This is a genomic window from Haloplanus sp. GDY1, from assembly GCF_023703775.1.
In the GTDB taxonomy this organism is placed as follows: domain Archaea; phylum Halobacteriota; class Halobacteria; order Halobacteriales; family Haloferacaceae; genus Haloplanus; species Haloplanus halophilus.
The window spans coordinates 1-115,343 of the sequence record NZ_CP098515.1; the positions used below are offsets into that span (position 1 = coordinate 1).

Below are 115,343 nucleotides of genomic sequence, written 5' to 3' on the forward strand. Positions count from 1 at the left end.
AATGTTAGAAATTCAATTATCGTCAAGGGCGTTCACTCGGGATTGGGCGGATAATTCACTACCGAGATACACCAGATTACTTGCCTAACATCATGACCTCTGATCCACGCTTTCGTGGTTGGAACGTAATCAATCAGCACGGTATTTGGGCTACAATTCAATGCCCTGAGTGCGGTACCGAACAGATGGTTAACAAACGAGCCCCGGTAGCGACTGAACCTGCTGAGTGTTCTGAGTGTAGAGAAGTGGCAGAGTACGACCACTCCGCTGGACTTGCGCTTGTCTTGGTGGCTGTCGGTCTTCTGTGTGCCATCGCTCGCAAAGGTTGGTTACCAAGGATTGCGAATAGTCCGTCTCGTTAGAATGACTCGCTGGATTTGCCCATTAGACTGTGTAGCTAATCCGATCATCCAATCTATTCAGTTCATCAACCTGGCTATCTATTCCAGCTAGGTATGATGACTGGACGGTATAGCTATACTACTCAGCTATACCGTCTGACTTAGTTTTATGGATACTCCCTGTCGTTGTAGAGCTATGCTGGCCTATACGACGTACTCGGAAGCGGGCGGCGTCGGTAAGTCCACACTCGCGGCGAACCTTGCTGTCGCGGACGCACGCGCAGGCCGAGACGTACTGGTCGTCGACTTGGATCCCCAAGAAGCGTCAGTTTCGTACCTCCTTGATGTAGGCGAGCGCCGGAGCGATGCGCAGGCCGATTCCCTCGTTCGACACATGGTCGAACGCGAGCGAGGCCCGTTCGAAGATCTCATCGAAACCAGCGAAGGCGTCGATGTCATTCCGGCACACAATAGCCTCGAACAGCTCGACCGGCATTTGAGTCGACGAGAAGAGGAAGCGAACGACTTCGGTGAGAACTGGAATCGGAACGTCCAGTTACTGCGTGTCCTCCGAGACAACGGCATCCACGAGAAGTACGACACCCTTATCGTCGATCCGCCGGCGACGGCTGATGTCAAATTATACAACGCCATCCACGCCACGCGCTCGCTACTTGTGCCGTTTGAACCATCGGGTAAGGGCCGAAAATCCGTCGACGGACTCGAAGATCTCGTCCCTGGCCTCGAAGAGAACCTCAACATCAACGTGGGCGTCCTCGCAATCGTCCCCAACCGCTTCAAGGGAACGAACGACCAGCAGGATATGCTCGACGACATCAAGAAACGGGAGTACGATATTCCGGTTGTACTGAATGAACGCGGATCACTATTCGAGGGCTGCTGGCGACAACAGTGTTCGGCGTTCAAATACATCGAAGAACATCGATCCCGGAAGCGAGATTACGAATTAGAGACTCTCGAACGGATCGAGCAACTTGCCGATCACCTGTGGAAGACCGTGGAGGCTCCAGCATGAAATCCGGCGCTGGCGACGATCCATTCGCTGAGGATAGTTCGGAGGCAGAAGATACGTCCACGGACGCGGATACCGACCAGGACGGTGGGGTGTCAGAGGAAACGCAATCGGTTTCGGAATCGAGTTCGCCGTCTCTCAGTGGTCCAAGCGGTCAGGCACAAACTCAGTCTCTTCCTTACAAATACAGACGCGATTCGGTGAAACAGGGGCGGAATCAGCAACCGGTCTTCCTACAGTCTGAGACTGAAGAACTGATCGAGAAGACCATCGATCGTATTGAGGAGCGCTTCGACGAGAATATCTACAAGACCGATGTCGTCGAGGCGATGTTGGTAGCCGGGGGTGAAGGAACGACGCCGGAGGCCGTGCTACAGCGATGGGGTTATGGGATGAAAAATCGGTGATGTATCCTCTTCGGACGCTGGGCGTCAAGCCCTAACTCGGCCTTGTAAAGCGACCTCTTACCCTCTCTCGGCAACACTCAGATAGAGTGCGTAGTTTCCGGTCTGCTCTCCCGTCTCCTTATCCTCAGTTTCCTTCAGATTGATTTCCACACGCCGACTGTAGTCTTCCATCTCCACGATCCAACTGAAGAGTCCGGCGACTGTTTCAATAAATTCTGCATGACCCGTGAGACGAACCGTCGAGATATCGGTGGGGAACGTACTTCCCGTGAAGTCACTCGGTTTTTCGATGGTCGCTCGTCTGAGTTCGCTTGCAGATGGGCGATCGAGATCCTCGAGCCATTCCATCGCGCTGGCTTTCTTCACACTACCGGACCCCGTCGTAGGCAACTGTTCGAGTTCTGTGTTCGGTGACTGATTTGTGTTCTTTTCCGGTTTTCCTGAGCCGGCTGATCCCCTGTTCGTCCGCTCGAACGATGCTCCACACTGATCACACTCGCCACTGGCTTCGTTGGCTGGCAGGAGGGCACCACATTCTTCGCAAAACTTCATGCTCACTGGGTTCTCTGCGTCTGGATTTTTAAATTGGAGGGGAAGGGGGTTTTCGATCTGTCGCATCCCAGCACGGTTCCGTGTGATTGACTCTCTCCCTTCGAACTCTGATTTCGTGCACAGTAGTTGAGACCCGCTCTCTCAATGCACGAGTGCTGGGCGAGGACCTCCCAACGTCCACTCACCGCTCGGAGGCCTCGTCGATCGCCGTGGCGAACTCCTCGACGCGCTGTGACCCGACGAGAACGTCGCGACGGTTCGAGCTCAGTTTTAGTATAGCGATATATGATTTATATATGGGTATTTTGGTCTGTTAGGGTCTCTAAGGCTGGAAATGGGCATTTCAGGTTGTTTTCTACTTGTTCATGATTACACGAATAATCACGACCAAATTTTAGTACCCCACCGCTGTCGGTGAAGCACGAATGCTGCAATCGGCTCAGAAAGACGCTTTCCCCGGGGTAGAGCCGTCAAGAACAGGGCTCGAGATTTCTTTGATTCTATTCAGCCGAGTCCGTGGAGATAGCGGGGGCCGTTTTCCTGATAGACCAGATGCCTGTGACCTATATGACCACAAAGTACGAATGGTGTTCTATGACTGGAGGTGAATCGAGCTCCGAGGACCCGATGAAACGCCAACCCACGGGTGAAGACCGGGTGCGGATGGTCGCCCGGCAGGTTTCAGAGCCGCGGACAGCAAACTGGATCGCCTCCGAAGCGGACTGGTCACACGGGCCGACTAAGCGCGCCCTCGAACGGCTCGTCGACGACGGCATCCTCCACCGTGACGACACCGGGGCCCACACGACATATTTCCCCGATTATCGTCGTCAAGCGATTACGGAGGCCATACGCCTTCGGGACAGCGACCACACCGTCGAAGACCTCACCCAACGGCTGACCGAGATGAACGATCAGATCCGAGGATGGAGGAACGAGTTCGATGTCGGGTCACCGAGCCAACTTCGCTGGACGATCGTTGATCAGGTACTCGACGTCACCGAAGAGGACCGTCGCCGAGAGATTGCGCGTGAGTGGGAACAGCTCCAGCGGCGAATCGAAATTGTGGGGTTTGCATCCGGGAGTGGGACTATCTAGCCCCAGCGACCGAATGTGGGGTCCGGAGATGACGGACCTCGTTCTCCGCACGTTCGTTGCTGCCAAGTGAATATTTAGGTCTATTCCGATTCACATATAATGTTTTTATAGTAGTGGTCCGTGATACGGCATATGAACCGTGAGACGGATAGTTCGAATTCGTCTGGGGCAGCTATTTCTCTTTCAATACCCCCTTCAGATCCGACTTTATTCAAACATAAGGCGACGAGCGACGTCCTTCTCTTTTTAACAAACCACCGATTCAGTGAATTCTCACTGCGAGAACTCGCGACACAGATCGGGCACTCACACCAGTCCGTTCGGCGGGCAGTGAACGTTCTCAGCGCGAACGACCTGGTCGTCGAATCGCCCGAGAGCAACCAGCGACTCGTCCAGATCAACAGACAGCGTCTGTCGATTCCAGACGATCCGATCCTCCGGATTCCCCAACCAGAGTATCACCAACCCGTCAAAGCCGCGGTTACAGAGCTCCGTGAAAACATCAACGACGTCGTGGGCATCATCCTCTATGGGAGTGTCGCTCGAGGCGAGGCTGACCGACGGAGCGACATCGATCTCTGGGTGCTAACCCGCTCTGAGCGAGCTGAAAGCCAACGAGAAGCGAACGCCATTGCCCGTGATCTCGAAGACACGGAGTTCGATGGTGACCGATACGCCTACGATATCGATGTCGAGGCTGTCCAGGCAATCCCGGCGTACACCGAAGATATCCGAGAGATCGTCGTTTCGGGGATTCCGGTCTACAAGACGAATGACTTCGAAACCGTCGAGAACCTCCTCTTGGAGGAAGGAACTGCTGATGAATAGCGATGTGTCGACAGCTACTGTACTCGTGTAGAATTGTACCCATGTGTTCACACATTGGGGAACAATTTATCAAACTGGGCCGTGTATCTCCTGTTATGAGTCAGGAATCGCTCGACGATACGATCAAATTCCGTGCTGGTCCGCTTAAAGAAGCGGCAACCGAACTGGATTCCGTCCATTTGGGTGGCATCAATATCAGCGAACTCGCACGTGAGGGGCTTACGCAGATGCTTCAGCGATCGATGACGGACGACGACAAAATCGCGATTTACGAGCGCTATTCGGCAGGTGACCTCTCGGAGGACGCTGCTCGAGTACTCCTCGGTGACGAATTCGACTTCCTCGAAGAGGATATTGACGCCTTCCGTGAGGCTGCCACTGACGACACCAGTGACTATCTCGTCTAAATGGCTAACGCCGACACACGGTATCCGATTCTCGTCGATACGGACACATTGATCGCTGTTGCGAATAGCTCCTTGTGGACCCAACTAACGAAACACGTCGGTCTCACGACGACGAACGTCTGCAAACAGGAACTCAAGCGGCACGCCGAAAACACGCGCGAGACCGCACCAGAGGGAAGCCGCCCATACCGGCTTCATTACGGGAGCCGTACCGCGCTCGGGGCGCTTGAGGACGACGAGACACCGCTTACCCAAGTGACGAGCGTCCCCCGGCCCCACGGAGCGGATGCTGGCGAGGAATCGCTCCGACGGGAAGTGGTACAGAATCCCGAAGCTATCGACTACGTCATCTTGATGGACGCAGCCGGCCGGCGTTCGATTCGCCGCGCTGTCGACGACCAAGACGGAGATATCCGTGTTGTGACTCCGCCGTTTCTGTTTTATATACTCTACGACAACGAGCTCATTTCGCGTCGTGAGTTCTGCGAAGCGTGCGGAGAGCTGTTGGAACGTGAGGGCTGGACCGGATACAACGCCGTGAAGGCTGCGTGGGAAGGGATTCCGATTGATTGTAGCGATATTCTGGACAACCACCTGCTCCCCTGACGAACCAGTATGAATCAGAACACCTCATCGACACACGATGGTACGACACCGCTCACGAGTTCCTTCCAGCGCTACCTCCAAGACAAAGGGAAAGGCCGCGGTGGGGACGGTGGGAACTATCGACGAAACGCTGCACGCGAGCTCGAGCGGTTCGCCGAATGGGCCGCCGGTGATCGGGGTAACGACGACTGGACCGGGATCGTCCCCAACGACGTCGACCGTGACCCCACCTTCGACGATCTCGATGAACGCGTCTTCCGCGAATACGCCCGGCATCTTGTCGGCGATCGGGGACTCAAACAGAACACGGTACAAACCTATTATCGCTATATCTCTGCGTGGTGTGGCTGGTGTGTCAACGAGGGCTATCTCGAGGCGCACTACGCCCAGCGGGCGAGTGCGATGGCGCCGCTGCCTGAAGACGACGGCCGCAAGCCCGGCGACCAACAGGCCTGGACATCCGAGCAGCGCCACGCTCTCACCCGCTACGTCGACGAACGGGCCCGTGACGCCGTCGAGGCGTACACGACACTCCCAGAGGATACTGACCCACTCGACAAGCAGCGAGCCCGCTACGCGGCGCTAAAGGCGGCTCGTGACCGGGCGCTGGTGTTCGTCCTCGCGTACACCGCCGTTCGGGTTGGGGAGCTCCTTCGGGACCCGAACGACCCGCGCCGGCGCGGCGTCCGCTGGGAGGACCTCTCCCTCGACGACGGGAGTATGGACGTCTACCGCAAGAAACAGCAGTGGGACGCCGCGAGCCTCCCTGACCCGGTGATCTCGCCGCTGCGGAGCTACCGCCAGCTGATGGACCCACCGACGGAGCGCTGGCCAGTGTTTCCGACGTTCGATCAACGGACGCTCGCAGAACTCGTCGAGGAAAAGCTAGCCGACCGAGGGGAACGCCCAGAAGCGATTACTGAGCGACGTGAAGAATACGCTCGCGACCTCCTGCTGGCGCTCGATGAGGACATTCGGCCGCCGTCGATCACGACGGACGGTGCACGGTCGATTCTCCAACGGCTCTCGGAGACCGCAGAGATCGATATCGACCATCCGAAACACGATTATCTCGCGCCGCACGGTGGTCGACGTGGGATGGGGGAGGTACTTGTCCGCGCGTTTGGGTACACGGTGGCTGCCCGGTACCTGGACAATTCAGAGGAGATGGTGCGAGAGCGGTACTCGCACATTGAGGCCGGCGAACTCGGCGACGTGGCGACAGAAGCTCTAAACGAGATTGATTCAATCTCAGGGCACTCCGGGAATCAGTAACGAAATTGCTGAATCAGAAGGATACAGGCCTGTAACAGCAAATTCTCAGTACCTCTAACCCGTAGCTTGCAGTATGCCCCACTGCCCGAATTGCGGAAGCCAGGTCAAAGAAGTTCACCACTATTGCGGATCCTGTGGACGGGCGTTATCCGATATTGCAGAGTCGGAAACCGATCCACCGATGGCGATTGATAGAGAAGGATTCCTGTCGGTACGCTCGCTTTCCTACGTCAACGAACTGCTGGAGGGAGAGCGAGAACTCGACCATGACTCAGTTTCTCACACGCAGTTATCTCGGGATGTGAGCGCAGCATTTGCTGATTTTGCTCGATTAGCGATGGTAAATGATCTCGATCTTCTCCAACTATGGGCTGGTGGTTCGAACACGGATGCGCTGAGTATGTCCGTCGACGATATGAACAGCAATCAGTTCCGAGACTGGCTTGCTGCCATTGGACTGGGACGAACTCTTCGGATGTACGATGATGCGCTCCACACTGAATTCGAGGACCAGTTCAACGACAGATTACAGAAGTTGATTGAGTTCGCAAATGAGGAACTCGACGACGAAGAATTCTCTGAGTAGTTCTTTGCTGCGAGGACTGTCTCGATTCTGTCGACAAAGGGTGCTACCTGAGAGTAGGCTACTTTCGACCGAATCGGAATTCCTCGCGCTATCGTGGAAGTAGCTTCCGCTCGGGATGCCTCAGATCTATTCGAGCGCTACTCTGTCGATGCTGCTGGGAGCCGGAAAACGAAAATCAGCCTAAGAGCGATTCTTCACTCGGTTCACGATCTTCCTCCGCAAGCAACTTCTTGCGAGCTGAGTTGACATTTGACCGAACAGCGTCCTCGGTGACGCCTCTGATGTCGGCCCACTGAGCGATGGTGTAGCGCTCGGCCTCTTCGACGACGGTCCAGTCGACCGCTTCGTGAAGCGAGCAATCGCCTGCCACCAACTCGGCGATCCGTTCGAGGAAATCCTGCTCCTCCCAGGCGAGGGCGACATCTTCGAACCGGTGCTGGTCCCGATCGTAGACAGCGAACATCTGGACGGCGCCGTCGCGCTCTAGGTCAGCACGAACGTGGGCCGGGAGTGCCTCTAGCGCAACCTCCGGAAGCGGATACGCAGGAACGTCGTGGAGTGAAGCGACATCGAAGGGGGTCAGGCCTCGGTGTGAGACATCGCCAAATTTCATCAAGTATCCTGTTTCCGAGGCGAGTTGCGTCCGCCCTTCGAGCAGGTTCTCAGTCAACTCTGGATAGTCGTCTCGGTCGACCGAGCCGGTCTTGAAGATCGTCACGAAATCACGGTCGCCGCCACTGGGTGGATGTGCTCCCATCAGTCGTCACCTTCTGGTATGTGATAGCAATTCGTCAGTATGGACTATGAGTCTGGCCCTCCGATGAGTGGTCCTTTGGGGCAGGTTCCCGAAGCGACGCAGCACGATCGGCAAGCATTTGGAGTACCCAACGTCGGCGTCGATGCTGGTTCTCGTGAGCAACATACGCCCGAACAGTCTCGATGTCGTGCATACAGGCGACGCCGGCGCGGATGAGTCGTAAGTGGTCAGTCTCGAGGAGCGTTTCCGGCGGGAGTTCCTCGAGAATTCCGCCGACATTCGTTCTGCTCACGTGTACCGCCCAAGCGACTCAATTGGCTCGCTCCGTTCGATTAACGTTACCCCACAGAAGCGAATTGCTCGGATTCGTGGGGTAACGAAGCTCTCAGGAGCGCATCCTGCTCGCGAACCAATCCGTCGGGACGGGTGGCTGGGCTGCGATGATCGGTTAGAGGGATCCGTATGGTTGGTGGAATCAGTCATCGGTTATCTGATGGCCGCGTCTGATCAGCCTCCTCGTCCCGTTGTCATCGATAAACCGCCAGCAAACAGAGATCAGTCTATCAATCCACAAGCATCACAGCGGCTCGGTGACGAACACGCCCGAGTCGTGAATGAATGGCCCTTGAATACTCGCCGTTAGTGCGTCGGGCCGGCCTCCCTCGAATCGTCCCGTGATGCTGAACGAAATCGCCCACGGGCCCAGCCCCGCCGGATTGTCCGGAGTCCGGCAGGAATCTACCTCGCGGGTCTCAGCGTACACCCGGGCATGACGACCGTCGACGATCACGGTTTTGAGCCTGATGGTGTCACACTCCCACTCAGTGTGACCCCGTCCACGAATCTCGAAGCGAGTGCCTTCAATATCGACAGAGAGCTGATCGTCCAGCCGGAGCCTACTGTCACGCTGGCGTTCCTCGCCCATCCGGACGGTTACCCCTGATAATGTGAGCCCGTCGACGGGATCATCATAGGGGGCGTCGTTCCTCGAAGAACTGTCGACCGGCCCGTCGGTCTGAATCGCAGGCTTCGACGCTTCGTCTGTGGACTGGTCGTCGGTATTCTTCGAACCCACCGACAGCGAGTCAGATGGCGTCGTCGAGGTTGGATCCTCGTCAGGAGCGGTAGCCGTTGAAACCTCCGCCGATGGCGGCTCGTTGCGACGATTTTCAGGTGACCCGAGGATGTTCGTACAGCCAGCGAGCCCGCTGACTCCGGCAGCTGCGACGGCACTCAGCACACGTCGGCGGCAAGGCCCGGATCGGGGCGACAGTCGGTTCGACGGGGATGTTTCGGGAGGGAATCGTGTCGGTGTCTTCATCTTGAATTACTTTCTTGATGGGATGCTGACTGCGGGTCGAACGCATACGTCGGCCCAGTAATCTGAATCGAGGTCCCCTGGACGATGGCGTGGCGCTCCGCGGTTCCATGAGGAATCTCGAGAATCCATCGCGCCCGTCCGGAGTAGCGCGTGAGCTCGTCGTCGGGAACTCCGGGTTCGGGGGCTGCTGAGTGGACCGCCGTGACGGTTCCCGATCCGTCGATGAAGACGACGTCGATTGGATAGTCCATCGCACGCATCACGATTGCCCGGTCGGCAGCCTCCTGGTCGTAGACGAACAGCAGACCGGTATCGGCGGGAAGTGTCTCGGTCCCGCTCAGGCCCTGGTAGCGCTCGGAATCTGTGTCGGCCACCCAAACATCATACACCCACAGGATCCGCCCACGTTGGTTCTCAAAGAACACCCGGTGAGTTGGCGGTTTATCGTCGACCACCGATGACTCGAGTTCCGCTGGTGAAGCCCCAGCTCCCAACAGGAAGACGGTGCCGGCGACAACGAAGACCGTCGCACCAATCACTAACGCCGCGACAACCGTCGCTCGGCGTTCGAATATTGGGATGGGAGTCCCGGCTGCCTTCTCGCAATCAGGCGAGTCGACAGTCGGCACAGCGTGGGTTGAGTTGTCCATCGCCCTGTGAGACCGATAATCAGTCGTTCAGGGACATGAACATTCAGAGTGTGCGCACTGCGCACAGTCCTAGCTACTGGCTCAGAGACACTGGGTATTCTGCTCGGAGAACGGTGGTTAACTGTGGCTCGGCAGCTGTTGAGACGGATCTTTCGTCTCTCGTGGGAGGCTGTCTCGAACTTTCCCGGGGCGCCCCGTCCTCTCAACAGCCAGAATTCGAGCTCTCATAGGACCGACTCACTAGTAGATCCCAATTGTCCACAACGACGGCCGTCGGCGTGCCTACTCTTCGGGAATTGTGACTCGAAGGTTTCCGGCAACCTCGTACAGCCACCCTGAATTCAGAAGCTGATCGATCGCATAGTCCGCATCATCCGGGTTGTCCGGGAAATCCTCGTGGGCAACTAACTCCTCGCGAGCGCGGTTGCGGGGCATTCCCTCGTCGTGATCGCCTTCCGTGATCTCCGTCGAGAGGATGTCGTATCCCCGCTCGATCCAGTCGGGTAACGACCGCGGCTTATCTGAAAACATGATCCCTCATACTCGAATTACTCGTCACGGTAGTTCGTTCTCTGTTGGTGTTAAACGACCGCAATTTGTCTGACGCTTGGCTGACGGAGACCTCCGATGAGCTGTCTGCGGCAAGAACGACTCAGTGGATATGAGTTACCCCACGGATTCAAATATCCTGTTTCGTGGGGTAACCAAGACGGCCCGTACGTTTCAGTCCCCCCACAAAGGAGTCATCAATGGAGCTCTGAACCGGTCCAAGGCGAGTGTCGACTGGCAATTGCCGGGGTCACAAACCGGCGCGCCCGATGTGGAACTTCCAGTCCTCGAGTAACGGGGAGGAAGATCGAGTCTTCTCCGCCGGCGACGATGGCGGCGAGCAACTCGTGCTTGCACAGCACCCGCCACGGCCGGTCGTGTTTGTACGGACACGAGCAGACCAGCCCGTCTGACCAGGGCAATAGCGGATATCGGCTTCCGCTGGCGTAATCTCCCACCAGCAGTGGAGCCGGGAGGTCGATTCCGAAGTTGCTCGGTCCCGGCGAACACTCAACGGCGCTCGAGGAGAGATCGCGTTCGTGAACAACGAATCGACCGGAGATCTCGTGTTCTCGTGCGACCGTCCGGATGTCAGCCCCGTCGTCGACGACGACCATCCCGACGAATGCGTTGTACTCAGTAAGTTCGTCGATGTCGGCGCTACGTCCGACCGACGGCGATAGAAGCGAGCCGTACGAGGAACGTTTGAGGACGTGATAGAGGTTCATCCATGGGATGACTGTCGAGTACCAGCGTTCGCGACGGATCTGTTCATCCTCGAGGGCAGTAGATAGATCATCAGCCTCCCGGCACGCCTGCAGTCGGTGAGCAAGAAACGCGGGGACATCGTCCAACTCCGCCGACGGATCTGCCTCGATGCGGTCGTAGTACCGCCGTTCCTCGACGAGGGTTCGCCGACACGATTCCTCGGCATACAGCAAGCCGAGCGGCTTCGATTGGCCTGCCTCTCGCCACGGATCAGCTTCGCTGGAATCGGCCGTCCACGGGTTGTGCTGGTCGAGGAGCTGTGAGCGATGAACTGGACCCGCGGTCATGAAATCGAGTCGGATGCGATGCTCGATCGGTTCGATGGTCGGAGGCTCGTCGTCAACGTCGTAGCGATGCTGCTGATCTGTCTTCGCGAGCGCTCCTGGCGGGAGTGAGAGCGGCGGAAGGCTCCCGTTGCCAGGGTGAATTCGTCGTGTCGTCATGACCTCACTCTCCTGTGGAGGATAAATCGGGAACGAGACCGTACCGGGAGATTAGGTCAGACGGTGGTGTTGAACTTCTCGATAGCTGATGGGTTTCGGCGGTCCTGCTGAATACAGGGCGAGAATCGCTTAGTATAGACGAAAGACCGCTCCGTATAAGCGAATGGCTTAGTGGGTAGATACAAAGATTCGCTTATGCGATCTCCCCCCGACACGTGTTCTGTGTGCGGAACTTCAGAGTCGTACAAAGCCCGATACACAACCGGGGGTGGGTGGCGCATTTCGTACTATGTGTGCGAACAGTGTGGACGACGATTCACCCCCGAACGTGATTCGGAAAAAGACTGAATTGCTGCGGTCAGTACGCGAAATCGCTGCCGCATATAAAACGCGAATCTCGTGTGAAGTCTCTCTCACCCTGAAGTATGAGCAGTGGACACGAACAATCAAGCCGGTTCGCTGAAAATGTGACCGATAAGATGCCTCTCACCGGCGACTCGACGATTCTCGTCCCCGTGGACGTGTCGATCACGGAACCACCCGACCAGGTAATCCTTGATCTGTTGAAGCCAGTCAATCTCGTCGTCCTTGGGTACTATCCCGTCCCGAAACAGACGGCCCCGGCACATCTCAAGGAGGAACACGAAGCAGAGGCAGCAGAGCGGTTAGAGAGTATCGTCTCCAGATTCGTCCGCGGAGACCACGAGGTCGAGGACGTTCTCGTATTTACGAAGGATCGGCAGGATACGATCGACCGAATCGCAGAGCAACACGACTGTGACGCGGTCTTTGTTCCCGGTGAGACTGACGCGATTGATCGGATTCTCGTGCCGTTGCGCGGCGATGTGAATCTCGAACGAATCGTTTCTCTCGTTGGTGAGTTAGTCCGAGCCAGTGATGCTACAGTTACGTTGTTTCACTCAGTCCCCGAAGGGGCCGATCCGAGTCAGGGCGAATTCATCCTCCGTGGAGCGGCCGACCGACTAACCGAGGAGGGGGTCGACCGCGATCAGGTCGACTGGCAGCTCTCGGAGGGCGGCTCCCCGAAGCGCAAGATCATCGATCTCGTTGCGGACTACGACTTCGTTGTGCTCGGGGAAGCAGAGCCGTCGCTCAGAGATCGGATTCTCGGGACTGTACTCACACCAATTCTCGAAGAAATCGAGAAGCCCGCCATCATCGTGAGAGATATCGAGTGAGGAGTTCGAGTTGATCTATACGAAGACACCAGTAGTGACTGCACAGACACTCCCCAGATACCCGACAAGGCCAGTTACACCGGTACCAGCGAGGACCGAACAAGACAACCGTAGCTGGCTGAAGGCTGCCCACCACCAGGCCTCGCTCTTCGACAGTAGAGTTATCGCTCGGAGACAAACTCCCGGTGATCGTCACTCAGCGGCGCGTGACGCCCTGTCTGTACGCTACTTGGAGGGTCCAATTCGACACTCTTGGATGGTGAATCGATGAGCAAGGGACAACTTGAGCGCAACATCGGCTTTCTCGAGGCGATGACGCTCGGTGGGGGGACGATGATCGGGGCCGGGATCTTCATTCTCCCCGGGATCGCAGCCGAGGGCGCCGGTCCAGCGAGTTCGGTCTCGTTCCTCATCGCAGGGTTCGTCGCTCTGCTCGCAGCGCTCTCTTTATCCGAGCTGGCGACCGGGATGCCGATTGCCGGCGGGAGCTATCACTACGTCAACCGAGCACTCGGTGGCTTCTTCGGGAGCATCGTCGGGTGGGGGATGTGGACCGGCCTGATGTTCGCGAGCGCCTTCTACATGATCGGATTCGGGCAGTATCTCGTCGAGCCGATTCCGTTTCTGGACGGCCGGGCACTCGTTGTTCTCCTCGGCCTCATCGGGCTGTCACTAATCGTCGGCGTCAACTACTACGGCACCGAGGAATCCAGCCAGCTGCAGAACGTGATGATCGGCGCCGAGACCGTCGTCGTCCTCGCCTACGTCGTACTCGGGTTGTTCTTCATCGACCCGAATAACCTCGAGCCCTTCGCGCCGACGGGCCCGAGCGGCATCATCGCGACGACCGGCGTCGTCTTCGTCTCCTTTCTCGGGTTCGAGATCATCGCCACGGTCGCGGGTGAGGTCAAGGATCCGAGTCGGAACATCCCGCTGACGATGATTCTCTCCGTCGTTCTTGTGACGATCCTCTACGCCCTGGTGATGATCGTCACGACGGGCGTGCTGCCATACCAGGCGATCGGCGACTCACTGGTCCCGGTCTCGGACGTCGCGGTCGTCTTCGCCGGGGCCGTCGGCGTGGTGGCGATCGTGGCCGCCGCCGCCATCGCCGCGATTTCGAGTTCGAACTCGTCGGTCCTCGCCGCGGCACGGGTGAACTTCGCCATGGGTCGAGACGACCTGATGAGCGAGTGGCTGAACGTCACCCACGACCGGTTCGGCACACCACACCGGGCGATCATCGCCACTGGGGCCGTCACCGCGCTGTTGATCGCCGCCGGCCTTCAGGTCGAAACCATCGTCGCTCTCCTGGCCGAGGTGGCCAGCTTCAGCTTCCTCGTCTCCTACTCGCTGGTCCACGTCGCACTCGTCGTCTTTCGCCGGGCTGACCCGGAGGACTACGACCCGTCGTTCAAAATTCCGGATGTCCTGTACCCGGCCGTCCCGGTTCTCGGCGTGGTGCTGACGATCGTTGTCATCTCACAGATGGCGCCCATCATCATCCTCCTGGGGCTGGGGATCGTCGGACTCGGTGTCGGCTGGTACTTCGTCTACGTCAGAGATCACGCCATCGACCGGGGACTCATCGACGAGGTCATCACGTCAACGACGGATGCTTACCGGGTCCTCGTCCCGGTTGCGAACCCCGACACCCAGCAGAACCTTATTCGGCTCGCAGCCGCCACCGCGCATGCGCACACTGACGAGGGGACACCCGAACTCGTCGCCGTCAACGTCCTCCAGGTCGCGGATCCCGACCCACAGCAAAACGTTGCGGCCGAGCGGCTCGACCACCAACGCGACCTGCTCGACGGAGCCCACGACATCGCAGCCGAGATGGACGTGCAGTTGCGGACGGTCGCGATGACGGGCGAACGCGTCGACGAGACGATTCTGGAGGCGATCGTCGACGAGGAGCCCGATCAAGTGTTGCTCGGGTGGGGAGGAACACTGACTCGGCAGGGGCACGTCTTCGGCCCGAACCTCGATGCCGTCGTCGAGGACGCGCCGTGTGAAGTCACCCTCGTAATGCTTTACAACGACACGATCGGCAATCCGGTCGCACTCGCAGGGCCGGGGCCACACTCACCGGCCGCTGCTCGGCGAGCCGCCGAGTTCGCGAGCGTCGATGGCGCCGTGCCCACGTTGCTGAACGTCCAGCAACCGATGGGGGACGATGACACTACAGCCTCCGAACGAGGGAACGCGGTCATCGACGATGTTGTTGAGCGGGCAGGACTCAACCCGGAGGACTACGAGCGAGCGGTCGTCGTCGACGATGACATCGAAGCGGCCATCCTCGCGACAGCCGATCAATTCGATACGATCTGTGTCGGGCTCTCCGAACGGAGTGCCGCGTCCCGGGTCATGTTTGGCACGATCGCAGAACGAATCAGTCAGGAGGCGACGAGCAACGTCGGCATCGTCCGGGGATGGAATGAATCCTGAGACAGGATATACCCTCTATATTCAGCGCGCCGCTTGTTCTAATCTACGGTGATTTCCAACGAGCCATGGAGACTGTTCTCTCGCCAATTCAGAGCGGACGGGTCACAGTCCGGTCAGAAGACTCGCGAACTGGTCGAGACGCTCGTCGATGGCGCCGACGTCGTAGACCGCCGCCTGTCGTTCATAGTACGGCGCCAGCGCCGATGCATCAGGAACTAACGTCCCAGGGTCACAGTCGGTCGCGATGGTCAACGAGCACACCGGAGCGTACGATGCCTGGAGTTCGCGCGTGACCGCCTCGATGTCGCTGGGGCGGTCGTCGGTGACAGTGATGATCAGTGGTTCATCACGCTGTGTTTCGACAACTGTCCGGGCGAGACCGATTGCCTCGGCTAGCGGTGTTCCACCACCGCAGTCAGTATCGAGCAGCGTCGTTTGGACGTGACGCGACTCGACGGTGAACGGCTTCGCAAGGCGAGCCTGACCGTCGATGAAATCAATGATGGCAACACGAATCCCCAGTTTCTCGGCAGCGACGGCGAGTCGGGCGACCGCCTGTGTTGCAACTTCGATTTTCGGGGGGCTACCGTTGCGCATCGACCCCGACCGATCTAGCACTAGCACGAGGGCGTAGCGCTTCTCGCGGCCAAGCGTCGGAGTTTCACAGACCCGGGGATCGCCGATGGCGAGCCGATGACCGGCGCGAGTATCGTACCGACCAGCGGTCAGCCCGCTCCGGGTTCCTCGCTGCCGTTCGAGCGCGAGTTCCTTTTCGAGGACCTGCGCGACGCGGGCGGCACTGTCCTCGACCGCACTCCACTGTCCCGGTGGGACGAGGTCGTCGCTGACCGGGACGAACACGACATCGTCGAGACGCTCCGGTCCGGCACCGTTCCCGCCTGCACCCGTCTCTGTCGATGACTTAGTCCCGTCCTCCCGGTGGTCCTCGTCGCCTTGGTGCCCCCGACCCAAGACGTCACCGAGGTCGCGAAGCTCTCGCTCGACAGCCTCCCGGTCGACCTGCTCTCGGGCCGCCTCTTGTTGGGCGACTTCACGGTCGTGTTCGAGCGCCTGTCCGTACTCTGTCGGCGACGGTGCGGCCCGCTCGACACGCTCGTGAGCTGGCCCCGGCTCCGGTTCGTCCGTTGCTGCGGACTCGCCATCTCCATCGCGATGTTCTATCTGTTCATCCTCGCCAGACGGGATTGGATCGTTCGAGGGGCCGCTCAGGTTGTTAGTCTCCGCAGATTCGGTGGCTCTCGCTCCGGCGTCGAACGCATCGAGTGGTGTCTGGACCGACTGGTCGTGGGGAGTGGCTCGTTCATTTATCGTAGCTGATGGGGACGATGGATCAGTCCTGTCTCCCGAATCGTCCCGATTATCGCGAGCGCGCTCGACAGCCGCCGCGAGTGCGTGGGATCTCGACGGGTACTCCGCTGGCTCCTCGCTGCTTTCGATGGATGAGTCTGCTCGCGACGCTGAACAGTCGTCCGCTATCGACGGCTCTTGGTCACCTTTCTGATCGTCCTCCTTCTGGCGGCCTGGAGTCGATGCGGTGTCACCAGTGACGTCCTCGGTATCCGGCTCGGGCGAGCTGACCGTGCCGTCCGTATCCTCTCTGGCGGGATCCGGCGTCATCGCGGGATGGTCGAACACGTCCTGATACGGGTCCACCGTTGCCTCGCGATCGACCGAGACCCCAGTTGCCTCGGGAGTACTAGCAGGTCCCTCCTCCTGCGGCGAATGGTCGTGCCCGTCAGTTCCCGAGTCAGCGCCATCGTGGCTCTGCGAGTCGCCTGTTGGCTCGACGGCGCTCGCGACGACTGGCTGGAGCGTCGACGTCCAGGTGTCGATAACACGGCGAGCCCGCTCGACCGAGGCGGTCTTGTCGTGCCTGTGGGTCGCGTCGTCGAGGTCGACACCTCGAATAGCGAGAGCATCAGCGGCGAGCTGAGTCAGTGCATCTTGTACCGACCGAAAAGCGATCTCGTCGGCTTCGGAGACGAACCCGATGCGGTCGTCGTCCCCGTTGAGCAGGACTTCGGTGGTGCCGGTCGGGTACACCGCGGCGTCGTACAGAGCGGTGGTTACCGCGTTCCAGAACGAGAGGCGTGCCTGCTGCCCATCTCCGAGGTCGTCGGGAGTCTGCGAGTGGATTCGGCGAGTGAGTTCGAGTCGGATCTCGGCCGTGTCGCTGAAGTTCGCGCCGTGGATCGCCTCGTACTCGATTGCGCCGTCCTCGACGATGTTGATCATTTCGTGGACGTGCTGATGGTATGCCGGGTCGACCTCGGCGTCGAGCAACGCGGCGATTGGGGCAATCGCTGTCTTGAGGATGTGGAGGAGCTCGTGGAAGGCGAGCCCGAACTGGTGGGCGTGGTCGGCGGTGAGCTGGTCGTTCAGCGGCACCCGCTCCAGCGACGCCGGCGCGGTCGTGACGAGTACGAGAAACGCAGCGTCGATACCGTCGAGCAACTGAGCGGCCTGTTGTCGTTCGAGGTCGGTCGCGTCGCTGCTAACCAGCGCGTCGACGTCGGCAGGGAGGACAGCCGCCGTCTGTACCGCAGGGGTAAGGACGACTTCGACATCAACGCCGGCCGGGAGATGGCCCTGCAGGAACGCCCGGAGCCGGTCGCGCCGACCGGCTGACGCCCGCACCCGGGCGTGGATATCGGGGGTGAACGTCTCGACGGAGGCGTTCGAAGTGATCGAGGAATTAGTATCGGACATGATGGGGAACGAGAGGTATCGGACCTCTTCGCTCCCTTGTGGCCGATAAATCGTCGGCGCGAAATTACCTCATTATTCTCCGAGTGTAAGCCGGGAGTCTGAGCTTACTGCCTTCTGTCCGAAGGGCTTTTTAGTATGAATAAGATATGAATATGTATGAGTAAGGGCGAACGCCGGAAGATCGGGGAGCGAGGCCAAGTGACGATTCCCAAAGAGCTCCGAGAACGGTTCGGAATTAAGGGAGGAGATGACGTCGTGATCCACGAAGAGGCGGGGAAGCTCGTTATCGAACGACCGGTCACTCGTGAGGAGTTGGCTGAGGGGTACCGTCAGCGTGCCCAACGAACCAGCGAGCTCGCTGACGAACTGGAGGGCGTCTCGACGGAGGCTAATGACCACCTAGGCGATGCCCCAGAGTGGTAGCATATGGCTCTGTCTGTCCGCCGAGGGGATATCGTTATCGTCGAACTCGATCCGACACAGGGTTCCGAACAGCGGGGAACGCGACCGTGTCTCGTCGTGCAGAACGATATCGGGAATGCAAACGCACCGACAACGATCGTTGTTCCGTTCACCACCTCGTTCGGCGAGCAGCTCTACCCGTTCGAAGTACTCGTCCCAGCCGAGGAGTGTGCGCTTCGGGAAGACTCAGTCGCGCTCTGTAGCCAGATTCGAACAATCTCTATCGAGCACCGCATCACCGAGAACCTCGGCTCGATTCCGCAAGAGCGGATAGACGAGGTCGATACCGCACTCGAATACAGTCTCGGTCTCACCGAAATTTGAGAGCGATTGGCGAACCGGTTCGAGCGTTCCAACGTCACAGGAAATCGTCGAGCGTCTCGTAGGTGTCTTCAGGATACTGATTCGGTTCCGCAACTGCCCACACCTCGTTTTTCACCGCGGCCTTCGGCGCGGCGCCGTCCTCGATGTGCTCACAGACGATCACGAGGTTCCGGGTCGACAGCGTCGGCCAGTTCTCGTTCTGGCGAGTCTGGTGGGCGAACTGAACGACCTTCCGGAGCGTCCCACGGTCAACGACGCGGGAGCCACCGTTGACCTGCGCGTCTAGCGTGTCGAGTTCGATCTCGACGTCTTGGATGTAGGGCTGTTCGAACGCGCGGAACCGCCCCCGAGTGGCGGAGTTCATCGGTTCGGAGTCGCGGTACTCCCGGGTGGGCGGATTCATCGTGATCACGATCCGCGCCGACGGATGGGGCTCGACCAGCTCGCCATGTGCCTTCACCAGCAACTTTCCCTCGTTGAGCAGGCGATGGAGCGCCATCGCAGCACCGGCTCGCATCACCGGGAACTCGTTAAGCACCAAGACCGACCCGTTCAGGAGTGCCTGCTTGGCGGGCCCGTTCCGTGGGACGATCAGGCCGTCCTCGGTGGGCGTCAGCGGCCCAAACAGGTCCTCCGTGTGGGTCGCCTCGTCACAATCGATCGAGACATAGCCGCGGTTTGTCTCGTGGCAGAGGTACTTGATCAGGTAGTTCTTTCCCGAGCCGCGCGGCCCGACGAGGCGGACGGGAACCAGCCCTCGGGCGAGTTTCTTCGCGAGCAGTTCGTCAAGAGGAAGCTGGAGTCGCGGTTCGACCGGGACCGCCGGCAGGACGACGTGCCCGGTATCGTCGACGGGGAGCGCGTCGTCGCCGGCGTCGGGGTGTGTCGCGGCCTTTGGCACGTCCGGGTGGTCCGGATCGTCGAGAACGTGCAGGCCGGTCCCCACGGGGTCGTCGGCGTTGCGACCGACGGCACTGACGTACTGCGCCTCGAGGGAGTCGGGATCGGTTTCCGCAGTTCGGTAGACCGGTTCGCCCACGGCGATGTCGGTGGTCGCGAGGTCGACCACCCGGGCCACACCACGGTCTGTCTCGGCGTCGAGCCGACGCGCGTATCGCCCGGCGGCGGCAGTCGCAAGGTGAGTCCCGACGGGGACGTGCTGGGGTGCCTCCTGGAGGATGGCCGCTGCGCGGCTCTGGGTGAGCGTCCCGGTCAGCCCGGTGAGGTCGTCAGCCCCAGCATTAGCAAGGGAACTGAACGTCTCGTAGCCCGCGTCACGCAACGCCTGGTCGATGCTCTCGGTGACGACGCTGATGACGGTGAAGTCTGGCGTGTCCGCCCCAGTCCCGAAGGCCGCGACGATAATGTCGGGTTCGGGTTCCTGCGGGCTAACCCCGGTGATCGTTCTCGTTCCACCCGCACCTCGCTCCAGCGTGTAGATTCCGGCGTCGGCACCCTCGTCGATGAGGTCAGCGGCGGCCTGCTCGCCGATGTCGACGTAGTCGCTCACCCGGAGGGTGACTCGTTCGAGGGGGATCTGGCCGCCTTCGCGCTGAAGGAGTCGCTGTACGAGGTGGCTCAAGACGGCCTGTTCGTCGGGCTGGCTGTCCGCGTCGTCGGTAGTAGTGGATGACATGGTACGTTCTGGAGAGGCCGAGTCGAGGCGCACTGACCGCCATCCTCGGTGCCTCCGTCGCTCGATTGCAAGAGCGAAATCGGTGCGTGTCACTCCCTGAGATAGCTTAATATCTCAGGCTGAATCACTCAATCTCCGACAAAATGGATGTGCTGCATACAGAGCGTCTCTTCAGCACGCAGTCGTCATCCCGCACACCGACTATCTTATCCACAGCTCACTTTTTCCATTCATCCTCCCAGCGACCGAGACGCATCGGTGCCAGCTTCTCATCATCAAGATTTTCATCCTTCACTCGTTCCTCCTGCTGGATCGCTAAGGACAGGTAGATGAGAGCAGAGCGAGCCTTCCGCAGGCTCCTGAGAGATAATTCCTCGAAGTCACTCCGATATAGTGAAATAGCTAAGTCGTCGCGAAGTCTCGATTCGGCATCAGGACCGATCCACATCGGTTCGTGGAGTTTCAAGTAGCCGTGCTCAAGCTCGTTCCGAGTATCTCTGAGTTCCTTTGCTCCGGGATCCATTGAGGATTCGACGTACATCTCGCTGAAGAACTCGAGGTCCTTACTCAACCAGAATAATCCTCGAAGTGCCCAGTTCTCATGTCCATCGAATGCAGGTGCTAGCTTGTTCCGCCCCTGGGATTTGTACCAGACGTTCCCGATGTTGAGTTTGTGCGAGGGAATGTGAGAGAGGTCGAAGTAGTACTGAATGAAGGAGGCGATTTTATCGAAGAGCGAGTAGGCCATCCGCATGGCAATCCGCACTTTCTCTGCGTTGAACGAGTAGACAGGGTAGTCGAGCGTGTTCTCTAAGCGGACATCCTTATCTGAGAAGTGGGGTTCATGATTGTAGAGACCTTCATAGAGGAGGTATCGTGCCGATACATACTCCTGTTTCATTTGGTTGTAGAATCCGACGCAGGAGACAATTTTGCTGCTCTCTTCGCCGGAGACTGAGCCAAGATGTAGGATGTCTTGTGCAGCGATTGAGTTCGCTCCGAGATCATTGAGTGGATTCAGAAACAGGGTTTGTTCTAAGCACCACTGACGGTACTCCTTTTCCTCGTCAGAATCACCCAATGAGTACTCCTCAAACTCCATTTCTTCGTCAAGGACGCCGGGTTTGAACTGGTCGGCATATGTTGCTGAACGCCCTCAAAGTACTCCTTCATCCGTGGGAAGAGGCCGTCAGCTGCTACTGCCTCGTCTAATTGCTCATGCGCAGCGCGGAGAAAGGTGGCTGCATGTCCGTTGTCGTAGTGTGCTCGGGCATAGCTGTGGAAACCGATGCCTTTCTGACCTTTTGCCTGTGCGAAGGCGGGATCAATTTCTAGCGCGTGATCCCAGCAGCGGATAGCCTCAACTACACGGCCAACCTCGGAGAGGGCGTTTCCAAGGTTCGTGTAGGTTTTACAGGCTTCGATATCTCTAATCTCCGCGATTCCGTCTGGGTCGAGGGCCATTCTGAAGTGGTAGATCTCTTGCTCCAAGTCGTCGTTTTCCCACCACCATGATCCGTTATCAACTGCGTTGAGTCGTCTGAGATGGGAAAATGCGTTACCGAGATTGTAGTGGATACGGGACCTGTGCCCTGGTGGTAGGTCGCGATCCAGTAGTTCTTCAGCGAGATTTATTGCGTGGTTGATCCCGTCTTTTTTGCCTGTGTCCCCTGAGGCGTCTACGAGCAGTCCAATTATATTGAGCGCAGGTTCGTCGGCGAAGTCGTCAATAGAGTCGATTGAAAAGAGTTTCTTGTAGACTCCATCAGGGTCTGCCACTATTTGTTCATTCAGTTCGAGGAGGGTTTCATTCGGGTCATCGCCAAGCGGATTGTCAGTCATAGATTCTGGTGGTTCCAGCTATGGGACGCGATTCTGTCCACATGATGAATACTTCGGATATCATCATAATATTCGGTGCCATGTTCCTGAAGATAGAAACGTTCGTGGGAGAAGTCGATTGCAGGAATGGACCTGAACGATTAGCGCGCTGTATGCAGCAGGACTGCTGAAACCTATCACCGAATGAGGCTTTCAACAGAGCCGATTGCTCAAATCAGGTGTCGTCCAGCTGCTGCTGGACCTGGTCGTGGAGGCGCTGAGCCTCCCGGTCCGAGAGAGCGGCCTCGGTATCGACGTCGATGCCCGGGATCTCGACGATGTCCTCGAGGGTGTCGCTCAACGTCTGTTGGCCCTCTGCGAGGACCCGTTCGGCTGCGTCTTCGACCTGCCTGTCGTGCTCCTGCATGGCCAGTTGGATCATCATCGCCGGCGTCCGAAGCAATTCGCCAGCCACATCGAGATACTCTTGGTAATTTTTGTTGGTAATACGATTTCTTTATGACTCGCTTGGAGAAGGTCGAGGCTGCACAACTTAGCGCTCTCATACATTCTGATCATCAGTGGTCTCTGTACGGTCGAGGACTGGTATAACGCGTAATTCGCCGAATCCCAGCCGTGAGTGAGAACCGACCCGTGTGAGCCCGTTTCGGGCCGTCTCGATCGGTCTGTCACCGAGATATCAATTGTTACAAATACGATCTCTTTATTCAGTCTGCGGCGTGATTTTTTCGTGCCGATTCTCCCGTCACACATGAGTTATTTCATTCGGTGACCTTCGGATTTTTCTCTGAATCCTGACACTGATTCGAGCAGGGTTCGACGGGCTTCACTCGGAGCTCTCCAAAGCCGTACTTCGAGTGACTGCCGACCCGGAGAATACCGCTCTTCGCGGTCTCTACCGGGCGGTCGTCCTCGTAGGCGACCACCTGCCCGTGGTCTACCGTCTGAAGATTGTACACCTCGCGTTGCATCAGCACCTTCTCCTCGCGTTCACGGAGATTGCGGCGGTCCTCCTTCCACCACCACGGCACGTCCTGATCGTGAGCGTTCGGGTACTCTGACTCCAGCACGAACGGCGTCACGAGCTCGACGAGGTACGTCTCCGCGTCTTCGAGCCGCGAGTAGTCCAGTTCGTCGAGGCTAACCATCTGCGTGTCCTTCAACTCGACCTCGCCGTAGCCATAGTTGCGCTTGCCGCCGAACTGGAGGCCCTCCAGCACGTCCTCGCCGAGCGGAAGTACCGTCGGGTCATTGGCGTGGAGGTAGGCGTGGACGTACCACTTCGTCGTCTGCTGCTGTTTTCGCTGGTCTTCCCGGCGGCCCATGATGGTCTCGTGAGCGAGCGTCGGATGGCCGCCGTGGACGCGGAGATCGTGCGTGTTCAGCGCATCCCGTGCGCGGGTATCCAGCAACCACGGATGTAGCGCCTCCCGCTGGAGGAACAGATCGTCGTAGGCCTCGACCTCGGGTAGGCCGCTCCCGAGGTACGGGCGAATGCCTGACTGCGTGTGTTCCTCGGGGAATGCCCCGAACTGGCCGGGGACGAAGACGCCGTGACTGGCCGACACTGCCGCGTGGGTTTCGGGATCGAGGTGGTGACCGAGAGCGTGCAGGATGGCGTTCCCCGAGACGTAGTACGGATGGCCGATGTAGTCCATCCGTAGCTCCCACAGGACTTGCTGAATCTCCGTCATCGGTCGGGCCTCCATTCAGCGTAGTCTTCGACGTACTGGAGCGCCGTACTCCACGACTGCATCCGCCGAAGGTTAGCATCGAGCGTCATATCGTACTTATGATGGTCGGTATCGAGCGGGTGCGCAGTCAGGCGATTCCACGCCGACGCCCACGACCGCCACGGACGACTCCCGAGGCGGGCCGATGGTCGATCACCGTCCTCGGCGTCGATCCGGAACGCGAAACGATCGCCGTCGAAGACAGTGCGGAACGGGACGACCTCGCCCGGCGGATCGACGATGAGCCGGAGGTCGGCGAACTCGTTCCCGTCGAGGTAGTTGTCCAGCAGCGCCGCCACGAGCAGCGTGTGGTACTTCAGCGAGGTGTACGGGTGATACACCGACTCATTGAACGCGGCGGCCACGTCGGACGTCAGCCACCGTTCGTGGACCATCTGCGCGTCCTCGACGCCGATGAGATCCGCCACCTCGCTTTCGATGGTCGCCCGCGAGAACTCGCCGGGATCGTAAGCAGTCTCGCCGGTCAGCAGCGAGAGGCGGTAGTGGTCGTTGTGGGTCGGGACGGTCTGCTCTTGTTTGTGTTGAGGCCGTGAGAGCGCCGCTGCATCGCTGTCAGCACCTTCAGGAACCGACTGGTTCACCGGGACACCAGCGAACTCCTCGCTGGCGTCTTCATGACTCTCGCCGGTGAACTTGTGAGCATCGTGCCGGAAGGCGATGAGCATCACGTCGCTCATACGTCTACCACGCGCTCTGCAAGCGCCTCTTGGAACGCCGGGAGGTACTCTTGTTCCCACGTCTCGTCCTTCTCTTTCATCTTCTGCGTCTTACCCTTGCCTCGGTCGAAGACGCGGCGAAACTCGTGTTCCTCGTAGAGTGGATTCACGAGGTTGCAGTCCACGATCCCACCGCCGAAGTTCCGAGCGCCGCCGAGCTGGTGCATGAAGTCTGTCTGATGGGCATCTAGGAAGTCGATGGTCTCGACGAGCAGTGCGACGAACTCGGGCTTGGGCTCTCGGAAGGAGAGGTGCCAGCAGCCGTCGAGGTTCCCGACAGCGTCCAGTTCGGCGTTCCTGAGAGGCTCTCGGTTGTCTTCTTCGTTCCGGGAGACGACGTCCCGATTGATTCGGCGGTAGTGGCCTTCGGCCTGTCCGCGCGTGTAGTCCACGCTGGAGCGGACCGGCGAGAACTGAATCGGGCGGCGCATCACCTTACCGGGACGGTTCCCGAAGCCGCCGAAGAGGTCGAGAATCACGCACCCGTCGTCGCCATCTTCGTCGAGACAGGCCCCTTTCTCGTGGTAGCCCGCGTTGAGGTCGCGGTCGTAGATGTCGTCTTTCCGGAAGTTCGCATTGGCCTCTCCAGGGTGGCACACGGTTTCGCCGTGGTTCTGGACGACCCGTTCCATGCCGTGGCGAAGCCACCCCGATAGCGAGAACGACGGGATGATCCCACCGATCTGGTTCTGTGGGTCCTTCGGGTCGTAGTTCCCGTTCGAGGCGTGGTGCCGGTCGGTCAGGATGCTGTCCCCGATGACCAGCAAATCCGAGCGGAGACGAACGAAGAACTCCGGACCAATCTCATCAAGCGCCACGGAGGTCCTCCGGTGGCTCGGTCTCGGGCGGAACGGCCCACTCCCTTGGAACGTAACCACGTCGTTCGATGCACTTAGCGTGTGATCGCAACAGGCCAATCAGTACGAGCTCTGGAACGCCTGTGCACGCCTGAATGGCGAGCCAGCATCTCAGCTCTCGATCAGCACGGTCGATACGGCGTCTGTTCTGGTTCATTTCGGTGGGTTCGGGTGTCCCGTTATCGTATATAAGGGTCGAGAACCGGACGGAGAGACGTTCACCTCACCAAATCACTCCCTCCGTGTACTCGATCGAGTATCGCCTCACTACACTGCCCAGAGAGGGCGAGTCCCCGACCAGGCGCGATCCGTGTCGATTATTCGCGGTACCCCGCCGGTCGCGACTACTCTCTCTCCATCCCATTGGTACTGATAAACTGTGTTCGCGGACGCCGCACCTCCTGTTTATTGAAGGGCGAACTTTCCGAGTGTGTGGGATTTCACCTCTAAGGCCCTACCTCTGTGAGCGTGCGCTGAATCCGGTCGGTGAGTCGCTGTGCCTGCTGATCCGTCAGCGCCCTCTCCGCGTCGACCTCGATGCCCGGAATCTCGACAATGTCTTCCAGCGCATCCGATAGCGTCTGCTGTCCATCCGGAAGGACGCGATCACGCTGGTCCTTGACCTGCCGATCGTGTTCCTGCACCGCGAGTTGGATCATCATCGCTGGCTTCTGGAGGAGTTCCCCGGCGGTCTCAATATACTCTTGATAGGTGTTCGAGGCCCACGACCCGGTGTACTCATCCAACAGCGCAATCAGCAACGACAGCTGGAGGTTGAACACCGTCGGTCGGGACGTGGGAACGGCGAGGCTGGTCGCCCGTTCAGCCGCGACAGTGGCATACGTGTCGGCAATACCCCAATATCGGTAGCAGTCGGTAGCCGAGAACGGAAGCACCTCGAAATCGTAGGTGATCGCACGGGCTCGCCGGAGTGTTTCGTCGACATCGACCAGTCGCGTCTCGACGTCGTCGTAGATCGACGCCCACCACTCGCTGATGGGCACCCGGTCGTTCGCGCGCTCGTGATCGGCGTTGGTCGCCTGTCCGTAGTGCCGGCGAGTGTACCGCTGGCCCGTATCCGGAACGACTGTTTCGCTATCCGGGAAGTACAGGATCGGCTTCGCCCACAGCGTCTGCGTTCCCCGGAAGTCGTACCCCGTCTCGAAGCCGCCGTACACGACCAGATCATCATCTGAATCCGGCGCTTCGGCCTCCCGAACGCGACCAGCCCCGAGGGCATCGATATCGTCCTCCTCGTCGTCGATGTCGACTACCTCCTCAGGCGGGCAGACGACCTGCCTGAGGCTGGGACAGACGACGAACAGCTTGAGCATCCCGCCCCAGTCGCGGTAGCTCAGCCAGCCGAATGTCCCGGTTTCACCCCGTCCCCGGAGTGCAGTGATGATTGGCTGGTAGGCTTCTTGCGGATTGATGATCGAGTAGCGGTTGGAGGCGATCTGCCAGCGGAACCGAACGTCATAGCCCAGCGCACACAGCGCCTTCCGTCGCCGGTCGACGATGTCCTGGTGATCGTCGACGGGGACGATCGGCTCGGCGTCGGTCTGTGCGGCCAGTTCGTCCAGCGAGCGTCCGGCCGTCCGTTCGAGTGCATCCGTATCGAGTCCGTGAGCCGACTCGATAGCGGTGATGTCGACGGTGCCGTCGGTTTCAACGAATTCATTGGTCGCCCAGAGTTCCCCGGAACTGGCTCGTGGCAGCACCGCGACGGCCTGCTCAAGTGCCGTCACGCTGTCGTCTCCACACCAGGCGTCCGGTGAACGCTCGTCGTTTCCGGGGACCGCCTCCGCGTCGCCGTCGGTGAGTCCGGCGAACCGAAGCGTGTATTCTTCGGCGATGAGTGCCGGCACGTGGGCGTGGTCGGCTGCTGGAGTGCCGTCGTTCGTCGAGTCGGTGCTCCGTTCGTGTCGCTGCGTGTGCTGGTCAGTAGCCATGTTTGAGTTTGGGTGAAGAGCGTTCGGCGCCACGGGCGCCAGCCGAGACGGTTACTCGACTGCTCTCGAACTCTTCACTCCCTTGTCTGTGAGAAATTCGCGTAACGCCTGACCAGCCAACCACCTCTGGGTGAGGTCCGTGACGCGAACTATCTACTGTAGATTGTCTGGAATCAGTACCGCTGAAAGCTACTGGCTCGGCTGTCCCGAAGGGGTCTGCTGGTCGTCATCACAACGGGGGATGTACTCCTCGCCGCCGAACCACCGGATGAAGACGCCACGGCGAGAGCGGAGACGCTCGGCAGTCGTCTCGCCGATCTGATCACGGTCAGTAAGCGTGGTCGCGTACAATACCCACCCGGCGAGTTCGCCCATCGTCTCGAAGTCGTCGGCCAGCGCTCGCTTCGCAGCCGCCGCGGTGAGACCGAGATGGGTCCCGATCCACTGTTTCGAGACCGGTTCGTCAGCTGGGTCGAGCGACCCGGAGCGAATTTCCTGTAGCCGACGCAGGTTACCCCGGCGGTTCCCCTTCTTCCACAGGACGTCGTCGTATCGGCGGGCGAGCGCGATCTCTTCGGCGTCGCTCAGCCCGTCGATGTCGGCTGTCTCGATGTCGACGTCCGACGGTGACGGTGCTGTGTTCTCCGGGTACTCCCGGTGGGCGAACTTCGTCCGAAGGCCGTCCGCCTTGAGGTCCTGCGACCGGACTGTCCAGGTGTCGACGGTCAATTCCCGTTTCATGAAGTTCGTCGCGAAGAGATGTTGACCTCCACTATCCCCCGGCTGGGACAGCTTCCCCTGCGGGTGAGCGATTACTCCAGAGGTAACTCACAGGTTCGTGCGCTGTTCGTTGGGGTTTCTGCCGGGGCGTCTGTGGTCGAACGCCACTGATGATTGTCCCACTGGAACCGCACGGGCCGGGCCATCGGCCTGACTGCTCCGCTCGCTTGTTCGGCGAGGATGTTTCGAGCACCGACGAGGTCGGCGTGCCCACGGAACTGACACCGCTGGCAATAAAACGAGTCGCCGTCCCGGACGGTGTTCTCACGAACTCCGCACCGCGGGCATCGCTGGCTCGTCCACGCTTCGGAGACTTCCCGAACGTCGATCCCGTACTCCTCGCTGACACACGAGAGCCGGTCGGTGAACCGGCGGTGCGCCCAAAACGAGTGCGTCTTTTGATTTACTTTGACACACCAGTGATCCATGACGATATCCGTGAGGTCACCTACGAAGACGGTCGCCACGCCTTCGGCGTGGAGTCGCTTGACGAGCGTGCGAACGAGGACATCCTGAGCGTGGTTGCGCTGGCGGGTGCGTTTGCGATACAGCCGTTTGATCCGCCGGCTGGAGCGACGCCCTTCAGGAAGTTTCCCAGCGAGGGCCGCGATATGCTCTGTGATGGCTCGATACTGATCAAAGAGCGGTCGTCCCTCGAAGAGATACTGTGACCCACCGCTCGTCGAGCAGGCGACCAGGTTGTTCGCGCCAATATCCACAGCGGCTTCTGTTTCACCCAGTGACGTCTCCAGGGCGGACTGATTAACGGCGACTGATTGGTACGCCCGGTACTGCTTTGCGACCTCATCATAGTTGATCACCAGACGTCCCCGCGTGCCTTTCCACCGTGGAACCCCGCGAACCGGCAGTCGTAGCCGTTCGCGGTACCTGAGACCGAACTCCTCTTTCAATTTCTGGCCGATTAGGAGGTCGATCCGAGAACGAGACCCCCACTCGATAGTGTATGTATCGTTCCGCAGATAGACCCGGAGATCACGCCCATCGTCCTGATTCCCCCAGTACCCCGGCGGACTTGTCGAGTGGTCTTTTCGACGCTCGAAGAACGACCGCCACGCCTCGTCGTTCACGCGCCGTACCGTCTGGACCGTCGCGGCACCGAGGCGGCTCTTATACCGGTCCCCACAGTCCGACCCCTCCCAGACGGGATCACCCGCGAAGAGCCGTTGGCGGCGTTCGTACGTCAACTCGTTCCAGAAGCTCGCTGACGCATCCAGCAACCGTCGGAGACACTCCTCGTCGTCGAGGTCTGGTGCGATCACAAACGTATTCGTGCGTCTCATGATTCAGCCACCTGCACCCTCTTGGGTTCGATAAATCGCTGGAGCGTCCCTCCGGACGGCGTGTTCACCCTCGTCCCCCGATGTGGAGGCCACTGGTTGGCTCATTCTGAGTCACAGTCGTGACAGACGATACGCTCGGGAAGCCCGACTCGGCCACAGACGGGACACTCGACCAACGGGGTCGGTGGCAGATTCTCCCACTCGCAGAGTGCGGCCCGGATGTGCTCTCGAACGTCGGGTGAATCTGCCCGGGTAAGCGCCTGTGCGAGGTGCATTCGGAGCCGTTCACGGGCCGTCATTCACCCTCCGGGCGGCCGTGCTAAGCCGTGATCTGTACTCTTCTGGAAATCGATGGCCCCGTCTCGACACTAGATCGGCCTGCTGTGGGACGTCTCGGTACATCGCAGGGCGGTCTGAAGCGACATCGTATTTAACGATAGAGTCGGATGCGCCGACTACTGACCGGCGTTTATCACTACGTATCCGGGAGTCGTCGACGGCGACTTCGAGCCCGAACGTCGGGGCGAGCAGGGCGATTGCCAGCTGGCAGGCACGGTCGTCATCGGCATCCGGCCCCCAGTCGAATCCGCCCGGCGAGACCGGGTAGACGAACAGGTGCTTATCGAGGATGTCGTCGCCGGCGTAGACGAGACAGCCGCCGATGGTTCGCTCGCCGCGGTACCGTCGAGCGCGATGCGTGGATCGTCGATAGTTGGTTGACATCGTTGTGGGTGTGGTGTCGATCGGGTACGGACCCCGTCTGGTTCGAGGCAATCAAGTCTCGATCCGCGGCGCGAGCATCCGGGTGATGGTGCCATCGCCGTCGGCGAGTTCGTAGGAGAGGATTAGTGGGAAGTCCTCGCCGAGTTCGAGCGTTACTGGGGTCCCCGCCGGGATCGTCCGGACGAACTTCTTGCAGTAGTCCAGACTGAACAGTGTGCTCGCGTCCCCGGCAGCGAGGACCTCGATGTCGTCACCGTCGAGTTCGAGCGTGACGGCGTCGGTGTCGCCTTCGGCTTCGATGACGAGTGCATCGGCGCTAGCCTCCATCCGGAATCGAACGTGGTCGGCAACCAGATCGGCCGCTTTCACCCCTCGCTGGAGGGTTTCGCGGTCGACCGTCACCGTTGCGGGCAGGTCGAACTCCGGGAGCGTCGGTTCCGTCCGGATGGTCCTCGAGTCGAGGCAGGCCATCGAGTAGCGCAGTCCATCGACCACGACGATCAGCTTCCCCGATCCCGGGTCGAGGAACAGCTGCACGAGGTCGTCTTTACTGGCGAGGCGGACAGAGTCGGCGAGCCGGTCAAGGTTCAATCCCAGCGTCCCTGGGCTGGCCTCGAAGGATTCGAACGCCGCTGCCTTGAGTTCGAGATCGTCCATCGCGACGTTCGCGGAGTCGACCGCCCGGACAGTCAGGCCGTCCTCGGTGACACGGATTCGGGCCTCGTCGACGAGTGCCCGCAGTGAGGAGAGGGCGGTCTTCAGGTAAGGAGCTTGGATCGTCGCCCGGAACGAGGCCGGTGGCTCGTCGGGAACGCCATCGACAGGAGTTGTTTCCTCAGTCGAATCCTCGCCATCGGGGCTCGCTGTCGATTCGGGGTGGTCGTTCGGCGTGGACTCACCGTCGTCGTCAGCCGGTGTCGGGGGCTCTGTTTCAGGCTGTTCGGGGGTGGGTTCGGGCTCGCGGTCCGGTTCAGTATCTGAATCAGTACTCATAACAGGTGTGCGGGATCAGTCGAGCGAGCCTTGACCAACCGAGTTCAGGCATTCGTTCGATGACCCCTCGCACCTTTGCATTCGCTAAAGAGCAATCTCGAAGCTCTCCGCTACCGCGCTACTGCCAGCCGAGACTTACTCTCGGTGGACGGGTGGCAGCCAGTCGCAGTTCGGACAGAACGCCTCGTACACCCCCAGTATCTCTTCGAGGTCCCAGCTCCCGCTATCGCGGAACAGGACGCCGGCGCGGACGATCGTATGGACATTCCCGTGGCCACACCCTGGGCAGGGTGCTCCCGGCGTCCAGTCAGCCCGTTCAAGATCGAGGAACCGCTCGAGGTCATCGGCTGGGACATCCACCCCTCCCGGCGGCGTCATGCGTCTCCCCGATGGTGTGGGTTGCTCGACTCGTTGAGCACTGACTGGAGTTGTTTCCATCGGGCCCGTAGGGTCACGGGGGTGACCTCGGCGATATCGGCGAGAGATTCCTGGGTTAGCCGTTCGCCATGCTCCAGAGACGCCTGATAGACACAGCCCGCGGCGACGCCCACCGGATTACAGCCGCTTGCAACGCCGCTGCTCGCCAATTGCCTGGCGAGGCCGACGGCCCGCTGTCGAGTCGCCGGCGAGACCTCGAGTTCCGACGTCAGCTTCGGGACGTACTCGTGGTGCTCCATCGGCACTGTCGGCAGGTCCAGTTCTCGATTGAGGACGCCGTAGGCATTCCGGACGCGCTCGTCGCTGACAGCTGCCATCGTTTCAACTTCTGTGAACGTCCGAGGGAGGCCGGCACACCGACAGGCAGCAGAGACACTCGCAGCGGCCACCGCCTCGATCGACCGGCCACGGATGAGATCCTCATGGGCAGCGGTTCGGTACAGCTGACAGGCCTGATCCCGAAGGCTCCGCGGCAGATCGAGTGCGCCGACGATCCGTCGCACCTCCGAGAGACCATGTGCGAGGTTTTGTTCGGCCTTACTGGACCACCGCCCACGCTGGTGCTCACGCCGGAGGCGAGCGATTTGACTCCGTTTCCGGCCTGATAACGTGGAGCCATTGGCGTCGGCCTGATCGAAGCCAATCTCACTCGAAAGTCCGTGGTCGTGGCGGGTCGGCGTCAGCGGTGGCCCGGTTCGCTTGCGCTCGTTGCCCTCCGTCTCGTCGAATGCCCGCCACTCCGGACCGTGGTCGATGGGACGATCCTCGAGGACCAGCCCGCAGTCCTCGCAGGCTGTCTCGATGCTGTTCGTGTGGACGAGGCCGCCGCACTCGGGACAACCGTTGCTGGACCGTTCGATGGAGGGGACGTCCTCGTCGAACGTCCGCTCGTAGACGTGTCGTAGTGACATGGTTCACGCGGAGAGACCGACCTGTCGGTCGACTCCCCGCACTCCATTGGAGATGATAAAATCAGCTCGCAACAGGGGCGTACCTAGAGTAAATCGAACGACGCTGACGCGAGTACTACCGGCACTGTGAGCGCGGACTGGGAGTTACTCAGCGACATCTAGCACTGTCGCCTCCGACAGCTCTCGAATGCGAGACGGTGCAATCGGGAACACCGCCTCGGGCGTGCCAGCCGCCGCCCAGACGGTGTCGAACGCCGTCAGAGTCTCATCGAACAGAACAGGAACCGCAGCATCATGACAGAACGGCGGGACGCCGCCGATTGACCAGCCGATCCGGTCTTTGACCTGTTCGGCGTCAGCCATCGACACCGACTCATCCGGAGTGTCAAAGTGAGCGGCAAGCGTCGACTCGCTCACGTGGTTCGCACCGCTGGTCACGACCACGACCAGACCGTCGTCGACGGACATGACGATACTGCTGGCGATTTGAGCGACTTCGCAGCCGATCGCATCGGCCGCGTCGGCAGCCGTCTTCGTTCCCTCAGGGAACTCGTGGACGTCGATCTCGACACCGTACTGTTCACGAGCTCGATCAACGAAGCGCTCGGCGCTCGGGTGCATAGCCGCGCTGTCGTCACCACAGAGGAAAACCTCACCGGAGCCTTCGCGCGGATTCCTAATCCGGCAGACAACATGACGGGAGAGCAAGAACCGACAAACGTGCTCACAGAGATGCGAGGAAGAAGCCCACGACTTCAGTTGTGGGTCGATGACTCGTGTCTCCGATAGGGGAGCGTCGTCACGTCGAAGGCGTCATAATGCCGGTCGTACGTGAGGATGTGATCAATCTCTAGCTCGGCCATGTGTGACGCGACGATGAAGTCCGTCAGGGATGCATCGAGGTCAGTCCACTCGATGAACGTGTCTGTCGCATCACTGAATACCTCCGGCGTAACTGATTCGAGTTGATAGAGGGCACTCTTATCGAGCGTCGTCAGAAACGTCGCAGCGTTTCGCACCGACGCCTGTTTTTTGAGTCGGGTAGCAGCTTCGTCGACGATGTGATCGTTCACGATCAGTCGTCGATATGGGAGGTTGCCGTCGCGGACAAAATCCATGAATGCACGTGAGACGGAATGCATCTGATCCTGTGGATTGAACAGCGCATAGAGGAACTTCGGGCCACAGACGACCTGATGACGAATCGAACCCGGTCGAAAATGTTCAGGGGTTACCGTCCCAATCGGTGTCTCAACGGGGTCTGCCATCGGAGCTAGGTATTCGAGGAGGGGTCCTCAGCGAGAACGAATGATTCATCCTTGCCGTGCCACTCGTCAACGAGATCGTCTTCCTCTCTGGCGTCTGTCTGTGCTGTCCGTGGGAGCGACGAAGCATCGAGCTCATCGAGAACTGTAAAGGCTGCATCGTTCGGATCGGCCTGTTGCTGGCGTTCGACCCACTCAATCAACGCCTCGTGACTGGCTTCTTTGAGCGACAGTCCGTGTTCCTCAGCGAACGCTCGAAATCGTTCGTACTCCTCTTCATCCAACTCAGTTTGGACGTGTTTGGTATCGTTGCTACTCATTCTGAGCCACCTAATGTTGTGTGGGTGTAGCGTCTCATGAAGCATAAGATGTTCGCATGTATTATCTCATGAAGTGGGTTGACCCCTCGCTCTTCACAGTATATTTTGTGAGGGAACGTCAGTATCAGTTCGAAGGTGCAGATCCGCTGTGGAGACGAGAAATTGAGTGTGGGAATGATGTGGGAATTCCTTCGAAAACAACGGCCTTGGGCTTCTTCTCCAGCGATACACCTAAGCTTCGCTAGTCGGTGTAGAATGTGAGGCTGTACCAGAGCCTCACGAAATGGAATGGAGTATTCCAATGAATAGTAGCAACCAATCCGATAAGAAGTTATCGGGCACGACAGACACGCTGACAGAGCCGAACACGACAGATGCGACCGCTTGCACGCGGCCGACCGACACGCCATTCCAACAGGTCCGGGCCGACCGGACACACGGTGAGCGTGCCGACATCCCAGCAGGTCGCTCCGCACTGGTGCGAACGCTCACGGGATTGCTGCACGCGCTCGTCCAGGACGACAGCGAGTCGTCGACGAGCACCGCGCCCGACGGAACGGCACCCGAGTCGACGGCATACACCGAACGGACCGCCTCCAAAGGCGAGTACGGCTCCCGGACGGAACCCGTCGACGGCGTCTACGGTCACACAGCCGACGGCGATCCGGTGGTTGCCCCGACTGGGCGACTCGCCGCGAGCCGCATCGACGCCAACTGGACGCCCGGCGACACGCTCTACGACCCTGACAGGGCTGGAGACGTCGCCGCAGCGACCGGCACGAACGCCAGCTTCCTGTTCGCCGAACAGTCCGGTGAGCAACGCGCAACGTTCGCGATTGAGTACGACCACACGGCGGGCCCGACGCTCGTCGACCCGAGTGGTGAGCGCATGATCGGTGTTGCGAGTGGCCTCGAACCGAGGACGACCCGGACAGCTCCGGCCACGACGCCGAAGTCTGCCACGAGTCGCCGCAACTCGCCCTGGCCAGCTCGCGCCCGCTCGGAAGCCCACGTCGATGGGATCGATCACGAGTTGCTCGAGACGTTGCCGGCCGCCGAACAGGCGCGCCTGCGCCGTCTCCGTGCGTTCGACATCCCGACCGATCCGACGCCCGAAGATGCGACCGAGGGAATCCCGACGGCCGAGTTGGAGGTGCAGACGCCCGATGGGCGACTCACGCCACTCGGTGAGCTGTTCGCAGAGCCCGAACAGTTTGCGCGGAGTTCACTCGAATCGATCGAGTGTTCCCTTGCCGTCGCAGCCGAGAGACGCCGCGTCACTGACGGAATCCTGACTGCCCAGATCGATCCGGAGATTGCAGCAGGTGACGTCGAACTCGTGGGGCATGCGAAGTGGCTGGCCAATCGGTACGACGAGTACGCCGCGGCCAGGCCATCCAGCGCCAAACTCGCAGCCGCGCGAGCAACGCGCCAAGCCGAGCGCTATCGCACGCGGATTCGACCGCTCACCGAACTCACCGCCGAGCAGCACGACCGAGTCTCCCGAATGGTAGACCGACTGCTGAGCGACGAGTTCGATCGAGTGGTCGAGATACGCAAATCACGGTTGACACTGGCGCTTGCGCTTGCGAACCGCCTCCGTGACGGCGCTGAGCCGACACAAGGCCTACTGAGACAGGCCGATGCCGAGGCGACCGACCCACGGAACGTCCTGACGGTCGGCAACGTTCGGTACACGCCCGTCGACGCAACGCGTGGGCGATTCTCGACCCAGGGGACGATCCTCCGGTTGTTCGAGAACACCCACCCGGCGATCAAGCAGGCTGGTCTGTTGGGCGACGACACTGGCGTGATGAAGTTTGCCGTTTGGGAGAAGAGTGAGTGGGACGAGACGCGACCGATGCCTGACCCGACCGATGACGGCCGGACGCTCATCCGTTCCCACCGCTTCCCCGAGCTGTGCGAAGGTGACGTTGTTCGCTGTGAAGACGTTGTGAAGCGATGGTACGACGGCAACCCGACGTTCGAGACACGCCGAGACAGTACGCTCACGATTATTGAGCGACCGACCGGCGGCCAGAGCAATCGTATGGACGGTGTTCGGTGATGGTGTGACGATGAAGCCGACGACTGGTAGCGATCCGTAGCACGGCGAGTCTCTCTCCGAGACTCAGAACTCTAGACCCCCTTTTCATAGCGCACCACCGAGCTATTCCATCACTGAAGACTGTAGATTCGGACTGCGTCATATCGACCGTGGAGAAGAACTTCAGAACGCGAGATAACCTGATGATGATATAGGCAGCGAGTGTAAACGCGGGCATCAATGGATTCACCCATCCCGTTGTGTCTGTGCACCGCTCGCGTCGAGGACAGAGGCGGAGAATACGTTGTCACGGTTCCAAAACAGGAAGTCGAACTCGGAACACTCGATGCTGGAGAAACCTATCGCGTAGGATTGTATCCCGGCCCGGCGACAGCCTCCGAAACTACGCCCGCAGGAACTCCGAAGACGGCGGAGCACAAGCCCGATCTCGAACGGTCTACGCACAGTGGACCCGACCCGGAGACATCGCAGCCGTCCGATCCAACGTCGTCGGGAAGTACCGATCCGTCGGTTTCGCCCGAAGAGCGTCCTGATCAACCGCCAGTGGCTGAGGGCGAGGAGCGCCGTCTCCAGATTGAGGATGTCGGAGACAAGGGTGACGGAATCGCCAGAGTCGGCCCCGGATACGTCGTGTTTGTCTCCGATACGGAGATCGGTCAGCAACCGTTGGTTCGAATCACGACGGTTCGCGAGAACTTCGCGTTTGCCGAAGTCCTCAAGCAATAGTGCGCCTGTCCACCGTCGTCGGTCATCGCGGCGTCTGAACGAGTCGGAGAGGAGTATCCGGAAGGAGCGGGCCGAGTTCGCGTTGCCCCACGAGCCCGCTTTTCTTTGGGGAACGTGCCTGCACTTCAACGGTGAGGAGCAGACCGACGAGAGCTTCGCCCGAGACGACCGTTGCAACGTTCATCTCGTTCCCACACGCGTTGCAGGGAACCGACTGCACCGAGATATCAGCGTTCCGAATCGGACCATCAGCCTCGGCGACGCGCTTGCCGAGTTCGGCGACGGCGATGTTAATCGCATCTTGTGCAGTAGCAGCCCCGTGAACAATCCACGGGACCGAGAAGGACACTTCGTACCAATCCGTGTTCGATGTGGAAGTCATTGATGGTATGGGGGATGAGCGGCTACGCGTCGGCACTGTTCGGAGGATCGACAGAGCGCTATCGTGAGAGCCAAGCGATCTGAATTCCTTGGAGGGGCTCCATAGATTCCTGAACCCACTGGTCGACGACCGTCCCCACGCGACGAGCGAATATGTACTCATCTACGAGGGCAACGAGACACTACCAGTTGCGAGGGAGTCTCTCTTAGCGCAACGTAGCTGCTTTCCCCGGTCATTGGTGACCGCGAAAGTTGATGGTGGCCTTCAGATTCTCAGCCGAACGCGAAAGATGCGTTAGAGCAATTCCTCTATCGCATCGAGAAACGCTTGAAAATCTTCAGCGCCGGCCTGCTCGGCGATACTTTTCAACGTCCCCGGTGCGAGTTCGTCGTGCAGCGGAACCGACACTGTCCGCTTCTCGCCCGTATTTGGATCCTGATAGCGGAGTTTGACGTGGCTCCCGGTTTGGTCGACTTTTCGGAAACGCCACTTCCCGAGCGCTTTCACGATCTCCTGTCCGGAGTAGGTTCGCCGCGCCACTACCGAGAGAGTGGACTCGGGGCGTTAAAAACACCCGCTGTTAACGTTATAACCACGGTGCCGTCGACGGTTCATCGACGTCTTCGTCCTCGGAGACTGGCCGTTCGTGAAGTTCGAGTGCCTCGGCGAGGTTTGCGAGGGCTTCGGCCCGCGTTTTCCCCTGGCTCGCGACGCCCGTTTCCTCGTCGCGAGCGACGTACCACTCGCCCTCAAGGGTGAGAGAAACCGCGCCAGCATCGTCGGGGTCACGGGCCTGGCTCATACTAACTACATTGTGGCTATTGGTGATATGCCTTCGGGATGGTGCCGATGAACCACGCCGCTGCCCGCAGTACGAGACCATCACTCAGACACGATGAGACAATCTGGGAGACGCGGAGGTAACAGCGTTTTCGGTCTACCGGTCCGGTATCTCGAACGCCCACTAGCGCGGGCTACGGGCTCTCAGCATCCATCCCCAGCTCCGTCATCGCATCGGTGAGGGCGTGCTCAATCTGGCCGAGATCATCGCCGTAGTACTCGGTTGCCGCTGCCGCCTGTGCCGCTCCCCGCTCGAACGCCGCCATCCGCGCCGTCGTGTGTTCGACCGCCTCAGCCAACCACGCCTTGCGGGTCGTTTCGTCGACGGTTGCAATCGTTTCGGGTTCGATGGCCACGTTCACGCGGTCACCCGCCTCGTAGGAGCGAAGCTTCCCGACCACGGCAACGTACGACGGCGTGACCGCCTGCTGGAGGAACTCCATCGCTTCCGGCTGGTATTGCCCCGCGTAGACGAAGACCGACTCAGAGCCGGCGAACACGCGTCCTCGCCAATACTCGGTACTCGACCCGACATCCCTCGTCTCGGTGAGCGCCCCGACGATCAGCACTCGGTTCACCGCGACGCCAGTCGGTGACAGGCTGAGCACTGGCGCTCGCTCCTCGTCGGATTCCTGAAACGTGTGCGTTGAACCGTTGATCTCCTGGGCGAGCATCCGTCGAGCTGGCTGGCGGGCCGTCACCGCAGGTTCAAGCACCTCGTCACTGAGATCCTCCTCGGCGGACCCTTGGGCCACGTCGTCGACGAGGAAGTACTCGCCCACAACCGGTCCAGTGAGTTGATACGGCCGACCGAACACCCGCTCAACGAGTTCGTCGACGACGACACTGGTATCGAGTGCGTCCATCGCCATCGCCTGGGCGTCCGCCATCGACAGCCTCGAAACCGCGGTCGTCGCCTCGGCGTCGAAAACCGCGTTGATCGACCGGTTGCCGTCGTCGACGACGGCCTTGATTCGAAGATCGAACGCACCTTCAACGTCGCCATGCTCGGCACATCGCTCTCCCGAGAGTACCCGGGTACAGTTGGACTCGGGACAGCGCTTGATCAGCCCCGATCCCTCCTGGATAGCCACGATAGCCCCACCTATGGTGACGCCCTCTGCAGCCGTGTTGACCGCCTCCTCGGATGGTTCGACGGCGCTCGCTGAATTGAGACTCACCGAGTAGCGGCCCTGGTACTCGTGGGTGACGGCGTTCTGGAATTGATACGTCTCCCCTTCGACCAGTTCGGGAAGGTTCGCGCTCTCCCACTTGACGAACTTGAGCCGGCCGGACTCATCGCCGAGTAGCCCGACTTGCGCAATCTTCTCGCTCCGGGGCTCCCAGAGTTCGACGACCTCGGCGACGAGGTCGATCCATTGATCAGGTTCTGCAACGTCCCCGAGCATCGCACGCTCGAACTGCGAGCCCGTCGAGTACCCGGCCAGCGTGGCGAGTTCAGCTGGAAGGTCCGATCGCTCGAGCCCGGCGTCGCGCATGACTCCCCGGACAACCGTCCGAACGGCCTCATCCACCGGAACCTGATGGGCGACCAGTTCGTCAAGGCGCTGCTCGATTGCCTGCCGGGTGATCTCTCCTTCGAGTGCTAACCCGTCACTCGGCGATGTCGTAATCGCGTCGAAGTGGGGGGTGATTGTTTCCGCACGGTCCCGCAGCTCGGTCGTGGTGGTCTGCGACATCTCGAAACACTCCTGAGGACGCTCAGAGCACCGCTCGCGATTCCGACGCTGCGTCGGGACCTCGCGCCGTGCTTGGCCTCCTCACTCCCTTGGGATTGGTAAAATCCGGACGGCAGGCTGAACCGATTGGCAGGCAGCTCGTCCTCCCGACCTTACTCGTTGGAGTCAGTAGGTAGGAGACAACGAGAACCTAAATATCATCTGCTCAAATTATCAATCTAACGTGCCGGTTCAATCCGAGAGAGTTCGCACGACGTTGTCGACGGTAAACAGCCGGATGTCGTCGCGCTCTTCAGCAGCTTCCACGACGGATTGCTTGAATCCGTTCCGGCTGAACAGTGCGTACTGATACGCCGGTTCCTGGCCACCCTCAGGAGTCCAGTCCACGAGGGGTACTTCGTTCTCGAGGTGGCTGAGGATATCGTATCCAACTGGGTGTCGGCGGAATTTCGCTTCACCGACCACGAGCGTGTCTCCGTCTGTCGGTGCGACGATATCGATCTCCCGACCGCTCCCATCCCACCAGTTACTTGGCTCCTCCACGAAGCGATACTGATCACCGTACTCGTACAGAATGGTCTGCTGGCACAGCCGTTCGAAGGTACCACTGACGAAGTCCGGAAGTTCCGGTTCGACGAGGTCTGCGTACGCATCGTCGCCGTACACTTCGTACCGAGCCGTTCGACCGTACACGAACCGAAACCAGAACCGGAACAACGGGTCACTCGTCCGGTATCGCCCTTTTCGACTTCGGTCCGGATCGACCGTAGCCGGATAGTGCTGCTCGATGATTCGGAGATCCCGGAGTCGACTGAGGTAGTAGCCAACGCTCCCGCTGGTGATGCCAGCCGACTGTGCAATCTCGTTAGGCGTCCGGTTCCCCTCAGCCATCGACTTCAGCACCGCGAAGTACCGGTCGACCTCGTCGACCTCCCGGTGGAGTACGTTCTCGGGTTCTTCGTGGAGGCTCCCGTCCCGCTGGAGCAGCGTCCGTGTGACGTTCGCTTCGAGTGGTTCGTCGTCACGGACCGCCCTGAGATACTCTGGCGTTCCGCCGAAGATGCCGTAGGTCATCACCTGCTCGGCGGGCTCGTACGCAGGGAAGAACGACAGCGCCGCATCGAAGGGGAGCGGTCCCACATCGATCTGTCCGTTCGGGTCTTTCGCCACTCGACCATAGAGCGGTCCCGAGCCGTCGAGTGCGTACTCGTACATCATTCCGATCGCTGAGCCCGTGAGGACGAACGTCGTCGCCGTCTCCGACGCCGTGTGATCCCAGACCCGCTGGAGAATCGATGGTAGCGCCTCAGTCTGCTCAACGAGATACGGGAACTCGTCGACGACGACAATCGCATCTTCCTCTGCGAGATACCCGAAGAGCGCCTCCCAGTCCTCTCGGATCCGCGTGATACCTGGGTACACAGTTGCGGCATCACTCGCGAACGAGCTGAGTTGCTGTTCGGCGCTCCCTCGTGTCGCTTGGTAGTAGACAGCATCATCTCGGTCCTTGATTGACTCGAGAACGAGCGTGGTCTTTCCCATGCGCCGGCGCCCATATACCACAGCAAGTGATGCGCCCTCCGTCTCGTAGAGCGCTCGCAGCCGATCGAGTTCCCGTTCTCTGTCAACGAATCGCGCCATACCCTGCATTCAATCGGAGGGGTAAAAAGATGTTCCCCTACCTTAGTTGAAGCTAAGATAGTTCAACCTAACCAAATCTATAATATATTAGCTAGAACACAGGTAGCCGCGCTCCGAGAGACATGTCGTACACTATCGACTCCATCCTCGGCGCCCGGATCGTATTGGATAGCTCCGCTCGATTCGCGGCAAGCGACACTAGGCACGTCGTCAGACACACCATCCAGCATCGCGGCCGGCGCGAAACGAACACCGAGGAGTGGAGTTAGCTGGTCGCGCAGTCGGTGGCGTCGAGCATCCGCTCACGAGCGGCTTCGACGTCCGAATATAACTCGAGAGCGTGTTTGATGAAGCGTCGATCCTCCTCAATGAGTTGCCAGTCTTGAACGACATCACGTCGCTCTCGGATCTCCGTACTCGACAAGGAACCATCCGCGAGAGACTGTTCGAGTTCTTCCCACGTCTCGACGTTGTAGGTCTCCTGCCAGGCTTCGATTTTCTTGGCGATGGTGGTCAGTTCGTCTTGTAACTCCTCACGGGTGTGCCCCTCAATGAGCCGACGAAGCTCGTCGAACAACAACCGGGTGTAATCGGGTAGGTACAGCATCGACTCGTCCGCGTCAACCCGACGCAACTGCCCCCGATCGACGAGATCTTCGAGTTCTTGATTCGTGGTACTCCAGGCCGTCTCGGCCTGCTCGCTGATCCAGTTGGTCGATCGGGGTTCACTGAGCGTGAGCGCGACCGAGCGAATCCGCTCTCGAGCGCTCATCGTCCCGGTCCACGACTGGACACCACCAGTGTGATCGTCTGTCATCCGGTTCCCCCCGTCTCCCCGTTCGCCCTACCTGCTCATATATGATTGTACCATCTTGTATAATCAAGATAAGCCACTCCGATGGGTCAGTTAGGTGTATACGCTGGCTCTCGGCTCATAGCCACCGTCGTCGGAGCCAGTCCCTCAGTCGTGACCCGCCATCGTCCTCGGGTGGCGAATCTTCCGCCTCGTGCTCCGATGCGGGTGACCTGGGCGTCTGTTTCGTGGGGCCTATTACGTCTCGGTCATCACTACGCGACTCCTCGATATCGAGGTCCCCTTCAGGCGGGGCAGCAGGCTCGCCCCGTGGGTCGATATCGTCCGTATCGGCCCCGTTCTCAAGTGGATCGTCGGAAAGAGACGCGTCGCTGGACTGGAGATCGAGCGCAATGCGGTACCATCGAAGGCGTGTTTCGAGGTCTGCGATCTGCTCCTCGTAGGCATCAAGCTGCTCCTGTTGTCGCCTAACCTTGGTTGCTAGCCGCTGGGCATCCTCGACCGCGTCCATATCGAGTGGTGGCACTGTACCGTCCGTCGATCCCTCAGTAGAACGGTGCGGACCTGCTCCCGGAGTCGACGGGGAGGGAATGGTTCGTCCAGTCGACCTCTCTGATGTCTTCCGCAGGTCGACCCCATCATCCTCTTTCGGGTCGCTCGCCGGCGGGCTGTAATAGTCGTCGAGTTTGAGGAGGGTTCGAGCGATGCAAACCTCGCCGTACGTGGCCCCGTTCCCGAAGTGACGCCGGTCCCATTTTTCGCGCATCAACCCAGATTCCCGGAACAGTTGGTCCATCCGCTCGGGGTCGCCAGCGGTCCAGAAGGCTAGATAAAAACACAACCCCATGTCTGCCTCCGACTGCGACGGATAGCGGCTATCCCGTCCACGCCACAGCGAATGATTGCCGTCGAGGAGCGCCTGGATAGTCGCCCCGCTCTTCGAGGCCGTCGCGCGCCTGAGCAGTTCCGCGTCCGGGAGGTCCACACCCGGACCCGCAACCTCGTCGATGGTTCGGGGCACGGGATCGGGCATTTCGGCCGGCGACAGTCCATGCAGTGCCGCCTCGAGGGCCGGATCGTCCACCGCTGGCGGGTCCCGGCCGAACTTCCGGCGCAGTCCAGAGTGCGGCCCCACCGGTTGGGCCGACGCCCCGTCCTCACTCGCACCCTGTAGGGTTCCATTCGAGGTCGCCTGGTCCGTCGCCTCGGTCAGCGTGATCGCCTCGTCGTCGCCGGCGGTCTGGACGAACTCGTGATGCACCGCGAGCAGGGCGTCCTGCCGGCGGGCGACCACATCGGGTGTCTCGGAGAGGTGCGCCCCAGTCACGGTGAAAAAGCGATCCCGGTCGTACATCTCGACGTCGCCCCGGCGGTTCCGTCCCGGCGGGAGTTCCCCCTCGACGAGAACGTGGATGCCCGTCCCCGAGGGCGAAACCTCAGTGTAGGAATCGAGGCGGTCGACGATGGCGGCAGCCCACGGCGCCAGTTCCTCGCTGTTGGCGTCGCGACAGTGATCCAAGTCGACACCGACGATCCGCTCCTCTGGGTCGAATACGAAACCCACGCCGTCGGTCCGGGTGGACGACTCGCGATGATACGTCACCGCCGTCTCGAAGCCTCGCCACGTTCCCGGATCGGTGGCACTTGCGAACACCGTCCCGCTCGTCGGGTAGGGTTTGATCGGGACCTTCGTCGGCTTGCCGTCGCGGTCGTCTTCACGCCAGCAAATCCACTGCTCGAGGTCGGCCAACTGCGCGGGGATCGAATCGGTGTCGAGCGTCGGTGTCATAGGAATCCTGAGCGTGGTGGCGATCGGTATCGGATATGTGAGAGATTCGGATTACTGGCTTGCTCGTTACGCCGTTCACTCGGTTGATGTCTCAGAAATGTGTCTGGTGCGTGTTGGCCCGTCCGGCGACCGACGAGCACTCTCCACGACCGACTCTGTCCAGACGGAATCAGACCCGACGTGCGAGCGACTTGTCGGGGTGAGCGAGGTGCGTCGTCTCCACTTCGAGTTGCAGGTCTCCAAACCGTTCGACAGCGCTCGCTTGTGGGTCTCCCGGTGAGCAACGGACCCCACCCTACTAAGCTATGTATTCGTCGAAGACCTGCATGGGCAGTCGAGCATCGCGGAGAGATGTTCCTGTGCGATCTGAGGGCGCTAGGAGACCTGCAACTCATCACTCGCTCTCCTCGTCTGAGAATGCCTCCACGGCATCGATGAGGTTGGTCGCGCCGAGGATTCGCCACTCGGTCAGGTCACCGAACGTCTCTTCGGAGATCGTTTCATAATTGTTGATACTTTTGTATGGGACGTCACTCACTCGTCCCGCCTCGTGAAGGGTTCTGACAAGTTCGTGGGCGGTGTCGTAGTTGGGGACGACCCACACCCGCAGAAGACCCTCGGTCCGAGCCATGTCGTCGTAGTGCTTGACGATCCACTCGGGTCGAAGATTCGTGACCACCTCGCCGACGCATCGGAGTCGCCGGGTACCGTCTGAGTGCTCAATAAACGCGGCGACATCATAGATAATCCCGCCCCCCATCGGCTCATAGTAAGTCTCGACAACGAACTCCTGACGCTCGATGTAGCGTTTGAGGTACTCGACGTACACTTTGTGCTGAACCTTCTCGTGCGGGTCGCCGGTGTTACGACCGCGGTACAACGTCCGGTCGACCACCGTCTGTCCCTCGGGAGTGACGTAGTAGTACTTGCGGCCACGGATGCGCTGGATCTCCAAGTATCCGTATTCCTCCAGTTTCGAGACATCGATGTCACTACCGGCGGTGTTCCTAATCGTAGTCATCGATTCCGTGAGGTCGTAGCCACCGAGTTCACCGTTCAGCGCGTCGATCACGCATCGGAGAAAACGACGTTCATCGTCGGTCAACGCCCCATCTCGCGCCACGTCGTTGGCGTCTTGTTCTGAGGTACCGCCATCTGACGTTCGGGATGTGGCATCGCCACCGGGTTGGGAGTCGGGATCGTCCGAGTCAGGTGTCCCGCTAGAGAGGCCATGTCGGGTCCGTACGGAGAGATCCTCCGAGGGTGTCGTGCCGGTACCCATGGTCGTTCCGAACTCATTCGAGCCCCCACCGGACCGAGAGCGTCCGTCTGCATGCTCGTTCGAGGACTGGTCGTCGTTCTGTTCCGACGATTGCTCGCTCGACGTGTCTGTGCTACTGCGCTTGCCATGACGCTCATCAGGATCCTCGTCGGTAGTCTGTCCGGTGTGTTCGGTCGCCTCCACCGGCCTGTCGGTTCTACCGGAATTCGTGGCGCCAGCTCCCCATCGCGCAACACGCTGGGCAGCATCGGGCGGACAGTTCACTCCCGGCAGGAGGCAGTAGGTAAATCGCGTGCGCGACCACTGGAGGTGATCCGCCTCCTGATAGGTCTGTGCTTGCGCTCCCCCATCTCCGGGATCCGAGCGATACGTCCCAGGATGTACGGGGTCGTCGCTGTCGCTGTGACCGGACGGAATCGGGAGCGGTTTGAGCGTCACCAGCTCCGGGGTGTCAGTCATGAACCCCGTATCAGGGAGTTGAGCCAGCCACTCCCCGCGAGGGAGTGAGGCAACCCGGTTGGCCAGCCCTTCAGCGTCCAAGTCCTCGTGGAACAGTGTCGTCGCGAGTTCGTCGTCGATGGCGAGCTTCCCGATTAGCTTGGTGTTGATGTTCCGGAGGATCTCCTTGTACGCTCGCGTGTCCAGCGCGTCGCGTTTGACCTGTTCAGGGAAGTGGACGATCACCTCGAATGCGAGGGCGAACTCCCGAGCGTCGGGAATCATCTCGTTGCGGACCAGACCGGCTTTCAGCACCGGCGCGGCCTCGTCGATAATCAGGTTCACGCAGTAGCCGTCCGCCGGGCCGGGGAGGTCCCGATCCCAGCGCTTGCGCAGCCGGACCCACGACCAGAGATAATCGAGCATCAGTACCGTGAACAGATTGCTCGAGGCTGGCCGGAGATCCCCCGTGTCGATGAGGACGACCGTCGTCGAGTCGAGTAGCGCATCCAGATTGAACAACATCTGGTCGTCAGCGTAGGTGTCGGCGGTGTCGTCCCACTCGGGAACAAAATTGAGCATCCGCCAGATGAAATCGCGTTCGCGGAGTTTGGTGATCCGATTCAGCACCGCGTCGATGGAGGTTGCAAATCGGCGTGGATCACCGCTGAGGTGACGTCTGAGCGTTTGATCGAGATCATTATCCGTCACCTTCGGGAGATACTGGTCGCCTTGTATCTCGGCGCCTGTTCGCTGCATCTCGATGACGGCCTTCTGCATCTCGGTAGCCGCCGTGAGCAGGTCGCTGATCGCGTAGGCGTCCTCGCCGTGGATGGGGTCGAAGAGCGCAACGATCAGGTTCGAGAGGATTTCCTGAGCGACGAACGCCTGGTTGTGCTGTTCCTCGCCGAGGACGTACGTGAGCAACTCGTTGTACCGATCCACCTTCTCCTGGACGGCCGCCTCCCGCGAGATCCCGGCGGCGAGCTGCGGCCGAATGTCGAAGAACGGGAATGCCGGCAGTTCGCCGTTCGGCCCCGGCACCGGCAGATGGACGATGTCATCGAGGTCACCAAACCGGTGAAAGTGGGCCCGCTTGTACTCGCTGGCCATGCTGCCGCCCTTCTTATCGAAGATGAAGATCGGCCCGTCGAGTTCCGCGTAGGCGGTTAGCGCATCGTTGATCATCGCGGTGGTCTTCCCGCTGCCCGTCGTCGACGCCCGGAGGACGTGGTGGACGAGTTGTTCCGCGGTGAGGTGAACTGGAATATTCCGGCGTGAGAGTGCGGCTGTCTCCGCCTCGCCGATGCACATTCCGGTGTCGAAGGTCCGGAGCAGTTCTTCGTTGGTTGCGGTCAGTGGCGACCGCACGTCTGGAGCCCCACCAGACGCCCCGCGACTCGGCTTGGGAAGTGCCCCCGTGCTGGGGACGGTGACGAAGTTCGCGAGTTCGTCCGGGCTGGTGACGATCACTGGCGCGTCGTCACCGAAGCGATCTCTGAACCCGACGCGCCCGAGTTGGGCCTCGGTGAGTCGTCGGTACTCGCGGTCGGCGTCGCCAAGCACGCTCCCCTCGATCCCATAGTAGGGACCGCTAAGCGCGGTGAAGGCTCCCGCGATGCCACCGATGACGGCCGTGTCGCCGGCGGCTCTGATGGAAACATCGAAGGTCACAGCGGGCTGTTTGAGGTCGATCTGTCCCATCCGACTGTGCTGAGTGGACTGTCCACTAGCATCCGGGCCGCTGATGGTGCCCCCGATCTGTTCGGGTGTATCCGGGCGGTGACGCTGGCGTCGTTCCTCCTCGGAGGTTCCGAGCAGCGTCGCCGCCGCCTCTTGCTTGAACGCGCTCCACATGCTCGTCGTTCCCATCTTGAGGTTGCGCTTGTGGCGTTCGGCATCCCTCGTCCAGTCGCGCTTCGGCGTGAACACTACCTGGTAGACGAACGGCTCGTCGGTCGCGAGCGCCTGTTCGAGGAGAACGCTCAACGGGGAGCGATACCCGTCGTCAGCGTCTAACGAAAGTTCGCTAAATCGCGAAAGCAGGGTCATCCAGTCGTTGTTCTTCGTCTCGACGCCGTGCCATCGGACGAATTCGGGAGGCTCGCGCTCGTCGGCGTCACTTAGGCCCTCACCCGTAAGTGGATGAGCCGCCTCAATGTCGAGCGGCTCGAAGCCCTCCAGTTGACCGAGTTCGTCGATGCCTTCGAACTCGGCGAGTTGTGCGGCCTCCCCCGAGGCGGATGGCTCGAATACTTCAGTGACGGAGAAGGGGACGACCTCGAAGTGGAACGACTCGGGGTACATCGCTCGAACGTTCGCCGCGAGCGTCTCGAAGGCTTCCCGCTCGTAGGGGCGGACGCCGAGGTAGAAGTCGAACCGCTGCGTGGCCCGTGGCTTGTGGATCAGGAACTCGAAGGTGAGACGCGTACTAACGAACGAGAGTCGCTGTTCGAGGCTGAAGGGCATCTGCCGGCCGCTCCCAGTTCGATAGAGTCCGTATAGCGCTTTGACGACGTGACCCGGCGTGACCTGCTCGCGGGCCGGTGTGATCTTGATGAATGGTCGTGCAGTGTCGTTCGACTCCGCGGCACTCGAAGAGTCGTCCGAATCCCCGTCTATGGAGTCGTCGTCCGCACTCGCCCCTGACGAGGTATTCTGTGCGTCGGTGGTCTCTGAGGTGGGCGAACCTTCTGAGTCTCCAGTGTCGATGTCGCTCGGGGCAGTACCCTGCAGGCGGGTCGCCACAGCCGTGCGGAGTTCGTCGTCGCTGACATCCGGTATTCGACCGCGATGCTTCGACCGATCTGGCTCACGCACGAGAAGGCCTCCGATACCGTTCCCTGATCGTGGACGTATCGTCCGCCCAGTAGCTGGTGTGTGAGATGTACCGCTGGTGATGAGGTGTACTCATGGACGGGAGATTGACGAGGTCGAGAGGTGGTGCTGAATCGCGAGTGGGTAGCTCACCCGGCGATGAACTCGAGCAGGGAGACGAGGGCACCCAGCCCGAAGTACGCGACGACCATCGCAGCCCCACCCATCGTGAGTTTCATGCCGGTTTCGGAGCGCTGTGAGTTGTTCCGGGCGCTAAGCCAGACGATGAACCCCAACACCAGTATGGTCAATCCAGCGTACTGGAGCGTGATGTAGAGGACGTTGTACAGGTTATCGAGGATCGTCTCCCAACCGGATGTGTTTCCTCCGCCCCCGCCGACCGGCGCCTGTGCCGCAGCACCGCCGGTGAAGAAGACGAGGGTGACGAAGACCGCGATGAAGACGATCTCGAAACTCAGGATGGAGTTCAGACATTTGAGGCGATTCGACAGTCGGTTGACGGCGTGCTTGGGAATCATTGCACGGCCGCCGTTTGCGCCCAACTGTGATTGTAGTATCAGGTGTTCGCACTGCGTACCCGTGCGCGATGCGCACTCGTACGCGTTGCGTACATGGTCCGTCTACCCCCGAAATATGCGTCTTTTGTGGGATGTAGAGTAACAGTTAAGATTGGTAACTACTCTCATAGGGATGAACTCGTAGTCGCAGTTCCCGACTGGTAGCATACAGGCAGTGACCACCATGGAAGTCAAAACTCCATCAGACGGCCCCGTCCTCACGAGGAGGTCGTCCCAGCCATGAGCAGGAAGTCGATACCCGTCAGCGAACAAACCCGAGACCGCCTGCTCGCGTACAGCAATCGAAACCTACTGCAGGATCAGTCCTACGACGAGGCAGTGAACGAACTGCTCGACTGGCTCGAATTTCCCACGACCGACGAAATCTACCAGAACTACAGCGTCATCTGGGACGTTGTCCCGCGGATGTGCGATGAGACAGCTGAGCAAGAGGATTTTGAACCGCTGGTTCGGGTTGAGCCAGTCAGCGATCACGACGACTAGAGCATCCCGATCACAACTCCAGGAGAGCAGTCACCAACTGAGCCTCACATTTTGCTCGGCTGTTCAAACATTCCTCAATCGAACCTTCCTGCGTGACGAAATCGCCCGAAATCCCCCCGTGGTTCCGCGTATTCTGTGACAGGCAAGGAATCTCCGACAGCGCTACAAAGCGGTGAAAACGCTCGCGAAGACGGTGAAAAGAGTCCCACCCATCGAGACGCCGATCATCACTAAACCGTAGGTGACGCCGTGGTAGCCACGAGTTCGTGTCTGTCCGTACGGACTGCCCACAGCCCACAGCGCTGCCCCGAGCGAGAAGCAGGCCAGGCCCAGAAACGAGAGCATCCCTGAGACGGCATGTGCAATCGGGAGTAGTTCACTCGCGCCTACGGCCCCGTAGGGCCAACCCGGTGGGAGGAATCCTGAACCGCCCATGACGTACGCGACGAGATCATAGAACGCGCTCAATCCGAAGATCGCCACGAGTGCTGCACACGATCCAAGGATCATCCCCTGGAAGCGAAGCGACCGGCGAACGTTTGACCCAGAGACCCAGTAGCCCATTACCCCCACGACGAGCGCACAGAGCGCAATGTACTTCGCCGTCAGTTCAGCCACCACGAACAATCTGAACGCTGTATCGACGATGGCGGCGACAGAGGGCATACTGACGGTTCTCAGCTGAATCCCGGCGCCTCTGAACAAAAATACTCAGAATGTACGCAATGCGCACTTCGGATCGAGCGCCGATGATCACTGATTGTGGGCAAAACGTGGGGAATAGCTGATTTGGCAGCGATACAGCCAAGCTACTACTCCTCGAAGTGTGCCTGCTCGACTGTCGACGACGGCGGGAGTGAGGTGAATTTCGTCAGTATGTACAAAAACGGACATCGCGGTGCCGCCCTCGTGCTAATGGCCCCTCTGACAGTTGTCTTCGGTGTGCTTGGTCTCGGGATGAGTATGGTAGCGGTTGCCGTCTGCCGACTCCCCGATATCGATCACGACTACGAGTGGCTGGCACACCGTGGGCCGACCCACACGATCTGGTTCGCGATCGGGATCGCCGCGCTGGTCGTCGCGGGCGGATACGCGTGGCTGTCAGTATTACCCGTCGACTTGCCCGCCCTCCTGCTCGCACTACTTCTCGGGGCGACCGTCTTTCTCGGCCTCCTCTCACACCTGTTCGCCGATGGGCTGACGGCCGGGCGGGGTACTCACGCGATCAGACCGTTCCGCCCGCTGTCTTCTCATCCGTTCCGGCTGGGGCTGGTTCGAGCGGATTCTGAACTCGCTAACCGCCTGTTGCTCGTCGGGGGGATGCTATTCCAAGGTTTAGCGTTCGCTGTCTCCGTTAGCGGGGTAACTGGGGTGGTAGTCTGAGAAGAATATAAATAAAGCCATGGAGTCGGATCAGGTCCTTTCCGTTTGCTGGTAGAACGATGGTGCTGAATACAGAGCGCGTATACAGCACATCGTACACCAAGAACCGAAGCTGTCTGAGTCGACCAGTACAGTCAGCATGAGCAGTTGCCTGAAATCCACGACGGATCGGAAGTTAACACATATATCGGACAACCATGTATTCTTTTTTATATGCGATTCTGTGACGAGTGTGGTTCGATGATGCACACGGAGGGCAATAGGTGGGCGTGTCGCTCCTGTGAGAACGAGGAGCCACGGGACTCGCGAGCAGAAGCAGCGATGACGACCCAGGATGGACAGCAGGACGACGGGACACCCGACGTGGCCGACGCGACTCAGGACACCACCGAGACGATGCAGGAGCCCTGTCCAGTCGAGGATTGCGACAGCGACCGGGCCTCCTACGAGATGCTGCCGAAGCCAGGCGGCTCTTACGAGGTTCGACTGTTCACCTGTGTCGAGTGCGGCCACAAGTGGCGCGAATCCTGACGACGCAACTCGCGAACCCCGCCGCGCTGCATGAACCCTCTCTATTCAGCACAGCAGTTCTGTCGGCAGTTGGGGGTCCTGAGGCCAAATGGGCCGATCCCCAGTCATGCTCATCCCAGCCTTCGTAGTGTTTCAACTGCCTCTTGATGTGGAATAGCTCCCATTTGCAGTCGTAATAGAGGACGTTAGCGAGCGCTCCATCCTCGCCGACGAACTCCTCGACATGCCACCAGGACGGGAGTTCAACAAAACCGAGTTCGCAGAGCATGCCGGCGTCACGCGACAGACAGTCGGCAACTACATCGGCGTGCTTCTAGAACTCGATATCATCGAGGAGGTTCCGAACATTTCTCCACAGCGACACCAGTTGGCAGAGAGCGATGTCGTCGAGGAACTATTCGCGTTCAACAGCGTACTAACGCTGCTGGAGAATAGATCACGAACCTGAATACAAACACGCGTTCTTCGTTAGCCGTGAGTTTGATAAGTGGCACTTTCTAACGCCCGACTGGTTCCCCACTCCGTGACATCCCCCTGGGAACCCGACGTCACGTCCATTCGTTACGTCGCTCACAGCGTGGGGAAACGAGGCACCCCTCTCTCCCCCCTTTTCCCACGCGGTTTTGAAAGACACTCAGTAAGACGGTCAGTCGGACTCCTCAGCAGCAACGAGATACCGCAGGGGATGGGGAAGAGGATATCGCATTTTCGTCCTCAACAGCGTCAACGATGTCCCGGGCTTGCTCGGTCGGTGTCGTGGAGACCGAGTCGGGGTGAGATGAAATCATGAACAGACTCACTTCCACTTCTGGCGGTATTCTTCCAACTCCTCCGAATCGATCCACTCCTCGGGGTCAAGACCGTGCTTCTCGCACAGGACTAGCTTCGTACTAACCGAGTCTGCACGTTCAACTGCCCAAGCTTCGGGCGGCCGCTCCGTCGACGTACGCTCACTCACGTGCTGATCCTCCAACAGCATCGGCGTCAAGCCGTGGACAGCGAGTCTGTTGATCATGAGCATCGTCTGCACCAACGGATGTCGAACGTTCTTGATGTAGAGCTGATTCCCATGTTCATCTGAGCCCGCTTCAGCCAACACGCCCCACTGCAGGAACACGTCCTTGTGACGGCTGAACGACGAGCGCGACACCTTCTCACCCATGGAACAGAACTCAGCCGCGGTCACCGGACGCTCGTGGAGACGCATTATGACATCCCACATCGCCGCTCGCGTCGGCGGCAGGAACAGGTTGGCAAACGCAGTATCCTGATTTCCGAGATCTTAGATGACCTCGTCGTGGGACATGAGCCGGTGGGGGCGACGCTGCTTGACCGTCTCGCGTCTGAGCTTCGCGCTCTCGCTATACAGCTTGTCCTTCGAGTAAACCGTCAGCGGGTCAGGAGTCGGACTGTCAGGCTCTTCTGCGGCCATACTCCGTGAGTCTCGAACCCTGTATTTATGCTTTCAAATTACAGAGATGAATTTCACGACTGAAATGGGAAATATCAATAGAATCATATGAATTCCTACGGTTCATACTGGACGACATCGCATATACCGCATCCAGAACACCGCGAAAATCCCGAGCACCAGCCACTCGACGAAGAGCATCGCATTCGATACTGCGTCGTTCAGGTAGCTAACCACTTCGATCGCGTCGACGAAGATTGAGGCACTCGAGACAGCCACCGCCTGCGTCCGCAGGTAGTACGTCGAGTGGGGTTCCCACCAGTCGTCGCCGGTGAACCGCGCTTGGACGATTGGTCTGTTAATGTCGACCGTCGCGACGCCGCTCGCATTCGTGACCACCGCCGGGACCGTTGCCCCGTCGACATAGACCTCCCGCCCGCTAATCGGTGTGCCGTCCGTCTCACGGAGGGTTATTTCCGCGGTGCCCGTTCCGTCGTCAATCGTCACGTTCAGCACCGCTTCCTCGTACCGTGTGACCTGCTTCCGTGTCGTCACCGGGAACCCCCAGATATCGACGGCACTGACGGAAATCGACTCGCCGGTCACGGCATCCGTACTCTTCAGGGTGCCCGCATACTGGTCATATAGCGGGGTTCGATTCGCGTTCTCTGGCGCGACGATCGTATCTGGAAGGGGTGTCGCTGCAACCGACCCAGCCTCGTCGGCACGGGTCGTCTCCCACCAGATGTGCCGGTCGGCGGGCTGGTCGGCGAGGACGCTCACGTTCGCGGGACTCATCCGGTACCGCAACATCGCCGGATACTGCCCGCCGTACGAATGCGACGCGGCGACTTCCGAGGTCCCGCTCTCGGTTCGTTCCTCGACAGCGGTGTTCCGCGAGACAGAGAAGAACCGCCACGGGGCAGTCACGTACATCGTCTTCTCACCGACCTGCACCTCGACGCGCTCCCAGCCAGCGGCGCCGGCGGCCAGTCCTTGTGCACCCGTCCACTCGACTGAGACGACATCGTCACCGGGCCGGTCGTAGACGCGGACATCGACCGAGAGGTCGTCGCTGTTTATCGTCTCGATAGGCACCGACCGCGTGAGCGTAACCGATCGGGTTTCGACCCGCGTCCGATCCCAATCACCACACCGGGAACTGGAAACGCCGTAGCGCTTCTGGAGTTCGACATCGATCTGGAGTGTGGCAGTCATGGTATGGATGCCGACAGGCAACGGCCTCGGCTCGGACAGCGGCGAGGTATAGTTCAGCGTCGTCCATTGGCCCGGTCCCCACTGCTGCATACTGATATTGCCTGCAGTGACATCCACTACCGTGGCCTCCGAGTCCAGTAGTCGGTAGTTCGCCCACCGCGTGAGCGAGTAAGATTTCCCATTGATGGTACAGGAATCGCTCTCGGAGTAGTCCGTGGGCACGCTGATGCGGTAATCCCACGGAATGTACGTGTTCACCTGCCGGGTCTGGGTAACGTATCGATTCCGGTACCAGACGCCTGGTGTGACATCGATGAAGCCGAGATAGGCGTCTCGAACCAGATCGTGCGAGCCACTACGCCACACGAGCGAGGTCGACGCCCCGTCGACGGTCGGAAACACTTCGCTCCCATTGTCCATCGGAACCGCTACCGTGCTCCGGGCGACGCTCTCGCTCGGCGCGAGTTCGGAATACCGGAGGAGTCCTTCGACGATATCGCGCTTCCGGTCGGTGATCGTCTGGTACTCAGCGGACTGTACCAACGCTGTCCCAGGGTTGGTAACCTCGGGGACACTCCCGTTCACCTCGACTTCAGCACCGTACACGGGATTCCACCAGCCGTTCGGGTTCCGCACCTCGACCGTATACTCCCCGTCAGTGTCCGTTGCCTGGCTCGGATCGGCGTCGTAGAGCGGGAGGATGCGGAGTTCCCGGTCACCCCACTTGGTGTTCCACTCCTCGAGTGTGTACCACCGATCCCGATAGGGAATGGTGTAGTAGCCGGTGAGCCCGCTCTGGTACATATCCGACTCGTTGGCGATGACGAGTGCGTCGCGCGGGCGGATGCTGTCCTCCCAGAGCTGAACCGGCTGCGTGACGACGGTCTGATTGACCTCTCGGATGGTACCGTTGTCGTACTCGTAGATCTGAATCGTGCTTGATCCTCGGGCTGGATCGGGATCGTTGCTGGCGAGCACCCGAAACGTGTCGTTATAGGTTCGGTCAACGCCCGGCTCGGGTTCAGGGATCGTCAGTCCACCGCTAAATGCCGCCCCTGCAAGGGTGCTCGTAACGACCAAGAGAACCACCCCGACAGTAACGATCCGCGAGCATCGACTGACCATCCGACGGAGTCGGAAGCCACCCGCATCACGACGCGCTGACGGCGATTGCTCGCGTGTCCGTTCCTGGGACGGACGCACTCCCGTCTCATCCGAGGACATACGTCAGGAGGTTCAGGAACGTACTCCAGGCCGACCCCACGACGAACAGGCCACAACCGGAGAGGGCAAGTCGACGGCCCCACGTGCGCCGCTGGAGGCGGTGGCTCCCAAGCCACGCCATCAGGCCGAGCAGGAGGAGACAGAGCCCGGCGTAAATGAACACTTCTGCAGTCCAAGCTGGGAAGTTGAGGAGCGCTCCGAAGTCGACACCACTCGCGAGCACTGTCATCTGCCACCCCCTGAGAGTCCAAGTGACGGGATGTTCCTCATGAGAGAGGCAGTCACTCCGTTCGGGAACGTGTCACAGAGAACTGGCGCCCCGCTGATCGAGTGGAGTTGCTGGGCGTCGGGATTCAGTATCAAAGGCAGACGAGTCCCCACAGTGTGAGTACCCGCCGGGTCGGGACTGCCGGCACTCTGGCTCAAGGTTCCATACTCGAAAAGGGCGTGGAGTCGTTGGATCATGGGAGTCGTGTTGCGGTTCGGAGACGGTGCAGTCGGGAATCACAGGAAATCCCCACTGGGGCCCCTACCAATACGTACACGACCGGGGACAAAGCGGTTCCAGGGTTACGGGAAGCGTACACGTACGCATTGCGCACACGTACGGGTCGCGCACAGTTGCGAGATGCGTACTTCTGAAATGACCAAGGTGACTGGCCGGACAGAAGACGTGTGATGGCCAGTTATCCGCCCCGGAGGAATCCGCAGTCCGAGATGGAAGCAAACCAAACCCAACGGGAGTGCCCAATCACGAGGAGAGATCATCTGAGCGCTACCGAGCACCTGCCAGCAACAGGCGTGGAGGTGACTCATGCCTGAAATCGAGATCTGCTTCGGTAGTGAGGGGGAGTACGAACGCCTCCGCGATATCCGAGACAAATACGGCGTCCAGTGGCGGGGGATGCTCATCCAGGGTGCGAAGCAACTGAAGGGCCTTCACCACCCGGCCTTGATCCGAGACCCCTCCAAGCGACCGTCCCTCTCCGACTGTTCCGAGCAACCAGTCGAGATCGATATCACCAACGCCGAGGTCGATATCGCCCGGCAGCGGTCCTCCGAGTCGCGATGACGTCGACACGCATCGAAGTCGACGACGACCAGTTCGCCGCGCTCGAAGCTATTCGGACGCACTACGGCGTTAACTGGCGCGGAATGCTGATCCAAGGCGCCGAGCGTCTCGAAGACGGCGTGGTGTTCCGGACTGAGTCCGAACACGGCTGTTCCCGATCCGGCAGGGAGGAGGACGACTGAAATGCCCGATCCAGTACCGGTCGCAAGTAACCTGCTGGAATCGAAATTCCTCGGGTTCTCTGTCCGCCGATTGCTGGAGTCGATGGTGATCCCAGTCGCACCCTGCGCGATCCTCTACACCATCGGATTCCCACTGCTGTTCACCTTCCCGCTGTTCGTCGTGGGGATCGGTGTCGGGGTGCTCGTCTTCGTGAAGACCCCACCCGGACAACGCCCGCTGCGATACGCCCACGCAGTCGTCCGACACCGGTCGGGTGAGAACGTCTACGTCTGGGCACCCTCGCCCGAGCTGGAGAACGACCTCGCAAGCGGGGCTCGACAGGACGACTGGCTGACCCAGCTGCCCAACTCGGGTGTCACTCCGCGCCGTCCCCGAAACGCCGTGGCCACCGACACACCAGCTGGCGCGGGAGAGAACGCCGACGAGGAGGCCCTTTGATGGCGGCCATCGGTCGGTCGACGCTCGATCTCGTGAACTTCGAGAACGTCCGCGACGGGGGTGTCGTCGAGACACCGACCGCGTACGCAATGCTGGTCGAAATCGAGCCTCGGGAGTGGCTCACACTCTCCGAGGAGCGCCGCTCGGGCGTCTATGTCTCGTTCCTGACGTTCCTCCGTGGGCTCCAGTTCCCGGTACAATTCCTCACGATGACCACAGAGTTCGACGGCGAGCAGTACATTGAGCAGTTCGTCGGGCCCGAGTCGCCGGACGCCCCAACCGCGGTGACGACGCCAGTGATGAATCCCGACGGGACAGCCCCTGACGAAACGGTGTCCGATACAACTGACTCAGTGGGCGAGATTTCCGCGACCGATGGCGGTGTCAAGACCGGTACAGGTACCGACGCCGTCGCCGACTCGGCCGTACTCGAGTACGGCCGGGTAGCTCACGCCGAGTGGCTGGACCGGACGCTACGGATGGCAAACGTCCGTGACCGACGATTCTTTGTCGCCGTCGCAGTCGAGAAGGGCGAGGATGACAGCGAGGGAGGCAGCCGGTTCGACGGGGTCCGCGACGCCCTGCCACTCCCCACCCGTTCTCGATCCGTCGACGCCGAGGAGTTCTACCTCGACGAGGTGTGGGCCCGCACCCAGCGCGTCGCATCCCAGTTGCCCCGGACTCGCGTCGAGGCGAACATCCTCGATTCCCGCGAAGCTGTTCTCGACGTACTATACCGCGTGTACCGCGGACGAGAGCCGCCACTTGCATTCAATCAAGGTACGCTCGTCGGAGTCGCAGACGATGCCCTCACCGATGCCAACGGTGGTCTCCTCGATCTGGAGAGTGTCTTCGATGACGCCGACCGAGAGGCGACAACTGCCGCTGAAGAGTCCGAACCGGAGGACCGCCCCGAGACAGTCGGTGACCTCCCATACGACGGGCACGTCCAAGAGGAGTACGTTGAAGCTGTCGACGGGTCGCGCCTCCTCCAATGGTACGTCCGGAACGTCGGACCGATCGGGCGTGGGGAGAGGTTCCACTCGCCGGCGTCGGTCTACCTCGGCACGGGCACGTTCGTCGCCAGCCTCGTCCTCGCGATCGTCGCGCTCGGTGCGTTCCTCGGGAGTTCCCAGCAGCTTCCCGTCGACACCCCACCCCTCCTAGTGCGGGAGGTTTCCTTCGGTCTCGCCGCCGGGAGCCTCCCAACCTTCCTGCTGAGTCTCGTCGTGCTACTCCCCTCACGGCAGATTGCGCAGAGCCTCGCCGTACTCGGGGTCGGAGTGGCGGCCGCGGCGATCGCGCTATTCGAGGCGGCCTATCCGGCTCAGTGGACCAGCACCCCAACGGGTCAGACGGCGGTGGTGGTGCCGGTGTACGCAGCCGGCCTCTTCGTCCTCGTCGTGTCGGTCAGCTTCGCCGTTCGATCACGCCGGACTGCCCTCGATCACGTCGACGACGCTCCTGCTCAAGAGGTGCCACCCGTGGCCGAGGATACCGGGGCTCGTCCGGAGGCAAGCGATGGCTGAAACCCGCCCTACAGGACAGCACCGCGCTCGACCACCCCTCGCTACGTCAAACACTCCCCTTCAGCCATGATCCAGCGACTCAAACACGCTCTCGGTCTCGACGGGCCTGACGACGGCGTCGAGTCCGTCCCGATCGACGACCTATCCGGCGAGGAAACCCAGCACGCAATCGACTACCTGCACCTCCTCGACCGCGAGACCACAACCGAGAACATCGAGTGGGCCGCCTACCAGTTGCAGGCCGACGAGGTCGGACTCGCGAACGCGATGGAGACCCTCGAGGAGCGGGGCGAACTCGACAAGCGGATCGTCGCCCCACGGCTCGTCGAGGATCACCCGCAGTTCCAGATCCGCGACGACACCGTCTCGCAGATCCTGACCGTCACCTCGCTCCCACGGAAGGTGGGCCTCGGGTGGCTCGTGCCGCTCACACTCGCCGACGTCGACCTCCGGCTGACGTTTCACGTCCGGCCACGGGAACCGAAGGACGTCCGCCGGCAACTCCAGAAGCGCTACACGCAGGCGGTTACCTCGCTTGCGCTGAAGCAAAAACGCGGCCGAACCGACACCTATCAAGACCAACTCGACCGCGAGGACCTCGAACGCCTACTTCAGCGGACCATCCGCGGCACGACCAAGCTGTACGACGTGGCGATCTACCTCGAACTGGTCGCCGACTCCCGTGACGACCTAGACGGGATGCTCGACAGAGTGGAGGCGATCCTCGCCGAGCAGGATGTCGAGCTGAGTCCGGTGAAACACCAGCAACTCGACGCGATGGACGCCATCGTCCCGGTGGTGACCGATCCGGTCGACAACACTCATCCGATCCAGCTCGAAGCACTCGGGACGTTCTTCAACCTCGTCGAGCCCTCGATCTACGACCCGAACGGCGTGCTCTTAGGCTTCGACGATACCAAGCGCCCCGTCATCCTGAACCGGTATGCCCTCTCCGGGCACTCGATGGCCATCTCGGGAAAGACGGGGTCGGGGAAGAGCTACTTCCGCAAGCTGGAGATCTACCGGCGCCTGCTCGCGGATGCGAACGTCCAGTGTATCCTGTTCGATCCCGCCGGCGACGACTACCCGCGGTTCGCACAGTCTCTCGGCGGCGAAGTGATCCGCTTTGGTGGGAATTACACCGTCAATCCAATGGACATCTCGCCGCCGGCGACGGCCGAACAGGAGACCGGCGACGACACCTACGCACTCACCATCCGATCGGTGATCGAGATGCTGCACACCCACTTCGACCAGCGCGATGGGATGTCCGCCGGCGAGGAGGGCGTACTCATCCAGGCCGCCCACTACGCCTACATCTCGAAGGGCATCATACTCGGCGAGTACGAGACCTACGCTCGAGAGTCACCCACGCTCGATGATCTGATTCGCGGTGTCACCGTGATCGCCGCCGGCGGGCTCGAGGCGGCACGTAAAGCGGACGTGATCGACGAAGTCGAACTCGATCTGTTCCAGTCCTACGGGGTGACTGAAGTCGAGGAGGACGGTGAGCAGCCGACAAGCGAGTCCTCGGATAGTAGCGGGATCTCGATCTCGGATACGATCGTCACGCCGACCAATCACCACCAGGAACTGGCACGGAATCTCCAGCCGAAGTTCGAGTCGTTCAAACCCGGCGGTATCAATCACAATCTGAACGGCCAGACGAATTTGGATCTCTCCTCGCGACTGGTCGTGATGGATATGAGCTCGTTCGCCGACACCGGCGAAATGCCACTCATCCTCCACGCCATGCTCTCGTGGGCCTACCTCGAAGCCAAGCGCTCCCCCTACAAAGTGGACGTCACGTTCGACGAAGCCCACTACCTGCTGGGTCGACCGGCAGCGCGGGATCTCATCAACCTATACATCCGTCACGCTCGGCACTACGAGGCCGGCCTGACGCTGATGAGTCAGACCTCCCACGAATTCGTCCGGACGAACGAACGCCGCGAGGTCTACGAGAACTGTGACGTGAAGTGCCTGTTCTACGCCGAATCGGTCTCCGAACAGACCCAGCAGTACTACGGGCTGTCGAGTGACGAGATTCGGTTCATCCAGTCAGCCGCCCGCGGACAGGACTCGAACTACTCGGAGTGTCTGCTCGCGACCAGCGTCCACGGTCGCCGTCGGTTGGAGGTGCGAAGCGGCCCGTTCGAGCATCACGTCCTCGACGATACGCTTGATCCACGGGAGTGGCTGGCGGAGATAGATAGTGTCGTCCACGGCAACAACCCAGAGGACGACGTTCTCCTGACGGACCTCGAACTGACCGACCTCCCCCACGTGATGAACCGGGACATGGATCTCGAAATGGCGATGCAGGAATCCCACGAAGACGGCATCAGCGCCGATGTCCGAGGGCTGGAGAGTGATGCCACCAGGGCGAGCAACGGCGCAGTTGCTGATGACCGTCGATCTGACCGCGGGGAGGATCAGTAATGCGGCCACCGCTCACCGAGAGCCGATTCCTCCCATCGTGTGCCTGGTCGACGTCACTGTCGCCTATACTGGAAGGTGAGCGCCGTGGCTGACCTCTTGGACCTTGGCTGGCTTCCGGATGCGATTGTCCGGGCCATTATCGAATTCCTCCGCTCGCTCCTAGTCGGGGCGATCAACGTGATGTTCAATTTCGGGTTGAAGCCACTGCTCACGATTAATCCGAGTATCCTGACCGACGCCCAGTTTGTCGACGCGTGGGACAGTGTGTTCGAACTCTCGATAGCCCTGCTCCCGATCCTTATTGCGGCGGGACTCATCGTGATGCCGTTTAGTGAGGATCAGGAGGCGTCACTGTGGAACATGGTCACCCGGATTGTTGCCGTTATCGTCTTCATTGCTATCTCGAAGCCGCTGTTTGGATTCCTGATCGAGGCGTCGAATGGCGTGACGGATGCCCTCGCCCCAGCGGCGTTCAAACTCACCTTCGACGCCGATCTCGGCGGGAGTTGGGGGGCGACCCTCGGCACGGGAATTCAACTCGTCGCGCTCGCGGTGGCAGTCCCGTTGATGCTCTTTGCAACCATTCTCTCCTCGGTGTTACTCGTCCTCCGGCAGTTCATCGTACTCACAGTCGCGGTAGGCGCGCCGTTTTTCGCCGTCCTCTGGTATGCGAACTGGGGACCGATGAAGGCGATCAGCAGGTTTGCCTCGACGTGGCTTCGGATGGGCGTGTACGCCCTGTTAGTGGGCCCAATCATCGCGCTCGTGATGCGGGTGTTCGATGTGATTGCGGCTGGGGGCGTAGCCAGTTCGGGTGATATTGCCTCGTTCTACACGGCCTCGGCGCTCGCGCTGATCTTCCCGATCATTCTGTTCGTCACGATCTGGAAGACCATCGGTTGGGCCGGCCAGCCCCTCGGCGTCGACGCCGCGTTCACGACGACCGTAGCTGCCGCAATCGCCGCCACGGGGGTTGGGGCAGTTGCTGTCGGCGCCGGTGCAGGCTCCGGTGCCGTGAGCAGTGCCTCGAAGTCCTCGGCTGATGGGGCAAGCGGGGGCAGTGAGTCGAGCGGCGGAAGTGGCAGCTCTGTTGGGACCGGGTCGTCAGGTGGGACGGCGACCGACCCTTCAGCAGGAACTGCCAACTCGAGCGTCGGCGGAACGATGCGCAACAGTATCTCGGACGCGCTCAGTACGCGTGAACCGCCGGTTGAAGACAAGGTCAGCCCTGCGTCTGGTGTAGTCTCGAAAGCCAGAGAGTACACGGGAGGGAAAGTAGCAAGCATGCCAGGACTCCAAGCTGCACGCTCGCAAGTCAGCCAAGCCAGAACGACAGCGAAAGGACTGGGGTCAAAAACGAAGAACACCGGACTGGCTGAAGCTAGGAAGGCAGTCGGAACTCGGAGCATTGACGCCCACCGAAAGGCGATCGCCGAGAATCTGGACGCAGTTGATGAAGCCGACTCAAATAGAGATTTCCTTACAGATGCGTACCAGAACGGCGAGATTAACCTTTCTGAGGCCGCCGACCGCGGTATCCTGACCGGGTCCGATCAACCTGCAGAGGGGATCTCGACAGTAGTTCCGGCTGCCGACGGAACGGTAACCTACGAAACCTCAGCGGGTGAGGAGACGACGATGAACATCAACAACAGAGCCCAGCAATTCAGCGAGCAAGCACAATCGCTCAGAGAGAACGCTTCGAAATCGGCCCGGAGCGTGAAGCGGATCAGGACCGCACAAGTCGCCGCGAAGGCCCCTGCTCAAGTTGCTGTCTCAACCGGCCGAGCTGGCAAGCGAGTCGGGAAAGCCGGTGTTCAGACGGGAAAGGCCAGTGGGATTGTCTTCGCAGGTGCGATGACACGGAGTCCTTACGCGGCACACCAGATTGGCAAACGAGGCGGAAAACACCTCATTGGCCCCGGAAACAATCCTCAGTCGGACGAATCGTCGGATGACGCAGACATCGACTGGTCGACGCAGCGTGACGGTCCCGGACAGGCTACGGACTCCCCGTGGGACGATGACGACATAGGTGAACCCTCCGAGATGGTATGAGTCAACCCGCAACGCTTCGGTACTGAACAATGCGCTCGAGACAACTCAGAGAGAGGGGCGAGACGTTATATCTGAGCACCACCATGAAACGACCATAGACCATCGCGAGCGCATCTGTCGGGCCCGTTCTCGATGGCTGTACCACCGTGCGGCTTGCATGACCACTTCCCCTAGCGCGGCTCGCCCGTGCCAACCGCCACGCTCGCCCCCTCGCGAACTTTCAGAGGATATTCTTCGGATGGTTCGATGAGTTTCCTCGATACTGCGCTCTCAGTGGTCGCTTTCCTCGGATTCTTCGCGATAGTGGAGTACGCGACGTACCGAGTCATGGAGCGTGAGCATCGAAAGCGAGACCTCTATCGGCTGTTCTTCATCTTCGCGTGGACAACGCTTGCGCTCGTCCACATGTGGGTAATTGCACCCTGGCTCAATCTACCACCGACTGCTGCCATCGGAGTAGGATTAGGCATTCTAGCGATGTTCATTTTGGGCCTGCTCAATCTCCCTGTTTTCAGATCGGTCGGCGTAATCGGACTGTATCCATTCGCACAGGTATACGAACTGTTCGTGGTGCTATTGCTGCTTGCTGAAGCGGCGGCGTTAGTCGTGTCATTGATACCGATACCACAGCGGGAGTTCCTCACTGGAATCGGTCCGAGCGATCCTCAAATTCAAGCAGCACTCGGGGTTGGCATCGCGGCATCGTTCGTCGCTCTAACGTTCTACGATCCACGGGGCGAGAACGGATACTACTACCTCTCTGAGCGCAATTTGCCCGGTCCTAAGATTGACTCTGAGGCAATTAGGACAATGATGGAAGAAAAGGAAGACAATTCAATCAATTCGATCGATAGAGAAGCAGATCCGCTTGGTACCGGGAAAATGGCGAATGAGTCGAAGTTCCCGGAAACCTCACCAGTGGCGGCGAAAACTAATCCGTCAGAATACGAGTACAACTGGACTCGTTCGGACGTCGGCTTCGACGACATCGGGGGCTACTACGACGTCAAAGAGCGACTCGCCGAGGAAGTCCTCCAGCCAACGCGGGCGAGGGCACGCGGAGACGACCGGTATGATCGTTTCGGGATCGAGCCCTCACGAGGAATCCTGTTCCATGGTCCGCCAGGGACCGGCAAGACGCTGTTCGCCCGAGCGCTCGCCGGCGAACTCAACGTTCCCTTCGTCGAGTTGGGGCCGGCGGATGTGACCAGCAAGTGGATCAACGAAGGGCCACAGCGAGTGCGCCACTTATTCGAGGAGGCTGCCGTTGTCGGTCCCTGCGTCATCTTCCTCGACGAGGCCGAACACCTCTTCGGCGGACGGGATGTCGGCGCCGGCGGCGCCCACGCCGAGGATCGAAAAATCACCAGCGAATTGCTCGTCCATCTCACCGCCGAGGATCGAACGGCCATCGTCGTCGGCGCGACCAATCGGCCCGAGGATATAGATCCAGCAATCCTCCGACCGGGGCGGCTCGCGTCGCACATCGAGATCGGACTGCCCGAGGAAGAGAGCCGACATGCGATTCTCCAAGCGAAGCTTACAGACGTACCGCACGACCTCACCGGTGACCAGCTGGCGACGCTAGCGAAACACACTGCCGGCTGCAGTGGGGCCGACATCGAGGAATTGGTCACAGATGCGAAGCGCCGAGCGGCACGGCGGGACGCACGGAAAATCTCCATCGAGGATTTCCACTCTGTGGGGGTTGCCACGGAGGGGACAGATACCGAGATCGAGCCGATCACTGATAGAGATCTGAACGATTCGAATGAGTTCGACCCAGTTCCCGAAGACCCGTTCGACGATGACCCGACGGCCGGACTCCGGTAGCGCAGAGGAGGCCTGAACGTGTGACTCGGATACCGCCGAGTAACGGAAACTATTCTTGAAAGCAAGAACTATAGCAGTAGCTCTGCAAATATGGGTATGGCCGGGACAGAATCTCCCGATAACCCGCCATCCTTCGAGGAGCCGTTCAGTGGCGACGATGTCGAACAGCGCATCTACGGAACTATCCTCCAGACCCGTGAGCCGACGACAGTGAGGGCCATCGCGGATCAGGTCGACTGCGATCCGAAGACCGCTCGGAAGTATCTGGGCTGGTTCGACGACCTCGGGATCGTCACCCGTCACGACGGTCATCCAACCACCTACGAGCGAAATGATGCGTACTTCGAGTGGCGACGGATCAATCAGCTCGCTACCGAGCACTCCATCGAGGAACTACAGGACCGCGTTCGTGAACTCACGACGCGAATTGCCGAGTACGAGGAAACGTACGATGCCCCGTCACCGGCCGCAGTCGATGCCGTCGCCGTCGCAGAGAGCAGCGACGAGCGAACCATCGACGAGGTGTACAGCGACCTCGCTGACTGGGCGACCGCCCGCGAGGATCGCGAGCGTCACGAACGCGCCCGCCAGCAACGCACGGGTGGCGAGCGAGAGCAAGCCTCCGGGTAGTCCGCTCGATGGCACCACCGACAGGCGATGGTGGGAGTCCCGCCCCCATCGACCGCCCCATCCTCGAGTTCATCCAGACACGGCTTCAGGCCACGAGGCAAGTCTCTCAAGCGATCATCACGGAGACAAGCGGTCACCTCGAGCTCACTGTCATCTTTGCACCGGCCTACTATCCGGCGAGCGTCGACGACGCACGGCTGTCAGTTCGCTGGTACACGAACGACGATTTCAAGCTCCACTATCGAGAGGAACACGCAGACCACGCCTGGGAGTGCCGGTGGGATCGGCACCCGAATCCCCACAATACGCGCGACCACTTCCACCCACCACCCACAGCCGCGACGCCCGGCGAGGACACCACGTGGCCGGTCGACCATCGTGACGTAGTGGCATTCGTTCTCAACGAGATCGAAGATCGGATCGCGACTCTCTGGAGTGAATAGCCACGATCCGGGCGACGGACACCAAGGTCGAGACCAAAACCCAGCACGTCGTTCGACATCGAGAACTGACCGCCGACATTCTTGTCGCTCCGCAGCCATCGTCGAATCGCGATGGCCCTCACGCCCTCCAGACGTGCCCTCCTCGCCAGCGTGGGTACCAGTGCCGTCACCGCGCTCACTGGCTGTAACGCCTCCGACACGGACAGCGCAACACCCGACGGCGGGACGCTCGTCACCGACTATACCGCTGCGATGACACGCTCAACCGGCGAGCGCCAACCCATCGTCGCGCCACGCGAGGATAGCGGTGACGCGGGGAATGCAGCGGAAACGTCGGCGACGCCCGAACCGCTATCCATTCACACGATCGAGAGCGAAAGCGGTGCTGCGGGGTTCGAGTTCGTTGACGACGCGACGAACGTCGCAGCCGTCCGCCGACTCGTCTCGGAGACGGCGTACGGGAGCGAATCCGTACTCGTCTACCAGACGCGCATCGGCGAGTGCTACCGGCTGAAGCTGAATTACGTCACCAGAGACCCCGATGGCGACCCGGACGTCGACTTCTGTCAGGTGATCCGCGACGCCCACACCGCCTGCGAGCGCCGTGCCCGCGACCACGTCGCCGCGTTCGTTCGTCTCCCCTTCCCCGGCAGCGAGTACGGCGGCTTCTCCCCCGGGAGTGGCGGTAGCTGCGATCCGATTCCCGAACGCTACCGCAACGGGAGTGAGTCGGCGTGAGTCGACCCACCCGTCGCTCGCTGCTCGCCGCCACCGGCACTGCAGTCATGGGCACGCTCGCGGGCTGTAGTGCGCTGAATCTCCTGTCGAGTGAGGAGACCGTCGAGTACGACGACTCGGCGCTCGCGACACTCCCCAGTAATCTACCGCGAGTGCCCGCCGCAGTACCCGTCGAGCCAACGTCAGCGCACCTCACCACGGCCCGCGAGCGTGTCCGTTCGCTTCTCGACGACACGGATACGGAGATCGCAGCGGTTCCGAACGGAGTCGTCCGCCATCGACTCGCCAGCGAGAGCGAGTCTGCACGCGCCGCCCTCGCCCAGAACGACGGTGAATCCACGCGCATCGATGCACTCGCCGGTCTGACGTATCCGCGGTCGGAGGCGATGTTCGTCCACGCCGGTCTCGCTGCGTTCGACGGCGACCTCACGGCGGCGGATGTCGCTGCGCGTCGCGACCGGGATCATCGCGACGCCGAGGCGTTCCTCGACGACTACCGATACGTCGGCCCGTCCGACGACCCAGTAGGCGCACTCACTGAACACGCTCGCATCGTGGGGTGGGGTCGTACCGGCATCCGACTCACCGAGACGAACCGACGCTACGAGTACGAGAACACCGTCATGCACGTCGCCGAACTCGCACAAGACATCGAGTGGGGCCGCGCGTACGCCGTGGACGCCCGCCGTCTTCGAGAGTACTACGTGTCGACGCTCGACGACCCGCGCGACTACGGAAATCGTTTCTCGCGCGTCGCGGACGACCTCGTCGCGGATATCGATTCGCACGTGGACGCCCCTGACCGCAAGGCGCTGACGAGCGGGTTCGAACGCGATATCGAGAACACCGCAGCCGCGAAACTGCTCGAAGAACTCGCGCGTAGCCGATGGAGTGGCGCGAAAATGGCCGTCGAGGACTACGACGACGGCCGTTACACAATCGCCATCGTCTCCGTGATGCGGGCACTCGCCGCGGATCGTGCCCTCGCAGACGCGAGAGCGGTCGTCTCGGATGGTGCATACAGTGTTCCCGAGTCAGTCGATCCGATCGAGGCGGAACGTACCGCCGCCGTGGAGGGGCTCCGCGCCCTTCTCGACACAGCACCTGCGCTTCTTGCACGCCGTCTCGCCGTCTACGCTCGCAATCCGATTCGAAACGCCGATAGAGAGATCCGCGAGAACACCGTCTCTTCGCCCGGACGCTACCTCTACGCGCAGTACGCCGTTGCGAACCGCTTCGCGGCCGCCGCGCCTGCCATCGTTCGACGAGTCGAGGACGCGCTTGTTTCTTGAAGAGTAACACTAAGGCTGTCGTCTCCCGTTCTCAGTTGCCACCAGATACCCCTGCACTCGACACTATCCGGTTACTGTGTGCAGCGGTCTCATCGCTCCACTATCTTCAACAGTCAGGCGCCCCTCGGGACGACTATGGACTGCCCCGCATTCGGATCCTCTGTCACCATCGGGGTTGGACCGGAGCGGCCGCTTTCGACATCGCTCCGCGACGCAGGCGCCATTGAGCGAGCTGCGCTCGTCGACGAGATTACCGACGAACTCTCGACAATCGACAACGTGGAAACGCTCGAGGAGACCTTAGCTGCGATCCGCCAGCAACGAGGAACCGACCCGGCGATGACTGATACGGACGACGACGCCACGGAATGACTCGCAATGCCTGCGTCTGAACCCCTCTATGATATTCGTGAGCGAACCGGGAATCCCGACCACGCATCAGTCGATGATGTGGTCGATCTCGTGGTGGAACGGGCACAGAATCCGCGAGACGATCACGACGATGCGCATTTCGATACGGTGATGGCGACCACCATCGATATCTACGGGACCGAGCCCGTTCGCACAGTCATCCATCGGGTCCTCGTCAACAACGAACCGTTCCGGACCGCGACGAATGACCTCGAATTGCGTAACGTCGACGGTGTTCGGATCGGAACAGCAGCCAGTTGGTTTCTCGACGAACTGAACACACAGAACGACGGCTGAGACTGGCGTGAGTGAGTCCTGTTCCAAGTGCTCTGATATGCAAGCTCTGTGCAGTCGCCGAAACCGTTATGCACCTATGTGCAGAACTTGCACATAGAATGAGTGCGAGTGACGATCCGCGACGGGTGCACTTCCAGTCGCCGGAGTACCTCGTCGACCGGTTGGATGCGATCGCGGAGCTCTTCGACAAGGATCGGACGGATTTACTTGTCGAGGCAATTCGCGAGTACATCGAAGATACCGCCGATAGTGAGACGTTCCAAGAACTCGTCGCGACCAAGTACTACGACGACCAGCTCGAGTTCGAGACGGTCAAGCAGTTGGTCGGCGCCGAGACCGCCCAGCGGCTCCGGCTTCTCAAAGCGGACCTCGAGGACGAGCCACTCGATCTCGCTTCCCCAGAGGATGTCGACGTCTACGATGGCGACGCGACGGCAATCGACACCGCTGACGACGATCGATGAGCGGCCAGCGACTGCGAACGGTCGTCGCCGACACCAGCGCACTCGTCAGTCTCGCCGTGCCCCGAGCCGACGCGGCCGTCGATACCGACACCTCAGACCCGTGCCAGTATCTCCTCACCTCGTGTGACGTGTTCGTCCCACCGGAAGTCGTGACCGAGCTCCGCGACATCACGCAGTATCAGGATATCCACGGCGCAGCCGCGAACAACGTCCTCGCAGCCCGCAACCACTACACTGTCGAGGATCCATACGATCGCGACGAGACGCCAGACTCGCGGCCGACCTTCGGCCTCGGCGACGGCGAAACCGATGGTATCGTCCTCGCGAATGCGCTCGCCGTGGACGGGTTTCTCACCGACGAGTTCGGCGGGACGAACTTCCCCCTCATCCACGCCGTGCTGCAGGGACCACGGATCGTCCCGACACCGCGGCTGATCGTGGACTACGCCCGGAATGGGCATCTGACCACGGAAGAAGCGAACACACTGATTACGACGATCAGCCCGCATCGTAGTTGGGAGAATAGTCCCTACGTCACGCAATTACTCCAGCATCTCGACGCGTAACCGGCCTCTGAGTGGTGACGCCGAGCACCAAGCGCTGGTGACGACTCCTGAAAACCCTCGGCCGCTCGGCATCCCGTGCACTCCGCTTATCGTCCCTGCGGTGCTTGCGGGGTCAGGGGCGGCCGAGACGGCCTCGCCATTTCTGAGTCCGCCAGGACGGTGGATGGCTGGCCGAGAGACGTGGCCGGTTGGATAGGTGTGTTCGTACCGGCCCGCTCCGCTCGTCGCGACTAGCTGACGAGAGCTCGGGGAGTTGTGAGTTGCTAACCAGAATGTAAACGATTTGGGCGACAGGAAGCGGTATGAGCAATGGATAGCTTGGTAAGTGTCGTGATTTCCGGGCCCTGTTGATGAACTCGACGGCGTAGCACTCTGGACGGCGTCCGAACCCGGTGAATTCGATTACATCGGTGCTGGCTTCGAAGACATCTGGAGTCTCCCGTCCGACGAAATCAAAGGCGACATCAATACACTGATCGAGACGATCCATCCCGACGACCGAGAGCGTGTTCGCGCAAACATCGAGGAATCAACCCGCGAACTCCGTGATACGGAGTATGAAGGTCGCATTGTTCGCCCGGATGGCTCGGTCCGATGGACGCTCAATCGGCAAGTCATCCTCCGGAATGAGACGGGAGATGTCTCGGAGATCGTCGGCATTTCCACCGACATCACGGATCAAAGACGCCGTGAGCAAGAGCTTGAACTATTGAACCGGATCGTTCGGCACGATATCCGCAACGATATGGTGGTCGTACTTGGCTGGGCAGGAATACTCGAAGACTACGTCGACGATGAGGGCCGTGAATACCTGCGGAAGATCCTTGCCAGCGGGGAACACGTCGTTGAATTGACCGAGGTCGCGCGTGAGTACGTGGAAACGGTTGTCTCGGATGAAGCGCTCACCGTGGAACCGGTGCCACTGCGTTCGGTCCTCGAAACCGAGCTATCGCTTCGCGAGGAATCCTTCCCGGAGGCAGAGTGCATACTGGAGAACTCCCCGCCTGATGTGGAGGTAACTGCCAACAGTATGCTCAGTTCGGACTTCCGGACCCTCCTCAACAACGCTGTCCAACACAACGACGCGGACACCCCTCATATCGAGGTCTCGTATGAAGTACGGGATGACACGGTTGATGTTCGAATCGCCGACGACGGGCCTAGGATCCTCGACGATCACAAAGATACGGTTTTCGGTAAAGGGGAACGGGGGCTCGGAAGTCCCGGCACTGGAATCGGGCTCGATCTTGTTGATACGCTTGTCACCGAATACGGTGGCGAGATCTGGGTAGAAGACAATGAACCGACAGGCGCTGTCTTCGTTGTCCAGCTCCCACTCGCAGAGTAACTACCGCTACACGGCAAAGTCGGTACAACGGATTGTTCTTGGGGCTACTGAATACGGAGCAGCGACACCTCGCGTCAATGCCACTGCCGGCTCGGGGGTGGTCGGGATTTGATTCTGATACCCGTCGTGTCGTCTGTACTGACCGACTTTGGGCAGATTCTCGGATGCTGGTCTCCAACTTCGGTTGTCCTCAGGTACACGCTGGAAGCCACAAATACACGGGGCCGGTAGCTCTCACCCCGTAGAAGGTCAGTCGAAGGAACCATTCCTGATTCACCCTTTTATCGGATCAGTATGAACAGCTCACTTTCCAGCTTTGGGAATACTGTCGGACAACACACCAGGGAGGTCTGAAGGGATAGGCGAAGAGGTGCCTATCTTCTGGGTCTGAATGGACGACCCGGATTCAAATCAACTATTCGGGCTTAATAAGCGAAGTGGAAACATTCTATCTTCCGCCAGCCCTCGATTAGTCGCTCAATCCTCTCGTGGGCGGATTATGCCAGCAAAGGATTTCAACCCCCAACATAATCGAATAACAGATTGCAAGGATGGACCGGGAGACGTGCGAACAAGTTGTTCAGACCCAATTGGAAAAGAAAGAACCAGATGCCGACCCTCATGTGCAACAAGCAGTTGCAGAGGAAATGTGTCGGTTGCTGGATTCTGGAAAGCTAGAAGATGATATCGATGAAGACACCTATGCAGGACTGTTCGATGTCGAATATCTTCTGTCGAGATTAGAGGTGCGTGGAGGTGATGCCGATCTACGGACGAAGTGGAATTACTGGATCGGGCAGATGTGTTACTTCGCTGGTGACGATTACGAGCGATATAAAATCGATTCAGAATGAATCTGTGTCCGACTCTCAGCTAATTCTCGGACGTTCATCCTGCGGCAGTTTTGACCTTAGTTGGCGCTCAGTTGCCTCGCGCATCGTAGTATCCTTTCTTTACAGGAACTAAGTCCAGTGAGTCGGTTTACTGTACGAAAACGTTAGAGAATCACTGTCCGGAGATACTCGAAGCAGTCATCTAGGTCCGCTATCGTCACGTCCCCCCTGCGGTCAAATGTGACGAGATAGCCAGTCTTTCGAGCGGTCGGATCAGTTTGCACGGCGACGAACGCCTCGCCGAATATGTGGACCGTGCCGGTAAGCTGCCCACATTTGAATTCGTTCTCCAGTCGCTGGGAATGTAACTGCCCGAGTGTGATCTCGTCGACGACGCGCTGGTCTTCGCGATCCGTGTAGAGATTCCGAACATCATCTCGCATTCGTGTCTCGAACTCCCCGTTTCGAAATTTCGTGACGGCACGGAGTGCGTCTCCGTACTGCGAAACAAGGTGATCCCACACTTCGTCAACCCGTGACATACTGCCTCAAACTCCACGGAAGCGTCTTTAATAGCCCGCTTTCCAGTTTTGTGTGGAATCCGGCTCGGTGTGAGACTGTGACTCTTCTCAGAGCCACCGACTCCCTCCATCGAAGTTGCATGGAGGGCAACACCCATCGGTCTCAGTCGTCTCGGCGAGCATCTGATACGCTGTCAATATCGACCGCCACGTAATCAACTCGCGGTTGCATCTTTGAAAGCGCCTGTTCTTGTTTCCAGTTCTAGATACGGGCTACAGATTTGAGTGGACATTGCAGAAGGCATCACAGGACTCTAGATGACTCCCCCAATGACAAGTAATCCAATAATGACCAACAATGACGCGACGAACGCACCCCCAACCAACGGCTTGTTCTCCATCGCTTTCTCGTGAATCGGCATCGCGGCGTACTCCTCGCGGAACGCCTCGAGATGCTCCTCGTCGTAGAAGTACTTCGTCTTCAGCGCGAATCGCTCCGTGACCGCACAGCCCGTACAGACTGGCTCCTCTTCCAGCCGTTCGGTTTTGATGTGGCTACCACAGGCAATCGCCCCACAGTTCGGACAGTAGGTGTACGTCTCGTCGACGCCGCTCGTCTCGCAGTGGACGCAGCGATGAATTCCATCCTCGGTCGTCACTCGCGATGGTCCCGCCGCGTAGTATTCGTAGGGGTAGGTGTACTCCTGTATCTCGGTCGTATGGCGAACCTCAGGAAGATACACCGGTTCAATCGATTGCACTGAGATGTCCGAGAGATTCGGCTCACACGTTTTGTTGTACGTGACGTTGTTGTCGCCAGTGTAGGTTACCGTCGTCGTGTGGTAGTCCCGAAGACGGTCGACAGCCCACTCCTTGTACTCCGTTTGGGTTTGGCCGAACCGACGCTCCGAAATCTCGTCGAACACGTCTTCGAATCGATCGGCGTCGAGGTCAACCGTCGCGTGGAAGTTCTCGGTCACCAGCGTCGCGATGTCGTCGTCGGCCACCCGTGGATGGCCGCGTTCAGCGTGGACGACGAATTGTGTGCGATCGTTGATCCGGTGGATGACGCCCACCGACGTCTCGAAGACAGCGTTCGTGTCGGCGGTGATCGCGACCACCGGCCGAAACGTCACCTGCGAGTGTGGTGCCGGAAGATCGCCGGCCTCGATATGTTCGATGTCGCGGAACGCCTCCTGAACGGGCGCGTCGACAGCGGCTGCTGGATCGTACGGTCGGAGCGTCTCGTCACAGAGGATCTCGATGCGCCCGTTGTAGAGATCGAGACCGATTTCGTCGGCAATCTCCCGAAGGTCCTCGCCGTCGATCAGCTCGATGGGATAGGGATCGTCGTTCCGCTGGAGCCGGTCAGCGTACTCCTCGGCAGGGTTCGTAAATCGACCTGTGGTGGTGACCATCCCTCGCTTCGGGCCGTCGAAGTCGAACGTCGCGATGGCCGAGTGCAGCTTCTGGACGACCGGCCGACCGACCGTACCCGTGTGCTTGCACTCGACGATGATCGCCCGTCGCGTCCCATCGACGACCTCCTCCATAAGGACGTCCCGCCCCTCATCGGCCGTGCGTTCGGCCTGCCGGACGTTCTCGTAGCCGAGGTTGCGGAACACGTCTTCCATCAAATCCTCGAACTCGAACCCCGAGAGGTCGTCCAGTACAGCCATTCGAATATAATTGGACTGTATCTTGCTAGAACCAAATACGTTGCCGACCTCGGCGACGGAAGCGGGTGCGGCGACCGCAGATGTTGTTTCACGTCCCGCGAGGGGTGCGAGACGTACAACCATCCCGGGTCACCCATGGGCTTACTCCTCGTCGTCGACGAGCGGTCGAGTGCGAGACGTACAACCGTCCCGGGTCACCGATGAGTTCTGAGAGCAACAGCGAGGTCGCACCCGACAACTGGTGGTTGCATCGCCGAACAGACGACGACCATTTCGTGTTCGCCTACGACTTCTCGAAATCCGTCCTTTGTCACGTCCAGCACTCCTCGGACTGGCTGGTCCGGGTCGATCGAGCCGATGGGACGATCCTCTTCAGCCAGCACGACCTCCAGTCGCGAGCAGCGGCATTCGCGCTCGCCGAGAGCGTCATGGAGCTCTGTACGCTGCTCCATCGGGAGGTCGTCACGGAGCGAAGTCAAACGCGAAAGCCGATGTACGTGGGGTCCCGACCAACCGGGACCGCGGGTGCGAGCACTCGGCAAGCCGGACGCAGTCCGGACACCGCCCGCCGACCGTCGGATTCCCGGCCCAGCCAGCCCCCGACGCGACCACGAGGCTTGGACCATTGGGAGGGTGAGTTCCGATGACCGCCGGCCGAGCATACCGCGGCGAACGCTGTATGGGGTGGACAGTTGGTGTACACGCCCGATGGCGACGTGTTGGACAAGCACCTCCACGTCCTACGCCGCGCCCCTGGTGGGTTCGACTGGGGATCGGAGGCCGACGAGGCCCGCATCGATCAGCTCGCCATCGCGCTGTTGGCCGATTCAGCGACGAAGAATATCGCGCTCGATCACTACAAGGAGTTCGCGCAGTACCTGCGTGAAGAACTCGAGGGCGACGAGTGGCGACTCCCGACCAGCGACATTTCGGCCGATACCTGGTCGCGGGACATCGACATCGCTGATGAGACGCCCTCACCGGAGGACGTCGACATCACAACGGTCGATTTCGACGAGATGACCTTCTCGGTCGAGCGAGCCTACGAGGAGGAACTGGAAGCGGACGGCGACGACGGGTCGCAGGCGTCGCTCGCCGGCGAGCGGGCGCTCGCGAGCATCGAGCGCGTCAGCGACGATCTACAGGAGAAGGTCGACCAGTTCGAGGAGCGTGAGGACGCGCTTCGTGAGCGGTTCCAGGACGCGATGGCCTGACGCCGCGACGAGGCTGTAGTCGGCGGTTGTTTCTCTCGCCCTCGAGGGGTGGAGGCCAACAGAGATGGCTCAGTCTACGGATACTGACGACGAGTTCCCGCCTGAGAAACGCCTCGAAGCGCCCAATCATCGACTGATCAAGGCCGGGATCGCAACGATCCCCGATATGGAGACACTCCAGGAGTGTGTTGCCTACGAGAACGCACACCAGAATCGGACGCAGATTCTGCGTCGGCTCCAGTGGAAGGCTGAAGAGTTGCGTGAGGACGAGAAGTAGCGATCGATATTAACCAACAATCGGAGTTAGCCAACACCTGGTGTTGGTTAACGTTGAGAGTATCCCGTTTTTTCGGGGACCGGTGAAACTGCTATGGTTTCATGCCGCCTCACCGACTCAGCAATCCAAATACGACTACCCCGCCGACGCGTCATCGTCACGTGACCGCCGTCGAAGCGAGGGAAGTCGCTCTGCCGCCGTGTCGAGGAGGATGAGTGTCGGCGGGAGCGTCGCCAGCGCCGCCACCAGCGTCAGGAAGATGACGCCGACGGTGAGGTAGCCGAAGTCCCCGAGGATCGGGAACGGCGAGAGCGTCAGCGCCGAGAAGCCGAAGACGGTCGTCATTCCCGAGACGGAGATTGCCTTCCCGACGCGGGTCGCTGCCGTCTCGACCGCGTCGAGTTTGCTCGCACCTGGTCTCGCTTTCTCCTCGTAGTAGCGCTCCATCACGATGATGGTGTACTCGGCACCGATGCCGACGCTCATGGCACCGAGCGAGGCTCCGAGCGGTGAGACGGCGATGTTCAACCCTGCCATGTAGAGGTTCTGCCACCCGATGACGAACAGCATCGGAATCAGGGGAGCAATCGCCTTCACGAGGTTCCGGTAGTACGCCAACAGGAGGCTGAAGACGAACAGGACGCCCAGGCCCGTCGTCACGTTCCGGCTCTCGATCTGGCCAACGATTAGTGGCGGTGTGATCGCCGCCGTCCCGGTGAGCCTCGCGTCGACACTCGGCGGTGGGTTGCTGAATTCGATGGTCTCTCTCACGTTCGATATGAACGAGAGCGTCTGCCCCGTCGTCATATCTTCCGCTGCGATCACCGTGATGTGCGCGTAGCCATCGTTGTAGTACTGGGCGCGCTCCCGGTCGGGAACGTCGGCCAAGACGCGCTCGACACCACCCCTCGTTTCGGGTATCTCGCCCCCGTTGTGTGTCGCAACGAGCGTCGCGGGGGAGTCAACGCCCTGAATCAGCGGCGCGTCGACCGCAACTCGTTCGAACCGTTGCATCCAGCGTAACACGTCCGGGTGCCTGAGGTCGCTTCCTTGGACGAGTACGTCGTACTGGACGGCAGTCCCTCCGCCAGTTGCAGAGCGGAACTGCTGAAGATCGACGTACGCCGGGAGGTCTTGTGGGAAGAACTCCTCGGTGTCCGCCATCGTATCGAGGCTCTGTCCCGCCTGAAATCCGGCACCCATCAACAGCAGAGCGGTCAGTAGGACGATGCCGGGGTTGGCAGCGAGCGTTCGCGAGGTTCGACCGAGAAGCCGACCGAACGTGCCGACCCGTTCCGAATCAGTCGGGTCGGTAGGAGCTTCAGCCGTGTCGCTCCCTTCGCTATTGTCGGAATCGCTCTCTTCCGACACGGGTTCCCGGCCTTCATCGGTGACCTCACGAGAGCCGAGTTGTCCCAGTCCACGCCGACGGAAACGAGCGTACAGCGTCAGGATCGGGAGCAGGATGATGAGACCCGTAAGGAAAGTAAGCAACACCCCGAAGATGGACGTCTGGGCGAACCAGACGAAGGCTGGGGAGTTTAGTGACGATATCCATGTCGCACCGAACCCAAGTGCGGCGGCGAGCATCGCGATGAACACCGGCGGCCCGATACCTGCTAGCGCTTGCGGTAGCGCCTCACGAGGAGGATGCGCCTCTAACTCCTCCTCGTATCGTTCGTGGAACTGTACGGAGTAGTCGATACCGAGGCCGATCAGAATGGGGAAGGTCGCACTGGTGAGCGTCGAATTGGGGACGCCGGCATAGCCGATGGCCCCGAAGGTGTAGAGGACCCCGACGAAAACGGCAACGATGGGCAAGAGTCGCAGGCGAACCCCACGGAACAGGAAGAAGAGCGCGACGATCATCAGCCCGACCGCAAGACCGAGTAACTGGTTCGTGCTCTGCTGGATGAGCGCGGAGAGTTGCACGGAGAACGCCGCCGATCCCGTGACGATGACATCGACGCCTGCAGGGAAGCGTGCCCACTCCTCTGCGGCCAGCGACTCGTCGTAAATTGGGGCTTCCTCCGCCTGCGAGAGACCCGGCTCGAAGATGACCTGTATCAACAGCCGGTCTTGCTGGCCGAGCACCCGCTCGATTTTCTCTTGGGAGTCCGGGATGTAGCCGTACTCCGACCGGATTCGATCTGCCGGACTCGATACATAGGCGACGTCATCGACGGCGGACATCCGGCTGTCGAACCGAGCGGTGGCGCGAATCGCTGCAGGATCGGTCGCCTCTCCCCTCATGAGGACGACGATCGCGCCGCGATCGAACGCGTCGTCAAACGCATTCAGCGTCGGATCTTCGGTAGTAAACGCCTCGTTACCGGTGACGCTCGTGATCTGGGCGGCTCCGTTAAAGGCGGCAAACAGCAGTATGACCGCGAACAACAGGGCGAGAACCGGATGAGCCTGAATCTTTTCGCCAATTGCGGCGAAGCCGTCGCCGAGAGTCCCCATACTAACTCACCCCGTTGCGTCCATAGTGGGCCGTCGTAGGGCTTGCGGGCTCGTTCATCGCCGACGGTACCAGACGACGAGGCCGATCACGATGAGAACGAGTACGCCGCCGACGGCTGCTGGTGGGACTGGTTGACCGCCAGAAGGTTCGTTCACCGAGACCCCGATGGACATGCCGTCGGTGAACTCCGTGTCACCGTCGGCCTCGTCGTACCGCACCTCTATCGACGACGCGTACTGCTTCGGGAGCGCGTCGCTGGTCGCGCTGATGCGGAAGGTTGCGGTCGTCGTCTCGCCCGGTTCCATCCGTCCGAGGAAGGCACCGTCATCGGAGGTCGACAGCGGATCGCTGGTGAACAGACGGGCATTGACCGCCGAGATGGGGTCGTCACCGATGTAACGCACCTCGGCGCTGAGTTGGGCCGTCCCGCCCGGAGTCACCGTCGTCGAGACATTCGACACCTCGAACCGGTCGCGCTCGGGAGCAATCTCCGCACGTTTCCGGATCGGATTCGATGCCGTCAGGACGTCGCCGTCGGCGTTCTCGTACTCTACATCGAAGGTAAAGGAGTTCGATCCCGGTTCGGCGTCGCTAGCGATGGCAGTGGTAAAGGAAACGTCGGCCGACTCACCAGGGTCGAGCGTCCCGACCGCTGACTCGCCGTTCGTGGGAGTCACCGTTCCGTGGTCGCGCAACCTGACGACGACGTTTCGGGCGGGGGCTGGTCCTGTATTGGTTATCTCCCCCGAAATAGTCGCCTCGTTCTCGTCGACCCGGAAGTTCGAGGTCGAGAGGTCCGCCATCGAGAACGTGCGCTCGGGACGGACCATCACGCCCGTCGTCAGCGTGTCCGAGCGCTGGCCGATGTCGTTCTCGTCGCGGTACGAGACGACGGCGTTGACGGGGTACTCACCCGGCGACACGTCGTCCGTGGCGCCGACTTGTACGGACACTCGTCGCGTTTCACCAGGATCGAGCGACCGGACGAATACGCCCGTATCTCTCGCAGGATTCGTCGGATTGCCGAAGAAAACCCCTGAGGCGGCCGATGACAGCTGAACCGACGCGTTCCGCGCCGTCTGGGAGCCAGTGTTCTTGATCGTGAACGCGAGCGATCCCGTATCGCCTGCGAATAGCTGATTTGTCCCTTCGGAGACGATATCGAATTCCGAACGCTCCTCAATCCGGATCGTCAGGTCGACCGTCTGTTCCTCATCCAGCCACGTGTACTCGATTTCGGCGGGGCCCGAGGGAGTTTCGTCGAAGATGATAGCCCGCGCGTGGCGGTACGTGACCTCTACCGGGATAGTGTACGTTCCCGGCTCGGCGTCTCCAATTTCGAGGTTGAAGCTGAACTGTGCGGTGCCGCCGGGACCAATACTCCCAGTTGTCACTGTTCCCGACTTCACGTCGATCGGTGCGTCTATCTGTCCCTCTTGAATATCCATCTGGACACTCCGTGCCGTCTGCACTTGATCCTCAAAGCGCCCAATTCCGCCATCGTCGATGTCACCGTCGTTTGAGGCGACGACTGTCAACGTCGCCTCTTCGTTCGCCCGAAACGTATCGTCGCCGACACTGTAACTCAACTCGGGGTTTCCGGTGACGACGCTCGACGCTGTCACCGGAACGACCGGTGCGAGCAGCAGGAGAGCAACGATTCCAACAACCGTAATCTGTCTCATTTCGTGAATCAATCATAGCCAAAGAGTGAGAAAAGATTTCTCTGTACCAGAATACAGTCATGGACCTTTCACTTCGTGCTCGACGTCAGTTTGGAGTGAACTGAGGTGAGTGTCGATTGGGTCAAACGGTTCATCGTATCCACAGAGAATTGCGCCTCTCTCCTGAATTCTCGATTGTAGGGCCACTCAGGAGGGCCAGTTTGAACACCCACCAATAGACTTACCCGGAAGCCAGCGCGATACTGAGGTATGGGCGGGTCGAGTCACGAGGTGGACTCCGAACCAGATGTCGACGAGCAAGATTCGCAGTTCACCTCAGAACGGGGGCATCTTGGCAGGGAGTACACCAACGAAGGAATTCTTCCGGCAGAAGCATTTTCTCTACTTGGAAACGATACGCGTATCGATATTTTGCAGGCGATGTTGGATGCGAATGCCGACGATGCGCCAGTTGGATTCACGGAACTGTTCGAACGGGTCGATATGGAGGATAGTGCCAATTTTAACTATCATCTGCAGAAGCTCACTGGACATTTTATAAGACAAACGGAAGACGGCTACGAATTCCGGCATCCCGGTCGAAAAGTGGTGAGTTCGATTTTTGCTGGGACACTCACAGACCGCACTCAACTCGACTCATTCCCGGTCGACGGAACGTGCCACGCCTGCGATGGGGACTTGCACGGCTGGTATGTCGACGAGGTTCTCACGATAGCCTGTGTCGATTGTTCGGCTGTTCTCGTGAGGTATCCGTTCCCACCAGGCGGGATCGATGATCGGACGCCTGAGGAGTTACTGCAAGCATTCCATCACTATGTCCGTCATCATTACTGCATGGCTGCTGATGGAGTCTGTCCCGAATGCACAGGCCCTGTAAAAACAGAACCGGTCTATGAACCGGAGGAGAACGACAACTTCGACGTAATCGTCGAGCATGTGTGCCAGCGATGTGGATACGATCTTCAGTCGGGTGTCGGTGTGAACCTCCTCGACAACGCTGAGGTACTCTCGTTCCATTCCAAGCGTGGGATCGATCTGAGTACAGAACCGTTCTGGCACTTTGAATGGTGTGTGAGTGATGAATATACGACAGTATTATCTGAGGACCCTCTCCGCCTACGGGTCAATATCCCCTGCGCTGGGGACGAATTGCAGGTCGTGCTGGACGATACCCTCTCGGTGGTCGAAACGGCGAGACAAGAACACCTCTCGTATTAAAAAGCGAAGTGCGTTAGGTTGACTCCCCCATCTGTAATCTGGATTCCAGCATACGGTATGGATAAGCGTGGGTCAGATCAGTTCTTATGAATGCTGCGGCCCAGCGGCACGTCCTCTTAGAATCCGATGTGGGAGGTTGAACTCGGACCATCACCCTCTTCCTCAATACCACCTTCATGGAGATAGGTGTAGCCGTCCTCAGTGAGGAACACGTCACTCCCTTCGACCGAAATATCGACTTCAGGGAGCGTTGTTCCAGCGGCCTCCCCATTGTCGCACGCTCCTGAGCAAGTGTCGAACATCGACCCGTGCCGCGGGCATATTATCTGCCCATCTCGCATTGCCACTCCGGAACCCCTGTCGAACCGTTGGGATTCATGTGTGCAGTTATTGGTCCACGCCTTGACAGCAGATTCCTCCTCGCACCGGACGAGAATGACTTCTTGTTTGCCGCCAGAAGTGTCTTCGACGGTGAATAGGTACGATCCGTCTTCAGGAATATCGTTGACCCTTCCGATTCGATTTCTATCGCTCATCCAACCAACTGTACCTCACTACGCGCACAAGTAATCGCCGCCAAAATGGGGGAGACCGATGATGCCCATGGTCGGAAAGTTGGGGAGTGGATCGACGGCAGACCGCCTATTCGAACAGCTGAACGGCCTGCTCGTAGCGGGCGCTCGGCTCGGACCAGTCGACGACCTCGAAGAAGTTGTCGACGAAGTCGCCACGGGCCGGACCGTAGTCGTGGTAGTACGAGTGCTCCCAGACGTCGAGCGCGAGGATGGGGTGCGAGCCCCAGAGCGCGCCCTGGTCGTGCTTGTCGACCACGACGTTGCGAAGCTGGTTCGAGAAGCTGTCGTACACCAGGAGTGCCCAGCCACCGGCGGCGCCGGCAGCGGCCTCGAATTCACCCTTCCAGGCCTCGTAGGAGCCGAAGTCCTCCTCGATGCGATCGGCGAGGTCACCGCTTGGCTCGTCGCCACCCTCCGGAGACATGCAGTTCCAGAAGAGGTCGTGGAGGATGTGCCCGGAGCCGTTGTGCGTGACGTTCCGAATCGCACCCGCCGAGGAGCCGAAGTCGCCGTCGTCACGGTTCGCTTCGAGCGTCTCCTCGGCGCTGTTCCAGCCGTTCACGTAGCCCTGATGGTGGGTGTCGTGATGCCACGTCAATACCTGCTCGCTGATGTGCGGTTCGAGGGCGTCGTAGTCGTACGGGAGTGGGTCAAGTTCGTAGTCAGTCATTCGTATCGCCAAGATTCTCTACAGACAGGAGGGATATGAACATTTTCTGTACCCTGTTATGGTAGGGATATTGTCACTATTCCACGTTCAAACTATCCTTTCGACAGAGCTTCAACTTTCATTTCTGGGGCGTCGTTCACGTGTAACCTCTCCAATCCCAGCAGTTGCGGAGCAATTGGGACAGGCATACACGTGGCCAACTTCGTCACCGAACACCCGTGCGAAGCATTTCGAGACGTGGTCACCGCAGTTGTTACAGGTTGGCATTAATTATTTTCTTGGTGTTTTCTATTACTGCTTAGTAGCCCTCTGCTATGCCGTGTCTCTGTCGGGTGTTCACAGCGAGGTCGTGGTACCCAGTAGTCGCAAGAAACGCTAATTGGGGGTGATCTATCTCGCCAGGTATCGCATGTCGCGGTTGCGGGGGAAGTTCGGGGTTAGTCATTCGTATAATCCAGGGTATCAACGAAGGATGGAAATATGAAGATTTTCTGTAATTTATTTTGGCGAATTCGCCGTCATACATCCGAATCCAAAATACAATTTTGGACGCAGAGGATGATTACCGTAGTCATGCGAAGTGGTGGCTGAAGAGTTTTTAAGTCATTGATGGCCGTGGTCGGGATGAATGGCCACCTACTGTACACATGCCAGTGTATCGACCGTGGTTACTACGTGACCTCCGCCGGCTATCCTGAGATTGATTCGAGACATTTCGGGCGAAAGTTGTTCCTCCCTATCGCTCAGGCGTGATTGATGACAAAGTCAATCGGGACGGTGATCGTGAGTTCCCCATTAAACGACGATGAACTTATATCTCTGTTTGCCATATGGTAAACTGCATCCCAAGACTGGATGCACGGTCATCGAACCCGGCAGTTGAAGTACTTCGTAATTGAGGGCGACCGTGGTTGGCATCACCACTGGACGCCTCTCCGATTCTTTATACTGGCCTGTTACTCCCTGCGTAATATTGCTGTAGCGAGTCGCGTGGGCAAGTCAACTCTCGCCCATTGCTTACTTTCCGAAATATTGTTTTCCAAGTGGAAAATATTTATCCGACTCCTTCTTAGAGGCGTTACTACACGATGATCGAGCGAATTGGTTTCCGAGGTGACGAAGGGAATGGTTGATACGGATCGCCGCGTCGTCGTGCTTGGAATTGCCCGAATGGCCGACGCGGTCGGGAATTCATTTCTTATCGTCGTTCTTCCACTCTACGTGGCCAGTGGTGCGGTTACAGGGGGGACATTCGGCCTCACCGAGGCCTTCGTCTCAGGACTCGTCCTCGCTCTCTTTGGGTTCGTCAGTAGTGTCGTCCAGCCGATCGCTGGGCGTCTATCGGACAGGGCAGGAAAACGAAAACTGTTCGTCATCGTCGGATTGGCCATACTCGCGCTCACCGACCTTGCGTTCTCGGTTGCCGGGAGCTACGTAAGTCTCATGCTCATCCGAGTAATTCAGGGGATCGCCGCCGCCCTTACGATCACTGCCAGCATTGCGCTTGTGAACGAACTGAGTGCATCGAAGAGTCGTGGTGGAAACATGGGTGTCTACAACGCCTTGCGACTTACGGGATTTGGTGCTGGACCACTCGCTGCAGGTGTCATCGTTGAAGGCGGACCGTATCAACTGTCGTTCGGAACCAATATTCAGGTGAGCGGATTTGATGCTGCGTTTGCAACTGCGGCATTCGCCGCGCTAGCGAGTATTCTATTAGTCCAAGTACTGGTCTCCGATCCGGAAGAGACGATGCCGACAAGCGACGATGTTGCTTTAGCCGTTCGAGATCAAACCGGCCGTCACCTGTTGGATCCGATTTTCACGTTGGGGCTGGCCACCCTTGCCATGTCGACATGCATCGCGCTATTAGCGCCGATACAGCCGACAGTAAATAACCGACTCGGTCAGGGGGCGATTCTCTTCTCGATTCAGTTTGCAGCGTTTATCGGCGCACTAGCGGTGACACAACCGATTGTTGGAACGGCCAGTGACCGGCTCGGACGCCGATTGTTCATCATTGCAGGACTGGCCTTCCTCGTCCCAACTACTCTCGTCCAAGGTATAGTCGTCGAGCCGTGGCAGATGATCGTGGCTCGGATTCTTCAGGGAGTGAGCGGGGCGATGGTCTTTGCACCAGCACTCGCCTTAGCCGGGGACCTAGCAAAAAAGGGCCAATCCGGTGCACAGCTTTCCGTCCTTACGGTTGCATTCGGGCTCGGAATCTCTTTTGGTCAAGTTATATCCGGCTTTCTCATCAGATACGGATTTATCACTCCATTTGCTTTCGGTGGTGCGCTCGCGGTGATTGGGTTCGTACTCGTGTCGACTCAAGTCGAAGAGCCGACTGCAGAATCCAGCGTACAGACTACTGGCCCAGCAGACTAGTGAGTATGCGATACTTCTCGAGCGTTAAGACGTCAGCCAGAGGCTGCCGCTATTCCATCTCGCTCCCGCCGTTGACGGGCGTATAGGTCCCGGTCACGAACTGGGCGTCCTTACCGGAGAGTGCGGCAATCGCGTGGGCGACATCCTCGGGTTGAGCCACCCGATCCATCGGAGTCTGTGACGCGACGTGCTCGCGTACCTCGTCGATGCGATCAGCCGTGGCGTCAGTTTCGACCAGTCCCGGCGCCACGACGTTCGCGGTGATGCCGTGGGGACCGTACTCTTGGGCGATGTATTTGGCGAACGTGTCAAGGCCGCCCTTGGCCGTGCCGTGGGCGATAAATCCCGGTGTCGGACTCTCGCCGGCACCGCTCGAGACGTACACCAAGCGGCCGTACTCCTGCTCGACCATGTGTGGTAACACCGCTTTCGAGACGGTGAAGGCAGCCTTGAGTTCCGCGTCGAGTTTCGACGAGAACTCATCCCAACTCATCGACTCGAATGGCTCGACCGCAAACGGCATGTTCGCGTTGTTGACGAGCACGTCGATCCGCCCCCACTGGTCGAGGACGCCCTCAACCATTCGCTCGACCGCGTCCTCGTCTCGAACGTCGGCTTGCGCGACGAGTGCCTCGCCGCCGGCGTCACGGATCTCCTCAGCCACCGCGTGCGCTTCCGTCTCGCTAGAGCGATAGTTGATGACGACCTTCGCGCCACGGTCGGCGAGCAGTTTCACCGTCTCAGCTCCGATTCCGCGGCTACTTCCTGTCACTAGTGCCACACGGTCAGCAAACTCAGACTCAGACATCGTCCGATTTGTTGCCGTTGGCGGGCAAGAATCTGTCGTATGACGATTTCTACAGTGTTGAGAGGGATATATCTGAGCTGATATAAAATAGCAGAATCAAATTGTGGATTTCAGAGTAGCGACAAACCGACCCTCGACCCGAGGGCACTCTCCGGTATCGCTGGTCTGCTTTGAATCGACCTGAAAAGGCGAGCTATGGCCTTATATTCCCAAATTTCATAGATTGTATCATGGTATATCGACTCGTGCGTGGGTGTCCGAAACCCGACGAATTTCCCGAGCTGCGTGAACGAATTGATACTGGTGAAATCGAGCAGATGAATCCCTTCGGACGTGCAATGACAACGTCTCTAAACAATGCACGTTTCGACCCAGATACGGGAGAGGCTGTCTGGGTCGAGGAGGATTACTGTACGCCACCGCTCGCAATGGAACGTGAAGTTCTGGGCCAGTATTTCGACGACCTCGTAGTGGTTGAGGAGAATGTAAGGGAGACAGAAGGCTGGGAACGAATCGAAAAGTACCCACCGCTATGGGACGAGATCGCTGGTGAAGCGTAGACATCCGATGTGTAGATCTATCCGAGACAGGCCAAACTATCCCCCATCGTTATCATGGGCAACTTCCTCAGGCTGTAGTAATTGGATATGACGAGGACTAGTCGACCGGAGATTCCCGAAGAAACCTACGAGGACCTGATGCAAGCGACTGCTCGTGCGCTGTGTGAACACGGGTACAGCCGCCTCCGGGTACGAGACATTGACGAGTATTTCGGGAAAAGCCGTCAGCTTATCAATCACTACTACGACGGCAAAGACGATCTGATCGAGGCTGTTCTCAAGTATCTACTGGAAGAGTATGAGCGTGGGATTGCGGTCGGAGATGACGTTGACCCCGAACAGCAACTCGACAGCTACATTCAGCAATTTTTCTATGGACCGGATCTCGAGAACTTCGACCATTGGGCGTTCGTCACGGCACTCATCGAACTTCGCTCACAGGCACAACACTACCCCCGGCATCAAGAATTACTACTGGAGAATTACTTCCATCTCAAAGGGATTCTCGTCGCGATCATCGAAAGAGGGATTGAGGAAGGAGAGTTCCAAGATGTCGATGCAGATACGTTTGCGACCGCCATCAACGATGTCATCTCCACATCCCGAATGCGAAAAGTATGTCTCGGTGATGACGAAGCAATCGAAAGAGGCCGTGAAATCCTCGATAGGATCATTCTCCCACAACTACTCGGTGAACTAGACGGCAACTGATCGGACTTCTGGTGCTGGACGTGCCAGTAACATCTACCGGTTGGTTCAGTCATTTCAGTATTATTCGAATAGCCCTGCCACATACCGTCTCTGTATGCAACAGATCCATCTGAAAACCATCAATAATTTAATACAATACCAACCTGTCAGAAAGGTATTCCCAGCGATCAGAGTGTCTACTTGCCGCCGGCATGAGGGTAGCGACCCATCTACTCAGCGTGAAGCCAGGAGCCGGGGCGCAGAACCCATTTAGCGGGTGAGCGACTACACAAGGTAATGGACGACGAGTCGCCTTCCGCACAGACCCAATCTCGTATCTACACGGCGCCGCGAACGGATGTCTCGCAGAACCAGGGCAAGTTTCGGATCCACTTCAATTTCCCTGGACGGGCCGTCCCCGACCATGACGATCACGGCTACGGGCCGCTCGCGACGGTCGTGGAGTCGTTCATGGACCCCGGCACCCTGATTCGGATGCACCAGCACCAAAACGAGGAGATCATCTCGTGGGTCCCCGAGGCCGTGATGCGCCACGATGACCGCCAGGGCAACCAGCTGGTCACCGATTCCGACCATCTGATGGTGATGAACGCCGGCAGCGGCTTCTGGCATTCCGAGGAGACGCTCGCCGACGACCCGCCGCTGCGAATGCTCCAGATTTTCGTCCGCCCGCACAGCCTCAACCTAGAACCGGGCATCCAGCACGAACCGATTCCCGACCCGGTCGCCGGCGAGTGGAGCCACCTGTTCGGCCCTAAAGGCACCAACGCCCCGCTGTACGTACGGAACGATGTCGATTTCTACGACTGCCGCCTCGCCGCCGGGGCCACGACCACGCTCCCGTCGCAATCTGGCCGCCACACCTACCTGTACGTGTTCGACGGGGCCGTTGAGGTCGGCGATGAGCCGGTCGGGTACACAGAGAGCGCACTCGTGACCGGCGACGACGACGTGGCCGTCACGGCAACCGAGGACGCCACTATTGTCGCGTTCAGCATCAACCCGGACTCGCCGGTCACGCGCCAGGGCACCATCGGCCGCTGAGACACCGGCGGACCGACTGTGGATTGTTTTTCTGCCCCCTGAGAGGGTGAGGACTTCAGCGAACGCCCTCCAGTCAGGTGATTTCCGTGAGTCAACAACAGTCACCGAGCGATGTCTCGATCGACGAGATTCCCGTCGATATCGCGAACACGCAGTCCGGCGACATCCACGCAAGCGACGTTCCTGAGGAGATCCAGTCGCTGATCCGTGCGCTGGCGAGTACGGAGCCGCCGACGAACCCGCTCGTCGTGCTGAAAGCGGCGCGCTGGTGGTATATCCATGGGAAGGGCGGAGCTGATCCTGCGTTTCAGTGGGCAGTCGAGTGGGCCCGTCACCTCGCGACCGACACGCCCAGCGACGTGGATCGGTTCGACGAGTTCCTCAAGTATCTCGTCACAGTCGGCTTCGCGGACGATACAGCCGAGCTTCGATAGCGTTCCTCGAGGGTTGTTCATCCGCCCCTGAGGGGTGCGGCGCGTTCTGAACTGGCGAAATCGCGTTCAACCGATTCAGTGACCACTATGTCCACGACCAGAGACTCGTCGGTCTCCTTCGACCAGACCGACACGCGATCCGACGAGATGAACAGTCCCATCGAACAGTGGATCGACGACCTCGTCGCCGGCGTCGACGACGCACAGGCCAGCGCCGAGTTCCAGGAGTGGCTGGACGTCCAGAGCCGCTTCCACGACTACTCCTACCGGAACACGCTGCTCATCAATCGGCAGTGTCCCGAGGCGAACCGGTGACGGGCTACCGTACGTGGCAGGAGGAGTTCGAACGCCACGTCAAGGAGAGCGAATCGGCCATCTGGATCTGGGCACCGATCATCACCAAGCAGTGTCCAGGGTGCGAAAACTCGCCGAGCTACCACGAGGACAGTGACTGTGAGTACGACGAGACGCCACCAAAAGAGTGGTTCGAGGGCCTGGTCGGTTTTAAGCCCGCGCCGGTGTTTGATGTCTCCCAGACCGAAGGTGAGCCATTTCCCGACCTAGACACAGAAGCGACTGGAGACGCCGCCGACCTCGTCGAACAGTTGACTGTCGCCGCTGACGGCCTCGGCGTGACGGTGCAATCGTTCCAGCCGAGGAGTGGACTCACAGCGAGGCGAAGGGCATCTGCGAGCAGCTGAGTCTCGTCGATATGCAACCGCGGGTCGAGATGCGTGATCGGGAGAACGATGCCGACCTTGCGCGGACACTGATCCACGAGTACGCACACGCCCTGCTCCACTTCGACGTCGATGACCTCCTCCATCAGTACGTCTCGACCCTCGTCGGCCGTTCGTTCAGCCTGACGAACGTTCTCGTAGCCGAGGTTGCGGAACACGTCCCCCATCAAATCCTCGAACTCGACTCCAGAGAGGTCGTCCAAGACAGCCATCCGAGATGGGTGAAGAGTAAGTGGCGACTGTCAAATACGTTACTGAATTTATGACCAAAGAGACATCATCAAACCTATTGACACCAGGATCAATATCACAGCAGAGGCAGTTATTTCGGTTGATGGACAACCAAGCGAGATGCTCCTCACTGTGAATGGCTGGCTTCGCTCCTTAGTAACAGAGAGAAGTTACCCCACACGAAATAAAGTCCGATGTGTGGGGTAACTTCAGATGTCATCAACGCTATATCGCTGAATCACTCATCGCGCAGGACGCGGGGCTGGCTCGTAGCGCTCGATTTCAGCGATCTTCTCAACCCGGTTGTAGATGACTCGGAGGGTCTCCTGTGCGCGCAGGAGCCTGTGCTCCTCAAGGAATCGACGCCCTTCCTCGATAATCCCGTAGAAGGTGTACGGCAGGTCGTTCTGACGGCGCTCCTCGGGGAGTTCGACTTTCTCGACGATGCCCGTCTCGACGAGGCGCGGCAGATGCTGGCGGATCGTTGTTTGACTCCGGCTCGGATTGACGTAGTCCAACTCCTTCAGCGTCGGCAGCCCCGACGGATGCCCGAGAATGTCCTGGACGAGCGAAAATCGCGTCTCCCGGGTGACGAGGTTGAGCCGCTCGCGAACGGTGGCGCGATCTTCTGCCCGCGAATCCGTCGCCCATGATGTTTGTCGAAGGTCGAAAATCGAGGAATCAGCCGGAACACGGAGTAACGCAGTAGTTTACACATCGATAACGGGGAGTGTACGTCGCCGAATCTCAAAGTTACCCCACAAATTGATGTGATACGCCGTTGTGGGGGTAACTATGGCCGAGGACGTCCCGGAGAAACCGCCCGCACCGGAGTTGCCGAAGTATCTTCGCGAACCACTCGAGAACCAATCCCCGGAACGGTTGGAAGTAGTCGCGGCGTACGCGGCTGATTTGGCGGAATGGAAACGCCGACAGCGGGAGGAAGAACTCGAGCGTCGACGAGCCGAGGACGAGGTCGATGAGGAAGAACTCGAGGAACTGGACGAGCGCGAGATCTCGACGGATCCAGAGGATTACGAAGACGTCCCGACGAATGGTGCGTACATCACGGTGAAGGAGACAAAGCCGGGATATCGTTATTATTATTTTCAATGGAGGGAGGGAGATACGTGGAAAAACGAATATATTGGGCCCGTGAATCCGAAAGAATAGTACATTCAGAATTACGTTGTTTTCTCTCCATTCTGTGCGAATTCATCTGGCGAACAGTCTTTCCACAGCCCTTCATACGTTCGGTGGCAACCACTACAGAGAGTGATCAGATTTGAGGGTTGATTCATACTGTCGTAATCAACGGATTCGGTAGACACGAACTCGTGAGCAGGTCTAATATGGTGAACGTGAAGATCGCGGGGCGTTTCATTTCGATTGATCTTGCAGATCCGACAGGCGTAGTTATCACGTTGAATGATCTCTTCACGTCGTGAACGCCAGTTAGAGCCATAGTAACAATTCCAAGAATGCCGAAGGGAACTCCGAGGTTCATATCCAGCCAATCGGATGGCTCTATTCCACGAATCAAAGTATGCCCAGTAAGTAGCGCTCGAGAACTTTCCCAATTCGTCCATCTGGGTGGTTGAAGGGACGTGTCCGAGTTCGTCGTGCAGTCGTTGGAGTTCAGCTAATAGACTCGCTAAATCAATTTCACGCACGACAGTAGGCTCGTAACCAGCCTCGGTAAGCGCCCGATTCCAACTCCCGAATCGCGTGGTAAACGTCCTGATACTATGTTTGCTGAAGCGAACAATATCTGGTGCTGTTGGCACGTGTCCAAGTTCCTCGTATAGAGAGTGAATCTCGGGCAGCAAGTCTTCTTTCGTGAGGCTACGGTCACGTTGTGGTTCATAGCCTGCCGCGCGAAGAGCATCTGCCCACGTCCCATAATAATGCTGGTAGGTCGTCACACTAAACACACCACAGTCATCCATCTCATCGGGAGTAGGGGGACGACCAATGTCGTCGTTCAGTTGATTTATAACTGAGATTAGGGTGCTTCGCTTCTCGTCCTCTGTATGATATCGGAAGTGAATACGAGCACCGTGCTTCGAATCAAAGACATCGTCACACTCCTCAACAGGACATGCCGACGAAGCCATGCCGTCACGAGAGTCGGGAAAGAGTCGCCCCATTGAGTGTGATTGGCTCGGAATAGTATATGAAGGATTGGAGGAGGTAAGAACCCGATCAGGAGGCGGAACGATGTGATCCGACATATTCCAGACAGACGGTGAAGGAATTCTAATATCGGCCACGCGCGAGTCAGGGATACACATCGATAGAGGAGTACTAATCCAATCGCTACATATCGATAGAGGGGTGTGCGGAAGCAAAGCAAGCTGGCGAACACATCGATAGCGGTGCGTGTGCTGCGAAGCAGGCGGTAGATGATTGAGTTCGAAACGTATCGAGACGAGTGATGATATGCCGTCGGTCAGCGGGCCAGTTCGCAGAAGCGGTCAATCCAAGATCGCCGATTTCTACCGATAGAGTCGATATCAAGTTCGAATACACATCGATAGAGGTGTGTGACGTGCGTCTGACGCAAGCGGGCTCTATGAACTCGGCACTCGAGGTGGATATCGAAATGTGACGCGGTAACATCCGCCTGATACACATCGATAGAGGGGTGTCCCCTCCGTAGTCGGTTGAGGAACAGTCCGCGCTCAGGTTTCGTTTCGAATCTGCGCTTTCACGACCGATTCGACTTCCTCGGGCGAGACCATGTCGATTCGAGAGTCCTCGCGAAGCGTCTCGAGAATCGTCTCCGGACGTTCGCCGAACTGGAATTCGAGGAACATTCCGGAGCTGGGACCGTGACTCCGGCGCTCGAAATCGACGAGTGAGTACGTCGTCAACTCCTTCATCTTGTTGACGTAGGTCTCTTGGTGGTATTGATCGGCGTCGATCGAGTCAGTAAGGAACTGATAGACACGGTAGCCGGTCGTACTGCGAGCCGATCCGTCGTCGGTCTGTGCAGCGACGGCTGCCGTCGCGTATAGACAGAGTTTTTTCTGCGTGCTGATGCCGCGAACGACTTCGAGAACGCGGTTTTTCTCGACTTTGTCCTGGGCTTCCCGCACGTGTTCCTCGCGAACGCAGTCGTCACCTTCTCGTTCGGCAAGTTCGCCGGCGACGCGCATCAAGTCGATCGCCTTTCTCGCATCACCGTGTGTTTGTGCGGCGAACGCGGCGGCAAGTGGAATCACGTCGCCATCCAAGACATCGTCGTGGAACGCATCCTGCCGTCGACGCAGAATCGCCTGGAGTTGATTCGCGTCGTAGTCGTCGAAGTGGACGTCTTCCGGAGTGAACGAACTCAACGCACGGCTTCCGACGGACTCCATCATTCGCGCATCGTTCGAGATCGCGACGACAGAGATGTACGCGGTTAGTTCGTCGTTGGCTCCTGCTCGAGACAGTTGGTAAAGTAATCGCGAAAACGCGGGATCTTGCTTATCTCGACGGCCCACCAGCATATCGAGTTCGTCGAGGACGAACACGACGGAATCGAAGTTCTCGTTGACGATGCGGTAGAGTTCGTCCCATTTCTCCTTGGTCGCGACACCATGTTTCGGAACGTCGATGTCGACGCCGGCCTCGTCGGCGGCTTGACTCGCTAGTTCGTAGACGGCAACGCCGAGGGTATCGAGATCTTGGCAGTTGACCTCGATGGTTCCGAATTGAATATCACGAGTCTCACAGATGCGGCTGATATTGTGGCAGACAGCTTTCGTAATGAGCGACTTCCCCGTTCCGGACGGTCCGTAGAGAAAGAGATTCGGCGGACGGTTATCGCCGAGCGCCACGCGCAGCATCTTCGTCACTTCCTGGAGCTGTCCGTCGCGACCGACGATGCGATCCTCTTCGACGACGTAGTTCGGATCGAGGAGTGACCGGTCACGGATCAATCCTTCTTGTTCGTCGAATTCGAGCAGCATGTCCTCGATCGACTGTGACGTATCTTCGTCGGATTCCGTAGTCGACGAAGGAACGGATTCCTGCTCAGAATCTGAGGAACTCGACGCGAGATCGACCTGCGTCGTCTCGTCATCTGTTGACGAGTCGGCCCCCCTCGCCTCAAGATCAGATGGAGAATTCTCGGAGTCCTCGGCACCCATGGCGGAAACCATACAGTCCGACGACAAAAATCTTCCCCACCCCTATCGAAGTGTGATCCGGGGAATCAGTCGATTTTTCTCAAACATATCGCGGCTTCGACTGGAAATTGGCGATGACAACGGAAACGGCTGACGAAGTGTTCCACGACGTTGATGGGAATCGTTGGACAGACACACCCCTCTATCGATGTGTTCGATGTGTTTGGTTCAACCGTGATTCTGTCCATCTTTCACGTCAGAAGTCGTAGTTCGTGAGAAGCGTCGTGTTCTGTCAGTATCGTGCTCTACAAGCCTTGTGATGACGGTTTTCTTGTCAATGATCACGGGACCATCCTCGAGGGATTCTATCTCACCCTGTCAGCATAGATGTCGAACACATCGATAGAGGGGTGTCTGTCTTCTCGACATCTGGCGCGAAGTACTCCCGCGTGTCACTCATACTCCTCTCCCCGACGAAATCCGTCTCAGTATTTCGATTTCTATCGAATTGACTTCGTAGATTGCTGAATGTCACCGACTCTGCGTTGCAGTTCGCTTTGCTCGCGTTTGAGGAGGGCGCTCCCGTGCTACCGCATCAGTTGACTACGGGACGATTTCACGGATGATGTTGAGACACGGATTTTCTGATTGATTAAGCCCAGAGTGGCGGTCAGATCGAACACATCGATAGAGGGGTGTGATTGGATTGAGTGCGTGGTTACCCCACAAAACAGAATGTTCTGGTCTGTGGGGTAACTCGGATCGACGTCTCTCAAACATCGGTCTCTGTAAACGCCGAAAGCTTCGTCATTCGTGTCTCTGCGAGTTCCCGACGAATCTTCGACCGATCCCAGCCTAACGGCGACAGCAAACTTTCGACAGCTCTGACGAGTCCCGTCTCATAGTACGACGGATCGTACGACTCGAACTCCTCGTGAGCCAACGCGACCCGGTCTCGTGAGGATTTCTCGTCGTCGACGACCACGTACGCGATGTCCTGTCCGGGGAGGACAGCGAGGTCGTGATCGCGAGCCCGCTTCAGCGCCGCTACGTTTTGCGTGTTCTGCGTGTACCCTTCGAGCGGCTTGGAGACACGATTCCGTTCGACGAGTTCCGCAACAGGCACCGTTCCAGCGTGGAGCCGCTCGATGGCATCCTGGAGACAATCAAGCACTGCGTCTGGCGACCGGGTCGCGTCGAACCGTTCGAGACAGTTCCGCTGGACGGCCTCGATGAACGGCGGTGTCGAGCGCTGTCGAGCTTCGATCCCTCTGATCTTGAACTCGTCTTCGCCGGTGACCTTCCCGAAGTACTTCGTCAACGCGCCGGCGTCGCTATCGCGCTGTGGGACGAACGCCACCCAGTCATAGTAGGCTTCGTGTTCGAGCCGAATCTCGACGCGTTCCGTGATCTCCATTGCGAGCGTCACGAGGTCCTCCCGTTTCTCGTCGTCGACATCGGAATCCGGTGTCACCCAGATGGAGTCGACGATGCCGTGAACGACCCGCCAGCCGCCGGATTCCAGCTGTCGTTTCGCCTCCAACAGAATCTCGCGAGCAAACGCGTTGATCGCCTCGTGGATTCGGGCTTTCTCGCGGTCGCCCTCGTCGTGCTGTTCGAGCGTGTAGGTTAACACCCAGTCGTCCCCGGATGCGCCGTCAGTCGCCGGATCGAGTGAAATCGTCTTTGCCGGCTCACCCGGGACGGAGTGCCAGGTGTTCGACCGAACCCGTCCGAAGTGACGCGCCGGGTGCGGGTTCCCCGGGTCGAATCGTCGGACATTGCCGATTACGCCTCGCCTATGTCGCCATTCGCTCGCCCCTCGCGCCGACGCATCGACGTCCTAGAGCGCTTTCAAGCCGGGCTTCACGACTCGGCGCCACCAAGCCCATCGGTAGCGGTCGCCCGCCTCGACTTTCTCTAGAGCGCCGTGGACGTCGTACCCGACCGGGTGCCCCGGCATTACCTCGACGACGATCTCCCGCATGGTTGCCGATCCGTGCTCGCGAAGAGTGCCGAGCAGCGTACACGGCGGCCGAACACGCCTCTCACTCACGACCGGCCGGAAAGTGGACATCCTCAAGGGGAGCGCCGATGAGTACCCCGACAACTGCGACTGTTGGGACGCCGACGCCGAGCTCCAGTGTTGGCCGTGCTACCGGGACGGGTTCGAGAAACCGAACCCGAGTGGCAGCGAGAAATGGGACAGCAACGTTGCAATCCATCGGTAACCATCATTGATGTTACAAGAAGTATCATTCGCCGGTCAGTATGCCAAAGTACTGCCCCGCCACTATAGAATACACAAAGCTACCCCATTAGGGAGATACATATGACCCCCTCACTCAATCGGCGGGAAGTACTGAAATCGTTTGGAGGGTTAGCGAGCGTCAGATGGGGTAGTTGACGGAGCAAATGCTGTCTGCCGTGAGTGAGTAGGGTAGTTCTCGAAGATCAAGAATGAGGTCCAATCGAAATTACTGTAATGTAGTATTACATATGCACGTTCATCCGTGGTTTCACGATTTATCTCGGAGCGCGCGTTGGCTGAAACATATGATACAAATACTGGGTGGAAAACAGTCAACCAGTATCGGGAAGCGATCCGACTTGCCGAGGAACAGCCAGATCTGGCCCGAGCTGAGATTGCGCGACGAGTCAATCGCTCCCCTAGCGCAATCCGTGGTTGGTTGGCCGAAAATAAGACCCCACCTGTAGTGAAAGGACTTGAGACCGCTCAGAAACGAGGGTGGCTAGATATAGAGTCAGATTCAGAGACGTTTCGCGTATTTAACCAACTCGTTGCTTGGATCTTTTCTGGTGGAGGTATCAATCAGGCGGCCTTCGTGCCGACATTTTCAGCTGATGATCAACTCACTGTTACCACGCTTACTCATCTACTGAAGTGGGTGAATATACCCTTCCACCTCCGGACGCACAACGAAGACAACCGACATATCGAAGTCATCCCCGCGGAAGACGCTTCCGTGTTTGGTCGTGTTCTAACTGCACTTGGTGCACCATGTGGTCCTAAAGCAAGACAAGATTCGTTGACATTGCCGAAATACCTCCACTCAGTAGAGGAGGAGTTTCAACGAGATTTTGCACGGGTATATCTGCTGAATCGCGGAAGCTTTCTTTCGAACCAACGAACGGTTGGCACGTACTTACAAGAAAGTTCAGAGAAAGAATACAAACAAAGTCTCCGAGATCTCTTCGCGTCAATTACTGCAGGATCCGCTACACTCGGCAGTCAGCATCAAGTATGGGTTTCTGCTGATTCTGTTCGTGATCTTGCTGATGGATCTCCTCTCAGATCGGCACTCGCAACACGAGTAGCCTTCGGTACACTCACGCCGCCAAGTAATCGAGCATTTGCATCAACGTTCCGCCAGCAACGAAGCCCTGGCGGCTATCAGTACCTGCAATTGTACAGGCGAGCGCTAGAAAGTGATTCTTCAAGAGGAAAGCTTGCCAACCAACTTGGACTACCTGAAACGACAATTCAAAGCTGGCGTCGAGGAAGTAGCCCGTATGTTCACAATGCGCTGTCTACCGCTCATGAACGCGGCTGGCTAACTGCCTCTTCTGATGATGACATTCCCTTAGCACTAACAGCTATTCTTGCTTGGATATTTTCTCAAGGATCGATTCGAGCTGAATCATACTATCCCATTTTTCGGCTTAGTTCTCCTGATCAACGGTCGTACTTCGAAACGATTGCTGATGACCTTGATCTCTCATATTCGATCATTCGATCGGAAGATCCCACTCGTTCAACCGAGGTTCGACCTATAGAGGACGGCACAGTTCTCGGACGAGTTCTCCATATTCTTGGAGCACCACTCAGTGAGAGTACTCAACAGATATCACTGCCACCTGTGTATCTTTATCATTATCCAGAACATGCACACCGATTTATTACGATATGGATGAAACAGCATAGTGATCCAAACGGACAACTAACGCTCACCGTTCCGCCACGCCTTGGAAAGCCATTTGCTGATGCTCTGGAGGCTCTAATGACCGAGCAACTCTCCTGGTCAACAACACGGAACTCGGAGTGCGAGATCGGGATACTCCCGAAAGAGAATCCGTAGCTCTTCCGGTTATTTCTCTCACCCAGCCGTTCGTTCCGATTGTGCGGGGGTTGTCCGTGGACCAGTCCTGTGGCCAGAGTAGGCGCTGACACTCTCCGACGGCTACTATGGGATTAGTTCCTCCAATGGATTGCACCCATGGAAACAGAGAGGTTAGTGGGTTCGTCGTCACAGTGGACAATGTCCTGTGTTTCGGGCTGTGCCAGTACAACCTCGCCTCGGACAGCGGTTTCGAGAACTTGCCAAAGGGCTCGTCTGCTGATGTTCAGCACGCCGTTTTTATTCTCCACACTATGGTCAAAAGAACGGGTGGTACGTGGTCACAGTCAAACCAGAGAAGACGACAGTGGAGTGCCCGTCATGCGGTACGAGTATATAAGTCGTTGTGGGTGTGTGAGTCCTCGTGCCTGCCGTGGGAGTTTGAAACGGACAGAGTCTGGGATGCGGCTCTGAACCTCCTCTCGCGAAGACTCTCGAAACTAGGAGAGACATCCAAAGATATGCCTGCAGAGACTGCGACCGCTGTGTCTACCAACGGTGGCGAGTCTCGTCCATCGTTGTGGCTGCAAGTCGCGTCGTAGATGTAGGAAATTCCGTTTAAAGAAGCGATGTCAATCGCTGAGGAGGGTGGAATCGTTCACTTGAACAGACTAACTGCTATCGGCTGAGTATTCAAAAAAGAAATCCGCGGTGGGATACCGATGACCGCTTTCGGCGGTCAGTCGTAGTTAGCTTAGTTGTCGCGCCGGGTCGCGAGCAGCGCAGCCGCGAGCAGCGCGATGACAGCGACGATGGCACCGAAGCCGGGGCCGCCACCCGAGGTGGGCGTCGGCGTGTCAGTCGGCTCAGCCGTCGCCGTCGCCGTCGGTTCGGGCGTCGCCGTCGCCGTCGGCTCCGGCGTCGCCGTCTCCGTCGGCGTCGGTTCCGGCGTCTCCGTCGGTTCCGGCGTCGCCGTCTGGACGTTCTGGACGATCTCGACGTCAACTATGTCCGTGTTGTAGCTGTCGTCGGCCTCGAGGATGTACGAGCCGGTCTGCACGTCCTCGAGCTCCATCGAGACCATCCAGGTCCCGTCGAAGGACCATTCCTCGGTCGTCGTCAGCGCGACCGAGTCGCCGTCCTGCGTCAGCAGTTCGACGGTGATGGAGTTGTCGTCGGGGCGCAGGTTCGTGCCACCCTCGGCGACCAGCGTGTCGTCAACGCCGACCGGGTTGACACCCGAGGCTTCCATGCCTTCGGGGTAGACCGTGTTGATGGTCGTCTGCGCGTCCGCGTAGCGGAAGCGCGTCGTGACCATCCGGTCGTCGCTCGCGACTTCCTCGGTCGTCTGATCGAGGATACGCGAGCGGACCTGCTGGCCCGTCAGACCCGAGTTGTCGTTGTCCAGGTTCGCGACGAACTCCTGGAAATCACCGCTGGACTGGCCAGCGACGTCACCGAAGCTACCGTCACCGAAGTTGTCGTCACGACCGGGGATCAAGACGTGGGCACTGACCTCGCCCTCTGCGATGCCACTGCCACCCGCCGACGTGGAGACCGTGAGGTCGTCCTCGTCGAACGTGTTGTCGTCGTCGACGCTGACCGTGTGGAACGCCGTGTTCCCACGCTCACCGACGAAGACGATGTAGGCCTGCTGCGAGCCGAAGGCCGTCCCGGACACGTTGACCGAGTTGTCCTCGACGGCCACCTGGCCGCCGACGGTCTTGAAGCTCGCCTGCAGTTCCGTGTCGAGCACCCGCAGCGACTTCTGGGAGCTCGTGTTCGTGTTGAAGTTCGACGTGCTGATCGTCTCGGGCGGCGTCGCGCCGATACCGCCGGCATCAACGACGCCGAGCCGGTAGGTCCCGGGCTGGGACAGCTCGTTGTTACCGGGCTCGTTACCCTGCGAGAGGATCACGTCTTCCTCTTCGAACGTGCCGTCAGCATCGACGGTCAGCGTGTCCGAGCCGTCGATGTCGAGCAGCTGGTAGTCGTTCTGCCGGCGGACGTAGAAGGCGACCTCCTCGATGCCCTCGGAGGCCGTCCCGTTCACGTCCACCTCGCTCCCGACAACGTACGTGTTGCCGGGCGACTCGATCGAGAGGTCACCCTGCTCGATGGAGATCGACTGATCGTCGACCTCAGCTTCTTCGGTCGGGGTCGAGCCCAGCTCGAAGGGCACGAGGTAGCCCTGCTCGTACAGGTACATGTCGATGTCGGAGTCATCGAGGTACTGCGTCTCGATCTGACCGACACCGAGGCCCGTGCCGTCGTCGATCGTCACGGTCGCGTACGCGTAGTCGACCGTGCCGCTGGGCGTGGTGCCGCGCGGGACAGCCGTGTTGCCGCCGTCGGTGACGACACCGACCTCGTCGGTGTCACCGACGTTGCGGAAGATCCGCTGGGCGTCCTCACCGGAGAGGCCGTCGCGGAAGTCGTCGGATTCGATCAGGACCGTGTGCTGGTCGCCAGCGTCCGAGCCCTGGATCTCGAAGCGGACGTCCTCACCGCGGACGACGTCGTCCTCGTCGATCTGGAGGCTCGGGTCGTCGTCGCCGGTGACCGTGATGGTCGTCGACTGGGACGCCTCACCGAAGCCGAGGTCGTCCGTGCCGGCGAGCGAGATGGTGTATGTGCCCGTGCCAGTGTCCGAGAGGTCAAGGTCGTAGCCGACCTCGTTGGAGCTGATGTCCTGGCCGTTGACGTCAGTGCCTTGGTCGCTCTCGCCCTTGACGGCGTCGTTAGCGACGTCGCCGGTCACGTCGAGACCGGTGTCGTCCTCGACCGTCAGTTCGAGGTCTTCGGCTTCCTCGTAGTTCCAGGCACCGACGACGGTGAGTTGACCGGCGCCGGACTGGTCGCTCTGACCCTCGCCGACGGAGCCGCCGGCGATGTCCTCACCGTTCGTGTTGAGCACTTCGAGCGTGGTGACACGCGGCGTGGTGACGACAACACCGTCGGCGCCAGGCGTGCCATCAGTGGTGTAGCGACCGGTCTCCTGGCTCTGCGGGACGTCCGGGAGGTTGAGGGGGACACCCTCAGCGTCGCCGGCCGTCTTCAGGAGTTCCTCGCCAGCGAGGTCGCCACCGAGCTGGAGGCCGGACTCGCCCTGGAAGACGGTTGCACCGGGGAGGATGAACCCTTCACCGTCCGCGGTGTTGAATTCACCCGTCCCGTCCTGGTTGGCGGCACGGTTGTCACCGTCGGGGTCAACCTCGCCGTCATCACCGTTGTCCCCGTTACCATCATCTGCTTCGATGGTGACGGTCGTACTGACGGTGGTGCTGGAGGTGCTGCCTTCGATGAAGGCTTCAGCGTCAACCTGCTGATCACCAGTTGCTGCGTCCGAAGCCACCTCGAAGGTGACCGTCGTGGTGAGAGTCTCGCCAGGCTGGATGGGACCGCTGAGGCCGTAGAGGACGCTCTGCGGTTCGCCTCCAAGACCAGATGCCCCATCGCCTTCGATACTCGTTGCTTCGACGCCGCTGGGCGTCGTGAACTCGATACGGCCTGCGTCACCGGCCTCGTCGCCGGTATTTGTATAGTCGTACGTTACCGTGAACGTGTCTCCCTGCTGTGCGCTCCCAGCGTCATCAGGGGCACTAAGGCCAACCTGTGGCGCGGCAGCGGCAGGGGCAGAGACCGCGAAGATGGACAGCACCATGAGGGCTGCCATCGTAACTGCTCTGATTTGCTTTCGTGTCATGTTCTATGTGTTTTAGCTGTTGAGCGCAGCAATGACAGCTTGCGCTCCGCTCGGGTCGATTTGGTTATTGTTCAGTGCCGCAATGGCATCCTGTGCTTCACCGGGCTGAATGCCAGCCTCGCCGTTCGTGTCGAACTGATCGACAACGGAGTTGCCACCGTTCGGCGGAGACGGCTCAGCGCCGGTAACAACGATGTCGTTAGTCGTTGTATTACCGGCGTCAATCGGATTCTCGGTTACCGCGGAACCGGACAGACCACCGTCCGTGGTGGCAACCATCCGATACTCGAATCCAGACGGCACGTTGGTGAACACATACGAGCCGCCCTGTCCAATCTCGGAAGTGGCGACTACGTTGTTGGTGCCCAGTCGGTAGAGGCTAACAGTTGCCTGACCGGCAGCCAACTCGTCATCGTCTTCGTTTACGACATCGCCGGTGATTTCACCGACGCCGTAGACGCTGACGGTTGCCTCCTCACTGTTGGACGTCGAGTAGGGAGTCCCATCATTGGCCTCGGTCGAGGCAGTGACGTTCGTGTTCCCAATGTTCTCTGCCTGGAACTCTACCGTGGCGTCTCCGTTGCTATCTGTCGTGACGGTCGTGGAGTTGGGATCCAGGATGTCGTTGTTCGTCAGTTCGAGAGTAACATCCTGATCTCCAGCTGGCAGCCATGCATCGGTGCTGCCTCTTGGACGCTGTTCAACGGTGACTGTCGCGTTTGCCGTTCCTTCGCTCGCGATATTGGCCGTCTTATTCCCATTGTCAACCGTCACATCGAGACGGTACTCAGTGGGAAGCTGTTCAATGACGAGGTTTGCAGTAGTCGTTTGGCCCTGGTCGACTTCATTGTCATTTGCAGTGGCCGTCGTATAGCCCCTGCGTTCAACAGTGATGTCGTAGGTTCCAACAGGAACGCGCAGCGTGTATTCGCCATCTGCGTTCGTCCTCGTCGATGCGGTCACACCGCCACCGGTTGCTCGGACAATCGCGTTCGCGACGTCGTCGTTCTGTGTGTCGGAGACACGACCGGAGAGATAGCCACCATTAGCGGTGTCAACGACTTCCAGCTGGGTGAAGGTCGTCGACGCGATGTCGTCTCCTCCACTATCAACGAACGACGCGCTGATACCGTAGTTGGTGGTGCTGGTAACGCTCGGTGCGTTAGTCGTGACATCCACTTGGAATTCGATGTCACGGACCCCATCGTCCGGCTGAATCCCGAACTGGATTGTGTCATCAACCCCATCGCCGTCGGGGCCGTCAACCAGTTCGGCACTGCTTGAGATCGAGACCTGATTATCGTTGTTCGCGAACTCGGCAGAAACGCCGTTAACGGAGAGGCCTTCCTGCGCGATTTCGTTCGCGACAGTAACATTCACCGTGTCACTGTCACCATCGGTCTGGACATCAGTCACAGTGAACCGGATGATGTGATTGTCAATATTCGATCCTTCTGTTACACTTGCCGGGTCAATAGCGGTGTTTCCAGCAATGTCACCGCTATTTCCAGCCCCGGAAGTGACGGTATTTGCTGCGGCAGCTGTTCCAGCGAATGCAATGGATCCTCCCATTACGGAAAGGACCATTATCATGGCCAGGAACAGACCGCGCAACTTGTCTGTTGGTCTTGTCATGTCTTATCGTGGTGCGTTTCTGTCGGCGTCGGCAAGCTTCCGCCCACTGCGATCCGCCACTCACTGCAAAGTGACGCCCGCAAGGGGGTACTCACTTCCAACACCATGGGTAGGGGTACATTCGCCACGTGATCCCCTGCTTATAAATTCTTTGTGGTCGTTGATGTGTATGGGTGAGTGTGACACTCCGGAAAACAAGCAATAGAGCTAATTTGGGGCGAATTTACAGAACTCCCCTGTGAAATACTCAACATATATCGGACGTCTGTCAGACAATAAGCGTACGAAGCATTTCTCGCAGTAAGGACATCCCGTGCCAACTATCTAGTCTCAACACAGACTGTGAACCTCCACTCACACCGAGCGGTGCTGACTAAGCCTCTGCAACGGTACGCTTACGAGCCAACTTGGAAGCTCCTGTCCCAAGGAATCGAGCCGTCAGGCGATCTGTCGAGAGGACGAACCTCCGGAAGATTCGTGTCGAGAGTGGTGGTTTCTTCGGAATCGCTCCGTGTGTAAAAAGGACGTTCGCCAACACCCACAGATTATACAACGAGACCGCGAACAGGAAGTAGAACAATCATACCGAGAACGTCGGTGACGACGTTCTCGGCAGAAAGTCGTCGATCTTCCGATACGATGTCTCGATGCCTCAGCGGCGGAACGCCGTCGCGTACGCTCTGGCTGTCTCTGGTTCTACAGGTGGAGTAGGTCGAGTGTCTTGGGGCTTGATTCCGGGGCGGTTCACGTCTGGTTCGTGACGAACCAGACGTGTTCAACCTCGCTCGTTCGAGGAGGCACGGCGAAGACAGTGACATCGACCGATGCTGTCGGTGGCCGCTTTCACTGCATCTGGTAGGCATCGATGACCATCTCAGCGCCGACGCTGAGACGGGCTTTCATCCCCCTGCTCGGCCGCGCACGGATAATGAACTAATATAATATCCGATCGGTCTAACTCTGCGAAGATGTGAACCTGGTAGAATCGCCGGTTGAGGTAACCGTATCTGATTGAGACATATCGACGCGCTTTGACGATGAGTGAGCGATCGGCTTTCGTGCGAAGCAGGAAGCCGATCGCGTTTATCGAGCTCACGGCGAGGGTGAATCGAACACTGGGAGCGGCGATGCAGAGCGTCGCAAAGCAGTACGCTCGGTTCGTTCCGAGATCAGGATAGGTGATGAGGACGTGGTCTGTGTCGGCTGAACCGTAGACCTGTCACTCGTGGCCGTCGATCGCGACGTCGGCATGAGGAGGAAGCAACCGAAGTGACTGAGACGGTTTATTGTGCCGTGTTGAATAGTGCTCTCTGAGCCATGACGAAGTGACACCAGTTTTGAACTCACCGGCATCAGCCCCTGACAAAGCCACTCAAATTTCGACTGTCCCGACCAGCACCGCTATTCAACACGGCGGTTTATTCTACGTCATTATCGGTGGTTCGCCAAGACGGCTCGGCGAACCACCAGTACACAGTTACAACCCTCCGTATGAAGGACGTGAAAGAGGCTAGGCGTTGATGGCGGCCGCGTTAAGCTGTCGAAGATGGTAGAGCAGCGATTTCGCGAGTGGGTTCCAAGCCGTCGATGTAGAGTCACCCGGCTCGGAGCAAGCCAGTTGAACGGTCTTGCCACTCGTATTGGCGAACTCCTGAATCGAACGCGATTCAAGAGTGGACCTCCTCAAAGTCTGTTCTCGTGTAGGACCCACATGGTTTGATTCCGAAGTCTAGGGCCGGGTAGACGAGGGTTGAGGCAGCACAGCAGCATGTTTTGCCTCGGTTGTGTCGACCATATCGAGAGCTACGAGCCGAGCAGTCAGTCCGATTCAGCAACTACTGTTTAGTGCGGGGAGGAGGTCAATAACCCGCTGAACAGTCGCGGGATTTATGTGCTATTTGAACGGAAGTGGTGATATGCCGCCGGATATCTATGAAGAGACTGACAATCTTTTATCTGAGTATCCCGATCTCGAAGAGGATCTGGCTATCATAGTAAAGAAGGACCAACGGGGAACGTGGGAGTTTAGTGAAATTCCCCTTGATTCGGGTCTCTTTGGGGAGCTAGTGTCCCGAGGGATTGCTGAACAGTCTGGTGAGGGCTATCGTCTTGTTGATCGGCAGGCTGTTGCAGACGCACTACACGGTGATGCCCCCAAGAGGACACAGTCGAAGGGGAGTGAGGATACTCGGATTGAGAGAGTCTTGTCTGATATTACCCTGAAACGAGTCGGAGCTATACTTGGAAGCCTCCTATTGGTTGTTGGATTTCGACTCTTTGCCTATCCGCAGGTCTTTCAGAATGGGGATATCGTTCTTCTCGGAAATGACCCATATTACTACCGCTACTGGGTAGAAACCCTCCTCGCCAATACTGAAGGACCAATTACTCTCAAGACTCTGGGTTCACTTCCGGAACCAGTAGCGAACGGTGAGCCGCTCTTCGTAGTGACGCTCGTGGTAGCCGCGACGTTTCTGGGTGGTAATTCGACTGCGGCCGGTGTTACGCTTGCGTGGTATCCGGTCGTCTCGGCTGTCTTTGTTGGAGGGATCACATACCTTCTGGCAACCCGCCTATTTGCCGACCGGCGTGTCGGTGTTGCAACTGTGGGAATGCTCGCGATAATTCCTGTCCACGGATTCCGGAGTGGGCTTGGATTTGCTGATCATCATGCATTTGATTATTTCTGGCTCGCCGCCACGATGCTGACGCTTGTTATTCTTTCTGAGCAGCATAAACTTCGAGACTCGCGACTCTGGATTGCTATTGGGGGATTCGGGCTTGCAACTACCGGACAGGTTCTTGCCTGGGAGGCTGGGCCACTCCTGCTTCTCCCGATTGGCCTCTTCCTTGCAACCCGCTCCCTACTCGATATCCAGGCAGATCGATCACCTCTCCGGTTTGGCGGTCCGGTTTTGATTGGATTGGGCTTTTGTTCACTGCTTGTGTACCTTGCTCATCGTGGCCTCGCCTGGCATACGTCTGCCGTAGTGTCTGCTCCATTTCTCCTCTTTGTTGGGAGCAGTGGGATCATATTCTTCGCTGAAGGTGCTTGGAGATGGGATCTCTCCCCGAAATACGTCGCTACGGGTGAAGTTGTCGGGCTCCTTGCCGGCGTTAATCTGCTCCCCAAACTCGTTCCAAGTGTCGCAACGACACTAGCCCGCGGGCGTACATTCTTAGTTCAAACAGAGGGGATCGCTGAGTCGATATCTATACTCAGTGGGAGACTTGGCTCGATCTTTGGTCCTGCGTTCCTATTTGGATGGGTCCTTTTCCTTGCGTTACCGTACCTCTGCTGGCTCAGTTTTCGAGCATATCGAGAGCATGACTCTGTAGCCCTTGTCCCAGTCGTGTACGGGTGGACGTTCTTGATCCTTGCCGTAGTTCAACTCCGCTTTGCTGGTGAACTATCGATTCCCATCGCAGTGCTTGCTGGCCTTGGGTTTGTGCATCTCACCGCATGGATTGATCTCTCACGTGGGCTTCCTGACTTCAGTGACTATAGGCCGCCAGAATCGACCGGTACGCCGTCTCAACCCGTATCACTGTCTATCCCTGATCGCCGAACTGTCCTTTTACTGTTCGTGACCTTCCTGTTAATCGGCAGTATGAGTTTTGCAATGACCCCGCTAAAAACGAATCAGCTGGTTATCTCAGATGAAGAGTACCAAGCTGTGACGTGGATGGACGAGTATTCGGCTGAGCAGGATTGGGAGTATCCTGAGAATTACGTACTCAGTATCTGGGGAAAGAATCGATTCTACAACTATTTCGTAAGTGGTGAGGCAGCATCATATCAGTATGCGGAATCACATTACGGTGAGTTTCTCACATCCTCCGCTGGGGAACAATGGTACTCTCAACTTCATGATCGAGTTGGCTTTATCGTCCTGAGAGACTCACCACCAGGACCGGACTTTACTGCTGAATCACTACAGACTCGCCTCCACACCCACTATGGTAGCGAGAGTGCTGCTGCGTCCGGATTATCCCATTACCGCCTAGTCTATATTAGCGACGATGCCTCATTAACTGTCTTCACCCTTGTTCCAGGCGCGCGGTTGGCTGGCACAGCCCCACCTGGGTCAACAGTCTCCGTCTCGACAACTCAGTCCGTTACCGGGGAGCAATTCACCTATTCGCGCACGGTTGAAGCAGATTCGACTGGGCAGTACGCGGTCACCGTTCCGTATCCGGGAGAGTATACGGTTGGTGGCAGTCAAATGCAGGTCTCGCCAACAGCAATCACCGCGAATGAGACCATCTCAGTTCCTGCTGAGGCGTGAACTACCCCACTTACTCGCTCGCGCTGACGCGCTTGCTCCGTGAGGCAGGGGGCTCCGTGGAAGGTTCCTCTATCTCCGAGAGGCTTTCGACTTGGGGCGTCCACAGCCCGCTCTACACCCTCCTCGGACTCAAATAAAACCAACAGGCTGTTACGTTAGTCTGAAATTCTGTAGGGTGATCCTTCACTCGTGCGGCGCGAGGCAGGAGGGCAAATACGTATGGATCGCTCAGTACTCGTCGCAATCGCTGCTGGTGTGCTTCAGGGCATTTTTGAGTGGCTCCCCATCTCTAGCGAGGGAAATATCACAATTGTACTCGCTTGGCTTGGAGAAAGTCCCCAACAAGCAGTGGCCTTTGCCCTCTTTCTCCATCTCGGGACAGCACTCTCTGCGACAGCATACTATCGCCACGAAATCGCTACTGAGCTGGCAACGATTCGAACATGGCGTCCGGAAGTGGCACGTCAGGAAGCGTATGCGAAAACAACCTTTCTTGCGGTCGCGACACTCGTCTCCGGTGGCGTTGGCCTGAGCGCATATCTGCTTCTCTCGGAACTCGTCTCTGCGTTGACTGGCGGGGCTATTGTCATCGTCATTGGTGTGTTGCTTCTGCTGACTGGTGTCTTTCAGCGACTCTCAACCACGGTCGAGGACACTTCCCAGAAGACACCAACACTCTGGGATGCGGTTTTGGTTGGGATTGCCCAAGGCCTTGCGATCCTTCCAGGGATTTCTCGCTCTGGCTCGACGACAGGTGTCCTCCTTCTGCGTGGCTACGAGGCCCCCACGTCGTTCCGACTCTCGTTTCTGCTCTCGATTCCAGCCGCACTCGGCGGGGGATTCTTAGCGGCCTTTGATACTGGATTGGCTAGCCTGACGCTTGTGAGTGGTACGATTGCTCTGGTCACGGCAGCTGTTGTTGGATATCTTACGATTGATGCACTCATGCGAGTCGTCAATCGGGTATCCTTCTGGGCCGTCTGCCTTGGTCTGGGAGGTCTTGCTATCCTTGGCGGTATTCTCTTGGTGTGACTTCTCGTGAGAAGGAAGGAGAAGAATCGTCTTATGAGATACTAACTATTAACTCGGCTTTGAATGTCGAGTATCTACCACTATCTCGACTGGAATGGCGGCTGAGACCGTGTTCAAACGGACGGAGTGGTCAGTCGCAGACGCTACGGCTCTCCGTTGGAGGACCAAACGGCAAACGGCGTGACAGCTGCTTTCAGTCACTCTCGAGAATGGCAACAATATCGGAGAGATCGAAGAGACGGAGGTCATCACGCTCGTCTGCAGCTTCCTCAACCGAGCGTTTGAAGCCAGAACGGCTGAACAGGGCAAATTCATATGTCGGCTCATCACCTCCAGTGGGTGTCCAGTCGATGTGCTCCACGTCGTCTTCGAGATTCGAAAGCACGTCATAGCCGAGGGGAGTGCTGGTGAATTTCGCTTCGCCGGCGATTAGCGTTGACTCATCAGTTGGGGCGACGACATCTACCTCCCGGCCCTTGTACCACCACTGGCGTGGCACCTGTGTGAGCTGGTAGTCTGCATAGAGCGCCGGCACCGCCTGGTGACAGAGCGATTCGAATGTTTCGCTGACGAAGTCGGGCAATTCCGGTTCGATGAGATCCGCGTAGGCGTTCTCGCCGTAAAGTTCGTACTGGCCTCCACGGCCGTAGAGATACCGGAAGTAAAACCGGAATACTGGATCCTGAATCTTGTATCGCGTCCGCTTGCTGCGTGCCGGGTCAGCGAGTGCTGGATGGTGTTTCTCGATGATCTGGAGCGTTTCCAGCCGGTCAAAGTAGTACGACGTGTTGGTACTCTCGATGCCGGCTCCCTGGGCGATCTCGTTTCGACTGCGGTTCCCGCTGGCCATCGATTCCAGTACGGAAAAATACGTGTTCACCTCGGTGAGTTCCATCTGAAGGACGGTTTCAGGCTCGTCGTGGAGTGGGCCATCCGGGTCGCACAGCAGCCGCGTGATGTTCTCTCCGAGGTTCTGTGATGGATCGAGTGGGCTGAGATATCGGGGTGTGCCACCGAAGACGCCATAGACGAATACCCGTTCTTCGGGATCGTACGTCGGCACGAACTCTTGGATAGAGCGAAACGGCAGCTGGGCGAGTTCGAGACGGCCATTCGGTGTCTGAGATACCCGGCCGTAGAGTGGCGCACCGCCATCGAGGACGTGGGTATGAATCATACCGATTGCAGAGCCTGTGAGTACGAGCGTTGCCTGACTCTCGTCGACAGCTGTACCCCACAGGTGTTGAATGACCGACGGGAACCCCTCGTTCGATTCGATGAGGTACGGGAATTCGTCGATAACGATGATGGCGTCTCTGTCGGTGAGGTACGTCAAGAGCGGTTCCCATTCCTCTTTGACGGCCGTGATGTCTGGATAGGTCGTCGCTGCTGCTTCGACGAATCGCCTAAGTTGTGTCGTCGCTGTTCCTTGGACTGCCTGATAGTACACAGCATCGTCGCGGTCGGCAATCGATTGGCGGACGAGTTCGCTCTTGCCGATTTGACGGCGCCCATAGATAATGGCGAGCTCTGCAGCGTCACTCTCGTAGAGGGCCTGCAACCGATCGAGTTCATCGAGACGATTGACGAACTGGTCCATACTCCCAGTCGTGGTGGGGAGAACATACGTGCTTCGAAGTTAGAGGTAGAACTATAATAGTCTGCACGATAATATTCTGAGCTCTAATATAGAGGGCCAATGATACAGACCGATAGCGCATACCTCCGTCTTCAGGCGGAGGTCAAGCGATAGGCATAGTGCGTCAATCCACGAATCCCGCCATTACTGGATTTCCCACGCTTCACCGAGGGTATTAAGACGCCGACGAACCATAGTGTGCAATACGGATGAAGACCACACGGCACGCGACCTACAACCTCAACTACCACATAGTGTGGTTGCTGAAGTACCGACAGTCGGTACTTGTCAAGGAGGTCGCCGACCGTGTGCGAGACATCCTCCACGAAATCGCCGACGACAAGGGCTTAGAGATTATCGACCTGACCGTTCAGCCCGACCACATCCACCTGTTCGTCAGTAGCCCACCGAAACACGCGCCCTCACTTCTCGCCAACTGGTTCAAGGGTATCTCCTCGCGGAAATACAACCACCGCTACGCCGACAACGAGGGCGAGAAGATTCGATGGGCGCGGGGCTACTACGCAGGGACGGCGGGGCACGTATCCAGCGAAACGGTACAGGACTACATTCAGCGTCACGGGGAGGGCGACCAATGACCGAACTCACCAAGACGCTGGAACTGAAACTGGTAGACCCGAACGCACACAAACGGCGGAAACTCCGCGAGACACGAGACGCCTACCAACAGGCCCTTCGAGATGCGTTCGACGCTGGTAGCACCACGCAAACCGAAGCGAACGACGTGGTGGTCAACTACGACCTGTCGGGGTACGCGAAAAACGCCCTCAAGAAGTACGTCCCGCAGTTGACGACAACCTACAATGCGGGCGAACTTCACGATGACCACCCTGTTCGGTTCACCAACGAGGGGCTACGCCTCAACCACAAGCCCGAGAACACTATCGAGTGGTACGTCAAAATCCCGCACCACGAGGACCACCACCTCTGGATGCCAGCACAGCCGAATCCCAACCAACGGGACTGGTTGGAAGCGTTGAACGCTTGTGACGCGGAGATGGGTGAGAGTCGGCTGTTCCAGCGGAACGGGACGTGGTATCTCCACGTCACCGCCACCCGCGACGTGGAGGATTGTTCCGAGGCGTCCACCGATGAACAGACGCCTATCGGAGTGGACATTGGAGAAGCGTCACTTGTCACGGTGTGTCACCGCGACGACCACGGTTCTCCGACCCGCCCCGAACTATGGGCTGACGAAGGCAAAACCGTTCGTCGTCTACGCAAGACCTACTTCACCGCTACGCGACGGCTTCAAGAACGCGGAAGCAACCGTATCGCCGAATCGTTCGGCGACGACCTGTGGAACCAGATAGACGACGTGTTCCACCGCGTCACCCGCGAAGTCGTGGAGTACGCCGAGTCCGTCGAGAATCCCGTACTGGTGCTGGAAGACTTGACGTACATTCGGGAGTCGATGGACTACAGCGAGTATATGAATCGCCGTCTTCACGGATGGGGGTTCGCCAAACTCCACGCACAGATACGGTACAAGGCCGTCGAAAAGGGGATTCCCGTCGAGACGGTGAATCCGCGTAACACGTCGAAGGAGTGCCATGCGTGCGGTGAAGTCGGATATCGTCCGAAACAGGCGACGTTCAAGTGTACGAACGACGACTGCTGGATGGGTGAGTACCAAGCGGACGTGAACGGGGCGATAAACATCGCAGACCGCTACCTCAGCGGAGAGAGTCCTTCCAGAGAACACGAGAACGACGATGACTCGGCTGAGGATGGGGCGCATTTGACCGCGCCACAAGACAGCCAAGCCGATGCTGAAATCCAGCAGTTGACGCTTGGAACGTATGCGTCTTGAAACCACAGGGTCGTTGCACTCGGCCTGAAATCCCGTGGCGGGATTCCCGCGTCTTCAGGCGCGGGAGGAGGTCAAGTGACGTACATAGTGACGGCTGTCGTCCATGGAGTCGCTGACCACGATGGAGGCTCACACTCCCTGCCACGCAGTTTGAACTAACTCGGAGCTGAGAGGCGCTCAAGGGAAGAAGCCGCAGGACAAATCGGAGAAGATAGAGTCCACGAACCCTCCACCGTTTCCGAAGCTTTTGCTGACGGCTAGTAACGCGAACCCTCACTCCACCATTTCCGGAGCTATCCACGAGAGAAGGAAGGAGGCCACGACAAAGACGGCATAGATTGCCGAGAAGACGATCCGCTCCACGAGTTCTGTCCTCCCACTCCAAACATATTCTTTTTCTAGAGTATTGTTTTTTCGGTATTACGGTTACTGTTTTACAGTGAGTATCTTAGTTCTTTTGTCTTGTATAGTACCTCTGCTGGACGGTAGCCCGCGTCTTTTCGATAGCTTCGGAAACAGTGGAGTGAGAGGGTATTATAAAGAAACGGGGCTTCGGAACCGGTGGTGTGGGAATCCCTTTAAACAACCGAGCTTCGGACGCTCCGGAAACTAAGGAAGCGGTGGTTTTATCATATCATCCCGTGTGGCGGTTTATCATGGGGATGTTCCAACGAGACCGTCAGGTGTTCGCTGATGCCGAACCACTTGACGACTCCTATGAGCCCGAGGATATCCGGGAACGGGACGAGGAACTCGAGAAATATCAACGAGCCCTCCAGCCGATCATCGATAACCGACCGACGTCGAACATCTTTCTATACGGTAAGACGGGAACGGGGAAGACCGTGGCGACGAAGTTTATGCTGTCCCATCTCGAGAACGACGCAGCCGAATACGATGACGTCGATCTCTCGACGGTTTGGGTCAGCTGCGAGAACCTCTCCTCATCCTACCAGGTCGCCGTCGCCCTCGTCAACGAACTTCGCGAAAGCCAGGACAAAGACCGCATCAGTACCACCGGCTACTCTCAGCAACGAGTCTTCGACATCCTCTACGAGGAACTCGACGCGCTCGGTGGTACCGTCGTAATCGTCCTCGACGAAATCGACAACATCGGCCACTCCGACGACATCCTCTACGGGCTCCCACGAGCACGGTCGAACGGCTACGTCGACGACGTCCGCCCGGTGATCGTTGGCATCAGCAACGACTTCCAGTTCCGGGATAACCTCTCGCCGAAGGTCAAGGATACACTCGCCGAAAAAGAGATTCTCTTCCCCCCATACGACGCGAATCAGCTACGCTCGATTCTCAACCCACGTGCCGAGAAAGCGTTCCACGACGATGTCTTAGCGGATGACGTCGTCCCGCTCTGTGCGGCGTTTGCCGCCCAAGACACGGGATCGGCCCGGCAGGCGATCCGACTGCTCCGTGAGGCCGGCGAGCTCGCGCAAGCCGCCGATTCTGACACGGTAACCGAGGAGCACGTCCGGGACGCCCAGGACGAGCTCGAAAAGGACCAACTCTACGAGGGGATGCAGGAACTCACGACACAGGGACACGCCGTCCTCTGTGCGCTCGCATACCACCAGGCGCTCGATGATGTCCCCATCCGCTCTCGCGATCTCTACGAACGGTACGTGAAGATCTGCGACCGGCTTGACGCCGACAGCGTGAGCGAACGCCGTGTTCGCGACCACCTCTCGGATATGAATATGCTCGGGCTCATCAGCGTCTATGAACGGAACGAGGGGCTCTCGGCTGGCCGGTATCACGAGTACGAACTCGACGTTCCGCTGAAAGCCGTGCTGGAGGTCCTCTTGTCGACGACCCGCTTCGAAGAACTCGCGAACATCATCGAGTCGACGGCCGACGATAACAACCTCCTCCAGTCGGATATCTCCGACTACTGAACCCAGTTTCGTGATTTCTAACGTGGTACTGAGTTCCTGAAAGCTCCGGAAACGACGGAGGGTGAGGATTGTCCTAAAACTCCGAAAATAGTAGAGTGAGAGCGTATACTGCTAGGTGTGTCTTACCAAACAACTTGAACAAATAGTGCTGAGGAGTTTGGTAAGACTAGTCGAGCTGTATAGTAGAAGCTTCGGAAATGGTGGAGGGGTAGCAAAGCTTCGGAAACACCGGAGGGTACAGTCCTCATTTCTATCGGAAGCAGTACGTATGGACCGCGGGACGATTGACGTACTTAGCGAATCAAAATAGAATTCTCGTGCTGAATCGAAGCCGGTGAGGTCCCCGATTCGTCATTCAGCGACTCGACCGTCGGCTCGTGCGCTGGATCGAACCGTACTGAGCGTACACTGGTTGGTGTTGTATTCTACCGAATAAGGCGTCGCAGATGTCTTGTCGGAGATCATTCGCGTGACGCTGAACGGGAGGTTCCAGAAAAAATAGACAGATCACATCCCCACCACCGTTTCAGCAATTCCCGTGGGAAATAGTGGAGACGGTCGATTCCAGATCAAACACACGATACAGTACAAGAACATGCTGGTTAGCCGCTGGGTACTTGATTCACTCTGTGAACTACCCTACTCGCTCACCGCTGACGCGGTTCGCTCCTTGAGGGTAGGGCTTCCTGCTTCTATGACGCGCTTTGCAGATACCGAATCGGTATCCACAGGAAGCGCAGTCTCCACAGGCGTTCGTTCGGAGTGTCCCACTCCTACTTTTTCGATACCGCGAGAAAGGATGTTCCACGCCGCGTTCGCATCCCTGTCCGTCTCAAACCCGCAGGCAGGACAGGAGTGTTCCCGAACCCACAGCGGTTTCTCCGTCGAGACGCCGCACGACGCGCACTCCTTGGTCGTGCCGCTCGGGTTGACCGCGACGAAGTGCGTTCCCTCTCGCTTGCACTTGTATTCGAGCAACGAGAGGAACGTCCGCCACGCGGCAGATGCCGTGTTGCGGCTGTTCGACGGCGACTCCATCATCCCCTTCACGTTCAGGTCTTCTACCGCCACTAGGTCGTACTCCCGAGCGTAGTAGTTCGAGAGCTTGTGCAAGAAGTCGCGGCGCTTTCGCTTGAGGGTGGCGTGGCGTTCAGCCACGACCTGCCGTTGTTTCTCCCAATTCGCGGAGCCGTTTTCCTTCCGCGAGAGGTCGCGCTGTTCGCTTTCGAGCTGTTCGCGCTCGTCGGAGAGGTCTGGCGACCCGACCGCCGTGCCGTCGGTGTCGTGAGCGTACGTGAGAATCCCCACGTCGATGCCGACGCACTTCTCGGGGTTTTCGGGCTTCGCGGGTGGTTCGCGGTCCATTTCGATGCCGAAGGTGGCGAACCACTCGCCCGTCGGTTCCTTCTTGAGCGTGACCTGCTTGAGTTGGGCGTCGTCGGGGATGGCACGGTGGAGCCGAATCGGTATATCTCCGAGTTTCGAGAGTGATAGGACAGTCTGACCGCCCCTCTTGTCGAGCTTGAAGCCAGACTGACTATACGTGAAACTGCGGAACTCCCGTGGTGGCTTCCATTTGAGTTGGCCGACGCCGTATCCGTTCTCCTTGAGCTTGGAGAGTCCTTTAACGTTGTCGAACAACCGTTCAACGACGGTTTGGAGAACTTTCGAGTACACG

At 58.9% G+C, this 115,343-nt stretch carries 103 protein-coding genes and 8 pseudogenes (1 of these 111 running past the window's edge); 53 read left to right on the forward strand and 58 right to left on the reverse strand.

Annotated elements, in window-relative coordinates:
* The first annotated feature begins 537 nt into the window (after positions 1 to 537).
* Both NBT67_RS16065 and NBT67_RS16070 read left to right on the forward strand, forming a co-directional pair.
* A complete protein-coding gene (locus NBT67_RS16065) occupies positions 538 to 1,377 on the forward strand; it encodes a ParA family protein (RefSeq protein ID WP_251344451.1) in 840 nt (279 codons plus the stop codon).
* Positions 1,374 to 1,781: a DUF7970 domain-containing protein gene (locus NBT67_RS16070; protein ID WP_251344452.1), complete on the forward strand. Its 408-nt coding sequence runs from the start codon at positions 1,374 to 1,376 to the stop codon at positions 1,779 to 1,781. The genes NBT67_RS16065 and NBT67_RS16070 overlap by 4 nt, the downstream gene beginning before the upstream one ends.
* 57 nt (positions 1,782 to 1,838) lie before the next feature.
* Here NBT67_RS16070 and NBT67_RS16075 read toward each other — a convergent pair whose 3' ends face one another.
* Positions 1,839 to 2,399 (reverse strand): zinc ribbon domain-containing protein, encoded by a 561-nt coding sequence (locus NBT67_RS16075; RefSeq protein ID WP_251344453.1) that lies wholly within the window; start codon positions 2,397 to 2,399, stop codon positions 1,839 to 1,841.
* Positions 2,400 to 2,885: 486 nt separating this feature from the next.
* Between NBT67_RS16075 and NBT67_RS16080 the strand changes: the two are divergent.
* The 6 genes and pseudogenes from NBT67_RS16080 to NBT67_RS16105 all read left to right on the forward strand — a co-directional run bounded on the left by NBT67_RS16080 (position 2,886) and on the right by NBT67_RS16105 (position 7,133).
* Positions 2,886 to 3,463 (forward strand): annotated as a pseudogene (locus tag NBT67_RS16080) (DUF7342 family protein).
* Between the two features lie 100 nt (positions 3,464 to 3,563).
* A complete protein-coding gene (locus NBT67_RS16085; RefSeq protein WP_251344454.1) occupies positions 3,564 to 4,259 on the forward strand; it encodes a nucleotidyltransferase domain-containing protein in 696 nt (231 codons plus the stop codon).
* A gap of 95 nt (positions 4,260 to 4,354) precedes the next feature.
* Positions 4,355 to 4,666 (forward strand): DUF8065 family protein, encoded by a 312-nt coding sequence (locus NBT67_RS16090; protein ID WP_251344455.1) that lies wholly within the window; start codon positions 4,355 to 4,357, stop codon positions 4,664 to 4,666.
* Positions 4,667 to 5,272, forward strand: coding sequence for a hypothetical protein (locus NBT67_RS16095; RefSeq protein ID WP_251344456.1), 606 nt, complete (start codon positions 4,667 to 4,669; stop codon positions 5,270 to 5,272).
* 9 nt (positions 5,273 to 5,281) lie between these two features.
* Positions 5,282 to 6,547 carry a phage integrase SAM-like domain-containing protein gene (locus tag NBT67_RS16100; protein ID WP_251344457.1) on the forward strand — a complete coding sequence of 422 codons (1,266 nt, stop codon included), beginning with the start codon at positions 5,282 to 5,284 and terminating at the stop codon, positions 6,545 to 6,547.
* Positions 6,548 to 6,620: 73 nt separating this feature from the next.
* A complete protein-coding gene (locus NBT67_RS16105) occupies positions 6,621 to 7,133 on the forward strand; it encodes a zinc ribbon domain-containing protein (protein ID WP_251344458.1) in 513 nt (170 codons plus the stop codon).
* 175 nt (positions 7,134 to 7,308) lie between these two features.
* Here the strand turns inward: NBT67_RS16105 and NBT67_RS16110 are convergent, their stop codons facing one another.
* The 6 genes from NBT67_RS16110 to NBT67_RS16130 form a co-directional block, all read right to left on the reverse strand.
* The gene (locus tag NBT67_RS16110; protein ID WP_251344459.1) at positions 7,309 to 7,890 is read right to left on the reverse strand and encodes a hypothetical protein; all 582 of its coding nucleotides are present in this window, start codon (positions 7,888 to 7,890) and stop codon (positions 7,309 to 7,311) included.
* A 34-nt stretch (positions 7,891 to 7,924) separates the two neighbouring features.
* Positions 7,925 to 8,182: a DUF8129 domain-containing protein gene (locus NBT67_RS18270; protein WP_484494556.1), complete on the reverse strand. Its 258-nt coding sequence runs from the start codon at positions 8,180 to 8,182 to the stop codon at positions 7,925 to 7,927.
* A 285-nt stretch (positions 8,183 to 8,467) separates the two neighbouring features.
* Positions 8,468 to 9,130, reverse strand: a complete 663-nt coding sequence (locus NBT67_RS16115) for a hypothetical protein (RefSeq protein ID WP_251344460.1) — start codon at positions 9,128 to 9,130, stop codon at positions 8,468 to 8,470.
* A gap of 77 nt (positions 9,131 to 9,207) precedes the next feature.
* Complete coding sequence (locus NBT67_RS16120; protein ID WP_251344461.1) at positions 9,208 to 9,861, reverse strand: DUF192 domain-containing protein; 654 nt, start codon at positions 9,859 to 9,861, stop codon at positions 9,208 to 9,210.
* Positions 9,862 to 10,143: 282 nt separating this feature from the next.
* Positions 10,144 to 10,392 carry a hypothetical protein gene (locus tag NBT67_RS16125; protein WP_251344462.1) on the reverse strand — a complete coding sequence of 83 codons (249 nt, stop codon included), beginning with the start codon at positions 10,390 to 10,392 and terminating at the stop codon, positions 10,144 to 10,146.
* Between the two features lie 215 nt (positions 10,393 to 10,607).
* On the reverse strand, positions 10,608 to 11,621 hold the full coding sequence (locus NBT67_RS16130; protein WP_251344463.1) for a hypothetical protein: 1,014 nt from the start codon (positions 11,619 to 11,621) through the stop codon (positions 10,608 to 10,610).
* A 425-nt stretch (positions 11,622 to 12,046) separates the two neighbouring features.
* On the opposite strand from NBT67_RS16130, the gene NBT67_RS16135 reads away from it, so the two are divergent.
* Both NBT67_RS16135 and NBT67_RS16140 read left to right on the forward strand, forming a co-directional pair.
* A complete protein-coding gene (locus tag NBT67_RS16135) occupies positions 12,047 to 12,820 on the forward strand; it encodes a universal stress protein (RefSeq protein ID WP_251344464.1) in 774 nt (257 codons plus the stop codon).
* A gap of 267 nt (positions 12,821 to 13,087) precedes the next feature.
* Positions 13,088 to 15,271 carry an amino acid permease gene (locus NBT67_RS16140; RefSeq protein ID WP_251344465.1) on the forward strand — a complete coding sequence of 728 codons (2,184 nt, stop codon included), beginning with the start codon at positions 13,088 to 13,090 and terminating at the stop codon, positions 15,269 to 15,271.
* Between the two features lie 102 nt (positions 15,272 to 15,373).
* On the opposite strand, the gene NBT67_RS16145 is transcribed toward NBT67_RS16140, so the two are convergent.
* Complete coding sequence (locus tag NBT67_RS16145) at positions 15,374 to 18,001, reverse strand: VWA domain-containing protein (RefSeq protein WP_251344466.1); 2,628 nt, start codon at positions 17,999 to 18,001, stop codon at positions 15,374 to 15,376.
* Between the two features lie 156 nt (positions 18,002 to 18,157).
* Here NBT67_RS16145 and NBT67_RS16150 point away from each other — a divergent pair, with 156 nt between their 5' ends.
* Positions 18,158 to 18,424, forward strand: a complete 267-nt coding sequence (locus NBT67_RS16150) for an AbrB/MazE/SpoVT family DNA-binding domain-containing protein (protein WP_114587450.1) — start codon at positions 18,158 to 18,160, stop codon at positions 18,422 to 18,424.
* A gap of 3 nt (positions 18,425 to 18,427) precedes the next feature.
* Positions 18,428 to 18,787, forward strand: a complete 360-nt coding sequence (locus NBT67_RS16155) for a type II toxin-antitoxin system PemK/MazF family toxin (RefSeq protein WP_251344467.1) — start codon at positions 18,428 to 18,430, stop codon at positions 18,785 to 18,787.
* Between the two features lie 34 nt (positions 18,788 to 18,821).
* Here NBT67_RS16155 and NBT67_RS16160 read toward each other — a convergent pair whose 3' ends face one another.
* The 17 genes from NBT67_RS16160 to NBT67_RS16240 all read right to left on the reverse strand — a co-directional run bounded on the left by NBT67_RS16160 (position 18,822) and on the right by NBT67_RS16240 (position 34,275).
* Positions 18,822 to 20,423 (reverse strand): AAA family ATPase, encoded by a 1,602-nt coding sequence (locus tag NBT67_RS16160; RefSeq protein ID WP_251344468.1) that lies wholly within the window; start codon positions 20,421 to 20,423, stop codon positions 18,822 to 18,824.
* A 217-nt stretch (positions 20,424 to 20,640) separates the two neighbouring features.
* Positions 20,641 to 21,525 carry an LA2681 family HEPN domain-containing protein gene (locus tag NBT67_RS16165; RefSeq protein WP_251344469.1) on the reverse strand — a complete coding sequence of 295 codons (885 nt, stop codon included), beginning with the start codon at positions 21,523 to 21,525 and terminating at the stop codon, positions 20,641 to 20,643.
* The gene (locus NBT67_RS16170; RefSeq protein ID WP_251344470.1) at positions 21,459 to 22,265 is read right to left on the reverse strand and encodes a tetratricopeptide repeat protein; all 807 of its coding nucleotides are present in this window, start codon (positions 22,263 to 22,265) and stop codon (positions 21,459 to 21,461) included. The genes NBT67_RS16165 and NBT67_RS16170 overlap by 67 nt, the downstream gene beginning before the upstream one ends.
* A gap of 214 nt (positions 22,266 to 22,479) precedes the next feature.
* Positions 22,480 to 22,719 carry a hypothetical protein gene (locus tag NBT67_RS16175; RefSeq protein ID WP_251344471.1) on the reverse strand — a complete coding sequence of 80 codons (240 nt, stop codon included), beginning with the start codon at positions 22,717 to 22,719 and terminating at the stop codon, positions 22,480 to 22,482.
* Between the two features lie 307 nt (positions 22,720 to 23,026).
* Positions 23,027 to 23,974, reverse strand: a complete 948-nt coding sequence (locus NBT67_RS16180) for a hypothetical protein (protein WP_251344472.1) — start codon at positions 23,972 to 23,974, stop codon at positions 23,027 to 23,029.
* On the reverse strand, positions 23,956 to 24,696 hold the full coding sequence (locus NBT67_RS16185) for a DUF8168 family protein (RefSeq protein WP_251344473.1): 741 nt from the start codon (positions 24,694 to 24,696) through the stop codon (positions 23,956 to 23,958). The genes NBT67_RS16180 and NBT67_RS16185 overlap by 19 nt, the downstream gene beginning before the upstream one ends.
* Entirely contained in the window at positions 24,693 to 25,553 is an 861-nt protein-coding gene (locus tag NBT67_RS16190; RefSeq protein ID WP_251344474.1) for a hypothetical protein, read from the reverse strand. Before NBT67_RS16190 ends, NBT67_RS16185 begins: the two co-directional genes overlap by 4 nt.
* Before the next feature lie 485 nt (positions 25,554 to 26,038).
* Positions 26,039 to 27,544, reverse strand: coding sequence for a hypothetical protein (locus NBT67_RS16195; RefSeq protein ID WP_251344475.1), 1,506 nt, complete (start codon positions 27,542 to 27,544; stop codon positions 26,039 to 26,041).
* A 189-nt stretch (positions 27,545 to 27,733) separates the two neighbouring features.
* On the reverse strand, positions 27,734 to 28,285 hold the full coding sequence (locus tag NBT67_RS16200) for a hypothetical protein (protein WP_251344476.1): 552 nt from the start codon (positions 28,283 to 28,285) through the stop codon (positions 27,734 to 27,736).
* 71 nt (positions 28,286 to 28,356) lie between these two features.
* The gene (locus tag NBT67_RS16205) at positions 28,357 to 29,625 is read right to left on the reverse strand and encodes an RNA-guided endonuclease InsQ/TnpB family protein (protein WP_251344477.1); all 1,269 of its coding nucleotides are present in this window, start codon (positions 29,623 to 29,625) and stop codon (positions 28,357 to 28,359) included.
* Between the two features lie 285 nt (positions 29,626 to 29,910).
* A complete protein-coding gene (locus NBT67_RS16210) occupies positions 29,911 to 30,348 on the reverse strand; it encodes a DUF6166 domain-containing protein (protein WP_251344478.1) in 438 nt (145 codons plus the stop codon).
* A gap of 51 nt (positions 30,349 to 30,399) precedes the next feature.
* Positions 30,400 to 31,125 (reverse strand): DNA polymerase sliding clamp, encoded by a 726-nt coding sequence (locus NBT67_RS16215; RefSeq protein ID WP_251344524.1) that lies wholly within the window; start codon positions 31,123 to 31,125, stop codon positions 30,400 to 30,402.
* Positions 31,126 to 31,476: 351 nt separating this feature from the next.
* Positions 31,477 to 31,719, reverse strand: a complete 243-nt coding sequence (locus NBT67_RS16220; RefSeq protein WP_251344479.1) for a hypothetical protein — start codon at positions 31,717 to 31,719, stop codon at positions 31,477 to 31,479.
* Positions 31,716 to 32,690 carry a transcription initiation factor IIB gene (locus tag NBT67_RS16225; RefSeq protein ID WP_251344480.1) on the reverse strand — a complete coding sequence of 325 codons (975 nt, stop codon included), beginning with the start codon at positions 32,688 to 32,690 and terminating at the stop codon, positions 31,716 to 31,718. Before NBT67_RS16225 ends, NBT67_RS16220 begins: the two co-directional genes overlap by 4 nt.
* 144 nt (positions 32,691 to 32,834) lie before the next feature.
* A complete protein-coding gene (locus NBT67_RS16230; RefSeq protein WP_251344481.1) occupies positions 32,835 to 33,311 on the reverse strand; it encodes a YbaK/EbsC family protein in 477 nt (158 codons plus the stop codon).
* A 134-nt stretch (positions 33,312 to 33,445) separates the two neighbouring features.
* Complete coding sequence (locus NBT67_RS16235; RefSeq protein WP_251344482.1) at positions 33,446 to 33,763, reverse strand: type II toxin-antitoxin system VapC family toxin; 318 nt, start codon at positions 33,761 to 33,763, stop codon at positions 33,446 to 33,448.
* A 200-nt stretch (positions 33,764 to 33,963) separates the two neighbouring features.
* Positions 33,964 to 34,275: a hypothetical protein gene (locus NBT67_RS16240; protein WP_251344483.1), complete on the reverse strand. Its 312-nt coding sequence runs from the start codon at positions 34,273 to 34,275 to the stop codon at positions 33,964 to 33,966.
* Positions 34,276 to 34,753: 478 nt separating this feature from the next.
* Here NBT67_RS16240 and NBT67_RS16245 point away from each other — a divergent pair, with 478 nt between their 5' ends.
* Both NBT67_RS16245 and NBT67_RS16250 read left to right on the forward strand, forming a co-directional pair.
* Positions 34,754 to 36,343 (forward strand): hypothetical protein, encoded by a 1,590-nt coding sequence (locus NBT67_RS16245; protein WP_251344484.1) that lies wholly within the window; start codon positions 34,754 to 34,756, stop codon positions 36,341 to 36,343.
* Between the two features lie 219 nt (positions 36,344 to 36,562).
* Positions 36,563 to 37,069, forward strand: a complete 507-nt coding sequence (locus tag NBT67_RS16250) for a TRAM domain-containing protein (protein WP_251344485.1) — start codon at positions 36,563 to 36,565, stop codon at positions 37,067 to 37,069.
* A 22-nt stretch (positions 37,070 to 37,091) separates the two neighbouring features.
* Here the strand turns inward: NBT67_RS16250 and NBT67_RS16255 are convergent, their stop codons facing one another.
* From NBT67_RS16255 to NBT67_RS16295, 9 genes and pseudogenes are all read right to left on the reverse strand, one after another.
* Positions 37,092 to 37,418 carry a DUF555 domain-containing protein gene (locus NBT67_RS16255; protein ID WP_251344486.1) on the reverse strand — a complete coding sequence of 109 codons (327 nt, stop codon included), beginning with the start codon at positions 37,416 to 37,418 and terminating at the stop codon, positions 37,092 to 37,094.
* Between the two features lie 327 nt (positions 37,419 to 37,745).
* The gene (locus NBT67_RS16260) at positions 37,746 to 37,991 is read right to left on the reverse strand and encodes a type II toxin-antitoxin system HicA family toxin (protein ID WP_251344487.1); all 246 of its coding nucleotides are present in this window, start codon (positions 37,989 to 37,991) and stop codon (positions 37,746 to 37,748) included.
* 46 nt (positions 37,992 to 38,037) lie between these two features.
* Positions 38,038 to 38,253, reverse strand: a complete 216-nt coding sequence (locus NBT67_RS16265; RefSeq protein WP_251344488.1) for a type II toxin-antitoxin system HicB family antitoxin — start codon at positions 38,251 to 38,253, stop codon at positions 38,038 to 38,040.
* Between the two features lie 784 nt (positions 38,254 to 39,037).
* Positions 39,038 to 39,991, reverse strand: a pseudogene (locus NBT67_RS18200) (hypothetical protein); the annotation flags it as partial.
* Between the two features lie 231 nt (positions 39,992 to 40,222).
* Complete coding sequence (locus NBT67_RS16275; RefSeq protein ID WP_251344490.1) at positions 40,223 to 41,632, reverse strand: ATP-binding protein; 1,410 nt, start codon at positions 41,630 to 41,632, stop codon at positions 40,223 to 40,225.
* Positions 41,633 to 41,897: 265 nt separating this feature from the next.
* Positions 41,898 to 42,449: a DUF7342 family protein gene (locus NBT67_RS16280; RefSeq protein ID WP_251344491.1), complete on the reverse strand. Its 552-nt coding sequence runs from the start codon at positions 42,447 to 42,449 to the stop codon at positions 41,898 to 41,900.
* A 115-nt stretch (positions 42,450 to 42,564) separates the two neighbouring features.
* Positions 42,565 to 44,235: a phage NrS-1 polymerase family protein gene (locus NBT67_RS16285; RefSeq protein WP_251344492.1), complete on the reverse strand. Its 1,671-nt coding sequence runs from the start codon at positions 44,233 to 44,235 to the stop codon at positions 42,565 to 42,567.
* Between the two features lie 394 nt (positions 44,236 to 44,629).
* A complete protein-coding gene (locus NBT67_RS16290; protein WP_251344493.1) occupies positions 44,630 to 48,775 on the reverse strand; it encodes an ATP-binding protein in 4,146 nt (1,381 codons plus the stop codon).
* Between the two features lie 146 nt (positions 48,776 to 48,921).
* Positions 48,922 to 49,311 (reverse strand): hypothetical protein, encoded by a 390-nt coding sequence (locus tag NBT67_RS16295; protein ID WP_251344494.1) that lies wholly within the window; start codon positions 49,309 to 49,311, stop codon positions 48,922 to 48,924.
* Positions 49,312 to 49,590: 279 nt separating this feature from the next.
* Between NBT67_RS16295 and NBT67_RS16300 the strand changes: the two genes are divergently transcribed.
* Positions 49,591 to 49,854 (forward strand): hypothetical protein, encoded by a 264-nt coding sequence (locus NBT67_RS16300; RefSeq protein ID WP_251344495.1) that lies wholly within the window; start codon positions 49,591 to 49,593, stop codon positions 49,852 to 49,854.
* Positions 49,855 to 50,016: 162 nt separating this feature from the next.
* Here NBT67_RS16300 and NBT67_RS16305 read toward each other — a convergent pair whose 3' ends face one another.
* Complete coding sequence (locus tag NBT67_RS16305; RefSeq protein WP_251344496.1) at positions 50,017 to 50,520, reverse strand: hypothetical protein; 504 nt, start codon at positions 50,518 to 50,520, stop codon at positions 50,017 to 50,019.
* Between the two features lie 123 nt (positions 50,521 to 50,643).
* Between NBT67_RS16305 and NBT67_RS16310 the strand changes: the two genes are divergently transcribed.
* From NBT67_RS16310 to NBT67_RS16320, 3 genes and pseudogenes are all read left to right on the forward strand, one after another.
* Entirely contained in the window at positions 50,644 to 51,237 is a 594-nt protein-coding gene (locus tag NBT67_RS16310; RefSeq protein WP_251344497.1) for a metal-dependent hydrolase, read from the forward strand.
* A 213-nt stretch (positions 51,238 to 51,450) separates the two neighbouring features.
* Positions 51,451 to 51,768: an RPA12/RPB9/RPC11 RNA polymerase family protein gene (locus tag NBT67_RS16315; protein ID WP_251344498.1), complete on the forward strand. Its 318-nt coding sequence runs from the start codon at positions 51,451 to 51,453 to the stop codon at positions 51,766 to 51,768.
* A gap of 199 nt (positions 51,769 to 51,967) precedes the next feature.
* Positions 51,968 to 52,216: pseudogene (locus NBT67_RS16320) on the forward strand (hypothetical protein); the annotation flags it as partial.
* Between the two features lie 348 nt (positions 52,217 to 52,564).
* Here NBT67_RS16320 and NBT67_RS16325 read toward each other — a convergent pair.
* From NBT67_RS16325 to NBT67_RS16340, 4 genes are all read right to left on the reverse strand, one after another.
* Positions 52,565 to 52,975 (reverse strand): hypothetical protein, encoded by a 411-nt coding sequence (locus tag NBT67_RS16325; protein ID WP_251344499.1) that lies wholly within the window; start codon positions 52,973 to 52,975, stop codon positions 52,565 to 52,567.
* 75 nt (positions 52,976 to 53,050) lie between these two features.
* Positions 53,051 to 53,200: a hypothetical protein gene (locus tag NBT67_RS16330; RefSeq protein WP_251344500.1), complete on the reverse strand. Its 150-nt coding sequence runs from the start codon at positions 53,198 to 53,200 to the stop codon at positions 53,051 to 53,053.
* A gap of 102 nt (positions 53,201 to 53,302) precedes the next feature.
* Positions 53,303 to 55,375 carry an Ig-like domain-containing protein gene (locus NBT67_RS16335; RefSeq protein WP_251344501.1) on the reverse strand — a complete coding sequence of 691 codons (2,073 nt, stop codon included), beginning with the start codon at positions 55,373 to 55,375 and terminating at the stop codon, positions 53,303 to 53,305.
* A gap of 232 nt (positions 55,376 to 55,607) precedes the next feature.
* Complete coding sequence (locus NBT67_RS16340; RefSeq protein ID WP_251344502.1) at positions 55,608 to 55,850, reverse strand: hypothetical protein; 243 nt, start codon at positions 55,848 to 55,850, stop codon at positions 55,608 to 55,610.
* Between the two features lie 585 nt (positions 55,851 to 56,435).
* Between NBT67_RS16340 and NBT67_RS16345 the strand changes: the two genes are divergently transcribed.
* The 18 genes and pseudogenes from NBT67_RS16345 to NBT67_RS16430 all read left to right on the forward strand — a co-directional run bounded on the left by NBT67_RS16345 (position 56,436) and on the right by NBT67_RS16430 (position 72,219).
* Positions 56,436 to 56,693: a hypothetical protein gene (locus NBT67_RS16345; protein WP_251344503.1), complete on the forward strand. Its 258-nt coding sequence runs from the start codon at positions 56,436 to 56,438 to the stop codon at positions 56,691 to 56,693.
* On the forward strand, positions 56,690 to 56,875 hold the full coding sequence (locus NBT67_RS16350; protein WP_251344504.1) for a hypothetical protein: 186 nt from the start codon (positions 56,690 to 56,692) through the stop codon (positions 56,873 to 56,875). Before NBT67_RS16345 ends, NBT67_RS16350 begins: the two co-directional genes overlap by 4 nt.
* Before the next feature lies 1 nt (position 56,876).
* Positions 56,877 to 57,314: a PrgI-related protein gene (locus NBT67_RS16355; protein WP_251344505.1), complete on the forward strand. Its 438-nt coding sequence runs from the start codon at positions 56,877 to 56,879 to the stop codon at positions 57,312 to 57,314.
* A complete protein-coding gene (locus NBT67_RS16360) occupies positions 57,314 to 58,843 on the forward strand; it encodes a cell division protein CdpA domain-containing protein (RefSeq protein WP_251344506.1) in 1,530 nt (509 codons plus the stop codon). The genes NBT67_RS16355 and NBT67_RS16360 overlap by 1 nt, the downstream gene beginning before the upstream one ends.
* Before the next feature lie 66 nt (positions 58,844 to 58,909).
* Positions 58,910 to 61,285 carry a VirB4 family type IV secretion system protein gene (locus NBT67_RS16365; RefSeq protein ID WP_251344507.1) on the forward strand — a complete coding sequence of 792 codons (2,376 nt, stop codon included), beginning with the start codon at positions 58,910 to 58,912 and terminating at the stop codon, positions 61,283 to 61,285.
* An 84-nt stretch (positions 61,286 to 61,369) separates the two neighbouring features.
* The gene (locus NBT67_RS16370; RefSeq protein WP_251344508.1) at positions 61,370 to 63,343 is read left to right on the forward strand and encodes a TrbL/VirB6 family protein; all 1,974 of its coding nucleotides are present in this window, start codon (positions 61,370 to 61,372) and stop codon (positions 63,341 to 63,343) included.
* 246 nt (positions 63,344 to 63,589) lie between these two features.
* Entirely contained in the window at positions 63,590 to 65,176 is a 1,587-nt protein-coding gene (locus tag NBT67_RS16375; protein WP_251344509.1) for an ATP-binding protein, read from the forward strand.
* A 96-nt stretch (positions 65,177 to 65,272) separates the two neighbouring features.
* Positions 65,273 to 65,806, forward strand: a complete 534-nt coding sequence (locus NBT67_RS16380; protein ID WP_251344510.1) for a DUF7342 family protein — start codon at positions 65,273 to 65,275, stop codon at positions 65,804 to 65,806.
* 8 nt (positions 65,807 to 65,814) lie between these two features.
* Positions 65,815 to 66,249: a toxin-antitoxin system TumE family protein gene (locus tag NBT67_RS16385; RefSeq protein WP_251344511.1), complete on the forward strand. Its 435-nt coding sequence runs from the start codon at positions 65,815 to 65,817 to the stop codon at positions 66,247 to 66,249.
* Between the two features lie 111 nt (positions 66,250 to 66,360).
* Entirely contained in the window at positions 66,361 to 66,987 is a 627-nt protein-coding gene (locus NBT67_RS16390) for a hypothetical protein (RefSeq protein WP_251344512.1), read from the forward strand.
* Positions 66,984 to 68,279 (forward strand): hypothetical protein, encoded by a 1,296-nt coding sequence (locus NBT67_RS16395; RefSeq protein ID WP_251344513.1) that lies wholly within the window; start codon positions 66,984 to 66,986, stop codon positions 68,277 to 68,279. The genes NBT67_RS16390 and NBT67_RS16395 overlap by 4 nt, the downstream gene beginning before the upstream one ends.
* A gap of 135 nt (positions 68,280 to 68,414) precedes the next feature.
* Entirely contained in the window at positions 68,415 to 68,651 is a 237-nt protein-coding gene (locus tag NBT67_RS16400; RefSeq protein ID WP_251344514.1) for a DUF8105 family protein, read from the forward strand.
* Between the two features lie 6 nt (positions 68,652 to 68,657).
* Positions 68,658 to 68,987, forward strand: coding sequence for a DUF8158 family protein (locus NBT67_RS16405; protein ID WP_251344515.1), 330 nt, complete (start codon positions 68,658 to 68,660; stop codon positions 68,985 to 68,987).
* A 98-nt stretch (positions 68,988 to 69,085) separates the two neighbouring features.
* Entirely contained in the window at positions 69,086 to 69,451 is a 366-nt protein-coding gene (locus NBT67_RS16410) for a ribbon-helix-helix domain-containing protein (protein ID WP_251344516.1), read from the forward strand.
* The gene (locus NBT67_RS16415) at positions 69,448 to 70,017 is read left to right on the forward strand and encodes a hypothetical protein (RefSeq protein ID WP_251344517.1); all 570 of its coding nucleotides are present in this window, start codon (positions 69,448 to 69,450) and stop codon (positions 70,015 to 70,017) included. Before NBT67_RS16410 ends, NBT67_RS16415 begins: the two co-directional genes overlap by 4 nt.
* A 406-nt stretch (positions 70,018 to 70,423) precedes the next feature.
* Positions 70,424 to 70,660: pseudogene (locus NBT67_RS16420) on the forward strand (PAS domain-containing protein); the annotation flags it as partial.
* Positions 70,661 to 70,762: 102 nt separating this feature from the next.
* A complete protein-coding gene (locus NBT67_RS16425; RefSeq protein WP_251344518.1) occupies positions 70,763 to 71,365 on the forward strand; it encodes a sensor histidine kinase in 603 nt (200 codons plus the stop codon).
* 551 nt (positions 71,366 to 71,916) lie between these two features.
* Positions 71,917 to 72,219 (forward strand): hypothetical protein, encoded by a 303-nt coding sequence (locus NBT67_RS16430; protein WP_251344519.1) that lies wholly within the window; start codon positions 71,917 to 71,919, stop codon positions 72,217 to 72,219.
* 143 nt (positions 72,220 to 72,362) lie between these two features.
* Here NBT67_RS16430 and NBT67_RS16435 read toward each other — a convergent pair whose 3' ends face one another.
* The gene (locus tag NBT67_RS16435; RefSeq protein ID WP_251344520.1) at positions 72,363 to 72,740 is read right to left on the reverse strand and encodes a DUF7522 family protein; all 378 of its coding nucleotides are present in this window, start codon (positions 72,738 to 72,740) and stop codon (positions 72,363 to 72,365) included.
* Between the two features lie 293 nt (positions 72,741 to 73,033).
* Positions 73,034 to 74,398: a restriction endonuclease gene (locus NBT67_RS16440; RefSeq protein ID WP_251344521.1), complete on the reverse strand. Its 1,365-nt coding sequence runs from the start codon at positions 74,396 to 74,398 to the stop codon at positions 73,034 to 73,036.
* 716 nt (positions 74,399 to 75,114) lie between these two features.
* On the opposite strand from NBT67_RS16440, the pseudogene NBT67_RS18110 reads away from it, so the two are divergent.
* The 3 genes and pseudogenes from NBT67_RS18110 to NBT67_RS16450 form a co-directional block, all read left to right on the forward strand.
* A pseudogene (locus NBT67_RS18110) lies at positions 75,115 to 75,282 on the forward strand (DUF6166 domain-containing protein); the annotation flags it as partial.
* Between the two features lie 147 nt (positions 75,283 to 75,429).
* A pseudogene (locus NBT67_RS16445) lies at positions 75,430 to 75,612 on the forward strand (hypothetical protein); the annotation flags it as partial.
* 64 nt (positions 75,613 to 75,676) lie between these two features.
* Positions 75,677 to 75,889, forward strand: a complete 213-nt coding sequence (locus tag NBT67_RS16450; RefSeq protein WP_251344522.1) for a DUF8129 domain-containing protein — start codon at positions 75,677 to 75,679, stop codon at positions 75,887 to 75,889.
* A 135-nt stretch (positions 75,890 to 76,024) separates the two neighbouring features.
* Here NBT67_RS16450 and NBT67_RS16455 read toward each other — a convergent pair whose 3' ends face one another.
* Together NBT67_RS16455 and NBT67_RS16460 are read right to left on the reverse strand one after the other, a co-directional pair.
* The gene (locus NBT67_RS16455; RefSeq protein ID WP_251344523.1) at positions 76,025 to 78,355 is read right to left on the reverse strand and encodes an efflux RND transporter permease subunit; all 2,331 of its coding nucleotides are present in this window, start codon (positions 78,353 to 78,355) and stop codon (positions 76,025 to 76,027) included.
* 54 nt (positions 78,356 to 78,409) lie between these two features.
* Positions 78,410 to 80,041: a COG1361 S-layer family protein gene (locus NBT67_RS16460; RefSeq protein WP_251344404.1), complete on the reverse strand. Its 1,632-nt coding sequence runs from the start codon at positions 80,039 to 80,041 to the stop codon at positions 78,410 to 78,412.
* A gap of 249 nt (positions 80,042 to 80,290) precedes the next feature.
* Here NBT67_RS16460 and NBT67_RS16465 point away from each other — a divergent pair, with 249 nt between their 5' ends.
* Entirely contained in the window at positions 80,291 to 81,259 is a 969-nt protein-coding gene (locus tag NBT67_RS16465; protein ID WP_425498931.1) for a DUF7351 domain-containing protein, read from the forward strand.
* A gap of 116 nt (positions 81,260 to 81,375) precedes the next feature.
* Here the strand turns inward: NBT67_RS16465 and NBT67_RS16470 are convergent, their stop codons facing one another.
* The 3 genes from NBT67_RS16470 to NBT67_RS18205 all read right to left on the reverse strand — a co-directional run bounded on the left by NBT67_RS16470 (position 81,376) and on the right by NBT67_RS18205 (position 82,771).
* Positions 81,376 to 81,795: a Rieske (2Fe-2S) protein gene (locus NBT67_RS16470; protein ID WP_251344406.1), complete on the reverse strand. Its 420-nt coding sequence runs from the start codon at positions 81,793 to 81,795 to the stop codon at positions 81,376 to 81,378.
* Positions 81,796 to 81,901: 106 nt separating this feature from the next.
* Positions 81,902 to 82,504, reverse strand: coding sequence for a superoxide dismutase (gene sod, locus NBT67_RS16475; RefSeq protein ID WP_251344407.1), 603 nt, complete (start codon positions 82,502 to 82,504; stop codon positions 81,902 to 81,904).
* 111 nt (positions 82,505 to 82,615) lie between these two features.
* Positions 82,616 to 82,771 (reverse strand): DUF7563 family protein, encoded by a 156-nt coding sequence (locus NBT67_RS18205; protein WP_425498932.1) that lies wholly within the window; start codon positions 82,769 to 82,771, stop codon positions 82,616 to 82,618.
* An 858-nt stretch (positions 82,772 to 83,629) separates the two neighbouring features.
* Between NBT67_RS18205 and NBT67_RS16480 the strand changes: the two genes are divergently transcribed.
* Positions 83,630 to 84,892, forward strand: coding sequence for an MFS transporter (locus NBT67_RS16480; RefSeq protein WP_251344408.1), 1,263 nt, complete (start codon positions 83,630 to 83,632; stop codon positions 84,890 to 84,892).
* Between the two features lie 49 nt (positions 84,893 to 84,941).
* Here the strand turns inward: NBT67_RS16480 and NBT67_RS16485 are convergent, their stop codons facing one another.
* Positions 84,942 to 85,700 (reverse strand): SDR family NAD(P)-dependent oxidoreductase, encoded by a 759-nt coding sequence (locus NBT67_RS16485; protein WP_251344409.1) that lies wholly within the window; start codon positions 85,698 to 85,700, stop codon positions 84,942 to 84,944.
* 230 nt (positions 85,701 to 85,930) lie between these two features.
* Here NBT67_RS16485 and NBT67_RS16490 point away from each other — a divergent pair, with 230 nt between their 5' ends.
* The 5 genes and pseudogenes from NBT67_RS16490 to NBT67_RS16510 all read left to right on the forward strand — a co-directional run.
* On the forward strand, positions 85,931 to 86,260 hold the full coding sequence (locus NBT67_RS16490) for a hypothetical protein (RefSeq protein ID WP_251344410.1): 330 nt from the start codon (positions 85,931 to 85,933) through the stop codon (positions 86,258 to 86,260).
* A 138-nt stretch (positions 86,261 to 86,398) separates the two neighbouring features.
* A complete protein-coding gene (locus NBT67_RS16495) occupies positions 86,399 to 86,971 on the forward strand; it encodes a TetR/AcrR family transcriptional regulator (RefSeq protein ID WP_169718993.1) in 573 nt (190 codons plus the stop codon).
* A 276-nt stretch (positions 86,972 to 87,247) separates the two neighbouring features.
* A complete protein-coding gene (locus tag NBT67_RS16500) occupies positions 87,248 to 88,015 on the forward strand; it encodes a pirin family protein (RefSeq protein ID WP_251344411.1) in 768 nt (255 codons plus the stop codon).
* Between the two features lie 86 nt (positions 88,016 to 88,101).
* Positions 88,102 to 88,449 (forward strand): DUF8013 domain-containing protein, encoded by a 348-nt coding sequence (locus NBT67_RS16505; protein WP_251344412.1) that lies wholly within the window; start codon positions 88,102 to 88,104, stop codon positions 88,447 to 88,449.
* Between the two features lie 87 nt (positions 88,450 to 88,536).
* Positions 88,537 to 89,266: pseudogene (locus NBT67_RS16510) on the forward strand (DUF955 domain-containing protein); the annotation flags it as partial.
* On the opposite strand, the pseudogene NBT67_RS16515 reads toward NBT67_RS16510, so the two are convergent.
* Positions 89,258 to 89,401: pseudogene (locus NBT67_RS16515) on the reverse strand (restriction endonuclease); the annotation flags it as partial. The pseudogenes NBT67_RS16510 and NBT67_RS16515 overlap by 9 nt on opposite strands.
* Before the next feature lie 261 nt (positions 89,402 to 89,662).
* Positions 89,663 to 90,094: a transcriptional regulator gene (locus NBT67_RS16520; protein ID WP_251344525.1), complete on the reverse strand. Its 432-nt coding sequence runs from the start codon at positions 90,092 to 90,094 to the stop codon at positions 89,663 to 89,665.
* Positions 90,095 to 90,215: 121 nt separating this feature from the next.
* On the opposite strand from NBT67_RS16520, the gene NBT67_RS16525 reads away from it, so the two are divergent.
* On the forward strand, positions 90,216 to 90,593 hold the full coding sequence (locus NBT67_RS16525) for a hypothetical protein (RefSeq protein ID WP_251344413.1): 378 nt from the start codon (positions 90,216 to 90,218) through the stop codon (positions 90,591 to 90,593).
* An 11-nt stretch (positions 90,594 to 90,604) separates the two neighbouring features.
* On the opposite strand, the gene NBT67_RS18210 is transcribed toward NBT67_RS16525, so the two are convergent.
* The 4 genes from NBT67_RS18210 to NBT67_RS16540 all read right to left on the reverse strand — a co-directional run bounded on the left by NBT67_RS18210 (position 90,605) and on the right by NBT67_RS16540 (position 95,525).
* Positions 90,605 to 91,714: a homing endonuclease associated repeat-containing protein gene (locus NBT67_RS18210; RefSeq protein ID WP_425498933.1), complete on the reverse strand. Its 1,110-nt coding sequence runs from the start codon at positions 91,712 to 91,714 to the stop codon at positions 90,605 to 90,607.
* Positions 91,715 to 92,104: 390 nt separating this feature from the next.
* The gene (locus NBT67_RS16530; RefSeq protein WP_251344414.1) at positions 92,105 to 93,559 is read right to left on the reverse strand and encodes an orc1/cdc6 family replication initiation protein; all 1,455 of its coding nucleotides are present in this window, start codon (positions 93,557 to 93,559) and stop codon (positions 92,105 to 92,107) included.
* A 751-nt stretch (positions 93,560 to 94,310) separates the two neighbouring features.
* A complete protein-coding gene (locus tag NBT67_RS16535; protein ID WP_484494557.1) occupies positions 94,311 to 95,327 on the reverse strand; it encodes a DUF8161 domain-containing protein in 1,017 nt (338 codons plus the stop codon).
* A 54-nt stretch (positions 95,328 to 95,381) separates the two neighbouring features.
* A complete protein-coding gene (locus tag NBT67_RS16540; protein WP_251344415.1) occupies positions 95,382 to 95,525 on the reverse strand; it encodes a hypothetical protein in 144 nt (47 codons plus the stop codon).
* 526 nt (positions 95,526 to 96,051) lie between these two features.
* On the opposite strand from NBT67_RS16540, the gene NBT67_RS16545 reads away from it, so the two are divergent.
* Positions 96,052 to 97,638 (forward strand): hypothetical protein, encoded by a 1,587-nt coding sequence (locus NBT67_RS16545; RefSeq protein WP_251344416.1) that lies wholly within the window; start codon positions 96,052 to 96,054, stop codon positions 97,636 to 97,638.
* Positions 97,639 to 98,371: 733 nt separating this feature from the next.
* On the opposite strand, the gene csg is transcribed toward NBT67_RS16545, so the two are convergent.
* Both csg and NBT67_RS16555 read right to left on the reverse strand, forming a co-directional pair.
* Positions 98,372 to 101,293 (reverse strand): HVO_2072 family ArtA-dependent S-layer glycoprotein, encoded by a 2,922-nt coding sequence (gene csg, locus NBT67_RS16550; protein WP_251344417.1) that lies wholly within the window; start codon positions 101,291 to 101,293, stop codon positions 98,372 to 98,374.
* Between the two features lie 42 nt (positions 101,294 to 101,335).
* The gene (locus tag NBT67_RS16555) at positions 101,336 to 102,958 is read right to left on the reverse strand and encodes a carboxypeptidase-like regulatory domain-containing protein (RefSeq protein ID WP_256474720.1); all 1,623 of its coding nucleotides are present in this window, start codon (positions 102,956 to 102,958) and stop codon (positions 101,336 to 101,338) included.
* A 1,916-nt stretch (positions 102,959 to 104,874) separates the two neighbouring features.
* On the opposite strand from NBT67_RS16555, the gene NBT67_RS16560 reads away from it, so the two are divergent.
* Together NBT67_RS16560 and NBT67_RS16565 are read left to right on the forward strand one after the other, a co-directional pair.
* Positions 104,875 to 107,247: an STT3 domain-containing protein gene (locus NBT67_RS16560; RefSeq protein WP_251344419.1), complete on the forward strand. Its 2,373-nt coding sequence runs from the start codon at positions 104,875 to 104,877 to the stop codon at positions 107,245 to 107,247.
* Positions 107,248 to 107,466: 219 nt separating this feature from the next.
* Positions 107,467 to 108,279 (forward strand): undecaprenyl-diphosphate phosphatase, encoded by an 813-nt coding sequence (locus tag NBT67_RS16565; protein ID WP_251344420.1) that lies wholly within the window; start codon positions 107,467 to 107,469, stop codon positions 108,277 to 108,279.
* A gap of 193 nt (positions 108,280 to 108,472) precedes the next feature.
* Here the strand turns inward: NBT67_RS16565 and NBT67_RS16570 are convergent, their stop codons facing one another.
* On the reverse strand, positions 108,473 to 109,879 hold the full coding sequence (locus NBT67_RS16570; RefSeq protein ID WP_251344421.1) for an ATP-binding protein: 1,407 nt from the start codon (positions 109,877 to 109,879) through the stop codon (positions 108,473 to 108,475).
* Positions 109,880 to 110,127: 248 nt separating this feature from the next.
* On the opposite strand from NBT67_RS16570, the gene tnpA reads away from it, so the two are divergent.
* The 3 genes from tnpA to NBT67_RS16585 all read left to right on the forward strand — a co-directional run bounded on the left by tnpA (position 110,128) and on the right by NBT67_RS16585 (position 113,665).
* On the forward strand, positions 110,128 to 110,517 hold the full coding sequence (tnpA, locus tag NBT67_RS16575) for an IS200/IS605 family transposase (protein WP_251344422.1): 390 nt from the start codon (positions 110,128 to 110,130) through the stop codon (positions 110,515 to 110,517).
* Complete coding sequence (locus tag NBT67_RS16580) at positions 110,514 to 111,752, forward strand: RNA-guided endonuclease InsQ/TnpB family protein (protein ID WP_251344423.1); 1,239 nt, start codon at positions 110,514 to 110,516, stop codon at positions 111,750 to 111,752. The genes tnpA and NBT67_RS16580 overlap by 4 nt, the downstream gene beginning before the upstream one ends.
* A 656-nt stretch (positions 111,753 to 112,408) precedes the next feature.
* A complete protein-coding gene (locus tag NBT67_RS16585; RefSeq protein WP_251344424.1) occupies positions 112,409 to 113,665 on the forward strand; it encodes a Cdc6/Cdc18 family protein in 1,257 nt (418 codons plus the stop codon).
* A 355-nt stretch (positions 113,666 to 114,020) separates the two neighbouring features.
* Here NBT67_RS16585 and NBT67_RS18275 read toward each other — a convergent pair whose 3' ends face one another.
* Positions 114,021 to 114,176: a DUF7983 family protein gene (locus NBT67_RS18275; protein WP_484494555.1), complete on the reverse strand. Its 156-nt coding sequence runs from the start codon at positions 114,174 to 114,176 to the stop codon at positions 114,021 to 114,023.
* Between the two features lie 128 nt (positions 114,177 to 114,304).
* Positions 114,305 to 115,343, reverse strand: the 3' portion of a protein-coding gene (locus NBT67_RS16590) for an RNA-guided endonuclease InsQ/TnpB family protein (protein WP_251344425.1). It continues 206 nt past the right edge of the window; 1,039 of the gene's 1,245 nt are visible here — the last part of the coding sequence; the start codon falls outside the window, past its right edge — the gene reads right to left on this strand; its stop codon occupies positions 114,305 to 114,307.

What these genes read in the sequence shown, in the direction of transcription:
- NBT67_RS16090 (WP_251344455.1), top strand. Translation starts at nt 4,355, where the DNA reads ATGAGTCAGGAATCGCTCGACGATACGATCAAATTCCGTGCTGGTCCG.
- NBT67_RS16170 (WP_251344470.1), bottom strand. Translation starts at nt 22,265, where the DNA reads ATGACTGACAATCCGCTTGGCGATGACCCGAATGAAACCCTCCTCGAA.
- NBT67_RS16570 (WP_251344421.1), bottom strand. Translation starts at nt 109,879, where the DNA reads ATGGACCAGTTCGTCAATCGTCTCGATGAACTCGATCGGTTGCAGGCC.
- NBT67_RS16555 (WP_256474720.1), bottom strand. Translation starts at nt 102,958, where the DNA reads ATGACAAGACCAACAGACAAGTTGCGCGGTCTGTTCCTGGCCATGATA.
- NBT67_RS16240 (WP_251344483.1), bottom strand. Translation starts at nt 34,275, where the DNA reads ATGAGTAGCAACGATACCAAACACGTCCAAACTGAGTTGGATGAAGAG.
- NBT67_RS16095 (WP_251344456.1), top strand. Translation starts at nt 4,667, where the DNA reads ATGGCTAACGCCGACACACGGTATCCGATTCTCGTCGATACGGACACA.
- NBT67_RS16375 (WP_251344509.1), top strand. Translation starts at nt 63,590, where the DNA reads ATGAGTTTCCTCGATACTGCGCTCTCAGTGGTCGCTTTCCTCGGATTC.
- NBT67_RS16500 (WP_251344411.1), top strand. Translation starts at nt 87,248, where the DNA reads ATGGACGACGAGTCGCCTTCCGCACAGACCCAATCTCGTATCTACACG.
- NBT67_RS16340 (WP_251344502.1), bottom strand. Translation starts at nt 55,850, where the DNA reads ATGACAGTGCTCGCGAGTGGTGTCGACTTCGGAGCGCTCCTCAACTTC.
- NBT67_RS16110 (WP_251344459.1), bottom strand. Translation starts at nt 7,890, where the DNA reads ATGGGAGCACATCCACCCAGTGGCGGCGACCGTGATTTCGTGACGATC.
- NBT67_RS16105 (WP_251344458.1), top strand. Translation starts at nt 6,621, where the DNA reads ATGCCCCACTGCCCGAATTGCGGAAGCCAGGTCAAAGAAGTTCACCAC.
- NBT67_RS16490 (WP_251344410.1), top strand. Translation starts at nt 85,931, where the DNA reads ATGGTATATCGACTCGTGCGTGGGTGTCCGAAACCCGACGAATTTCCC.
- NBT67_RS16065 (WP_251344451.1), top strand. Translation starts at nt 538, where the DNA reads ATGCTGGCCTATACGACGTACTCGGAAGCGGGCGGCGTCGGTAAGTCC.
- NBT67_RS16390 (WP_251344512.1), top strand. Translation starts at nt 66,361, where the DNA reads ATGGCCCTCACGCCCTCCAGACGTGCCCTCCTCGCCAGCGTGGGTACC.
- NBT67_RS16150 (WP_114587450.1), top strand. Translation starts at nt 18,158, where the DNA reads ATGAGTAAGGGCGAACGCCGGAAGATCGGGGAGCGAGGCCAAGTGACG.
- NBT67_RS16075 (WP_251344453.1), bottom strand. Translation starts at nt 2,399, where the DNA reads ATGCGACAGATCGAAAACCCCCTTCCCCTCCAATTTAAAAATCCAGAC.
- NBT67_RS16460 (WP_251344404.1), bottom strand. Translation starts at nt 80,041, where the DNA reads ATGAGACAGATTACGGTTGTTGGAATCGTTGCTCTCCTGCTGCTCGCA.
- NBT67_RS16275 (WP_251344490.1), bottom strand. Translation starts at nt 41,632, where the DNA reads ATGGCGCGATTCGTTGACAGAGAACGGGAACTCGATCGGCTGCGAGCG.
- NBT67_RS16285 (WP_251344492.1), bottom strand. Translation starts at nt 44,235, where the DNA reads ATGACACCGACGCTCGACACCGATTCGATCCCCGCGCAGTTGGCCGAC.
- NBT67_RS16560 (WP_251344419.1), top strand. Translation starts at nt 104,875, where the DNA reads ATGCCGCCGGATATCTATGAAGAGACTGACAATCTTTTATCTGAGTAT.
- NBT67_RS16440 (WP_251344521.1), bottom strand. Translation starts at nt 74,398, where the DNA reads ATGGCTGTACTGGACGACCTCTCGGGGTTCGAGTTCGAGGATTTGATG.
- NBT67_RS18205 (WP_425498932.1), bottom strand. Translation starts at nt 82,771, where the DNA reads ATGCCAACCTGTAACAACTGCGGTGACCACGTCTCGAAATGCTTCGCA.
- NBT67_RS16435 (WP_251344520.1), bottom strand. Translation starts at nt 72,740, where the DNA reads ATGTCACGGGTTGACGAAGTGTGGGATCACCTTGTTTCGCAGTACGGA.
- NBT67_RS18210 (WP_425498933.1), bottom strand. Translation starts at nt 91,714, where the DNA reads ATGTGTATCCCTGACTCGCGCGTGGCCGATATTAGAATTCCTTCACCG.
- NBT67_RS16410 (WP_251344516.1), top strand. Translation starts at nt 69,086, where the DNA reads ATGAGTGCGAGTGACGATCCGCGACGGGTGCACTTCCAGTCGCCGGAG.
- NBT67_RS16495 (WP_169718993.1), top strand. Translation starts at nt 86,399, where the DNA reads ATGCAAGCGACTGCTCGTGCGCTGTGTGAACACGGGTACAGCCGCCTC.
- NBT67_RS16250 (WP_251344485.1), top strand. Translation starts at nt 36,563, where the DNA reads ATGGATTCACCCATCCCGTTGTGTCTGTGCACCGCTCGCGTCGAGGAC.
- NBT67_RS16345 (WP_251344503.1), top strand. Translation starts at nt 56,436, where the DNA reads ATGCCTGAAATCGAGATCTGCTTCGGTAGTGAGGGGGAGTACGAACGC.
- NBT67_RS16070 (WP_251344452.1), top strand. Translation starts at nt 1,374, where the DNA reads ATGAAATCCGGCGCTGGCGACGATCCATTCGCTGAGGATAGTTCGGAG.
- NBT67_RS16210 (WP_251344478.1), bottom strand. Translation starts at nt 30,348, where the DNA reads ATGTCAACCAACTATCGACGATCCACGCATCGCGCTCGACGGTACCGC.
- NBT67_RS16125 (WP_251344462.1), bottom strand. Translation starts at nt 10,392, where the DNA reads ATGTTTTCAGATAAGCCGCGGTCGTTACCCGACTGGATCGAGCGGGGA.
- NBT67_RS16465 (WP_425498931.1), top strand. Translation starts at nt 80,291, where the DNA reads ATGGGCGGGTCGAGTCACGAGGTGGACTCCGAACCAGATGTCGACGAG.
- NBT67_RS16225 (WP_251344480.1), bottom strand. Translation starts at nt 32,690, where the DNA reads ATGTCACTACGACACGTCTACGAGCGGACGTTCGACGAGGACGTCCCC.
- NBT67_RS16100 (WP_251344457.1), top strand. Translation starts at nt 5,282, where the DNA reads ATGAATCAGAACACCTCATCGACACACGATGGTACGACACCGCTCACG.
- NBT67_RS16200 (WP_251344476.1), bottom strand. Translation starts at nt 28,285, where the DNA reads ATGAAACGGGAATTGACCGTCGACACCTGGACAGTCCGGTCGCAGGAC.
- NBT67_RS16480 (WP_251344408.1), top strand. Translation starts at nt 83,630, where the DNA reads ATGGTTGATACGGATCGCCGCGTCGTCGTGCTTGGAATTGCCCGAATG.
- tnpA (WP_251344422.1), top strand. Translation starts at nt 110,128, where the DNA reads ATGAAGACCACACGGCACGCGACCTACAACCTCAACTACCACATAGTG.
- NBT67_RS16425 (WP_251344518.1), top strand. Translation starts at nt 70,763, where the DNA reads ATGGTGGTCGTACTTGGCTGGGCAGGAATACTCGAAGACTACGTCGAC.
- NBT67_RS16415 (WP_251344517.1), top strand. Translation starts at nt 69,448, where the DNA reads ATGAGCGGCCAGCGACTGCGAACGGTCGTCGCCGACACCAGCGCACTC.
- NBT67_RS16430 (WP_251344519.1), top strand. Translation starts at nt 71,917, where the DNA reads ATGGACCGGGAGACGTGCGAACAAGTTGTTCAGACCCAATTGGAAAAG.
- sod (WP_251344407.1), bottom strand. Translation starts at nt 82,504, where the DNA reads ATGACTGACTACGAACTTGACCCACTCCCGTACGACTACGACGCCCTC.
- NBT67_RS16530 (WP_251344414.1), bottom strand. Translation starts at nt 93,559, where the DNA reads ATGGGTGCCGAGGACTCCGAGAATTCTCCATCTGATCTTGAGGCGAGG.
- NBT67_RS16450 (WP_251344522.1), top strand. Translation starts at nt 75,677, where the DNA reads ATGGCTCAGTCTACGGATACTGACGACGAGTTCCCGCCTGAGAAACGC.
- NBT67_RS16315 (WP_251344498.1), top strand. Translation starts at nt 51,451, where the DNA reads ATGCGATTCTGTGACGAGTGTGGTTCGATGATGCACACGGAGGGCAAT.
- NBT67_RS16185 (WP_251344473.1), bottom strand. Translation starts at nt 24,696, where the DNA reads ATGAGCGACGTGATGCTCATCGCCTTCCGGCACGATGCTCACAAGTTC.
- NBT67_RS16325 (WP_251344499.1), bottom strand. Translation starts at nt 52,975, where the DNA reads ATGCGTCTCCACGAGCGTCCGGTGACCGCGGCTGAGTTCTGTTCCATG.
- NBT67_RS16155 (WP_251344467.1), top strand. Translation starts at nt 18,428, where the DNA reads ATGGCTCTGTCTGTCCGCCGAGGGGATATCGTTATCGTCGAACTCGAT.
- NBT67_RS16360 (WP_251344506.1), top strand. Translation starts at nt 57,314, where the DNA reads ATGGCGGCCATCGGTCGGTCGACGCTCGATCTCGTGAACTTCGAGAAC.
- NBT67_RS16330 (WP_251344500.1), bottom strand. Translation starts at nt 53,200, where the DNA reads ATGGCCGCAGAAGAGCCTGACAGTCCGACTCCTGACCCGCTGACGGTT.
- NBT67_RS16230 (WP_251344481.1), bottom strand. Translation starts at nt 33,311, where the DNA reads ATGCACCCGAGCGCCGAGCGCTTCGTTGATCGAGCTCGTGAACAGTAC.
- NBT67_RS16350 (WP_251344504.1), top strand. Translation starts at nt 56,690, where the DNA reads ATGACGTCGACACGCATCGAAGTCGACGACGACCAGTTCGCCGCGCTC.
- NBT67_RS16120 (WP_251344461.1), bottom strand. Translation starts at nt 9,861, where the DNA reads ATGGACAACTCAACCCACGCTGTGCCGACTGTCGACTCGCCTGATTGC.
- NBT67_RS16135 (WP_251344464.1), top strand. Translation starts at nt 12,047, where the DNA reads ATGAGCAGTGGACACGAACAATCAAGCCGGTTCGCTGAAAATGTGACC.
- NBT67_RS16140 (WP_251344465.1), top strand. Translation starts at nt 13,088, where the DNA reads ATGAGCAAGGGACAACTTGAGCGCAACATCGGCTTTCTCGAGGCGATG.
- NBT67_RS16470 (WP_251344406.1), bottom strand. Translation starts at nt 81,795, where the DNA reads ATGAGCGATAGAAATCGAATCGGAAGGGTCAACGATATTCCTGAAGAC.
- NBT67_RS16455 (WP_251344523.1), bottom strand. Translation starts at nt 78,355, where the DNA reads ATGGGGACTCTCGGCGACGGCTTCGCCGCAATTGGCGAAAAGATTCAG.
- NBT67_RS16130 (WP_251344463.1), bottom strand. Translation starts at nt 11,621, where the DNA reads ATGACGACACGACGAATTCACCCTGGCAACGGGAGCCTTCCGCCGCTC.
- NBT67_RS16365 (WP_251344507.1), top strand. Translation starts at nt 58,910, where the DNA reads ATGATCCAGCGACTCAAACACGCTCTCGGTCTCGACGGGCCTGACGAC.
- NBT67_RS16380 (WP_251344510.1), top strand. Translation starts at nt 65,273, where the DNA reads ATGGCCGGGACAGAATCTCCCGATAACCCGCCATCCTTCGAGGAGCCG.
- NBT67_RS16540 (WP_251344415.1), bottom strand. Translation starts at nt 95,525, where the DNA reads ATGCGGGAGATCGTCGTCGAGGTAATGCCGGGGCACCCGGTCGGGTAC.
- NBT67_RS16295 (WP_251344494.1), bottom strand. Translation starts at nt 49,311, where the DNA reads ATGATTCCCAAGCACGCCGTCAACCGACTGTCGAATCGCCTCAAATGT.
- NBT67_RS16485 (WP_251344409.1), bottom strand. Translation starts at nt 85,700, where the DNA reads ATGTCTGAGTCTGAGTTTGCTGACCGTGTGGCACTAGTGACAGGAAGT.
- NBT67_RS16145 (WP_251344466.1), bottom strand. Translation starts at nt 18,001, where the DNA reads ATGTCCGATACTAATTCCTCGATCACTTCGAACGCCTCCGTCGAGACG.
- NBT67_RS16585 (WP_251344424.1), top strand. Translation starts at nt 112,409, where the DNA reads ATGGGGATGTTCCAACGAGACCGTCAGGTGTTCGCTGATGCCGAACCA.
- NBT67_RS16565 (WP_251344420.1), top strand. Translation starts at nt 107,467, where the DNA reads ATGGATCGCTCAGTACTCGTCGCAATCGCTGCTGGTGTGCTTCAGGGC.
- NBT67_RS16355 (WP_251344505.1), top strand. Translation starts at nt 56,877, where the DNA reads ATGCCCGATCCAGTACCGGTCGCAAGTAACCTGCTGGAATCGAAATTC.
- NBT67_RS16405 (WP_251344515.1), top strand. Translation starts at nt 68,658, where the DNA reads ATGCCTGCGTCTGAACCCCTCTATGATATTCGTGAGCGAACCGGGAAT.
- NBT67_RS16160 (WP_251344468.1), bottom strand. Translation starts at nt 20,423, where the DNA reads ATGTCATCCACTACTACCGACGACGCGGACAGCCAGCCCGACGAACAG.
- NBT67_RS16265 (WP_251344488.1), bottom strand. Translation starts at nt 38,253, where the DNA reads ATGAGCCAGGCCCGTGACCCCGACGATGCTGGCGCGGTTTCTCTCACC.
- NBT67_RS16165 (WP_251344469.1), bottom strand. Translation starts at nt 21,525, where the DNA reads ATGGAGTTTGAGGAGTACTCATTGGGTGATTCTGACGAGGAAAAGGAG.
- NBT67_RS16220 (WP_251344479.1), bottom strand. Translation starts at nt 31,719, where the DNA reads ATGACGCCGCCGGGAGGGGTGGATGTCCCAGCCGATGACCTCGAGCGG.
- NBT67_RS16580 (WP_251344423.1), top strand. Translation starts at nt 110,514, where the DNA reads ATGACCGAACTCACCAAGACGCTGGAACTGAAACTGGTAGACCCGAAC.
- NBT67_RS16305 (WP_251344496.1), bottom strand. Translation starts at nt 50,520, where the DNA reads ATGCCCTCTGTCGCCGCCATCGTCGATACAGCGTTCAGATTGTTCGTG.
- NBT67_RS16300 (WP_251344495.1), top strand. Translation starts at nt 49,591, where the DNA reads ATGAGCAGGAAGTCGATACCCGTCAGCGAACAAACCCGAGACCGCCTG.
- NBT67_RS16385 (WP_251344511.1), top strand. Translation starts at nt 65,815, where the DNA reads ATGGCACCACCGACAGGCGATGGTGGGAGTCCCGCCCCCATCGACCGC.
- NBT67_RS16280 (WP_251344491.1), bottom strand. Translation starts at nt 42,449, where the DNA reads ATGACAGACGATCACACTGGTGGTGTCCAGTCGTGGACCGGGACGATG.
- csg (WP_251344417.1), bottom strand. Translation starts at nt 101,293, where the DNA reads ATGGCAGCCCTCATGGTGCTGTCCATCTTCGCGGTCTCTGCCCCTGCC.
- NBT67_RS16205 (WP_251344477.1), bottom strand. Translation starts at nt 29,625, where the DNA reads ATGAGACGCACGAATACGTTTGTGATCGCACCAGACCTCGACGACGAG.
- NBT67_RS16195 (WP_251344475.1), bottom strand. Translation starts at nt 27,544, where the DNA reads ATGGCTACTGACCAGCACACGCAGCGACACGAACGGAGCACCGACTCG.
- NBT67_RS16085 (WP_251344454.1), top strand. Translation starts at nt 3,564, where the DNA reads ATGAACCGTGAGACGGATAGTTCGAATTCGTCTGGGGCAGCTATTTCT.
- NBT67_RS16400 (WP_251344514.1), top strand. Translation starts at nt 68,415, where the DNA reads ATGGACTGCCCCGCATTCGGATCCTCTGTCACCATCGGGGTTGGACCG.
- NBT67_RS16180 (WP_251344472.1), bottom strand. Translation starts at nt 23,974, where the DNA reads ATGGAGGCCCGACCGATGACGGAGATTCAGCAAGTCCTGTGGGAGCTA.
- NBT67_RS16525 (WP_251344413.1), top strand. Translation starts at nt 90,216, where the DNA reads ATGGCCGAGGACGTCCCGGAGAAACCGCCCGCACCGGAGTTGCCGAAG.